The following is an 82,046-nucleotide window of genomic DNA, read 5'->3' on the forward strand; positions in this document are numbered from 1 at the left end:
GTCTGCTTACGTTTGCCTGCGTACTCGGCATCAGCGAAAGACATTTGCTTCATCGGGGCTCAACCGTTCAGTTCGTGGGACAGGCGTATTTCACCAGATTTGGAAGTCCTTTTCAGAGTTTCCTTAGCTGAAATATCGCTCTCAGATAGTCGCCCGAACAACCCGGATGCTTTGAATGCCGTTACCGGTGCGTACTTCTCCAGTGCATAGGCCACAAACGCTTTGGCGATTTGCATGAGGTTAGGATTCAGGTGGAGCGCAGCCCAATCTATTTTCATAGCCGTTCCGCCGTCATACCACGTCCAAACGCTCAATCGAGTATCGACGTACTTTGGCTGGTCATTAGTGCGAGTTCGAATCGCAACCTGAGCCGGGCCCTCGAACACGTAGGCCGGAAAAGAGGAGGAGGGTGAAGCGTGTTCTTGATCGGCTGATTTGGTCACGGCGAACCTCCTTAACTGTCAAGTCGGCTCCAGGCTGCCGAGGCACGCTGGGCGTTGTGGAGGTTGGCCGACTCGGCTAGATAACGACTTGCATAACGGCGTGGCATCGTCGAAGTGTCAGACCAACCGCAGACACGTCGGAGTTCGTCCGTAGCCCGCTCGAGGTCATACCCACGCTTCTTGACCAGGTAAGCCAAAAACTGGTCGGCAAAGGTGTGGCGAAAGTCATGCGCAGAAAGTGTAGGCAACAACCCTGGATGAGCCAGTTCAATGGTCAGAAACAGCCGATCAAAGACGTTCGACAACGCGCGGATCGACAGCGGTCGACCTCGGTCAGAGATGAACAAATAGCGGTACAGCAATTTCATCGGTTTGCCATCACGCAGGGGGCGTCGCTCGCCTTGGATATAACGCTCGTAGACCTCATACAACTGCGCTGAGATACCTACGGTCCGTCCGTGCGTTTTCAGCGCGGGCTCTTCAGCACGAGGGTCTCCGGGATCATGTTCGCGATCATTGATGCTGACATAGGCATGCTGAGATCCGTGATTGATGTCCGTGGTGTAGAGCTTCAGAAGCTCTCCGCGGCGGATACCGGTCTCCAGCAGCAATTCAATCATTAGCCAATTGCGCAACTGCAGTCGTTCCGGAAACGGATTCTCTGCGTCGCCCGGGCGAATAAGTGTGCGAATGATCTGGAGTTGAGTACCTGTCAGGCTTCGGTAACGAGTGCGGTCTGGCCGGGCATTGATGATATGGCTCTCAAAGCGCCGCTCAATGACGTCGGCGACATCTGCAAATACCGATTCGATGTTAGCCAGGGTGGTTGAGTTCAGACGGGCGCGCGGAATGTAACGGGTGACGCACCAGGACAGGTACTGCTTCAGCAACCGCAGGTACTGGTCACGGGTACGCGGATCGATCTGCGGAAAAGGTGCCGTTTCAGCTTTGCCGATTCGGGCGACCAGGTTGTCGGCTTGACGGCCGCTTTGGAGCCAGATGGCGTAACCGTCCAACAAAGCCAAAATCGCCTCGAAGTGGCAGGCCAAGATGGCGTCATCAATGTTGAGGTCACGGCTTTGGGCATAGATATAGAAAGCCTGGATCGCGCGCAGATGTGCCGCAGCAGTGCTGTAAGCGCGAGACCTTAGCTTGAGTTGAACGTAGATGAACGGGACAAGTATGGGTAACGGCGCCGCATCTCCAGTCTGCACGAGCAGCGGCACACGTTGACCTGAAGATAAACGGCATTGAATCAGCTTCATCGGCAGCCACCTTATTCCATGTCTCGCCATGAACACGAAGGACATGGCCCGTTGAGAGATTGGACGTCAGAAGCGAGTTTGTCGAATCAGTACCTTATGAACCTCATGAACATTTCTAACATAGCATCTGGTTTAACATAATATACATTATGCGAACTATCGTATTGGTGTGTCAGGGTCAGTGGAGGTCAGATTTCAAGGCTGGAAATTCCTCTCTCGAACGATCCCCGCATTTCGATGCCTGCAACAATACCCTGACGCGCTCTAATTGCTGGCTTTGCATTAAGCTTGTCGGCCAACACCACAATGGAATGACAAATGATCAGAGCATTTGAACTACACGACATGGAACCTGTTGTGGAAATCTGGCTGAGCGCATCGATCAAGGCTCATGACTTTATCGACGCGGCTTACTGGCAATCCCATACAGCAACGATGCGTGATGTTTACATCCCGGCATCTGAGACCTATGTGTTTGAAGACCAATCCAGCGTCCAGGGGTTTTGCTCCTTGCTGGGCAATCAACTGGCCGCGCTGTTTGTTGATCCGGCTCATCAAGGCAAAGGCCTGGGCAAACAGTTGCTTGAGCACGCGAAAAACCTTCGTGGTGAGTTGAGCCTTGCGGTTTACAAAGAGAATGCGCCCAGCCTGGCCTTTTATCGCTCACAGGGTTTTGATGTGGTCCGCGAACAAATTGACGAGCAGACAGGTCATGCTGAATACCTGATGGCGTACCGCACATGATCCTCCCACAGCCTTTGCTGACAGCTATCGAGAGCCTGTATTTGAACGCTGCCTTAGCGCATCCGGTTGATTACTCGGTAGACAGTGAAGCCCGGGAATATGGCGGTTTGCGCTTTACTCTTGCAGGTCGCAAGGTTGTCTTCAGGGTAGCCAAAGTGACGCCAACCAAGGTCGGCCAGTTCGTCACCCTGTGGAAACGACCTTGCCCAGGCGGCGAAATTGCACCACTGGATAGCGCGGATGACATCGATTTCGTGGTGGTTCATGTGTCTACTGAAGGACGCTGCGGACAGTTCGTTTTTGATCGTGAGACCTTGTTGTCGCGCGGTGTGTTTGCCATCAATGGTCGCGGCGGCAAGCGCGCATTTCGTGTTTATCCGCCCTGGAGCCAGCCTGTAGCACGTCAGGCCGTGCAGTCTCAAAGATGGCAAACCGAGTGTTTTGTCGCGGTTTCTCCCTTTGAACCGGCCTCAATAGTACGTATTCGCGGCCTTTTCAACTGCGAGTAGTCTTAGGCTTATATATGCATTCTAGATATAACTAAACTAAAGAACTATTTAGTATAGTTATAATAATGACCCTTGGCATCAGGTTCGGCAGCCCTTTCCCCTTGCTGTCCGACGGCTCCATCTGGAACCCCGGTGCACCTAAGCCTGGCGATTTACGCCCCCAACGCGGCCGCCACTCCAGATACTTCCATGCCTTCCACCGCAGGCTGCCCCAATGCCTGAGCGCATTTCTCTCGCTTAACGCACCGGGCGTGCTGTACCTGCTGCCTGTGCTCCAGTTGCGTAACTGCTGCACGCTGCGCCGCCAGTGCTTCGCGCATCCGGGCATCGATGATGCCTGCGATGCATGGCCATCAACCTCTGCCCCGCCGCTACCTGCATCCCCGGCTCCCGCGAGAGAGCCGCCGAGGTCAGGATCGGAAAGCGCTCGCCACTGGCTTGCTGCGGTTTGCGCGGACAATTTGTCGCAGGGCGTGTTTTTTTGTTAAAGTTACGGAACTAACCGTTTAGTACATAGCTATCTATGACTTCTGCCGGTTGTCTCGCCCTGCTCCATAAGGCACCAGGCGCTGCAAAGGCTTCCCCAGCCACTCTGTAATGGAAACAGCTATACCTAATAGGCTGCTCCCACCTCAATCGCTCATGCATCAGTAGGGTCATGCACCATGAATAATTCTCAACCTTCGGCCTCCGTGAGCCGCTGGCCCGTTTGGGTCGCAGCCCTCGGCGTGCTGGTTTTCGGATTGCTGTTCGTCGCCGGCGGCGGCTATCTCGCCACCCTTGGCGGCAGCCTGTATTTCCTGCTGGCCGGTCTCGGAATGATTGCCGCGTCGGTATTAATGTTCAAACAACGCCTTTCAGGCGCCTGGCTGTTCGCTGCCGTGATGGTTGCGTCGATTGTCTGGGCCCTGCTGGATGCCGGGCTGGTGTTCTGGCCGCTGGTTTCGCGCCTGTTCGCCCTGGCCGTGCTGAGCCTGGTGGTGGCGCTGGCTTACCCTTCTCTGCGCAAGGCCAACGGCCTGAGCGGGAACGGGGGTTACGCGCTGGGCGCGGTGCTGGCAGTGGCCATCGCTGGCGGTTTCTGGGGCATGTTTCTACCCCACGCCACGGTGTCGGCTACCGGCGACGGCCCGGGCCTGACCAAGGTCGACCCGGCTAATGCCCAGAAAGACTGGGCACACTACGGTAATGACGAAGGTGGCGGCCGCTTTGCCGCACTGGACCAGATCAACCGCAGTAACGTTGCCGATCTGGTACCCGCCTGGACTTACCAGACCGGCGACGTGGCGATCAGCGACGGCAATGGCGCAGAAGACCAGCTGACCCCGTTAATTGGGGATGCAATCCTACAGCGCAATCAGAGTTTTCTGAGCAACAGACTTATTACAAAATTTGACTGAGCTATCAAGAGCGGCCGACGTCGGCAGCAAGGTCTAAAGTAGTTCGCCAATACCATCACAACGGATAAATCACTTATGAGCGTTCTGGTTCGAGCTGCCCGTGCCGAAGATGCAGCGGCCATCAGCAAGGTGGTGATCGCTGCACTTCGCCAGTCCAATGCCCTGGACTACCCGCCCGACGTCATCGCCCGGGTGGAGCAAAGCTTTGCGGCCCCACAGATCCTGGGCTTGATCATCCAACGTCAAGTCTATGTGGCAATTCTTGATGGGGCCGTGGTCGCAACGGCAAGCCTGGACCAGCAGGTAATTCGCAGTGTATTCGTCGCTCCCGGCCACCAGGGCACGGGAATCGGCAAGCAGCTTATGGCCAGAATCGAATCCGTTGCAGGGCAGCACGGCCTGCAAGAGTTAAGGGTGCCCTCTTCGATCACCGCCGAAGGCTTTTACGCCCGCCTGGGTTTTGAAAAAATCCGCGACGAATTCCACGGTGCCGAACGCACCGTCATCATGCTCAAGCACCTGGCACCCTAGCATGTTGCGCCTGCTCCGCGAACCACTGCAGCACCCGGGAACAGGCCGGGTGTCCGGCCGCCAGGGGCTGTGGGCACAACGAGTAATTGCCGCCGGTTTTCAATGGCTCGCCAAACGGAATCACCAGCACCCCGCGCTGGATCGACTCATCGGCCAGGGTCATGTCCGTCACTGCGACCCCAAGCCCCCGGGCCGCAGCATCCAGTGCCAGCTCATCGAGGTTGAACGGGATGTGACGATAGCTCTCCAGGGGGTTGCCGTGATTGGCTGACAGCCAGTCGATCCACGCCTGCTTGTCGGCCGAACGGTGCAGCAACGGGAAACCTGCCAGGTCATCCATTGACGTCAGCGGCCCCAGATCCGGGGAGCAAACCGGCACCAGTGCCTCATCGAACAGCACCAGACAGGCCGGGTCAGCGCGGGGCTCCGGCAGATAGAGGATGTAGGCATCACTGTCGCTGGCGGGCTCAACGATCTCGGTGGCAACGGTTTCGATCGACAGGGCTATGTCCGGATGCTGCAAGTAGAAGTCACTGAGCTTGGGCAGTAACCAGCGCACGGCCAGGGAGACGTGCATGCGGATACGAAACGGACGCTTTTGCGGTGAAAGCCGGTCTTCCAGCGCCCGCAACTGCGCAAGAATGGTGCGCGCGCTGCCCAGCACCTCTTCGCCTTCAGCCGTCAGGTGCACGCTGCGACTGTTTCTGGCGAACAGCGGTACACCGAAATGCCCTTCCAGTTGCTGGATCTTGCGACTGACTGCGCTCTGGGTCAGACACAGCGCCTGCGCCGCTAGGGTGAAGCTGCCCGAATCGGCAACTGCAACCAGCGCCTGCAGGCCCTGTAGAGACGGTACGTGGCTAATTGTATCCATGCATTTTTGGAATCGATCAATGAATTTATAACGTTGGTTATATCACCGTGTTCGTCATAAATTCCAGCTATAGAGGGCGCCACCTGATAACAGCCATGCGATTTGCGCATGTATTCACCCAAGCAGGAGGCGCCGCAACCGTTGAATGAGGTGTTACGTGAAAAATCAATGTGGCTGGATTGCCCTGGCAGGAACCTCCCCGGGCCGCGATCACCTCAAGGGGCCGGAAAAAGCTGACTGGCTGATTATTGGCGCCGGTATCACCGGGCTCAGTGCCGCCCATTCCCTGGCAGAAATGTACCCTGAGGCGCGTATCGTCGTGGTCGATCGGCAGCGCGCAGCCCAGGGGGCCTCAGCGCGCAACTCCGGCTACGCGGTGTCCCACGAAAACCCCGGCGATGATGAGCTGCTCGGCCACAGCGGCTTCGCCGGTTTTGAGGTCGACTCTGCAATCGGCTGCGCCGCCGGCGAAGAAGTACGCAAGCGCATCAGCCGCCACGGCATTGAGTGCGAATACCGCGATTCGGGTTACTACTTCGCGGTCAATGATCCCGCCAAACTGACCCACATCGAAGCCAAGCTCAAAACCCTCAGTGCCGTGGGGGCCTCGGCACAGTTTCTGGAGGGCGGGCAACTCGCCCAAAAACTGGGGACCCGTCACTATCGGGCGGCGATCTGGTGCGGTAATGGCAACGCTCTGCTGCAGCCGGCGAAGTACGTCAAAGGCCTGCTGGATGCACTGCCAGCCAATGTCACCGTATTCGAGAACACCGAGATCAGCGGCCTCGAACCCGTGCGCGGCGGCGTGCGTGCCATTGGCACCCAAGGCAGCATCGAGGCCGGACAGGTTCTGGTGTGCCTCAACGCTTTCATTCCGCGCGCCGGGATCGACAACAGCGCCACCTTCCCCATGGAACTCAGCGCCAGCCTGACCCGTCCCCTGTCAGACCGGGAGTACGCGGCCATCGGCAGCGTCGAGCCCTGGGGCGTACTTTCCACGCGCCCCCTCGGCGCAACCGTACGCCTGACTCCGGACCGCCGGGTGATGATCCGCAACACCGCCGAATACCGTACCAAAGACCTGTCCGACAGCAATTTGATACAGCGGCGCAAACACCACGCGCTGGGCTTGCAACGACGCTTCCCGGGGCTCACCGAACAAGACATTGACTACACCTGGACCGGCCACCTGAGCGCCACACGCAGCGGCCAGCCTTATTTCGCCAAGGTCCAGGAACGGGTGTTTGCCGTCGCCGGCTGCAATGGCTCCGGCGTGGCACGCGGCACCCTGTGGGGCCGGTTGCTGGCGGAAATGGCCAGTGGCGCCAGCTCCCCGCTGTTGCAGTCAGTCATGGACCGGGCACGGCCGGGCTGGCTACCGCCGCGACCGTTCTTCGACATCGGCGCCGTGTTGCGCATGCGCGTGGAAGCGGTCAGGGCCAGAACCGAAATCTGATGCACTGTGACGAAAAAAATAAAAGCTCCTCGAAAAGGTGATTGAACATGCACATCAACACGATTTCCCTGGCGGTCATGCTGGCCGCGTTTTCGGCAGCCAGCTACGCAGACGAGACAGTCAATATCTCCAACTGGAACGGCTATATCGCGGATGACACCCTGCCCTCGTTTACCAGGCAAACGGGGATCAAGACGACTTACGATATCCACGACAGCAACGAAGTGCTGGAGTCCAAGTTGATGACCGGCAACACCGGTTATGACGTGGTCAGCCCGTCCAACCACTTCCTGTCCCGGCTGATCAAGGCGGGGGCCATACAAAAGCTCGACCGCAGCCAGTTGCCCAACTGGAAAAACCTCGACCCGGTGCTGATGAAAAAGCTCGAGGTGAACGACCCGGGCAACCAGTACGGCTTCCCCTACATGTGGGGTACTGCAGGCATCGGCTATAACGTGGACAAGATCAAGCAGATCTTCGGTACCACCGATGTCACGCAGTCCTGGAGCCTGTTTTTTGATGAAAACAACATCAAGAAGCTGAGCCAGTGCGGCGTCGCAATCATCGACAACCCGACCCAGGTGCTACCTGTCACCCTTAACTATCTAGGCCTGCCGCACCACAGCCATGACCCGCAAGACTACAAGAAAGCCGAACAGGCTCTGCTGAAAATCCGGCCTTACGTTCAGTACTTTCACGCATCGAAGTACATCAGCGATCTGGCCAACGGCAATATCTGTGCAGTGATAGGTTTTAACGGCGATGTGGTGCAGGCTGCCGCCAGTGCCAAGGAAGCCAGGAACGGGATCAACATCGCTTACTCGGTCCCCAGGGAAGGCTCCACCTTGTGGATGGACATGGTGGTCATGCCCAAAAGCGCGCCCCATGAAAAGAACGCCTACACCTACATGAACTACCTGCTCACGCCCCAGGTGATTGCCGATATCAGCAACAACATCCACTACGCCAACCCCAACCTTGCAGCGGATGCCTATCTCTCGTCAGAGGTGAAACAGGACCCTGCCATCTATCCGTCGAAAGAAGTGATAGACACACTGTTCACGGTCGAGGACCTGCCGGCCAAAATTGCCCGGCTCACCACGCGCCTGTGGACCAAGCTGAAGACCAATACCTGAGTCGGCAAGCCCCCTGCAGGAGCGAGTTTGCTCCTGCAGCTTGGGTTTATTCATAACGCTCTTGCGGCTCACCTCGAGACCGAAGACGAATCCCTTCTGTGCTTTTTCGACCCAGCCACCAGCCACGCCAGCATGCCGAATAATGGCACGAAGATAATGACCGCCACCCACATCAGCCGACTGCTTGCAGGGGCTGCGCTTTTAAGCACGCGGCTGATGGTCCAGAACTCGATCAGCAGCAGGATAATGGCCAGTACGACCCAAATTTGCTCGATTTGCATGCATCACCTCCCAGGTTGTAAAGCTTTAGGTGGGGGCATGCCGCGAGGGTTCATTGTTTTTTCAGTGCTGCGGGCTGGGCGTTGCCAGTCACAACATAAAGCGGTCAGTCACATTGCGCCGCTCATTGTCATCGCGCACGTCATAGCTGACGGTGGTCGCAATGTTGGCGTGGTGGGCCAGTTTTTGCGCAATGGAAACGTCGTACTCTTCGATCACCCGGGTGATGAATGAACGGCGAAAGTCATGGGGCATGATGTCGACCCCGACCTGCCGGCCGCGCTGTTTGGCGATGTAGTAAATCGCATGCTTGGTAAGGCGCTCGCGGGTGATGTGATTGCCGCGACGAATCCGGTTGAACAAGAAGTCGTCGTCACTGGCTCCGTCCGGCAGGTTGTCCCGTCGAAACGCCAGCCACTGCTCGAGCTTTTCAAAGGCCCAGGCCGGAGCGAACTTGATCAGCTCCTTGTTGCCTTTACCCACCACCCGCAGACTGCGCTCCTCAACATTCACCTGCCACAGGTCCATGTTCACCGATTCCGACTTGCGCATCCCCGAGCCATACAAAATTGCAATGATCGCCGCATCCCTCAAGCCCTGGGGGCGCGGGTCGGCAGCACAGACATCCATCAGTTCACGAATCAGAGTACGGCGTAGATTACGGCCCTTGGTCAGACGCGAACCACCTCCCGCCTTTACCGCACGGATCTTCAACAAATGATCCTGGGTGATCAGGCTTTGTTGCCAGGCCTGATTCATCACGCCGCGGATGGCATTCACGTACAGCGAGGAGGTATTAGGCGCATAGCCATCTGCGCGCAGTGCAGACACCAGCGCGGTGATATGCCCCGGCTGCAGTTGATGCCACGGAAACTCATCGATGGCGACATCCTCAGCCCCCAGGCGATCCGCCGCCTCCTGCAATACATAACGCATGGTCTGACGGCTCGATGGCGCAAGACGCGCAAGGTAAAGCGCAACAGGCGTTTGAACCTGAGTTAATGCAATGGCTGAAACCTGCGTTGCTGCGGGGTCAATAGTCGACAAAACCAATCTCGATACGGGGCTGAAACAGCCCCTAATATAACCCAAACCTATAGATTATCCGTGCAGTTATAGCGTTTAGGTGATGGCAGCACCATCGGGCAGCAGCCGCAGCTACAGCCCGGATGCAACCCGTGCTTTTGAACTTCAATGCCTTACATGGCGTTTGCTGACAGCACACTTCGGCGCCCCACTCTTCGGCTATTGAGTTTTATTATTGCCATATTCAAGCGGTGACTGTTTTAAATACACTTTCCCGTTTCTGAACATTGGCTGTACCGCCCTTACTTGTGCCTGTTTAACCTTGACATGAGTTACCTGACTGAGTAGATTGCGCAGGCCGAATTACTTCGGTCTTTTTTAAACCTCACAAAAGAAGCCAATGGACACAGTATCTAGACGCTGTCCGGTCACCGCGAATGCGGAGCTCCGGGCAATTAACCAAAACATTGACAGGACTCGCCTGCACGGCGGGGTCAATTGCGCTAGAGCCTGACGCTCCAACGTAACGACCTCCCCCGGCATCAGTCCGGTCACGAGGTGTGTTATGACCTTTAAAACCTTTGTACTACCTGGCGTCCGCGCCTTTAGCTCGAGCATGCGGGTCAAGCTCTGCCGTGAGCCTGCCTTTGCTCGGCAATCCCCCTTCTCCACTGCCGTTCCCGGCGCAAAACCTGTGCACCGCCAGGTGCATTGGCGGGTCAGCCCCGGCACAGGGCAACTGGAACAGCGCTGGAGCATCAACGAATCCCAGGACCCTCCGTGTTGTGGCCCCGTTCGCCTGCTTGCCCGCGCCCCGAGTTTCTACACAGCCGCTCGCGCCGGATAAGCACGGTTTAATCGAGCGCAGAACCTTCTGCAAAGAAAGTTCTGCCATCGATTAACTTCCGCCTGATAAACATCGTTATCTGACTGCTGTTCTTTATGAACCAGATTGGAAGTTTCCTGTTGCCCGCTAATTAATAGCGCTGTTGTAGCGAAACATACAACTGCACCTAAAACTTATTTAAACCGATCGCCGACTTTCGCACCGGACGACTGCTGCTTGCCTTCAGAAAGACAAGTCGCATGTATGTCCGGATTAAAACAGGCGACAGGAGCAGCCCCCTATGAGCGCATTGAAAACCCCCAAAGCACTGGATAAAAACAGCGCTGCAGACCGTGCAAAACTGTCCATGCGTGCCGCACGTGAAGCACAGAACGGACTGTCGGCGACCCTGGCGAACGTCAAGGCCACCACCGACGGCCTGACCCTGCTCGAGGCCTCGAAACGCCTGCAACTGGAGGGTTACAACGAGGTGGCCCACGACAAGCCGCCCCATGCGATCGTGCAGTTCCTGCTGGCACTGCATAACCCTTTCATCTACGTCCTGCTGACCCTGGCGGTGATCAGCTTTTTCACCGACTACTGGATTCCGCTGCGTGACGGTGAAGAAAGCGACCTGACCAAAGTCATCATCATCGGGTTGATGGTCGGCCTCAGCAGCGTGCTGCGGTTCTGGCAGGAGCACCGCTCGGCCAAATCCGCCGAAGCGCTCAAGGCCATGGTCCGCACCACGGCCACCGTACTGCGCCGCGAAAAGGATGGTGCCAGGCCCCGGGTGCTTGAAATCCCGATGCGCAATCTGGTGGCCGGCGATATCGTGCAACTGTCCGCCGGAGACATGATCCCCGCGGACATTCGCCTGATTGAATCCCGCGATCTGTTTATCAGCCAGGCCGTACTCACGGGCGAAGCTTTACCCGTGGAGAAATACGACACCCTGGGAGACGTCACACAAAAGTCCGCCTCCGGCATGGCAGCCGACCAGAGCAACCTGCTGGACCTGCCCAACATCTGCTTCATGGGCACCAACGTAGTAAGCGGTACAGCCCGCGCCGTGGTGGTTGCCACCGGCCCCCGGACCTATTTTGGTTCGCTGGCCAAAGCCATCGTCGGCTCGCGCTCGCAAACGGCATTCGATCGGGGAGTCAACAGCGTCAGCTGGCTGCTGATCCGCTTCATGCTGGTCATGGTGCCCATTGTGTTTTTCCTCAACGGGTTCTCCAAGGGCGACTGGGGCGATGCCTTAATGTTTGCCCTGGCAGTGGCGGTCGGCCTGACCCCGGAAATGCTGCCAATGATTGTCAGCGCCAACCTGGCCAAGGGCGCCACCGCCATGGCCAAACGCAAAGTGGTGGTCAAGCGCCTGAATGCGATCCAGAACCTCGGTTCGATGGATGTGTTGTGCACCGACAAGACCGGCACCCTGACCCAGGATCACATCATCCTTGAGCACCACGTGGACGCCACCGGCAAGCGCGATGAGTCGGTACTGGCCCTGGCCTGGCTCAACAGCCATCACCAAAGTGGCGTGCGCAACCTGATGGATCAGGCGGTGGTGCAGTTCTCTGTACAGGATCCAAAGTTCAAAGTGCCGTTTGCCTACCGCAAGGTCGATGAACTGCCTTTCGACTTCGTCCGCCGACGCCTGACGGTCGTGGTCAAGGACAAACGGGGTGACCACCTGCTGGTATGTAAAGGCGCAGTAGAGGAAATGCTCGCCATCTGCACCCATGTCATGGAAGGCACCGCCAGTGTTGCGCTGGACCCGTTACGCCGCCAGCAGTTGCTGGAGCTGGCCAGCGGCTACAACGAAGACGGCTTCCGGGTACTGCTGGTTGCCACCCGTGAAATTCCCAAGGCCCAGTCACAAAAGCAATACACCACCGGCGATGAGCGGGATCTGGTCATCCGCGGCTTGCTCACCTTCCTCGACCCGCCAAAAGAAACCGCCGGCCCGGCGATTGCCGCGCTGCAGGCGATAGGGGTAGCGGTAAAAGTACTGACCGGCGATAACGCCACAGTCACCGGTAAAATCTGCCGCCAGGTGGAACTGGAGCCAGGCTCGCCGTTGCTCGGTCCTGAAATAGAGGCCATGGACGACGCCACGCTGCAACTGGAGGTGGAGCAGCGCACGGTGTTCGCCAAGCTCACTCCGCTGCAGAAGTCCCGGGTGCTCAAGGCACTGCAGGCCAATGGTCACACGGTCGGCTTTCTCGGCGACGGGATTAACGATGCACCGGCCCTGCGCGATGCGGACGTGGGCATTTCGGTGGACAGCGGCACGGACATCGCCAAAGAGTCGGCCGACATCATCCTCCTGGAAAAGAGCCTGATGGTGCTGGAAGAAGGCGTGCTCAAAGGCCGCGAAACCTTCGGCAATATCATGAAGTACCTGAACATGACCGCCAGCTCCAACTTCGGCAACGTGTTCTCGGTACTGGTGGCGAGTGCCTTCATCCCTTTCCTGCCGATGCTGTCGATCCACCTGCTGCTGCAGAACCTGATGTACGACATCTCACAGCTGGCGCTGCCCTGGGACAAGATGGACAAGGAGTACCTGCAAAAACCGCGCAAGTGGGATGCGAAAAACATCGGCCGGTTCATGATCTGGATCGGGCCGACCTCGTCGATCTTTGACATCACCACCTTTGCCCTGATGTGGTACGTGTTCTCGGCCAACAGCGTGGAAATGCAGACCCTGTTCCAGTCCGGCTGGTTCATCGAGGGCCTGCTCTCGCAAACCCTGGTGGTGCACGTGCTGCGCACCCGAAAAATCCCCTTCATCCAGAGCACTGCCGCATGGCCGGTGATCATGATGACCCTGATTGTCATTGTGCTGGGCATCTACGTGCCGTTCTCGCCGCTGGGCACCATGGTCGGCCTTGAGCCGCTGCCGCTGTCGTACTTCCCCTGGCTGGTGGCCACCCTGTTCAGCTACTGCTGCGTTGCACAGTTGATGAAGACCCTCTACATCCGCCGCTTCAAGCAGTGGTTCTGAGTTGAATCTGCGGGCGCCGGTCTGGCGCCCGCAAAACAATGAATGTTTGTTATGTGGAGATTCCTTATGTCGGGAACCACTCTGTTACTCAACCTCGCGGGGGCCATAGCCCTGTTGCTGTGGGGTACCCATATGATTTCAACGGCGCTGCTGCGCGGGTTTGGTACCCAGCTGCGTAACTGGATGGGGCGCAACCTGAACAATCGCTGGATGGCGCTGATTTCCGGAATCGGTATTACTGGCGTACTGCAGAGCAGTACCGCCGTCAGCCTGATGGCAACCTCGTTTACCGCCGCCGGCACCCTGGGCCTGGCGCCAGCCCTGGCCGTGATGCTGGGAGCGAACATCGGTTCGACCCTGGTGGTGCAACTGCTGAGTTTCGACACTTCACTGGCGATGCCGGTGATACTGCTGGTGGGTTTTGTGGTGTTTCGCCTGCGCGATGACTCACGCTTTGAAAGCATCGGCTGCGCGCTGATCGGACTGGGGCTGATGCTCCTGGCCCTGAGTCTGCTCAGCGCCAGCCTGGGTCATATGGAAGCCACGTCGGTGTTCCGCGCGCTCATGCAAAGCCTTGAGGGCGACCTGGTCACTGCGGTGCTGGTCGCAGTCCTGCTGACCTGGATCTGCCACTCCAGTGTGGCGGTGGTGTTGCTCATTGCCTCCATGGCCGGTGCCGGCATGATGACCCCGGTGACGGCGCTGGCCTTGATGCTGGGGGCCAACATAGGTGGTGCCTTGCCCTCGGTGTTCAGTGCCGGCTCCCCGGTGGCGCGGCGCCTGCCCGTGGGCAACTTGCTGATTCGTTTGTTCGGCAGCCTGCTGTTGCTGCCGTGCCTGCCACTGATTGCCACACAGCTGGGCCGAACCGATATCGGCCCGGCCCAGCTGGTGGTGTATCTGCATAGCGCATTCAACATCGCCCTGGCGCTGCTGTTTATCGGGCTGACCGAACCCATGGCGCGCCTGCTGAGCCGGCTGTTTGCCGAGCAGCAGAGCCCGGTGGATCCCGGCATGCCGCAATACCTCGATGAAGCCGGGCTGGAAGTGGCCAATATCGGGCTGTCCAACGCCGTACGCGAAGCCCTGCGCCTGGCGGACATGGCCTCGCTGATGCTCAGCCAGGTGCTGCAACTGTTCGAGAAGCCCGATCAGGCCGCCTTCGCCAAAGTCCGCCAGCTGGATCACTCGGTGGACCTGCTGAGTGCCGCCATTCGTGCCTACCTGGCGGATATAGGCCATGACGGGCTGAGCGATCATGACGCCGACCGCGCCCAGGAAATCCTGATGTTCGTGATCAACCTCGAACATGCCGGCGACATCCTCAACAACCTGGCGCAACTGGCCATCCGCAGAACCCGCCGTGGCGAGCACTTTTCCAGCTTCGAGCTGCGCCATATCCAGGCCATGCACCAGGCCCTGCAGGACAGCCTGAACCTGGCAGTGACCGCCTTCATGGGCGAAGACGTGCTGGCAGCCAACACCTTGGTCAGCCACAAGGACACCGTGCGCAAGCTGGAAGCCAAAGCCAGTCGCGAGCATTTTCGTAAATTGCAGAATGACAAAACGGCCTGGGCCGAGTCCGGGGATATTTTCCAGCGCGTGCTGCGCGACTATCGGCGGGTTCATCACCATATTGCCGCCCTCGGCTACCCGGTGCTGGAGCGCTGCGCAGAACTCAACGGCTTCGTCGACCACAACTCCAGGGACACTGACCCGTGCGCCTCTTGATCTGTGCCGGGCGCCATTACGCCGACACCCTGATGTGCCTGCGCGTACTGGATGCCTACCAGGCCATCAATGGCGTGAGTGTGCTGATTCACGGCGCCAGTCCGTATCTGGGCAGCGCCGTGGAGGACTGGGCGCGCGAGGCGGGAGTCGATGTGGTGCGCTACCCGCCGAACTGGAAGATGTACGGCAAGCAGGCCGAGCGCCGGCGCAATCGATTCATGCTCACGGACAGTCGCCCGGACGTGGTCATTGCCCTGCCCGGGGGAGATGACACCTGTGCGCTGATCAGCCGGGCCAGAGCGGCCGGCATTCATGTTGTAACGGTTAACAACTGACCTTTATCGAATCCACTCAGGAGTTTTACCCATGACTGAAGTATCCCGTTCAGCAGCCGTTCGCCATTGGGTCGGCGCTTCGATGAGCATCGCCCTGACCCTTGGCCTGGTCTCCAAAACCTGTGCATCCGGTGGTTCATACGTGGTCGACGACGGCGCAATCAACAGCCCCGGCGAATGCAACATCGACGCCTGGTTCACCAGCAACCGTCACCACAGCGCCACCCACAACGCAGTCATTTCCCAGGGCTGTACTTCACACAGCCTGCCCTGGCTGCAATGGGGAGGCGCCATAGAGCAAGGTCACAGCAACGACGGCACCGCCCGACAGTTAAGCCCGCAACTCAAGGCGCAGCTGTATTCAAGTCTGGACCAGAGCCTGGAACTGGCGCTATCGGGTGAGGCCCGCTTTGCGCTGAACCGGGCCCACAGCTATGACGGCACCGACCTCAACCTGCCGCTCACCTGGCAACCTTTCGCGCCCCTGCGACTCAATTTTAACGGCGGCTGGAGCCATGCCTGGAACGACGGCAAGCAGAGCCACCGACTGACCTGGGGTAGCGGCTTTGAATATGCCGTTACCAACTCGCTGACCCTGATTGGCGAACGCTACGGCGAAGAAGGCGGCGAGCAGTCCTGGCAGACAGGTCCCAGGTTCCACATAGGCTCTGCCGTGGATCTGGACCTGGTGCTCGGTCGCACCCTGAACCGCGACCGCGACCGCTGGCTGACCACCGGGGCTACCCTGCGTTTCTGAGGCTCAGCCGCTAAAACCCCCGGGCCAACAGAATGGCCACCCCCAACAGCATGATGGCTGTGGCCCGTTGCAACAGAACTTGTCGCGACGGGCTTTGCAGCACCCGCCGCACCCGCTGGCCGAAGTAGCAATACAGGCAGCCGCTGGTGAACTGCAACAGCAAGAACACCAGCCCCAGTACCGCCAGATCCAGCGCCCGGGTGGCACTGCCCTGCCCGGCAAACTGCGGGAACACGGCACTGAACATGACAATGGTTTTGGGGTTGGCAAAGCCGGTGAGCAGCCCCTTGGCGAAACGCCCCCTGAAGCTGCTGTCCAGGGACTCGGCAGGACGCTCCAGCAACAGTGCGCGACTGTTCCATTGCCGATAGGCCAGATACAGCAAATAGGCCACGCCGATACATTGAATGACGCGACTGATCAGGGGATTGCCCTTGACCAGCTCGGCAAATCCGACGGCAAAAATCAGGATCGACACCAGATACGCTGCGCTGGCGCCAAGCTGCACCGGCATTGAGCGCTTCAAGCCTTGCTGCATGCCGAAGCCCATCAACAGTAAGGTCATGGGCCCGGGACTAAAGGTCATGGTGGCGCAGAAAAACAGAAAGTAGAGGAAGGACGCGAGTGTCAGTTGTGTGGCCATTATCTTTATCAGATCCCGAAACCATTGCTCGAACACCTGCGAGCGGTTCCGCAGTTTAGGTGGCGCAGCCCGGCATGGGCAGATCAAGCCCCGACCAACTTGACCGTACTTTACTGGTAGCATGACCGGTAAAGTACGAGGTCATTGATGCCTATCCCCACGATTGAATTCCAGCCCGGCACTCCCAAAGTCCAGCAGATTGTCGAAGCCCTGAACCAGGCCATTACCCAAGGTCGCCTGAACCCGGGGGCCAGACTGCCCTCCGCCAGGGAAATGGCCCTGAGCTGGGGCGTCAGTAAATTCACCCTGATTGAGGCTCTCGATCGCTTGCGTGGACAGGGCCGGATCACTTCAAGCCAGGGCCTTGGCTACTTTGTCGCGGCCAGGGCTGCGGCTGCAGAACGGGCGAGCGCGCTTGATCTGTTGCCGCAAGACCTGACCAGTGTCCTGCGCCGCTCATTGACCGGCGCCAGCGGCGCCATGCGCCCTGGCAGCGGGCATCTGCCTGAAAGCTGGCTGGAGCCCAGCGCCATGCGTACCCACCTGCGCCAGCTCAGCCGCTCGCCGGGGCTGCGCCTCACCGGCTATGGCGATCCGGCGGGTTACCTGCCATTGCGTCTGGCACTCCAGCAAAAACTGCTGGGCCAGGGCCTGGACGTTGCCGTCGAGCAGATCATCACCACCGCCAACACCGTGCAGGCACTGGACATGTTGTTGCGCTTGCGGGTGCGTCCCGGCGATACGGTGCTGCTGGACATGCCCTGCTACTTCAACTTCCACGCCAATCTGGCGTTGCACGGGGCACGGGTCGTGACCCTTGAGCGCACGCCCCAGGGGCTGGATCTGCAAGCGCTGGAGCAGCTGTTTGAACAGCACCGGCCGAGCCTGTATCTGACCACAGGCCTGCTGCATAACCCCACCGGCCATTCCTTTTCTCCGGCCCAGGCCTACGGCTTGCTGGAGCTGGCCAAACGTCATGACTGCCATATCATCGAGGACGATCTGTACGGCGACTGGCACCCGGACCCGCCTCCGCGGCTCGCGGCCCTGGCCGGGATCGAACACGTCACCTACCTCAGCGGTTTTTCCAAAACCCTGAGTGCCAATCTGCGGGTGAGCTATGTGGTGACCTCGGCGCAGGCAGCCGCCAACCTGACCCATCTGAAACTGATGTGCGGCGGTATCACCTCGGAAATGTTCGAACAGGTCGTCTGTTCGATGCTCACTGACGGCACCTATCACAAACACCGCAAGCGGGTGATGCAAGGTCTGCTGACCAGCGGTGCGCGGGTGGCCAGCTGGTTGCAAGGCCTGGGGTTCACCCTCAATGCACCTTACACCGGGGGCCTGTATATCTGGGCCACGCTCCCCGCCGCACGGGACGCCGCAACCCTGGCCCAGGAGGCGCTCGCCCGGGATCTGGTGCTGGCGCCGGGCATCCTGTTCGGCTTTGACCCCGCACTGCGCCACTGCATGCGTTTTAACGTGGCCCACACCGACAAGCCCGAGGTGATGGCTGCCTTGGCAGCGCTGCTGGATTAGCCCAGGGCCATTGCTTCCCTATGCCACACCGAGTGAGCTATAAGTCAGGCCGGACATAAAACTGTCCCGCCCACCGATGGGCGCGGGCAGCCAAAGAGCTAACAATCAGCCACCGGAAGACCTTCATGTCGATTTTTGAGCAAGGCCTTGAGCCCAATGCTGTCAACCATATTGCCCTGTCGCCGTTGAGCTTTATCGAACGCACAGCCAGTGTCTACCCGGACTACCCCGCCGTGATCCACGGCTCGATTCGCCGCACCTGGCTGCAGACTTACCAGCGCTGCCGGCGTCTGGCCAGTGCGCTGGCCGCTCGCGGAATTGGCAAGGGCGATACCGTGGCGGTGATGTTGCCCAATATCCCGGCCATGCTCGAAGCCCACTTTGCGGTGCCCATGCTCGGCGCAGTGCTCAATGCACTTAACGTACGCCTCGACGCCGAAGCCATTGCCTTCATGCTGGCCCACGGCGAAGCCAGGGTGTTGATTGCCGACCGTGAATTCCATGCCGTGATCCATGCTGCCGTGGCCATGCTTGATCATCCACCGCTGATCATCGACGTGGATGACCCGCAATACGGCGAAGGCCAGCCGGTCAGCACACTGGATTACGAGGCGCTGCTGACCGAGGGCGACCCTGACTACCCGTGGCAATGGCCGGCAGATGAGTGGCAGGCGATCGCGCTCAACTACACCTCCGGCACCACGGGCAACCCCAAAGGCGTGGTCTATCACCACCGCGGGGCCTACCTTAACTCCCTGGGCAACCAGATGGTCTGGGCCATCGGCAATCACCCGGTGTATCTATGGACCTTGCCGATGTTCCACTGCAACGGCTGGTGCTACCCGTGGATCATCACGGCCTTGGCCGGCGTGCACGTGTTCCTGCGCCGGGTTGATCCGCAACGAATTCTCAGTCTGATCCAGGAGCATCAGGTCACCCATATGTGCGGCGCGCCGATTGTGCTCAATGCCCTGACCAACCTGCCGCTATCCGCCAGGGTTGCCATCGATCATCCGGTGAGTGTGATGGTCGCGGGTGCAGCACCACCGGCCCAAGTGATAGGTGCGGTGGAAGAAATGGGCATCAAAGTCACCCACGTGTATGGCCTGACCGAAGTCTATGGCCCGGTGACCATTTGCGCCTGGCATGAGCAATGGGATGCCCGGCCACTGGCCGAGCGTGCGCAGATCAAATCCCGCCAGGGGGTACGCTATCCGACGCTGGAAGGGGTAATGGTTGCCGATCCGAAAACCCTGGTACCGACCCCGCGGGACGGAGAAACCATGGGTGAGATATTCATGCGTGGCAACACCGTTATGAAGGGTTACCTGAAGAACCCCAGTGCCACGGCGCAAGCCTTTGAGGGGGGCTGGTTCCATACCGGGGATTTGGCCGTGTGCCACCCGGATGGCTACATGGAGATTCGTGACCGGCTCAAAGACATCATCATTTCGGGTGGCGAAAACATCTCGACCATCGAAGTTGAAGGCGTGCTTTATCGTCATCCCGGGGTACTGGAAGCGGCGGTGGTCGCCCGCCCGGATGAAAAGTGGGGCGAAACGCCCTGTGCCTTTATCACCCTCAAGGATGACCACCAGCAGGTGCTCGAGCTGGATATCATTGCTTTTTGTCGCCAGCACCTGGCGGGATTCAAAGTGCCGCGCACGGTAGTGTTTACCCTGCTGCCCAAGACCTCGACCGGCAAGGTCCAGAAATACCTGTTACGCGACATGGCCAAGGCCCTGTAGTCGCTGCCGAGGAACTTAACAAGCTTGCACAAGCCCGACATGAAAACGGCGGCCTGTTCAGGGCCGCCGCTTGATGCTGCTGTGTTGATCCGTGTCTCAGATACTCAACTCGTCCAGCAACAGCACTTCACGATGCTCGATCAAGTCAGCAACAGCTTTGCCCATCGCCAGGTAATGCGCTGTGGTTTTGTGGTGCTCAATGGCCGCCATGTCCTTCCAGCCTTCGATGAATACAAAACGCTCGGGATTGGAGCGGTCTACATGCAGGTCATAGAAAAGACAACCGGCTTCAGCCCGTGATCCGGCCACACATGCACTCAGCGCCTGTTTAACAGCCGGTCCATGACCAGGCTTGGCACTTAAGGTGGCAACAATTTTGATAATTCTGGACATATACGATTCCTGCAGCTTGCGGTGACTTAAACGTTCAGTAGTTGGACAATTTTGTCTTTGATCTGGAGCCTTTGCTCCTTGAGTTTCTTCAAGACCTCATCCGGGACACCAATGGCCTCCCCGGCCTCCGCTTCAATGACCTCGGCATCCTTCTCGGCATATTGCACAAACAACTGGTTCAGATGAGCGTTTTCGCTGCGACACTTGCTGACAGCCTCTTTAGTGAGTCCCAAGTCTTGCAACAAATCGTGTTTGACTGGCATATCTGCACCTCTTAGACGTTTCGGTGACGATTCCAGACTCTTTAAATGAGTCCGCTCAAGGGGCTCAAGCCAACACCCCCACCTAAGCAATAGCACGCAACAGGTCACCGAGAAAGCCAGGCGTACACATAAGCGTCTTCGCCTGCGTACAGAGGGCTGAATTCCACGCCCGCAAACCCGCTTTAAACGCGATCCCTCAAGGCGCCAATTAAATGCCGACGGAAAAATAGGCGGTATTTTTTTGACGACATGTGACTGGAATCATAGTCTCGGATGATTTTTCAGTGATACGATGCGCATCTGCCTACACGCTCTAATTTTAACTACTACTCTTCCAGAGCATTGCTTACAACCAACAAACAGGTGTATTTCGCATCGGGCACCGCTATATAAAATGTCGATCAACATTTGATTGGCGTCAATAATAAGTCACCGCTGCAAGGCATTACTCGAACGCCTTGTATGCAACGAGACAATACTTCCGACAAACATGGGGTGTATTGCAACTCGTATATCCCTGGGGGGACGTTACGCTTGGTTCATATCAGCTTGGCTATCCGTGGATTGCTTGATCAACAGATCGTGTTGCGCACCGGTGGCTTGTATTGGGTCGCGGTCGATCAACAGGCTGATGCAAGGCTGCTGGCCCGACAGTTTCTTGAAGCGATTCCCGAGCATGTACCTGCGACCCTGATTTGCTGTGCGGACGCGGTGCAAAGTATCACCGGCACAATGGCGGCCGATCTGGGCCCCGACAAACTCCGGCAGTTCGAGATCCCCCTCGCCAAAGTCGAGCAAGGGCTCGCCACGCTGACCCGGGATATGGGCCGCATCGGTGTCGCTGCCGGCAGTCAGATTACCTTGCTGCTACCTGCCAGCTGCTGGGCTGAAACCACCACCGCAAAACAGTTGCAACGCTGGTGTCAGCGTCTGCACGAGTGGCTGCAGTTGCGCGATGCAACCTTGCTGGTGATTACCCACGGCGAGGCGCCGCTCCTGCATGCGCAACTGCTGCAACTCAACGAGACATTGTCCGGCCTGGGTCGCCTGTATCGCCATAACGGTGTCATGCGTTACCAACTGCACTTCTGGCACAACCATATGGGGGTAACGGCAGGTCAGGAGTTCAAACTCGCGATCCAGGACAATGCCCTTACCCTGATCCCCGATACCGCAGTCGACGTGCAGCCACGGGTCGGTGACGACCAGCACCTGTACCTGGCCGAACGCGCCGTGCTGGAAGGCACGCCATCACTGTCAAAACACTGGTATCTGTTTGAAAGCCGCGAAGCATTGCTTGCAGAAGCCCGCAACGCCAGACAGGCCACAGTCATTGTCGGGATCGACAACAGCCACCAGCTGCTCGATCTGGCCTAACAACTGCACGACCTGCGGGAACAGTGCGGCCCGACACTGAAGATCGTAGTGCGGGAAATGGAACCCGCCGTGCGCTATCGCGACGAGCGACTGCTGCTGGCCTGCGGGGCCAACCTGATTGTTCCGGACGGCACCCTGCTCTCAAGATTCCTCAGCATGATCGAAAGTGTTCAGGGCCAGCGCTGGCAATACAGCCAGAACAGCGACTTTGCAACGCTGCTGGAACGCCAGCGGCCACCGCAGATTCGCGGTCTGGTAAGCCCGCGGGAATTCTTCGAAACCGTGGAGCAGATTTATAACGACAGTTCCGGTGAAGTCACCCACCAACTGGTCCGGTTTCAACCGGTTCCCGGGCTGGCCGAAGAACTGTTCCTGAACCAGATGTGCCTGCGCCGCTACGGTGACTTTGCCTGCGTACTGGATGAAGACCTGTATCTGTTTCTGTTCGCCTGCCGTGCCGATGGCCTGGACCCGGCCCTGGGAAATATCTGCCGCCTGCCATGGCGTGACATGTTTCTCCAGCGTCAGGTGCTCACCGGCCCCGATGATCTGCCGCAGGACGCTTTTATGCAGGCCGGATCAGTACCTGCCCACCTGAGTATTCCGATTGAAAACACCGTAATGGCGACACCTGCTGCCGGTAGCCGCATGCCGTTAACACCGCAACGCACCACGTTGCCCATTCGTGAGCCACAAGCATGACGTTCCTTGACCTGATTGATGTGATTGTCCTGACCTGCGTGGTAACCGTGCTGCTGACACTGTTCGCACAGCGCATCCGCAGGTACTTGAAGGATCACTTCGAACAGTACCTGTCACCCCGCTATCTGAAATCCCGCGGCGTTCGACGTCGTGCACCTGCCAGCCCTTCTTTGAGAGCGCCCGATGAGTCTGTCTAAGCCTGCCTCCCCGGCGCACAAGATTTCCGGCTCCTGGCGCGGCCTGGGAGCCTGGAATGTGTATTTCCTCGGCAAATTCCTGCTGACCTGGACCGGTCACCTGAACTTCCAGGTATTGCCCAACCTGATCTTCGCCCTGGTGTTGTTGATCCCCATCGGCCATCCAATGCTGCGCCGCGCACGCACCCTGATAGCAATCCCGGTGGCTGTGGCACTGCTGTACCAAGACACCTGGTTCCCGCCGTTCAGCCGTTTGCTGGCGCAACCCGGGGTACTGGATTTCTCTTTCGACTACATCGTTGAATTGCTCGGGCGTTTCATCGACTGGCAAGTGTGTGCCATGTTGCTGTTGCTGGTGGTCGGCTATCTGTTTCTCAGCCAGTGGCTGCGCCTGACCACCTTCACCCTGCTGGGCTTTGCCTGGTTGAGCATGGGCAGCCTGCAATGGCTGCTGCCCCCTGCCGCCGATCAGCAAATGGCCAGCACCCAGCCCGGCCAGACCGCTCAGGCCGGCAGCGGCGGTGAACCGGACGATGCGACGCTCAATGGCTATCTGGACAAATTCTATCTTGCTGAATCAAGCCGCAAGGTCGAATTCAAGGACCCCGCCGTCAAGCCACCGCCGTTTGACCTGCTGGTGATCAATATCTGCTCCATGGCCTGGGACGACCTGGATGCCGTGGGCTTGCGTGATAACTCGCGGTTCAGCCAGATGGATGTGATTTTCGACAACTTCAACTCGGCTACAGCCTACAGCGGCCCGGCAGCGATCCGCCTGTTACGCGCCAGTTGCGGCCAGACATCCCACGCTCAGCTGTACAAGCCACCGGCCGATCAGTGCCTGCTGTTTGATGACCTGCGCAAGCTGGGTTTCTCGGATGAGTTGATGCTGAACCACACCGGCGAGTTCGACGGCTTTCTCCAGGAAGTCCGTGAACAGGGTGAATTGCCACAGCCGGCGCTGGGGGTTGTTCCGGCTGGCCTGCCACGCACCTATGTCGGCTTCGATGGCTCGCCGATCTGGCGCGACCGCGATGTGCTGAGCAAATGGTGGCAACACCGCCTGAACGAAAAGCAGCCGAATATGGCGCTGTTCTACAACACCACCACCCTGCACGACGGTAACCGTCAGGTGCAGTCCGATGGCGGCACCCAGGCAGCCGACTACAGCAGCCGGGCCCAGCTTTTGCTCGATGATTTGAATTCGTTCCTTAAAGAGCTGCAAAAAAGTGGCCGTCGGGTGGTTGTGGCCATCGTGCCTGAGCACGGTGCAGCCCTGCATGGCGACCGGATGCAGATTGCCGGCATGCGCGAAATCCCCAGTGACTCCATCACCCACGTTCCGGTCGGCATCAAGCTGATCAATATGGGCGATAACGGGCAGACCGCACCGGTGCATATCACCGAGCCAAGCAGCTATCTGGCCGTTGCCGAAATCATTGCCCGCCTGTATGCCGACCCGGCCCTCAGTAATGGCCAGACAGTGGACTGGACAAAACTGCTGACTGACCTGCCGCAGACCGCGAAAGTATCGGAAAACTCTGGGACTGTTGTGCTGGACTACAACGGCAAGCCTTATGTGCGAATCAAGGAGAACGGTGGATGGCTACCTTACCCACAGAAGCTCAAATAAGCGCCGACATCCTTTCGCGCAAAGAGCGCGCCGATGACATCGCCCGCCTCAAATCGATGATCGACTTGCCGTCGCTCAATTATGTCGACGTCTCGGCGCAGATGGAGTTGCTGCAAGCCTTTGAACGGTGGCCGCTGCTGGCCCATGTCGAAGAGCTGCAAAGGGCGAACACCCAGGACTTGCCCGCGGAGCCGAACCCATGATCTGCGTGAGCCTGCATGGCGTGCGTGGCGGAGTGGGCACCAGCTCCACCCTGGCGGCACTGGGTTACGCACTGCACCAGCTGGGACAAAAAGTCCTGATGGTCGACATGTGCCCGGAAAACACCCTCGGCTTGCACTTCAACCTCAAGCTCGGCCCGCCTGAGGGCTGGGCGCGGGCCACCCTGGACCAGCAACCCTGGCACCAGCAGGCATGGACCGTTGAGCCCGGGCTCTGTGTACTGCCCTATGGTCAGTTGAGCACTGACGAATACCTGCAGCTCGATGCCTTGCTGCTGGCCGACCCCGAACTCTGGAAGCAGCGCCAGGCAGAGCTGGCCGAGGCCTTTGACTGGATCTTGTTCGATCTGCCGCAACGCTTGCCGGGACATGCGGCTAACCCGCACTGCGAGATCGCAATCACCGTAATCAATGCCGATGCGGCTTGCCATGTACTGTTGCAGCCACAGCTAAGCCATGGGCCCTTGTTGCTGGTCAATCGCTATGACGCGGCCAGCCAGTTACAACGTGACCTGGTGCTGATCTGGCAATATCGCTATGCCCGCTACCTGCTGCCGGTCAGCCTGCATAGCGATGAAGCCGTGGGCGAAGCCCTGGCCCGGCGCGAACCGGCAGGCCGTTATGCCCCGGGCAGCCTGATCGCCCAGGACATCCTCAGCCTTGCCAGTTGGTGCCTGCTGCGTGGCCGGAGGCTTGAATGACAGAGCGCTGGTTTCCCTATACCTATTTGCGCCGTGAACAAAACTGCAGCCGTTTCACGGCCTTTGTTCTGGCTTCGCTTCAGGCGCTCGGCTGGATTTTCCTGCGCCTCGAATCCCCCAGCTGGAAAGCCCTGCGCGCACAGCACCGACGTCTGTACCCGCATCTGGCGGACAAGTCCGCGAGCATTGGCGACCCGCTGCGCTATGCGATCCAGAGCCTGTGGCTGCTGCTGGTGCGCCCGGCCGAGCAGAGCCGGGGCCGCCGCTCGCCAGGCAAGTATGTGCGCTCGCTGCTGCAGGCCTTGCTGAGGATTGTGCAGCAGCCCTGGAACCTGCTGTCCAATGCCTTTGTGCGGTTGCCTACGGCGATCAGCCCGCAAGTGATTAAAAGCACGCGCCGCTGGAACACCATGGGCTGGCCCCTGCGCAAGGCGCTGTACATCGCCATTGGCGTGCTGGCAGCGGTATTGATCATTATCTGCGTGACCGAACCCTTCGGGTATCTGGCACAACTGGTGTTCGTTATCTTGCTGTGGGGCATAGCGATGCTGGTGCGGCGTATACCGGGGCGCTTCCCGACGCTGTTGATGATTGCCCTTTCAGTGATCATCTCGTGCCGCTACCTGTGGTGGCGCTACACCTCGACCCTGAACTGGAACGACTCCCTGGATCTGGTATGCGGCCTTATTTTGCTGCTGGCAGAAACCTACTCCTGGCTGGTGCTGATTCTGGGCTACGTTCAGACCTCCTGGCCGCTCAATCGCCAGCCGGCGCAATTGCCACGCGATACCAGCCTGTGGCCTACGGTCGACCTGCTGATACCTACCTACAACGAAGAGCTCTCGGTGACCCGCGGCACGGTGTATGCCGCGCTGGGTATCGACTGGCCCAAGGACAAGTTGCGCATTCACCTGCTCGATGACGGCAACCGTCCAAGCTTCAAACAGTTCGCCGAGGAAGCGGGCATCAACTATATCGCCCGGACCGACAACCGCCACGCCAAGGCCGGCAACCTGAACCATGCCCTGACCCAGATCGACGGCGAGCTGGTAGCGATTTTTGACTGCGACCACATGCCTGCCCGCTCCTTCCTGCAATTGACCGTGGGCTGGTTTCTGCGCGACCCGAAACTGGCACTGGTGCAAACACCGCACCACTTCCTGTCACCGGACCCGTTCGAGCGCAACCTCGGGACTTTCCGCAACCGCCCCAACGAAGGCGAGCTGTTTTACGGCTTGATCCAGGACGGTAACGATATGTGGAACGCCGCGTTCTTCTGCGGCTCTTGCGCCATCGTCCGGCGTAGCGCGATCGACTCGATCGGTGGCTTTGCCGTCGAAACCGTCACCGAAGATGCCCACACCGCTCTGCGCCTGCATCGCAACGGCTGGAACTCGGCCTACTTGCGCATCCCCCAGGCTGCCGGCCTGGCCACTGAAAGCCTGTCGGCCCATATCGGCCAGCGGATCCGCTGGGCACGGGGCATGGTGCAGATTTTCCGCACCGACAACCCGCTGCTGGGCAAAGGCCTGACCCTCTTCCAGCGTATTTGCTACACCAACGCCATGATGCACTTTCTGGTGGGGCTGCCGCGGATCGTGTTCCTCACTGCGCCGCTGGCCTTTCTGCTGCTGCACGCCTACATCATTTACGCCCCGGCGCTGATGATCCTGCTCTACGTATTGCCGCACATGATCCATGCCAGCCTGACCAACTCACGGATGCAAGGCGCCTATCGCCAGACATTCTGGGGCGAGGTGTACGAGACCGTGCTGGCCTGGTACATCGCACGGCCGACCACCGTGGCCTTGTTCAGCCCGTCCCGGGGCAAGTTCAACGTCACCGCCAAGGGCGGCATGATGGAGGAGAACCAGTTCGACTGGCAGACCGCCAAACCTTACCTGGTGCTGTCGCTGCTCAACGTACTCGGCCTCGGCTTTGCGGTATGGCGCCTGTTTTACGGGCCCAAAGACGAGATTTTCACTATTTTCGTCAGCGTGCTGTGGGTGATTTACAACCTGCTGATCATCGGTGCTGCCGTGGCCGTGGCTGCTGAAGTGCGCCAGGTGCGTCACACCCATCGGGTGCAGACCCGGTTGCCGGGGGCGATCAGACTCAGCGACGGCCACTGCTACCCCTGTGAACTGGTGGACTACTCCGATGGCGGGGTCGGCCTGCAGCTCATTCAGCCCCTGCAATTGCCGGTCGGCACCCTGGTGTCACTGATTCTGCAGCGCGGCAACCGCGAGTTTGTATTCACCGGCAGCCTGACCCGCTCCCACGACATGTTTATGGGTTTGAGCTTCGCCGGGTTGGCGCCCGAACAGAAAATCGAGTTCGTCCAGTGCACCTTTGGCCGGGCCGATGCCTGGCTCGATCACAACAGCGGATTCGAAGCCGACAAGCCGATCCAGAGCCTGAGAGAAATTCTCGCCCTGGGCGCCAAAGGCTATTACCGCCTTTACCAATACCTGCCTGCCTGGGTGCGCACGCTTGCGCGTCCGTTCATGCGAGTTCTTCAGTGGCTGGGCAGCTTTTTGCCGCGCATGCCCAAAGCGTCCACCCCTCTTATCTCCCGGCCAGTGAGCAGATCATGAGTCGATTTTCCAAAAAAGCTTTTTTCGCCAGCCTTGCGCTAATGACCTTCGCCTCACAGCTGATGTCTGCACCGCTGCCATTGCCGGGCAGCTCGCCTGCGCCGCTGCCCAAGCCGCCCGTGGAGGACTCGCTCCAGCCATTGCCGAGCTGGACGGTGACCCGCACCTTTGAACAGCTGGGGCGTGCCACCGACACCCTGCTGCTGGGGATCAACAACTCGGAGCAAGTGGAGTTCACCCTGCGCCGCGACCGGATTGCCAGCGATGCCCGCCTGCAACTGGAGTACACCCCCTCGCCCTCGCTGATCCCGACCGTCTCCCATATCCGGGTGTACCTCAATGATGTGCTGATGGGGGTGCTACCCATCGACAAGGATCAACTGGGGCGTAAAACCACTCAGCAGATGGCCCTTGATCCGCGCCTGATTTCGGACTTCAACCGGGTTCGCCTGGAGTTTATCGGCCACTACACCGATATCTGCGAAGACCCGGCCAACAGCACCCTGTGGGTCAATATCAGCCGTTCCAGCAGCATCACCCTGCAAGAGCAGGCGCTGAGCCTGACCAACGATCTGGCTTTTTTCCCGCTGCCGTTCTTTGATCCACGCAACAGCGGCAAACTTGAACTGCCGTTTGTATTCGCTGCCAACCCGACCCTGGGCGAACAGAAAGCCGCCGCCATTCTGGCGTCGTACTTCGGCAGCCAGTCCAACTGGCGCGGCGCCAGTTTCCCGGTGCTGTATGACGCTTTGCCAAGCGTACAAAACAAGGAAGCCACTCAGCCTTCGGTGGTGTTTGCCACCAATGATCACCGCCCGGCGTTCATGAGCGACCTGGAAAAATTCCCGGCCGTGACCGCGCCTGTGGTCGAGCTGATTGACCACCCGGATGCGCCTTACAGCAAAATCCTGCTGATCATGGGCCGTAACGAAGAAGACCTGGCCACCGCGGCCAAGGCCCTCGCTCTGGGCGGCAACCTGCTGCGCGGCTCTCGCGTGACCATCGACAAGGTCGAAGAACTGCAGCCCCGCAAACCTTACGATGCCCCGGCCTGGATGCGTACCGACCGCCCGGTGCGCTTCGCCGAGCTGATCAGCTACCCGCAGCAGCTGCAAGTAAGCGGATTGCAACCGCGGCCGATCACCCTGGATGTGAACCTGCCACCCGACCTGTTTGTGTGGCGCAACCAGGGCATTCCGTTGCGCACCCAATACCGTTACACCGCACCGTCGGCCAATGATGATTCGCGCCTGAACATCAGCCTCAACGAACAGTTCATCACCAGCCTGCCTTTGGTCCGCAAAGACACCAGCAGCCTTGAAGAACTGCGTCTGGCGGTGCTGTCCAACGACACGGCCAATGCCAATGACAAGCTGGTGGTACCTTCGCTGAAAATTGGCGACCGCAACCGCCTGCGTTTCGACTTCAACTTCGCCAGTACCATGGGCAGCGCCCAGCGTGATCGTTGCCAGACCATACTGCCGGCCAACACCCAGGCCATCATCGATGAAGACTCGACCATCGACCTGTCCGGCTACCACCACTACATCAGCATGCCAGACCTCAAGGCCTTCGCCCGCAGCGGTTTCCCGTTCAGCCGCATGGCCGACATGTCGGAATCGATCGTGGTGGTGCCGGCCAAGACCACTCCTACCCAGATCAGTACCCTGCTTGAAGCCGTGGCCGGGATTTCTGCCCGCTCCGGCTATCCGGCCTTCGGTTTGCGCCTGAGCGATGACTGGCAGGCGGCAGCCAAAGAAGACGCTGATCTGCTGTTGCTGGGGCAAATGGCACCGGAGATGCGCGACAATCCGGACCTGAGCCTGTTGCTGCAACGCCAGCGCGACATGCTGGTACAGCCTTATGGCAATTCCGCCATCGATGCCAACAATCGCCGCGGCCCGTCGCCTGATCAGCGCAACAAACCGGCCAACCGCACAGAGGTCACGGCCCAGGCACCGATTGCAGCCATTCTGGGCATGCAGTCACCGCACCATGACCAGCGCAGCATCGTTGCACTGCTGGGCAATGACGACGCCGACTACAACCTGCTGCGTGATGCCATCGGCGACAGCGGCAAACTGGATGCAGTGGCAGGCTCTGTTGCGCTGATTCGCAGCAGCGGGGTTTATAGCCAACTGGTGGGTGACCAGTACTACGTGGGTAATCTGCCGTGGTACCTGCTGCTGTGGTATCAACTGTCCGAGCACCCGGTGTTGCTGGCGGTACTGGCGGTCATCAGCGTTCTGCTGACAGCCTTCCTGCTGTGGCGGGCCCTGAGCTGGGCAGCCAACCGTCGCCTGCACAAGGATGACTGAGACCATGGGACGCCTTGCTGCACTGGCCCTGTCCGTGACCCTCGGCGCCTTGCCCCAGGTGGTGAGCGCTGCTACCTGTAACTGGCCCGCCTGGGACAGTTACAAGAAGGCGATGATGAGCGCCGACGGACGCATTATCGATAGCTCCTCGGCGCAGCTGATCACCACCTCCGAGGGGCAAAGCTACGGGCTGTTTTTTGCCCTGGTGGGTAACGACCGGCAAGGTTTCGCAAAAATTCTCGACTGGACCCGCAACAACCTGGCCCAGGGCAATCTTGATAAGCATCTGCCCGCGTGGCAGTGGGGACAGTCCAAGAGCGGCAAATGGCAAGTGCTGGATAGCAACAACGCCAGCGATTCCGACCTGTGGATTGCCTACAGCTTGCTGGAGGCCGGGCGGCTGTGGCAGTGGCCGGCTTATATCGCGCAAGGGCAAAACATGCTCTGGCGCAGCGCCGCCCAAAGCCTGCGCACGTTACCCGGGCTGGGCCTGATGCTACTGCCCGGTGATGTGGGATTTGACAGCGATCAAGGCTGGCGCCTGAACCCCAGCTATATGCCGCCCCAACTGCTGGCCCGCTTTGCCCAGATCTCACCTATCTGGGCCGAGCTGGCAAGCAATCAGCAACGTCTGCTGATCGAAGGTTCGCCCAAGGGTTTTGCCCCTGACTGGCTGCTGTGGCAAGCCGCAGGCGGCTGGGCCCCGGACCCCAAGGATGGCAGCGCGGGGGACTACGATGCGATCCGCGTCTACCTGTGGCTCGGCATGCTGGCCCCGGACGCGACCAATCGCCAGACCCTGCAACAGCACTTTGCCCCCATGGTCAATCTGACCCGGACCCTGGGTTATCCGCCAGAGAGCGTAGATGCCATAACCGGCACCTACACCGGCACCGGTCCGGTGGGTTTCTCAGGGGCCCTGTTACCGCTGCTCGCCAGCGCCGATTCACCGGCGCTGGCGGTCCAGCAGGCTCGCGTGCAGCAAGACCCGCCCGCGGCCGATGCTTATTACAACCAGTCGTTGCTGTTGTTCGGCCAGGGCTGGGATCAACAACGCTATCGCTTTGACAAGGATGGTCGGCTCAGTCCTGCGTGGGCGAACACATGCAAAAATTAACGACATGGGCGTTATTGCTCAGCGGTTTTTCCACTGCGGCCATGGCCCAGCCAGTCAGCGTGCAGGATCAGCAACAGTGGTTGCTGGAGCAGGTGCGGATCGGTGAAGCCTTGTACCGCGAAGATCTGGTGCGCGACTCATTGGCGCGCCTGAGCCTGATCGCACCGAACAATCCCCAAGCGCTGGTGGCCTCGATCCGCCAGGCCTTGCTGGACAAAAACCCGGGGCTGGCAAACCAGCGCCTTGCACAATTGCAAAGCATCGCGCCCGACTCGCCAGCGCTGCGCCAGGCCCAGAGCCTGATGAAACTGCAAGACCCGCAAAGCCAGAAAGCCCTGCAGCAGGCCCGCCTGTTTGCCGCCGCAGGCCGCCCGGAAGAAGCTGCCACCATTTTCGAGCAACTGTTTGGCAATGCGCCTCCGGATTTCGCCACCTCACTGGAATATCTGCGTATTCGCAGCAATATCCCCGGCCAACGGCCCAGGGTGATCGAACAACTGCGCGCACTGGATAGCCAGTACCCGGGTAACGTGGGGCTGCGCCAAACCCTGGCCGATTTGCTGTTCCGTGAGAATCGGGCACCTGAAGCGCTGGTGGTGCTGCATCAACTGTCAACCGACCCGCTGGCCAGCAACTCCGCCGCCGAGCGCGAATACCAGTACCTCAATGGCCAGCCCGTGAATCGCTCTACCGCCCAGGCCTGGCAGGCTTTTGTCAATCGGTACCCGGCCTCCCCGCTGCTTGGCGAAGCCAGCAAAAATCTGCAGACCCAACAGCATTTGCTTGGTGATCCGGCCTGGCAAGCAGGCGCACAGGGCAAGCAGATGATTGATCAGTCCCGTAACCCTGTGGCCGCCGAAGGTCTGCTGCGCCGTGCCATCAAGCAATATCCCGAGGACCCGACGCTCTACGGAGCATTGGGTATGGCCCTGTTTCGCCAGGGCCGCTATCAGGAGTCCAGTGCCAATTTCGCCACCGCGCGGACCAAGGATCAGGACACGTCCAATATCAGCAAATGGCAAGACCTGATGGACGCCAGCCGTTATCGGATGCTGCTCAGTCAAGGCGACAAGGCCCTGGAGCAGAACAACCTGGTCGCTGCCCGCAACGCTTACCAACAAGCGCGCAAAGCCAAACCTGCGGATGCCGACCCGCTGATCGGGCTGGCCAGCGTTGCCCGTGCCGGACACGATGATATCCAGGCTGAAGCCCTGCTGCTGCAGGCCCGTCGCCTGGAACCCGGCAATGGCAGTGCGGTGCGCGCTCTGGTGCGCCTGTATACCGCCCAGTCACCGGACAAGGCCAAGGCCTTCCTCAATAGCCTGCCCCCTGCCAGTCAAAGGGAATTCGCCGGGTTGCGCCAAAGCCTGGAGCTGGACGAGCTCAACCGCCAGGCCGATGCCGCCGCTGAGCGCAAGGACTGGCCCCAAGTGGTGGCGCTGCTGAGCAAAATCCGCAACTTGACCCCTGATGAACCCTGGCTGACTTATCGCCTGGCCAATGCCCAGCGCGAAATCAATCAACCGGGCGCCGCCGACGCCAGTTTCAAACAGTTGATGCAGCGCCAGGGCAAAAATCCGCAGGCGCTTTACGCTTACGCGCTTTACCTGTCGAGCACCGAGCGCGATGCCAGTGCCTTGAGCACGCTGGAACTGTTGCCCAGGGCGCAATGGACTGACGACATGGTTCAGCTCGATGCGCGCTTGCAGCGCAACGTGCTGGTGGCCCGGGCCGACAGTCTGCGCGCAGCCGGCCAGGAGCCCCAGGCGATTGCCCTGCTGATGCAAAAACCCGACAACGACGACCTGATGACCGTTGGCAGATGGGCCCAGGAACGCGGCGACTTTACCCAGGCGCAAAAGCTGTACAGCCAGGTGCTGAAGAATGAACCTGGCGACATCAATGCGCAGTTGGGACAAATCGAGAGCCTGATTGCCAGTAAGCAACTGGCCCCGGCCCGTCAGCAGTTGGCACAGTTCAAGCCGGCTCCGGGCGTGGTCTTGACCCCTGCGCAGCAACGCCGGGTGGCCAACGCCTGGTCCGACGTGGGTGAGCCGGGGAAAGCCCGGGCCATGTACGCCGAGCTGCTGAAGACGCCCCAGGCCGACCCGTTGATGTACCGCGATGCAGCGCGCCTGATCTCCGCGACTGAGCCGCAGCAAGCCCTGGACTATTACGCCAAAAGCATGGCCGGTGCCGGGTTGCTGCCCGCGCAGCAGGCCAGCCCGCGGGACGATCGCGCCATGACCATAGCCAGTCGTGAAAAAGACGATGACCAATGGCTGGCGAGCAGCCTGCGCAGTGACGTGGATGAACTGTACCAGCGACAAAATCCGACGCTGCATCTGTACACTGATTACGGCTGGCGCTCGGACAATGCCTCCCAGGGCACCTCGGATACGGACACCCGGACCACCATCCTGTAACTGGATTTACCGATTGCCGATGGCACCGGCTTTATGCGGGCCGAGCAGATCAACATGGATGCCGGGGCTTTCAAAGCCGACCCGGACGGTCTTGTCCGTGAGAACTATGGCACCTGCGGGGTAGCCGTAAGGCGCAAAGGCACCGACGGACCGGACTTCTCGGGCTGTGAGGACCGCTCGCAATCGGCCAATGGCACCATGCTGGCGGCTGGCTGGAAAAATGAGACATGGAACGTTGATATCGGCCGCACGCCGGATACGTTCAAAGTGCCTAACTGGCTCGGCGGCGTGGCCTACAGCAGCAAGATCGGCTCAGTGGGCTGGACGCTGACCGGATCGCGCCGGCCTTTGAGCAACTCGATCCTGTCGTACTCCGGTGCGACCGACCCCAATACGGGCGTGACTTGGGGGGGTGTGACCTCTAACGGCGTAACCCTGAGCCTGAGCCACGACGAAGGCGGTGTTGACGGCGTGTGGGCCAGTCTTGGGCAGCATTGGCTGGTTGGCAAGAATGTCGAAGACAACCACAAGAACACCGCCATGGCGGGCTATTACTATCGCCTGGTGGAGCGCGCCGATGAACGCATGCGCACCGGTCTGACCGTGATGTACTGGAGCTACGACAAAGACCTGAGCGAATACACCCTGGGCCAGGGCGGGTATTACAGTCCCCAGCAATACTTCTCCATCGGCGTACCGCTCAACTACGCCTTTCGTACGCCCAACTGGTCGGTATCCCTGGAAAGCTCGGTGGGCTGGTCGTACGCCCAAACCAAGTCCAACGACCTCTACCCTCTGAGCGGGCTGAACGACAAGCTTCTGCACGCAGTGGATCAGGCCGGCTACGAGCTATCGGAAGGGCTGGGAGAGACGTCGGGAGGCAACAGCAATGGCATCGGCATTCGCCTGCAGGGCCTGGTAGAACGCCGGCTGACGGACAATCTGGTGCTGGGCGGTGGCTTGCTCTATCAACACAGTGAAGGCTACGCCCCAAGCCGGGCGATGCTCTACCTGCGGTATACGTTTGACACCTGGCAGGGCAACTTGCCGATGCCGGTGCAACCGTTGATACCGTATGCGGACTTCAGATAGCTGATGCGCATGCTCTTTTTTGTTGTGGGAGCTGGCTTGCCGGCGATGCGGATAACGCGGTTCATCATGTAAACCGCGTCGCCGCCATCGCGAGCAAGCTCGCTCCTACAGGCCGGAGTTGGGCATGCTGTTTTTGTTGTGGGAGCCGGCTTGCCGGCGATACGGATAACGCGGTTCTTCATGTAAACCGCGTCGCCGCCATCGCGAGCAAGCTCGCTCCTACAGGTACAGCCCGGGGTTGAGCATGCTGTTTTAGTTGTGAGAGCCGGCTTGCCGGCGATGCGGGTAACGCGGTTCATCATGTAAACCGCGTCACCGCCATCGCGAGCAAGCTCGCTCCTACAGGTATAGGCCGGGGTTGGGCATGCTGTTTTTTGTTGTGGGAGCCGGCTTGCCGGCGATACGGATAACGCGGCTCTTCAGGTAAACCGCGTCGCGGCCATCGCGAGCAAGCTCGCTCCTACAGGTACAGGCCGGAGTTGAGCATGCTGTTTTTGGTGTGGGAGCCGGCTTGCCGGCGATGCGGGTAACGCGATTCATCATGTAAACCGCGTCACCGCCATCGCGAGCAAGCTCGCTCCTACAGGTACAGGCCGGGGTTGGGAATGCTGTCTTTGTTGTGGGAGCCGGCTTGCCGGCGATGCGGATAACGCGGTTCTTCAGGTAAACCGCGTCGCGGCCATCGCGAGCAAGCTCGCTCCTACAGGTATAGGCCGGGGTTGGGCATGTTGTTTTTGTTGTGGGAGCCGGCTTGCCGGCGATGCGGGTACGGATAACGCAGTTTTTCAGGTAAACCGCATCGCCGCCATCGCGAGCAAGCTCGCTCCTACAGGTACAGGCCGGGGTTGGGCATGCTGTTTTTATTGTGGGAGCCGGCTTGCCGGCGATACGGATAACGCGGTTCATCAGGTAAACCGCGTCGCGGCCATCGCGAGCAAGCTCGCTCCTACAGGCCGGTGTGGGAGCCGGCTCTTAACCTTTGGCCGGGGTACGCATGGTCACGAACTCTTCGGCTGCGGTCGGGTGCACGCCGATGGTTTCGTCGAAATGCTGCTTGGTGGCACCGGCCTTCAAGGCAATTGCCAGGCCCTGGACGATCTCCCCCGCCTCTGGCCCGACCATGTGGCAGCCCAGCACTTTATCGTTGTCGGCATCAACCACCAGCTTCATCAGTGTGCGTTCCTGGCACTCTGTGAGGGTCAGTTTCATCGGCCGGAAGCTGCTCTCGAAAATCCGCACCTGGTGCCCGTCTTCAATCGCCTGCTCTTCGCTCAAGCCCACGGTGCCGATATTCGGCAAGCTGAACACCGCAGTCGGGATCATCTTGTAGTCCACTGGGCGGTACTGCTCAGGCTTGAACAGACGCCGTGCCACGGCCATGCCTTCGGCCAGTGCAACCGGCGTCAACTGTACCCGGCCAATCACGTCGCCAATCGCCAGAATCGATGGCTCGGCGCTTTGGTACAGCTCGTCCACTTCAACAAAACCGCGCTCGTCGAGTTTGACCCCGGTGTTCTCCAGCCCCAGGTTATCGAGCATCGGACGACGTCCGGTGGCATAGAACACGCAATCGGCAACCAGCTCGCGGCCATCTTTGAGGGTGGCTTTGAGGCTGCCATCCGCCTGCTTGTCGATACGGGCAATATCGGCGTTGAATTGCACGTCCATCCCGCGCTTGATCAACTCTTGGTGCAGATGCTTGCGCACCGCTCCGTCGAAACCGCGCAAGAACATCTCGCCGCGATACAGCAACGAAGTCGTGGCGCCCAGCCCGTGGAAAATCCCGGCAAACTCCACCGCAATGTAACCACCGCCCACGACCAGTACACGCTTTGGCAACTCTTTAAGAAAGAACGCTTCGTTGGAGCTGATCGCGTGTTCGTGACCCGGGATTTCAGGGATCTGCGGCCAGCCACCGGTAGCAATCAGTATGTTCTTGGCGGTGTGGCGCTGACCGTTGACCTCCACTTCGTTGGGACCGGTCAGTCTGGCGTGGCCTTCGAGCAGGGTCACGCCACTGTTGACCAGCAGGTTGCGGTAGATGCCATTGAGACGATGAATCTCGCGGTCCTTGTTGGCGATCAGGGTTGGCCAGTCAAACTTCGCCTCGCCCAGGCTCCAGCCAAACCCCGAAGCCTGTTCGAAATCCTCGGAAAAATGTGCGCCGTAGACCAGCAGCTTTTTGGGTACACACCCGACGTTGACGCACGTACCGCCCAAATAGCGGCTTTCCGCTACCGCGACTTTGGCACCGAAACCTGCAGCAAAACGGGCCGCGCGCACACCGCCGGATCCCGCACCAATTACAAACAAATCAAATTCGTAGGCCATTTCTATCTCCTGGGCAGCTCATCAGCATAATCACTTCAGCGCGATTGACCAGCACCGGTGCTGACGAATGTAAAAAAACGAAAAAACCACCCGCAGGTGGCTTTCTCTTGAAACGTTACAGACGGGCTCTGTTAGTAAGCTTTGCCCGTTTTGTAGAAGTTCTCGAAGCAGAAGTTGGTTGCTTCGATATAGCCTTCAGCACCACCGCAGTCGAAACGCTTGCCTTTGAATTTGTAGGCAATTACGCAACCGTTTTGCGCCTGTTTCATCAAGGCGTCGGTGATCTGGATCTCGCCACCTTTACCCGGCTCGGTCTGTTTGATCAGTTCGAAAATATCCGGAGTCAGGATGTAGCGACCGATAATGGCCAGGTTCGAAGGAGCATCTTCGGGCGCCGGTTTTTCAACCATGTTACGCACGCGGTACAGATCGTCGCCAATCAGGTCGCCAGCGATAACGCCGTACTTGTTGGTTTCCTGGGGATCAACTTCCTGGATCGCAATGATGGTGCAGCGATACTGGTTGTACAGCTTGACCATTTGCGTCAGAACACCGTCGCCTTCCAGGTTGACGCACAGGTCGTCCGCCAGTACTACGGCAAAGGGTTCGTCGCCGATCAGCGGGCGGCCGGTCAGAATCGCGTGACCCAGGCCTTTCATTTCGGTTTGACGGGTGTAAGAGAAAGAACATTCGCTCAGCAGGCGACGGATACCGACCAGGTACTTTTCTTTATCTGTGCCCTTGATCTGGTTTTCCAGCTCGTAGCTGATATCGAAGTGGTCTTCCAGTGCGCGCTTGCCACGTCCGGTCACGATGGAGATTTCGTTCAGGCCAGCGTCCAGTGCTTCTTCAACCCCGTACTGGATCAGTGGCTTGTTCACCACCGGCAGCATTTCTTTAGGCATGGCTTTGGTCGCTGGCAAAAAGCGAGTGCCGTAACCGGCTGCTGGGAACAAGCATTTCTTGATCATATGAGTCCTTAAAAGGGCTGTACGTTCGAATTTTGGCGCAGTCTAATCAGGCGGCTTCGAGCTTACAATGCCTCCCGATAGCAAACTGATGCCAACATAGAGAAAATTTGCGCCAGTTAGTTCACTTATTGCCTGTTTTTCTAATCGCCACTGCTCCACATGACCTGTGGACCAGCCCGCACGGGCTCTGAAGCAGTGTGGGCAAACTGGCATTACTCGAGCTTTAAGCCCTGAATAAGCGCTATTATTACGCCCATTCCCCCGCCAACAAGGCCACTGCACCATGTCCGCCACAACAAACAGCATCAACGGTTACCTGATAAAAAATGTCAGCCCGAATCAATGGTGGATTACCGACTCGGCTGACGAGCAAGTCGCCGGTCCTTTTGAGTCGGAACAGGCCGCAGTAGAGGTTGCCTCTGTACTCCAGGATCAGCCAGCACCCGCAGCCCGTCGACGCAACAATAAATCCTGACCCCTAACTCTCGAAGACTGACCCTGATGAATAAGCCCCTGACGCTTCTTGCACTATTGGTTCTTGGCGGCTGTGCCACTGCATCCAGCACCTATCTGGTGGATGGCAAGCAAGGACTGAGCATAGACTGTTCTGGCGAGGCCATGTCCTGGGCCAAGTGCTACGAAAAGGCTGACGCCTCCTGTGCCGGGACCGGCTACAGCATTGTGGGAACTGACGGCTCACCGGTGGCGGACAATAGTCAGAAAACCTTGGGCGTAGATGTGGGCAATTTCAACAGCCGAAATATTGTGGTGGTGTGCAAGTAGTTTACTCAGGACAGACTTTGGGCCCACAGCACTAACCTGCCGCTAACGCCAAGCCCCGGCTTGCTGTCTGAACGCCCTCTGCACTTGCACCGGGTTTAATCCCGGGCACAAAAAAACCTGACACCGCAAGCAGCAGCCGTCAGGTTTTACAGAGGGGACAGTGGGCCCGGATTGCCAGCGATCAACCAGAAATACAATGGGTTGCGGCTTTGCGGATATCTCCCGGACGCACCGGCACGTTGGACATGCTTTCATAGACCTTGATGCTGCTGCCGCCGGAACGCTCTTCAATATCAATCACGGCTGTAGGATTCGACGTCAGCTTTTGCGGGACGATGATTCGTAAACCTTCTTTATGCGGCTCAATTTGTGGCGCCCTTCGAGTACTGGACAGTTGTTGTACCAGGCACTGAGCGTACGCATCAGGCTTCTTGCCTGATATCACACTCATGGTGGGCAGCGTCTGTTCTATATCCGTGACTGATGCACAGCCACCCAAAACCAGCATTGCCAACAGAACGCCCCGCTTCATACATTTCCTCCGTTAAAGATCCTACGACAGTGGATCTCCAGGTTTTCTCCCCGGCCACAGGGAATAAATATTCAATTGTGGCGAATTATCCGCGTTTTGCGTCAGACTTGTCTGCATCGAGGCATAATATGCGGCTTTAGTCTCCTTTTTGGACTAAAGCACATGCTATCTTGCTGATTTTTCAGCTAAAGCCCTCCCCTTGGAGCCCCCATGAAATTTATTCACCAGCGCGAGCACCTTAACGAAGACGACATTGTCGTCATCGAGTGCTCTCAACCCTGCAATATTCGCCTGATGAGCGACGCACATTTCCGCAGCTTCAAAAATGGTGGCCGTCACTCCTACCACGGCGGCGCATTCAAGGATTTCCCGGCCAGAATCACGACACCCAGCACCGGCTTCTGGAACATCACCATTGATACCGTTACCAGCCGGGCGATTAGCGTGACCCGCAAGCCAAGCTTCCAGCCTACGATCAAGATCGTGCGTCGCTCCAGCTCCAAACTCCGCTAAGCCTGACATCCCCGGCCTTCAAAGACAGGAAATATTGTGGACACTACGCGTAACACCACTAAATACGTGATCAAGTACAAACTCAACGGCGAGCGTCGTTTCGAGTTTGCACAGCTACCCACCGGCTCCGATGAAGAAGCCCGCGCAGCGCTTGAAATCATTCACGCTGGCTCGGACGACAAGATCACTGATGTCAAAGCGAGCAAGCCGCTTTAACCAATGACTCTCGACCTGTTTGCTGACGAGGACCTGCAGCAACCCGCCCGACTGCAAAGCATCAGCGAGCAGGGGTTTGTGCTTCGCGGGTTTGCCTTGCCGTGGGCCGAGGCACTCTTGCAGGCTCTGGCCGGCGTCTTGATCCAGTCACCTTTTCGGCACATGCAGACGCCCGGCGGTTTCACCATGTCGGCGCGCTTGAGCAGCTGTGGCGAATTGGGCTGGACCAGTGATTGCAATGGCTACAGTTACAGCCCGGTCGACCCGTTGCGCAAGCAGCCCTGGCCTGCCATGCCCGACACCTTCCTCGCGCTGGCCGAAGCGGCCGCAGGCGCAGCAGGCTTTGAACATTTCGTCCCCGATGCCTGCCTGATCAATTGCTACGTCCCCGGGGCAAAAATGTCTCTGCATCAGGACAAAAACGAACGTTCCCTTGAAGCGCCCATTGTCTCGATCTCTTTGGGGTTGCCGGCTGTTTTTCAGTTTGGCGGCTTTGAGCGCAGCGACCCGGCACAACGCATTTCCTTATTTCATGGTGACATCGTGGTCTGGGGTGGCGTTGACCGCCTGCGCTACCACGGTGTGCTGCCAATCCAGCCGGGGCAGCACCCGGTATTGGGAGAACAACGCATAAATATCACTCTGCGCAAGGCAGGCTGAGTCACGGGGCACTGCGCCAGACAGCAAAACGCTATGTATTTTTTTATATACCGTTTATCTTCCTAGCGCCCGATACAACTCAATAAAGATGGGCCGCCCTCGCCTCTAACGGAGTTTCGTCATGAATGTACGCGTTCGATCCTTTACCCCCGGCGCACTTGCTGCACTGATCGGGTGTCTCGCTGTCACCGGCGTCCAGGCCGATGAAGTGCAGGTGGCGGTGGCAGCCAACTTCACCGCACCGATTCAGGCTATTGCCAGCGAATTTGAAAAAGACACCGGGCACAAGTTGATTGCCGCGTATGGTGCCACCGGACAGTTCTATACCCAGATTAAAAACGGTGCTCCGTTCGAAGTTTTTCTGGCGGCCGATGACAGCACCCCCGAGAAACTCGAAAAAGAAGGCGACATAGTTCCTGGCTCCCGTTTCACCTATGCCATTGGCACTCTGGCCTTGTGGTCTGCCAAGGACGGCTATGTCGATGATGCAGGCAAGGTGCTGGAAAAAAACCAGTTCAAGCATTTGTCCATTGCCAACCCGAAAGCGGCACCTTACGGCCTGGCAGCAACACAAGTGCTGGCTAAACTGGGCCTGACCGACAAGGTCAAGGACAAGATTGTTGAAGGCCAGAACATCACCCAGGCTTATCAGTTCGTGTCCACAGGTAATGCCGAGCTGGGTTTTGTCGCCCTGTCGCAAATCTTTAAAGACGGCAAAGTCAGTCATGGCTCTGCGTGGATCATCCCCGAGACCATGCACGATCCGATCAAGCAAGACGCAGTGATTCTCAAGAAAGGCGAGAACAACCCCGCCGCCAAGGCCCTGACCGAGTACCTGAAAGGACCGAAAGCCGAGGCCATTATCAAATCCTACGGTTATCAACTGTAAATGACGCTCTCGAGTGCTGACTTCGCCGCAATCTGGCTGACCCTGAAACTGGCGTCACTGACCACGGTCATTTTGCTTCTGATCGGCACTCCCATTGCACTGTGGCTGGCCCATACCCGGTCACGGTTACGGGGGGCGATCGGGGCAATTGTCGCCCTGCCTCTGGTATTGCCACCCACCGTGATCGGCTTCTATCTGCTACTGGCGATGGGGCCCCATGGTTATGTGGGCCAGTTCACCCAGGCCATCGGCCTTGGCACCCTGACCTTCAGCTTCGCAGGCCTGGTGATAGGCTCGGTCATCTACTCCATGCCCTTTGTCGTACAGCCTTTGCAGAACGCATTTACGGCCATTGGCCCCAGGCCACTGGAGGTGGCTGCCACTTTGCGCGCCAATCCGTGGGATACCTTCTTTAGCGTGGTCCTGCCCCTGGCGCGACCTGGTTTTATCACTGCTGCAATTTTGGGCTTTGCCCACACCGTGGGTGAATTTGGCGTGGTCTTGATGATTGGCGGCAACATTCCCGAGAAAACCCGGGTGGTTTCAGTACAGATCTACGATCACGTCGAAGCCCTGGAGTATGCACAGGCACACTGGCTGGCTGGCGCAATGCTGGTGTTTTCGTTTTTGGTGTTACTGGCGCTGTACTCGAGCCGCAAATCTCAAGCAAGCTGGAGTTGAGCATGACCTCGCAGATAAATGTCCGGCTGCAACTCAGTTACCCGGGATTTGACCTGGACCTGGACCTGCAACTGCCCGGCAAGGGGGTGACGGCACTCTATGGCCATTCCGGCTCGGGGAAAACTACCTGTTTGCGCTGCATAGCCGGACTTGAACGTGCCGGCCAGGCCTTTGTGCAAATCAATGATGAAGTCTGGCAGGACACCCAGAGCAATCTGTTCGTACCGGTACATAAACGCGCACTGGGTTACATCTTTCAGGAAGCCAGCCTGTTCCCGCACCTGTCGGTGCTGGCCAATCTGGAGTTCGGACTGCGGCGCATTGCGCGCAATGAGCGGCGGGTGGACCTGGCCCACGCCACCGAATTGCTGGGCATTACCCACCTGCTGCAGCGCACGCCCAATAATTTGTCCGGCGGCGAACGCCAGCGGGTCGGTATCGCCCGGGCGCTACTGACAAGCCCGAAGCTATTGCTGATGGACGAGCCGCTGGCGGCTCTGGACAGCCAGCGCAAGCGTGAAATCCTGCCCTATCTGCAACGTCTGCACGCCGAGCTGGATATTCCGGTGCTCTACGTGAGCCACTCCCAGGACGAAGTTGCACGTCTGGCTGACCATATGGTGTTGCTCAGTGAAGGCAAAGCGCTTGCCAGTGGTCCGATCGGTGAAACCCTGGCCAGGCTTGATCTACCCCTTGCTCGGGATGACGACGCCGGGGTGGTGATCGAAGGCAGGGTCGCTGCTTATGATGCGCACTACAACCTGCTGACCCTGCAACTGCCAGGCAGCACGCAACACCTGAGAGTTGCCCATGGGCCGCTGGCAGTCGGCCAGACGTTGCGGCTCAAGGTACAGGCCCGCGACATCAGCCTGAGCCTGGATCCCAGTGAGCACAGCAGCATTCTCAACAGCCTGCAGGCCACCGTCATCAGCGAAACCGGGGCTGATAATCAGGCCCATGTTCTGGTGCGGCTGGATGTGGATGGCTGTGCAATGCTGGCCCGTATCACCCGCTACTCCCGTGACCAGTTGAACCTGCATCCGGGGCAAAACCTCTGGATACAGGTTAAATCGGTAGCGGTATTAGTCTGAGTGATTGCCCTGCCAAGGTTCACGGCGGCGTTGCATGAGGTATCGAGCCGTTGCAATGGTCAGCCCCAGTAACAGCCCCACTGCCAGACCCAGTCCGATGATCAAGGCCTTTTTCGGCTTGATCGGATCAATCGGGGCTTGCGCCAGGCGGTCAATACTGACCAGCCCAAGTTGGCTCATATCGGTTTTCAAATTGCCCAGACGTGCCACTTCTGCGCGCAACGGATCGATGTTTTTCAGGAACAGGTCTTCGTTGGTACGCCTGCCGAGCATTTCGACCTGACGGTTGGTCTCAAGCAGCTGCAGTTCCTTGCCGATTTCCGAAACTCTTTTGTCCGTAAAATCATCAGAGGTGCGCTTGAGCAAGGCTGCGCGCTCTGCTTGCAGCGCCTGAGTACCCATGAAGTACAGCGGCGTAGCCTGTGAAGTGATTTCAGTGCGCATGAGATTGGAGGACCCGCCTTGAGCCACATCACCCATCGACGAGGGGGTGGTCGGACGGCTGATACCCAATGAGGTGGCGATGGCAATGGCTTCGTTCAACTGCGCAATGCGTGAATCGCGTTCGGCTCTGAGCTGCAAGCGCAAGGCCTTTAATTCGTCCTTGAGTTTTGCCGACTTGACCTTGTCTGACTCGGTCAGCGCAGCAATCTCACCCTCTTTATCGGACTGGTAGGCTGAACGTGCAGCATTGATCTTTCCGTCCAGCTCCCTGAGCCGGTTATTGATGATGACTTTCAGGTCGGCACTGATTTGCTCACGCTGGCTATTGATAGCGTATTCAACAAAACCGTTGAGGATCTCAACGCCATTGAGCGTATCCGGATAGGTAATTTCCAGTTTGATATACGGGCTCAATGAAGCCGCTTGCTTCGGATCGGGCTGGATCAGAGTGATCGCATCACGATTGAAAATCTCAAAACTTTGCTCAAGCGTACGGCCTTTGCGTGCCAGCGGCTTGAACAACTCTTCATGGGAGCGGAAGTAACTGTAGCGAGTGTCGTAGGACTCCAGTGCCGAACCGATCTTGAGCAACGCGTCTCGAGGGGGAAGCGTGTAGACATCCGAACGGTTAAGCGCATCAAGCTCGTTGATGGCCGCAGGACGCAACAGGGAACTGGCCTGATAGACAGGCTGCGCCAACAGGACGTAGCCCAGGGCAATACAACCGGCAGCGCCCATGGCTCCCGCGATCAACTTTTTTTGCTGCCAGAACGAATGAAACAGGTCCAACAGATCGATCTCTGCGCTTGAGTTGCCTGTTCGCTGCTGCTCGGTTTTTTTCAAAGTATACGCCCTGTGAACTGAACTCCTTGGCGAGTTCACCTCTTGACAATTAACGCTTAACTGCGCTTTAAAAATAAGCGTAGTGTCTGACAGCCTATTAAGAGAAAAGATCCCTCTGCTTTAGAATCAACTACATACCAGAATGAAATCAAGGTTTATCTAGAGACTGGCTGTCGTTTTTTTCGATTAAATTACTTACTTCACACTTCCAATAATGTGCCACTGCTAATTTTCAGATTTCTCCTACGACGAAATATCATACTGATCCTGGCCAACTGCTTTTCTACCCGCTATCGCAGCAGTCCCACTGCTGACGCACCTGCGCCCACCGCCATGCTTCAGGGCATCCAGCCCGCAGCCATTACTGCCTGTACGCGCCCTTGGGTAGCGCTATCAGATGGCGGAATATTTTCACGGTCTGTGTAATTATTGCCGCCACAAAAAAGCACGATTACGTGTGAGGTAATAATCAGCATGGATATTTATCAGGCAATGCGGGTGTTTGTCCGTGTGGTCGAGACAGGCAGTTTTACCGCTGCGGCTCAGGCGCTGGGCTATTCCACAGCGCAAACCTCGCGCTTGCTGTCTGAACTTGAATCCTCGCTGCAAGCCAGGCTGCTGCAGCGCAGCACACGGCGGCTGGCATTGACGGAGGTGGGTGCGCGCTATCTTGAGCGCTGCCGAATGATTCTTGGCGAAATAGAGGACGCAAATGCCGAAGCGGCCGGTGCCCATCTGATTCCCCGCGGCCATTTACGCGTGCAGTCCACCACCGGGCTGGGGATCCAGCTCCTGGCGCCACTGGTGGCCCGTTATTCGCAGCTGTACCCGCAGGTCGATGTCGATCTGACCCTGTCTCAACGTCAACCCGACTTGCTTGAAGAAGGCCATGACGTGGTGATCACGTTATCGGCCAACCTGCCCGACTCGGAAATGATCGGTCAGCAACTGGGGAGTATCTTCAGCGTCATCAGCGCGGCACCGTCCTACCTGCAAAGCCAGGGCACGCCCAAGACTCCCGACGACCTCAACCAGCACCGCTGCCTGCATCTGGTTGACCCGCTGTTTACCGACAGCTGGACCTTCCGCGATGACCAGGGTGAACAGTCGATTCGCCCCGGCAGCGTGTTTCAGGTCAATGTGGCTGAAGCGATGGCCCAGGCCGCCGAAGCCGGACTCGGGGTTTGCCTGTTGCCGGATTACGTGGCGGTCGGTTCCTATCAACGCGGTGCGCTGGTGCGCCTGTTGCCTCAATACCGGTTGCACGAAAAAAGCATCTACGCGCTTTACCCCTCGCGACGCTTTCTGGATGCCAAGGTCAAAACCTGGGTCGAGTTTCTCAAGCAGGAAATTCCGAAGGTGCTTGATCAGCACCAGGCCATCGTCGATGACCCGGCGCATTGGGCATAGCGTCAGACTTACCCTTGCAGTTGCTCGCGCAAGGCCTGGGCGGTGCGATCGAACTGCAGTGGGGTCACCGAAATCCCGCCCTGGGTGACAACCCGGGTTTCTGTATCGGCGGCTTCGGGGTGCTGGTGGCGGGTAATACTGAGCCAGTAATAGCTGGACTCGCGAAAGTCCGTGCGCTCGTTCACACTTACCCCGTCCATACGGCCATGGCCCTGGCGGGTGATCTGTACGGGGCCGGCCTGCTCGGGCGCAACGTCCGGGAAGTTGATGTTCAGGCACGCTGATTGCTCCCAGCCCTTGCCCAGCAACTGGCGAATCACCCCGGGCGCCAGTGTGCGGGCCGTGTCCCAGCGCACCGAGTCGCGACGGGTGAAGTACTGGCTCAGGGCAATGGAGGGGATGCCCAGCAACAGGCCGGTCATCGCCGCTCCCACTGTGCCGGAGTACAGGGTTTCGACCCCCAGATTGGCGCCTTTGTTGATGCCGGACAGCAATAGCTGCGGCGGGCTGTCCATCAACTGCTGCAAGGCCATCGCAACACAGTCGGCCGGGGTTCCGGACACCGAAAAACGCCGCTCGCCACGGGCAGTCACCCGCAACGGGTGATGGATGCTGATGGCGGTGGAAATACCGCTCTGGTCATGGTCCGGGGCGACCACCCAGACCTCGTCTGCCAGTTCCCGAGCCACAGCCTCAAGGGCCTCAAGACCCGGGGCGTCGATCCCGTCATCATTGGTAATCAAAATTCGTTGCAGTCGAGCGACCGTCATGCCTGAACTCCATGTTGTTGGGGAGTCGCCCAGAACGGCAAGGCAAAAGCCCGGATTGTCCGGCTCGCAACTTGCCGCTCGACGCTCCTGCTAGATGCCCTGCAATGCCAGATCCATCGCAAAGTAGGTCAGAATCATGTCTGCGCCGGCCCGCTTGATCGAGCCCAGGCTTTCACGAACAACCCGCGCTTCGTCGATGGCTCCGGCCAGGGCGCCGAACTTGATCATCGCGTACTCGCCGCTGACCTGATACGCCGCCAGAGGTAGACGCGAGGCTTCACGGACGTCACGAATGATGTCCAGGTACGCGCCGGCGGGCTTGACCATCAACACGTCGGCACCCTCCTGCTCGTCCAGCAGCGACTCGCGAATCGCTTCGCGACGATTCATCGGGTTCATCTGGTACGACTTGCGATCGCCTTTCAACGCGCTGCCACCTGCCTCACGGAAAGGACCATAGAGTGCCGAAGCGAACTTGGTGGAGTACGCCATGATCGAAGTGTCAATAAACCCGGCAGCATCCAGCGCGCTGCGGATGGCCTGAACCTGACCATCCATGGCCGCTGAAGGCGAGATGAAATCAGCGCCTGCCGCAGCGGCGGCAACGGCCTGCTTGCCCAGATTGATCAGGGTCGCATCATTGTCCACGCCATGATCGTGCATCACACCGCAATGACCGTGGGAGGTGTACTCGCAGAAGCAGGTGTCACTCATCACGATCATTTCCGGGGCGGTATCCTTGCAGATACGGGCCATGCGCGACACCAGACCGTCTTCACGCCATGAATCGCTACCTGTGGCATCCAGATGGTGCGACACGCCAAATGCCATCACCGACTTGATCCCTGCACGGGCATAGCGTTCGATTTCGCCGGCCAGTTTGGACTCGGGAATACGCATCACACCCGGCATGCTGGTGATAGGTACGAAGTCGTCGATTTCTTCTTCGACAAAAATCGGCAGCACCAGGTCGTTAAGGCTGAATTCGGTTTCCTGAAACATGTCGCGCAGGGTTTGCGAGCGGCGCAGGCGGCGAGGACGAACAGAAGGGAACTGGTTAGGCATCATGGTTCCTGATGGGCAGGTTCATAGACAGACGAGCCTTGGCCAAGGCTCAATGGCGCAACAAATACAGGATTGACCCTGCAATTGCAAAACATCCGGCCGGCCTGCGGCCTGTTGTCGCAGGCAGTAACTACATCCATGGCGCATAGGCTCCGGTTGTACATTTCGTAAAAATGCGTAACATCGCCGACCATGATTCTTGAACAGCTCAAAGCCCTGGGTAATGACACTCGCATGCAAATGATGGAGTGGCTCAAAGACCCGCTCAGCAATTTCCCGCGCCAGGATCATGGCGATCCTGCAATCGGCGTGTGCGTGACCCATTTGCAGCACAAGGCCGGTCTTTCCCCTTCCACTGCTTCGGCGCACCTGGCCATTTTGCAGCGTGCAGGCTTTGTCCTCACCACACGCATCGGCAAGTGGACGTACTACCGGCGCAATGAGCAGGCGATAGATGACTTTGCGGCTAGGCTGAAAGTCGAGTTGTAATTTTTAACCGATCATTTCGTTATTTTGCGTAATGTGAAAACTTGAGGACATCCCGTGAGCATTAAAACTATCTTCGTTGAACCCGGCGGCGGTTATCCAAATGTGGTCGTTGGCAGCAGCGAAGCACGCGCACCTGACAGTGGTGAAATCACTGTACGCTTACATGCCAACTCCCTGAACTATCACGACTTCGCCGTGGTAAGCGGCATGTGGGGACCGAGTCAAAAACGCATTCCCATGGCGGATGGCGCCGGTGAAGTGATTGCCGTCGGCAGTGCGGTCAGCGAGTTCAAGGTCGGCGATTCGGTGGTCAGTACTTTCTTCCCGGAGTGGATCGACGGCACCCCGCTGGTTGAGGGCTTTGTCAGCGTACCCGGTGATGGCATCGATGGTTATGCCCGCGAGCAAGTCACAGCCAAGGCCACCTCGTTTACCCTCGCCCCCACCGGCTACAGCCACGCCCAGGCCTCTACCCTGACCACCGCAGGTCTGACCGCATGGCGCGCCTTGATGGCCGATGACTCGCTCAAGCCCGGCGACACGGTGCTGGTCCAGGGCACGGGCGGGGTTTCGATTTTCGCCCTGCAATTTGCCAAAATGGCCGGCGCCACCGTGATCGCGACCTCTTCCAGCGATGAAAAACTCGAGCGTCTCAAAGCACTGGGCGCTGACCACGTCATCAACTACCGCAAGGACACTGCCTGGGGCGAGACAGCCCGTGCGCTCACCGGCGGTCGCGGGGTGGACCACATCATCGAAGTCGGCGGTCCTGAGACCCTAGAACAGTCGATGATCGCCATTCGCGTGGCCGGGCATATCTCGATCATCGGTATTTTGAGCGGCACCAGCGGCGCCATGAACTTTGTCCCGGCACTGATCAAGCAAGTGCGTCTGCAAGGGGTACTGGTAGGAAGCCGCAGCCAGCAACAGGACATGGTACGGGCGATCAATGCCAGCGGCATGCGCCCGGTCATCGACCGGCACTTCCCGCTGAGCGAGATTGTCGAGGCGTTCAAGTACCAGGAAACCAACCAGCATTTTGGCAAGATCGTGCTGGACATCTGACCCCATCACCGGTGGCGCATTGACAGTGCGTCACCGGCTTCTCTAGATTCAGGCATTTACCCAGAGAGCTGAGCCTGATGAGTCTTGAATCTGTCCGCGCATTTTTCCTCGCCAAAGCACCCGACCTGCACATCATTGAGCTGGCCACCAGTACCGCTACCGTAGCTCTGGCTGCCCAAGCCCACGGCGTTGAGCCCGGCCAGATCGCCAAGACCCTGGCCTTTCGTGTCGGTGAACGCAATGTGCTGCTGGTTGCCCGTGGCGATGCGCGTATCGATAACAAAAAAATCAAGAATGCCCTGGGCAGCAAAGCCAAGATGCTTGATGCCGATACTGTCGTGGCCCTGACCAGTCACCCCGTTGGCGGCGTTTGCCCGTTCGGGCTGGCGACCGATCTGGCGGTATATTGCGACATTTCCCTTAAAGCCTTCACTGAAGTGATGCCTGCAGCCGGCGCTACCCACACCGCTGTGCGTATCAGCCCCGAGCGAATGGCCGAACTGGTCAATGCCCAATGGGTCGATGTCTGCCAGGCCAGCCAAACCGAAGAGACCGTTTAAACCGCTCTATTACGGGGCTTACAGGGGCGAATGGCGGCTGTGCATATGGAAAATATGGATGCTATCGATTATCATTATCCACTTCATCTGCACCCTGCCTCGGCTTCAATAAACCAACAAATGCGTGGCCGGGTGCTTTTTTAAAGGACTAATTGAGGCGCCCATGCACCGCTTTTCTTTCAGCAAATCCTTGATTTGCGCCACCCTGGGGATTTTCACCCTGCCCGCTTCAGCGGCCTTTCAACCCGTATCCGAGGCCGCACTGGCCGGTGAATCGGACAGATCCTGTCACTTCAACGCGGACACCAGCTACGACTGCACCTCAACCTATAGCTACACCATCCTCACCAATAACGGTCGCGAAATGATTTCGCGTATCGACTTCAGCTTCCCGGAGTCTGACCGCCTGGAAATAATCAAGGCCGAATCGACCCAACCGGGCGCCAAACCGGTGGCACTGGCTGACACACAAATCGACACCCGGATGGCACCGAACCCGGACCAGGGTTTTTTACGCTTGAAGCAAACCTCGATCGCCTTCCCCAACCTGCGAATCGGCACGATGGTGAGCTATACCTTGCGCGAACACATAGCAGCCAAGCCGCTGAGTCATGAGTTTCACTATGTGCTGATGTTCCCCCCCAATGCGGTGCGTATGGACCGTTTTAAAAACACCTTCAGCGCTGAAAAGCCAATCGTGTGGCGCAGCGAAATGATGGAAGACTTCAGCTTTACTCCGTCGGCCGACAACAAAAGCCTGGTCATTGAACAGAAGGCACCGCGCTTCGTGAATTATGTCAATGAAGCCGGCAACGCTTATATTCGCCAGCTGCCAAGGGTTGAACTGGGCAGTTCGAGCAGCTTGCAGGATTACTTCGGCGATTTTGCCCGGCGCTACACCGAAATTACCGCAGCCAGACTGCCTGCCATCAGTGCCAGGGCAGTGGCCGGCCTTAAAGGCTTGCCGCCGGAGCAACAGGTATCGGGCCTGATGCAGCATATCCACGATAACTATCGTTATCTGGGCGACTGGCGAGCCAGCGATCGGGGCTATGTGCCTTTCACCCTCGCTGAAATCGAAGACCGCGGCTATGGCGACTGCAAAGACCTGGCGGTACTGCTCACAGCCATGCTCAACGCAAGCGGCATCGACGCGCAGACCACCTGGGTCAGCCGTGGCAACATGAGCCTGGGGCTTTTGCTGCCGGGCACCTCAGCACCCAATCACGCCATCGTACGGGCGCGGGTCAACGGTAAAGTCTGGTGGCTCGACCCGACCAATCCGGTGTTCTCGCCGGGGCGCTCCATGCCGGATATTCAGGATCGCTGGGCACTGGTGATAGACCCGCAAGGCGCAGTTCGCCGGGAACATATCCCGCAAGAAGAACCTGTTGTCAGCACCCTGGTGCGAAAACAGGAACACTTCAACCCTGATGGCACCGCGCGCACCAGCGCCGACATCGAAATGAGCCAGATGCGCCTGATGAGACTGAGTGTGGCCGATAACCAGTCGGGTATTTCTGGTACCGACCAGGACCTTTGCGACCGGTTCAGCAAGGAACAGACCGATTGCACGATCACACGCTCAGCCACCGGGTTTGTGGTACCCCACAAGTATCAGGTCAAGGCCGAACTGACCGACCTGCGCCCATTGAAGACACTCTCGGGCCAAAGCGTGTACCAGCCCGCCTTCATGACTGAACGCTGGGATGATTTGGTCAATTACCGCCGCACCGGGCAAAAGGCCGACTTGTATCTGGAAGATCCTGAAACCATGGACTACGAGATCACCCTGTCAGGGCTACAGGTTGCGCAGAACATCAAGAGCTGCACCGTTCGCTCGCCCTGGTTCGACATGGACCTCAATGGCAAACAGGTCGAGGGCCATTACCGTTACCAGTACCGCCTGACACAAAAGCAACGCTGGCTGAGCCATGACGACATCATGAGCGGCCCTTTCGAAGCAATGCTCAAGGAAGCCAGAAACTGCAACGATCAGATGCAGCAAGTGGTGACACTGCAAACCGCGGCCTGAGTTAATCAAACAGCTGCAAAAAAGCCTGGCCCTCTTGCGGGGGCCAGGCTTTTTTTGAGTCCGCTATCAGGCGATCGCGGTATCCACCAACACCTGGGCTTCTTCTACCAGACGGCTCAGGTGCTCGTCACCGATAAAGCTCTCGGCGTAGATTTTGTAAATGTCTTCAGTGCCAGAAGGGCGTGCCGCAAACCAGCCGTTTTTAGTCATCACCTTGAGTCCGCCAATTGCCTGATCGTTACCGGGCGCATGACTGAGAATCCCGGTAATGTCTTCGCCGGCCAGGCTTGTGGATTTGACTTGCTCCGGCGACAGCTTGCCAAGCAGGGCTTTCTGTTGCGGGGTAGCCTTGGCATCGACCCGGGTCGAGAACGGCAGGCCCAGGTCTTCGGTCATTTGCTGATACAGCTGCGAAGGATCACGACCGGTACGGGCCGTCATTTCTGCGGCCAGCAGCGAAGGAATCAGGCCGTCCTTGTCTGTCGACCAGACACTGCCGTCCAGGCGCAGGAATGAAGCCCCGGCGCTTTCTTCGCCACCAAAGCCCAGCGAGCCTTCAAACAGGCCATCGGCAAACCACTTGAAGCCCACCGGCACTTCGTACAGGCGACGGCCCAGACGGGCAGCAACCCGGTCAATCAACCCGCTGCTGACAACGGTCTTGCCAACGGCTGCGTCTGCACGCCAGTGCGGACGGTTCTGGAACAGATAGTCGATGGACACTGCCAGGTAGTTGTTGGGGGCCAACAGACCGCCTGAAGGGGTAACAATGCCGTGGCGGTCATGGTCGGGGTCGCAGGCAAAAGCCACGTCGAAACGCTCTTTAAGGCCAATCAACCCCTGCATGGCATAGCTGGAGGACGGGTCCATGCGGATGCGCCCGTCCCAGTCCACACACATGAAGCGGAAGGTTGGATCTACCGAGGTGTTCACCACTTCCAGGTTCAAGCCGTAGTGCTCGCCGATCGCCGGCCAGTAGTTCACGCCCGCGCCGCCCAATGGGTCCACGCCAAGACGCAGGTTGGCGCCGCGCAGGGTATCCATGTCGATCACGTTCTTCAGATCGGCGACATAGGTATTCAGGTAGTCGTGACGATGGGTGGTGTCGGCCTTCAAGGCCTGTTCGTAGCTGATGCGTTTGACACCCGCCAGCCTGGCTGCCAGTAACTCGTTGGCCTTGGCCTCGATCCACTTGGTGACATCGGTATCGGCCGGGCCGCCGTTAGGCGGGTTGTACTTGAAACCGCCGCTTTCAGGCGGGTTGTGCGACGGTGTAATAACCACACCATCGGCCAGGCCTGAAGTCCGACCGCGGTTGTAGCAAATAATGGCGTGGGAAATGGCCGGCGTCGGGGTGTATTCGTCATTGGCGGCGATCATGGTTTCGACGCCATTGGCGGCAAACACTTCCAGCGCACTGGCACCAGCAGGCGTCGACAGTGCATGGGTGTCGATGCCGACAAACAGCGGACCATTGATGCCTTTCATTTGCCGGTACAGGCAAATGGCCTGACTGATGGCCAATACATGCCACTCATTGAAACTCAGCTCAAACGAACTGCCGCGGTGACCGGAAGTACCAAAGGCCACACGCTGGGTGGCGATCGCTGCATCAGGTTGACCGGTGTAATAAGCGGTCACCAGTCGCGCAATATCGACCAGCAATTTCGCAGGAGCCGGTTTGCCCGCAAGAGGACTGAGAGTCATGCAAAACCTCGGGAAATAAATGATTCAGAGGAAAAAGGCAGTTTACTGGCAGTTCGACACTGGCGCGAAGCAATCTATCCCTGCAAGTGCATCTGTTTTGCACTTAAATAGCCTTTTAGTTGTCAGATACAGCCCATAGATTCATCTGAACGACATTTTTCTGTTCTGAAATAAGGAAGCAGCATGAAACCACTCTTGATCAGCGCGGCCCTGGCCCTTTCGCTGAGTACGCTGTGCAGCGTCGCCAACGCCGCTAAACTTGAGGATGTGGCGCCCTACCCTAAAGCCGAAGCGGGCTATAGCCGACAAGTCATTCACCTGCCCAAGCAAAAGAATGAGGACGACTACAAAGTCCAGATCATTGCCGGCAAGACCCTGCAGGTGGACTGCAACCAGCAGCGTCTGGGCGGCAAGCTGGAAGAAAAAACCCTCAAGGGCTGGGGCTATCCGATGTATCGCCTGAACAAGGTCAGCGGGCCGATGAGCACGATGATGGCCTGCCCTGAAGGCAAGTCGCACCCCGAATTTGTCCCCGTGGTCGGCGATGGCTTCATGCTGCGCTATAACAGCAAGTTGCCGATCGTGGTCTACGTGCCCAAGGACATAGAAGTGCGTTACCGGATCTGGTCGGCCTCCAAGCAGATCAAGCAGGCGGTCAGCGAGTAAACAATCAATAACCCTGGCAGGGAGCGACGGCTGCGACAGGCATCTTTAAATGCGCGAGCCCTGCGGGCTCGATCGCAGCCTTCGTTCCTCGTCAGCGACTATGGCTCTGCTGACTATTGCAAGCCGACGCGATACAACGCGCCGTTGCTTTCATCGGTCAAGACATACAAATAACCGTCCGGGCCCTGGCGCACGTCCCGGATACGCGCGTTCAGACCGCCCAACAAGCGCTCTTCATGCACCACCTTGTCACCATCAAGCTGTAGCCGGATCAGGTCTTTATCGGCCAGCGCGCCGATAAACAGGTTGTGCTGCCAGGGCTTGAAGCGCTCCCCATCGTAGAACGCCATCCCGCTAATGCCCGGAGACTTCTCCCACACATGATGGGGGCCTGTGGTTCCTTCGGCTGTTTTGCCCCCGGCTTCAGAGATGGGCTGCGAAGAATAGTCAATGCCATGGGTCGCCAGTGGCCAGCCATAGTTCTTGCCGCGCTCGATCAGGTTGATTTCGTCGCCGCCTTTGGGGCCATGCTCATGGCTCCAGAGTGTCCCGGTCCAGGGGTTCAAGGTGGCACCCTGCTGATTGCGATGGCCAAATGACCAGATTTCCGGGCGTACCCCTTGCTGCCCCACAAAAGGGTTGTCAGGCGGGATTCGACCGTCAGGGTATATGCGCACCACTTTGCCCTGCAGCTTGTCGAGGTCCTGGGCAGTCGGTCGCTGATTATTTTCGCCAAGGGCAATAAATAAATAGCCATCACGGTCAAACACCAGACGTGAGCCGAAATGGTTGCCGGTTGACAGTTTGGGCTCCTGACGAAAGATCACCTCAAAGTTGCTGAGTTTGGTCAGATCATCCGACAAGCGCCCGCGTCCAACCGTGGTCCCCGCTTTGCCGTCCTCACCACCCCCTTCGGCGTAGGACAGGTACACCAGGCGATCCTCGACAAAACTCGGCGACAGCACCACATCCAGTAGGCCGCCCTGCCCTTTGGCCCATACCTGGGGAACACCGGATAGCGGGGCAGACAGTTTGCCGGACGGGCTCACCACCCGCAGGTTGCCCGGAAGTTCGGTAACCAGCATGCCCTGCTTTTCCGGGAGAAAGGCCAGGGCCCAGGGATGTACAAGGCCCTCGACAACTGGCGTTGCAGTGACTGTTCCGGACTCGGAGGCAAAGGTCCGCTGGGCATCGGCATGGGCCATGACAGCCACATTGAGCAGCGAGGTGGCGCACAGCGTGGCCAGGGTTTTTCTCAACATTGGCTGATCCTTGTTCGATTAACGATTGTCCCGCGGCTGAAGCGATGGCGCCGTTGGCTTGATGGTCCGGGGTGGGGGCTGGCTACGCGGGTAGCCATTGCCGATTTGCCCGTTCTCAATGGACGGCTGGCGTATCACAGGGGCCGTCGACGGGCTTCGTACCGCTGGCGTTGCGGGGATCGTGCCCTGCCGGCTGTTGGGATTGATGCGTCGCAGCGTATTGTCTGCAGGCGCAGAATTGGGGCTCAGGGTGTTTTGCGCCACCCGCCCGGACTCTGAAGTCAAAGAGGTGCCGGCCTGCGCCTGGGCGACAAGTACAGCCCCCAGGAGCAAGCATAGATAGCTGGACCGGATAATATTCATCTTCGCCCCCATGGTTTGTTCATCACATGGCTCCTGTGCGGGGCCGTTCACTGGCAGGCTCAGTCTTCAGGACCGATCTCGATGACCACTGATTCCCGGGCCTCCTCCAGCAACGCCTGACGGCAGACCTGATAGCAATCCTCGATATGGCCGTTGCCGACCATTTTCATCACCCCAAAACTGATGGTTGCGGCGACCGCCTGCCCCACAAACGGCACGAAGCGGATCACCGACTTGGTCGCCACCTTGGTGCCCATCTTGCGTACCAAGGACATGACCAGTGTCCGGCTGATGAATTTACCGATGACTTCACTGCCGATCCCGGAAACCGCCACCACAATCAGGCGCCTGGACCGCGAGTCCAGCCGCTCGATCTGCTGCGGGGTCAGTCCGAACTTGCTGTTGATCGCCGGCAGCATTTCCACCAGCAACGCCACATCAGTGCCTATGTCGAGCCCGGGAATAGGGATGGCCGCGGCGCCTGCCGATACGGCCGAGCGTTTGGTGACCATGGATTTGCACTCGTCACGAATGCGATCAAGTTCGGCCAGTGACCTGATTAACATAAGTTACCCCCCGCCAATTAAAAATAACGCGAACCTAGTCTACTACGGCCTTCAGACCGCCAAGGCAGCTCTGCTTTTGATGTAGAGGATAGATGGGGCGAGAAATTCACAAGGCTGGAAAAGGTTTTTCGCCACGAACGGGCTCAGGCAGGAACAGAGGGGGTAAGCCTGTACTCTTGTGAAGTACAGGCCTGGCGCATTACACGTCTTTTTTGACTTTGGCCCACTCGGACTTGATTTTTTGCACGAAGGATTCTTTCGGCGTTTCCTTACAGGCAGTGATTACCAGCGGGGTGATTTTGGCAACGCCGTCCACGTCCAGAACAGCATCCTCAACCTGGCCTTTCTTGTTCACTGCTTCACCCAGACCAACGGCGATCGGCTGATAGGTTTCATCAACCGCCAGGAAATCCGCGCACGTCCATTTAGCTACAGGCTGCTTGGCATCAGCTTGTGCCAGGCCCGACAGTGCGACAAGACTGACAGCGCTCAACAGCAGAATGTGCTTCTTCATATGAATATTTCCCTATTATCAAAAAGAGTTGATGTGTTTCTACCTGCCGCCAAGAACATAGTAGTGAATGCATTAGCTGTCAAAAAATCACTACAACTTATTTATACTTCTAGCGCCTGAAACACCAGGGTTTTACATTTAAAAGACACACTAAACCTGAACGGATATCGCGTTATCCGTTCAGTACCTTCAGTAACTAAGGTTCAAGTTTCGCAGGCTCCCGACACTGGGTAAGAATGCCTGCTGAATTGGCTATGGCGGGCCGTTTATTGAGAAAGAATGACCTTCATTGCCTTTTCCTTTGCCGCATTGCCGAACACCTCATAAGCCTGAAGAATGTCGTTGAGTGCGAATCGGTGGGTAATCAGCTGGCCGGCATCTACCTTGCCGGACTGCACCGTTTTCATGAGCATGGGCGTGGTGTTGGTATTGACCAGCCCGGTCGAAATGGTGACGTTCTGGATCCAGAGTTTTTCCAGGTGCAGCTCAACACTTTTGCCATGCACCCCCACGTTGGCAATGCTGCCTCCAGGGGCTACAACCGACTGGCAGGTATCGAAGGATGCCGGGATGCCCACCGCCTCAATCGCCACATCCACCCCTACCCCCTGGGTCAACTCGAAGATGCGTTCAACGGCATTCTGCGTGTTGATATCAATCACATGGGTAGCGCCAAAACGCTGCGCAACTTCAAGACGATTGGTGTCGCCATCAACCATGATCAGCAAGGCGGGCGAGTAAAATTGCGCCGTCAGCAAGGCGGCCATGCCCACAGGGCCCGCCCCGACTATCACCACACTGTCACCCGGCTTGACCTTGCCGGCGAGCACGCCGATCTCGAAGCCGGTAGGCAAAATGTCGCTGAGCATCACCAGCGCTTCTTCATCCGCGCCGGCGGGTACCGGGTACAGGCTGTTGTCGGCATGGGGAATACGCACATATTCGGCCTGGGTACCGTCAATCGTATGGCCCAGAATCCAGCCGCCGTCAGCGCAATGGGAGTACATCTGCCGCCGGCAGTTGGGGCAACTGCCGCATGAGGTGATGCATGAAATCAGCACATGATCACCGGGCTTGAAGTTGCGAATTGCCGGCCCTACGGCCTCGACCACTCCGACCCCTTCATGGCCCAGCACCGTACCTTTGGTGACCTCGGGTACGTCGCCCTTGAGGATGTGCAGATCGGTACCACAGATAGTGGTGTGCAAAATACGGACTATGGCATCGGTCGGCTTGTCGATGACCGGTTTGGCGATATCAGACCAGGCTTTTGCGCCTGGCCCCTGATAGGTGAGCGCTTTCATATGGGCTTTCCTTAGTCAGATCAAAAAACAACAGCAACTGGCGTTGATGTGACTCAAGCGCCAGCCCCCAAAGTCGTTCGATGCAGTTAAGCAGCCTTTTCTCCATACACCCTTGCCGCAGGTCATAAAGCCCCGGGTTAAGCGTGCGGTCTGTCGCCTCTAGCCTTTGGACGACACCGAGAAATCGGTTTCGCCCCTGGCGTCGGACCTGAGTTCAATCTTGTAAGTCTTGCTGGTGCCACAGCCGGACACCTGCCAGGTTTCAACCGCTTTGCTGATTGACCCGGTGGGCGATTGCTCAACACTGGCAATCGTGGTGTCCACATTGCTGATGGACCTGCAGTGGGTCATTGCCGAGAACAGGCCCTGCACATTCACCAGCACATCCTTGCGCAGGACGGGGTCAGTGAGCGACTGGCCGCTGAAGGGTGGGCTATGGGCGCAGCCCGTCAGGGTAGCGGCGGCGAAAACGATACTGATGAGGGCAAAGTGACACTTGTTCTTGATCTGCATATTCAATCCTTGAAACGGCTCCATGCCGTGCCTGACCCCGGCAGCCTAGCAGTATCGGAGCACCGCCGGTATCAGGCAGCGACCCTGCGCCATGAACTGAGCAGTGGCGACTCGCCCGGATAATATTATTCGGGCGAGTCGAGGCTTCGCAAAAGGCATGCAGTGGCACCGGAAGTTGAATACTCGGTGACAGTTTTTAAATATTCACCGCCCTTATCCATGGCCGGCTCTGCCATTAAGTAGCATTAAACTTTACTGACTTTTATACCTTTGAAAAACAGCAGCAGTAATACCCCCGCCAATATTTCAAAACCGGCCACCATATACAGGCCTGCCGCCAGGCTACCGGTCTGGGTTTTAAGCCAGCCGATCATATAAGGCGCGACGAACCCTGCCAGATTGCCGATGCAGTTGATCAGGGCGATGCCCCCTGCTGCTGCAGTACCTGCCAGAAATGCACCCGGAATTGACCAGAACACCGGAAAAGCCGCAAGAATGCCCATGGCTGCAACGGTCAAGGCGATAAGTGCCAGTACTGCGTTACCGATAAACAGGCCGGTGCAGATCAATCCCAGCCCCGCCAGGATCGCAGCCATGGCGCAATGGATGCGGCGCTCGGCGCTCTTGTCAGAATGGAAGCCGTTCCACAGCATCGCCACAGTCCCCAAAATAAAAGGGATTGAGGAAAGCAGCCCGATGTTCATGGTGTCATTCACACCCAGGGACTTGATGACCGATGGAGTCCAGAACGCAATGGTTGCGTTACCGCTCACCAGGCAGAAGTAGACCAGTGCACACAACCACAATTTGGGATAACGCAACAGAGTCCGCAGGTCGCTGTGTTTACCCGGCGCGCTGTCCTCGCGGGCAATGGTAGCGGACACCATTTTGCGCTGTGCCGCCGTCAGCCACTTGGCATTCGCCGGTTTTTCCGGAAGATAGCGCAGCACCAGGAAGCCGGCGATAACCGACGGAATACCTTCCAGGATAAACAGCCATTGCCAGTTGGCCAGACTGCCGACACCCACCATGCGACTCATGATGAAACCGGCCAGTGGCCCGCCGACGACCCCGGCAATTGCGAAAGAGGTCATGAACATGCCGTTGATCTTGGCCCGCTGGGCCGCTGGAAACCAGTAAGTGAGGTACAACACCACCCCCGGAAAGAAACCCGCTTCAAAGGCCCCCAGCAAAAACCGCAACACATAGAAGGACCAGGCACTTTCAACATAGGCCATGGCAATGGACGTCAGGCCCCACATGATGGTGATGCGCGCCAGGGTGCGGCGGGCACCGATTTTTTCCAGAAGCAGATTGCTCGGCACTTCAAAAAAGAAGTAGCCGATAAAGAAAATCCCCGCTCCCAGGCCGTAGACCGCCTCACTGAAGCCCAGGTCCTGCAACATGGAGAGTTTGGCGAAGCCGACATTCACCCGGTCGATCCAGGCCAGCACGAAGAGAAACACTAAAAACGGCAACAGGCGCCAGGCGATCTTTCGATAGACAGCACTGACTTCGGCCGCTACCGGGTCGAGGTCAAGCTCTGAAGCCATTGTTGTACTTGGGTTGCTTCGGTTCATAAGTCATCTCGTCAATACGTTGCGCAGTGAGCCGCCGCTGCCGATTTCCAGGCGAGCGTCGGCGCACGGTGGTTGGCCGTGGCGTTCCGGGAGCAAAGCAGTATTAAAAATCAGGCAGGCCGGGCCTGCCCTCCAGTTACGGGCAAGGCATCAGGCGACTCCCCGCAACAGAGCCTCAACCGCGCGCGACACTTGCAGCACCCGTGCGTCCTGCCCGTGCAGTCCCGCGATTGATAGCCCCACCGGCAACTCTTCAGCCAGCTGACAGGGCAAACTCAAGGCGCAACCGTCGAGAAAATTGATCACACTGGTATTGCGCAGCGCCAGGCCATTGGCGGCGAAAAAGCTTTCGTCCGTGGCAAGGTCTGCCAGCTTCGGCGGTACCACGGCGACACTGGGCATCAGCCAGGCATCGGCATCGCCCAGACGCTCCCGGGCGATGGCAATCAAGCGCTGGCGTTCGGCCTGGGTATCCAGGTAATCAGCTGCACCAATGGCCGCACCGCGCCGAATGCGCTGGGCGACACGGGCGTCGTACTGCTGTGCGTCGTCGCCTTCCAGCCACTGGCGATGGCCGTGCCAGGCTTCGGCGGCGGTCAGTCCGCCGGCAGCGTTGATACGGGGCAACTGGTGCAGCTCGGGAAAATCAAACCAGCGGATGCTGGCCCCGGCCTCGGCGAGCAGGCCCAAACTGCGTTCGAAAGCCACAGCCACGGTCTCATCCAGCTGATCGAGGACGAAATCCCGGGTCACCGCCAGGCGCAGACCGGCCAGGGACGGCATGGGGGTAGCGAGTTGCTCCCCCGAGAGAATCCGGTCCAGCAGGATGCTGTCGGCGACACTGCGGGTCAGAGCGCCAATGGAATCCAGGCTCGGCGCCAGGGGGAAGGTACCGGTTAGCGGGACGCGACTGGCACTGGGTTTGAACCCGGTCAGATTGCAGAAGGCCGCCGGAATCCTGATCGAGCCGCCGGTATCGGTGCCCAGCCCCGCGACCGCCATCTCGAGCGCCACACTGACCGCGGCGCCGGAGCTGGAGCCACCGGCAATGCGCTGTTCTGCACATGGGGTCAGCGGTGTGCCGTAATGAGGATTCAGTCCGAGACCGGAAAATGCAAACTCACTCATATTGGTTCGACCCAGCACAATAGCCCCCGCCGCTCTCAACCGCTCCACGACCACTGCATCGCGACTGGCCGCCGGTGCCTCGGCCAGCAGACTGGAGCCGCTGGCCGTGATCTGCCCGGCCACATCGAACAGGTCCTTGATCGAAACCGGCAGGCCGGCCAGGGCCGACGGCACATAGCCCGAAGACCGCGCCAGGTCGCTGGCACGGGCCGCCAGCAAGGCGCTGCGGGCATCAACGCTGATATAGGCCACTCCGCCTGCCTCGCGATGTGCCTCAATGCGGGCCAATGCCTGTTTGACCAGCGCCTCGCTGGTGGTACGACCCTCAGCCAGGTCCCGGGCGAGCTGTGCAATATCTTTCATTGTCTGTTCACTCCGCCACAGGCAGCGACTCGACACCGTACTGGTGACGCAGGCTGCGGTTAAGGACGGGGTCGAACAATTCCATTTCAAAGGCTTCGCCATAACCCAGTTCGCCAATCACCGATTGGGTGCCGCAGAACATCGCGGTATCCGCTGGCAATGCGCCGGCGCTGTTGAGTTTTCCCAACAGGGTTTGCGGCGCCAGCAAATTGGTCACCGGGCCTTGCTGATACAGCGCACGTTCGCCATCACGCACCCGCCAGGTACGCATTACCAGTTGATCCCAATGCGCCTCAACTTCGGCAAAGCGCCAGACCTGCTGCGCAATCGGCTTGTCGCACATCTGTTTCGACACCGTGACGTCGTAGCTTTCAACCTTGCGATCGGTGTGATCCGAGCCCAGGCCGATCAACAGCCCCTCCTCACTTGGAATCAATACAAACTCGGTCTCGCCGGAAGAGTCCTTGCCCGGCACCTGGATGCTCTGCGCGGTGTTCAGCAGGCTGGCCGAAACCCGGTAGAAACACGGGATCTGCGTAGGACGGCGCACGCCAAGAGCTTCCAGTTCGGCAATATGGTGTTCCACCGCTTCACTGTTACGCCCTGCCCAGCCGGCAATGATCAAATGCTTGATGCTGGCCTGGTGCTCACCTTGGCCGACGACGTGGAAAGTCAATTGAGTCATGAAAGAGTGCTCCGGATCGATAATTAAAGGGTGCGCATGATGGCGCGACGGAAGTCGTCGATGTGGTGATGGATCGCCGCGACAGCGGCATCGCCGTCTCGCTGTTCCACCGCCTCGAGAATGTGCATGTGCTCGTCATAGATGCGCTGGCTGTGGTGGTTTTCCGACAGCGTCAGGTACCAGAAACGGGCCTGCTTTTCGTGCAGGTTGCGCAGCAGTTCAGCCAGGACGCGATTGTGTGCGGCGGCTGAAATCGACATATGAAATTGCAGATCCAGCGTCATGAGCCCGGTCACGTCGTGGTCCGCCAGCAATTGAGGGGTGCGCTCCAGAATGTCGCGCATGGCCTTGATATCAGTGTCGTGGGCACGTTCCACCGCCAGCTTGATACACAGCTGCTCGTTGGAAACACGCACCTCGATCATATCCAGCACATCGTTAAGTGACAGCGCGGTCACCATCACCCCCTTGCGCGGCATGATCGTGACCATGCCTTCTACTTCAAGGCGATGCAGCGCCTGGTGGATCGGCGTTCGGCCAAGCCCCAGCAGCGCTGCCAGTTGCGCCTCGTTGATGGCGTCGCCAGGGCGGAACTCGCAGCTGATGATCCGCTGCTTTATTTGCGCATACGCCAGCTCCCGCAGTTGGGCGGCGCTCTTGATGAGCGGCGGCGTGGACTGCTGATGGCTGGAAACATCAATGGATTTCGGCATTTTCACTCCTGATATTCATCTGATATATCAGATGAATATCAGACCAAGCAAAGCCTGTGCCAGACTCTGCGCAGTGACTGAAAACGCCGGTTTACAAGGGATCGGGGGAAACAAGGATGAGCGAAGGGAGGCTCCGGGGAATGTAACTTGTTACTTATTTGCCCGATTTTGTGCGCGCACGCGCTTTATTTGTGCGCCATGCAGGGCAAGCATCCCTAGGGATGCCGGTGGACGGTGACAGCCACTAACCTGATCACAATGGGGCGAACCACAAGAATGCACAGGAATGCCACTGGCATGGCCAATCGATAGGCGCCCAGGGCATTGCTTAGATAATCCTCATTAATCCCGGAGTTGGCCGCCGTGATCACCAATGACATGAGAAAGGCCATGATTGCCGCCATATAGAACGCAAATACATAGGGAGCCATGGCGGCCGAGAGCTTCAATCGATTGTAAAAACGGATATTTGCAGAAGTCTTTGAATTCATGTCCAGCCCTTTTAAACACGGTTTCTTTGGGGAAACGCACCATATCAAGAACAAAAGTGCGCAACTAGACGGTAATTTCCGCTTACTTTATAAAGTAAAACTTACGAATAGCCCTTCTTTCAGGATTAGTCATGAATCTTCTTGCAGCCATCGCCAGCTTTACCAAGGTGGTTGAAACAGGCTCCATCGTGGGAGCGGCGAAAAACCTGGGGCTCAGTGCCGCAGCCGTCAGCCAGACCCTCAATCGCCTTGAGGAGCACCTGGGCACCCGCCTGCTGCAGCGCACTACGCGCAGCATGGCATTAACCGAAAGCGGAGCCATCTACTACGCCAAAGTGCAACGTATCGTTGCAGACCTGGAGGCCGCCCAATCGGCAATCAGTGAGCCCCATGCCGAACTTCAGGGCCGGCTGTGCATTGCCTCTACCGCTGCATTCGGGCGCCATGTGCTGGCCCCGCTGGTTGCAGGCTTCGCCGCCCGCCACCCGCGCCTGACCCTTGAGCTCAACACCAGCGATAGCAAGATCAATCATATTCAAGCCGGGATTGATCTGAGCCTGAGGATCAAGCCGCAACTGGAGGAAGGAATTATCGCGCGCAAGATTGTCTCAGTGCCCTTTATCGTTTGCGCCGCCCCCTCCTATCTTGAACGGGCCGGTCGGCCGGATTCGCCGGAGCAACTCCAGCAGCATGCATGCCTGGGCTTTCGCTACCCGCTGGACGGCCGCTTCCTGCGCTGGGGATTTATTCGCGACTCAGAACATTACTATGCGGCGCTCAATGTGACCGCCATGAGCGACGACATTGACACCCTGGCCCAAATGGCTGCCCATGGTGCTGGCATAGCCCGGCTGGCGGAGTTCGTGGCGGCGCCCTTTATCGAGTCCGGGCAATTGGTGCCCCTGCTTGAGAGCAGTCATGGGCCAAGGGAGTCCGCTACCGAACCGCTGGATATTTACGTCTGTGTCCAGGACCGCAGCGCCATGACGCCTAAGGTAAAAGCCTTTATCGATTACTTGAGTGCACACTTGGAACAGCGCTGGCCGCAGGCAAACCTTTGAGCCATGCCGTGATCCGCGCGCCCTTGTGCCGCAGGCCAGCCATGGGCATGGCAAAGCAGCGGCCTTTACGCCTGCGGGTTTCGGTGCTATCAAAAAACAGCATCTGGCAAGACATCCACCCGCTCGGGCCCAGTGATGACAAGCCAGACCGCTGAGCACCTGAACCTGTGCATGTCTGAAGGCCCGCCACTGATCTGAGGAGTCATCATGTCCACACATACCGTTCGACTTCATCGCGTCATCAAAGCCCCGCCCGAACGTGTCTATCGGGCCTTCCTGGAAGCCGATGCCCTGACCAGATGGCTGCCCCCCTACGGCTACACCGGCAAGGTCCAGCACATGGATGCGACAGTGGGGGGTGGTTACAAAATGTCGTTCAGCAATTTCAGCACGGGCGAAACTCACTCGTTCGGCGGGCAATACCTGGAACTGGTACCCCATGAACTGATTCGCTACAGCGACAGCTTCGATGATCCAAACCTGCCGGGCGTCATGCACACAACGGTAGCTCTGCGGGCGGTTTCCTGCGGGACCGAATTGAGCGTGGTTCAAGAAGGCATACCCGGGGTCATCCCGCCAGAGGCCTGTTACCTTGGCTGGCAGGACTCGCTCATACAGCTCGCCAGGCTGGTCGAAAGTGAAATTGCCGAGTGACTCAATGCAGTCCCGTGCCGCCTGTTTGCCGATCGTTTCCACAGACAGGCGGCACGGCAATAACAGTTACAGCGGCTTGCCCGGGCTGACAGGCCCCGCAGTATCTATGGCTGCTTGAGCCAGGCTTTTACCGCTCAGGGTAAGAGGCCGAAACTTCGAATACAGCCACAGACCGCACACGCAAGCGCTGCCTAGAAGGGTGCCGAACAACAGCGCCAGGAACAGGCCAACCAAGGGCCCTACGATAATCCCGGCAACCCCGTGCACAGGCTCCCCGTTCCAGTTGACCGTATCGAAACCGAATACAGCCAGGATCCCGCTGACTAGTCCGATGATCCCGAGTGAAATGACCAGCCCGATAAAAAACAGTTTGTAGATCGAGCCGACGCTAAGCCTCTGCACTGCAAATGTTGAGAACATTCGAAGACCTTCTGTAGTTTTTATATACGCCAGGCGCTGCCTGCTCGTTGTGGCCTGACAAACGTCATAGCCTGCGTCTGTGCGGCAGCCTTCATGGCTACTCCGACATTTTCCATTGAGTGATCAGCCTGTTTCTGGATTCACCGGACAACAATGCATTCACCGCATCCAGCAAATGCTGGTTGTCCTTGTGCATCATATAAACTTTATCGCTGGCGGTTCCGGGCAGAATCTGGCGAGTGGAAACACAGAACACACAGGGTTCCTGGCTCTGGTAATAATCCCCTTCAATCAGGTCGGTAAACATGATGTCGGCCTGACCACTACGAATCCCCTGCAAGCTGGCGATATTGTCCTGGGCTCGGACGATCTGGGCATCCTTGATATGTTTGTCGACGTACTCCTGATTGGTACCGCCGGGGTTGACAGTCACCCGCACGCCCTTGCGATCAATCGCGTCCAATGACGCAAACTGAGCGACTTTGTCACACTGCGTCATGGCGATCTTGCCATTTTTGACCACCGGTGCAGAGAGCCCGAACTGGCTTTTTCTGGCCGGTGTATCGGTAATCCCGCCCATTGCGATATCGAACTTGTCTGCTGCCAGATCTGCAGACAGTGTTGGCCAGCTGCTGAGCACAAATCTGACATTGAGTTGCTGTTCATGTCCGAGGGCCTTAGCCATATCAATATCAAAACCGGCCAGATCACCTTGTTTGTCGTGAAACGCCAGCGGAGCATAATCGCCAGGAACGCCGACCCGCAGCTCGCCGCTTTGCTTGATCTCCTGCCAACTTCTGGCGACCGCGCTCTGAGCGCCTAGCAGTGATAGCAGGATCACACACCCATAAAACCTTCTATTCATTGTTCTCTACCTGGTTTTTTGAATTGTTTTTGTAAGGCCGCGGTGGTTGTGCCGCACAGGACCGCATAGCTGAATGTAATACCAGTAACGCCCCATACTGCCCGGAGCGTAGCCTGAGCCCCAAGCAATTTTCTGTTCTGATAACGGACCCTGCACATGAGAATTACCAGGGCGCCTGCCGTCCAATACCCGGGTGTTTCGCTTCGCCAGCTGGAAAGGTCAGATATACCGCAATGGTACGCGTACCTTTCACAACAAGCGGTTGTTCAACATACCAGCTGGAACCTGAGCTCAGAGCAAGACCTGTTACCCATGTTCGACGAGATGGACTCAACTCTTGCCACCTCCACAAGACGGCTGGCCATCACTGACGAACTGAATGGCGAGCTGATTGGAACCATTGGCTTTCATTCAATATCGCAAGTGAACCGTACGGCCGAAGTGGCTTATGATCTTGCGCCGCAATTCTGGGGCAAAGGCATTGCCAGCGCTGTCTGTACAGCGGTAACCCAATGGTCTTTTTTAAAGTACGGATGGGTGCGCGTACAAGGCACTGTGCTTGATACCAACCCCGGCTCAGCCCAGGTGCTGATAAACAGCGGATTCGAGTTCGAAGGAAGGTTGAGGTCATTGCGCATGGTCCGCGCAACACCACGCAACTTCGACCTGTATGCGCGCTTGAATACGGACTGACCTGATCAGGCCGAGGCTGACGCCAGGTAAACTGCAACGGCAACACTGAACCTGGGCCACTGTCGTCTCTGGCGTCGTCATGTCCTGTTGCCCAATAAAAAGCCCTGGATAACCAGGGCTTGAGCGTTTGTGTGTATCGACTGGACGCACGCCAGTGCAGATCGATTTTTGGCGATCCGCACCTTCAGTGGTTAGCTGTTGACTAACGGCGTTCCAGCGTCAGGTAATTGAAGGCAGGAATCAGCCCGACCCGAAGGTTGTGCGATGTACCATAAATATCAATGACGCTGAAATCGTGGGTCATTCGGTTTGGCACTTCTATATTGTTGGTCACCGATTGGTAGAAGTAAAAGTTCTCCTCCATAATGACTTGTCCAATCACCACTTCACCCTCGCGAGGGTATTTTATTTTACCTTCAATGCCCATGTGTCGGCCTAAATAAGTTAGCCACACCCCTGTGTACTCCTTGCTCAGGCCGTTTCTCATAATGCCGATATACTCGGGCTTGTTCGTCAACCTGGTCACTTGACTTCCAGGCAAGCCAAAGTAGGTGACGGTGCATTTGGACTTTCCGCTGCCATGGGCCGCCCAGACAACTCCGTTTTGAGAGGAGTAATTGGTTATCGTTTTAATGGGCAGGCTGCGACCGTTGGGCATTCGAATATTGACATGATGCTCAAATGCACGAAATTTTCCGGCAAAATCTCCATGGCCAATCGGGGTATCTTTCAAATAGCCGTTGGCGAGGCGATCGCCGTAGTTTTCCGATGGCAAGCGCGGAAAGGTAAGTGGTTCGACTTCAAACGATGAATTGAATTTTCCGCGCTTATCACCTTCTCCCGTATCGTCACCCACTTCACTGTAGTTGGTACGAAATACGGTACCGTCACTGTTATTGATACGAACGGCCAGTCGACGCAAGGTAGTTGCCGTGGTTCGCACATAAAACTGGACAGTCTGGTAGTCGGCCCTGGGTTGACTGAGCGCCTGGTTTTGCGTGTGCAACTCCAACCCTGGCTGCGCTTGCTCATGGGGCTGCAGCGGTACGCCCTCAAGGGCTTGATCCAAGGTAGGCGGGTCAATAGCAGCCTGTTCGAACAGCTTGGGCTGCTCCAGCCGCAAGCTGCGAATGGAGTCAAGGAAACCCCGATCCCACGCATAGCCCAGGTTAGTGAATGTGGTACACCATGGATGCAGTTGTTCACCCAAATAGATGATTTCCGAAGTGCCGTAATCAATCAGTCGGATGGTGGCCAGATCCGCTGGCGTTACAGTTACGAAGTTCCCCGATGCGTCCTTGGCCGCCAGACGCACAGTGACAAGTAATTGTTGATTGCCATTATTAAGAAGCGGGTAGCGCGAATTTTGCAAGTGACTGTCATTATTTACAAACACTTTAAAATAAGACAACTGGTTCCAGCCAGAGGCCTTTACATCTTGTACTTCAACTTCACTCATAGCGATTATCCTGAAGAGCGGTGACCGGGCAATGTTTAAAAGATCAACTCTCGAGACAGCGCATTTGCTATTAACTGCACCGGCAGACGGGTGGCGCCTGAAGAGTCAGACGTCCTGCAGTATCCCGATAACATACCCGTGGCGCAGCCCTCTCACCTTGTCCACAGCGCATCTACAAAGACAGTCATGGAGGTATTACACATGCCCGGTTAAATATGCGAAAACCAACTCGTAAAGTAGTTGTGCTCTACAAACTGCCTTGAACAGGCTTGCCAGCCGAATATAACGCCCCTGTGCCACGGATCATTGCAGTAAAGGAATATGTGCCACTTTCAATGATGCGGTTCTTGCCAGGAATCGCTGTGCGACGCATTGCCACCCCCTGCACCATCGCCCCCGGCTCCCCCGCCCTTGCCAGCACTTCTGGAGTCGCCCTTATCACCTTTGCCGCCACCTGAAGAAGACGGGCGAACCGGCCCCTGCTTTGGAATCGAAAGCTCGGCGGGTACGGGATCAAGATCAAGCACGGCGCGAATGAAGTCACGAAGCGAGGTGACCAGTTCGGCGGTATGAATGGGACGCCCTGCCACCAGCTCCGTGGCTGCTACTGCCGCCATCCGGACCTGCTCCTCTGTACCCAGCAGAATGATATCGGACAGCGCCGCTTCAACCGCATCGCGTACCCGCCTTGAGCGGTCGCCATTGCCCTGCACGGCAACAGCTTGGGTCAGGGTCACGCTCTCGGCGGCCTGATCCGGGCTGGTGTTGGCAGTCGCAGTTCTGCGGCGCAAATCCCGCAGATGAGTGGGATCAACCTCAAGATTTCCGGTGAAGGAGCCACCCAGGGTTTTGTAGGCCGCGATGAGGGTACGCAAACGTTCATTGATCTGACGGTTTTCCCGCTCCCGCCGTTGCTGGATCGTATGCATAGCCAGCAGACGAATCCCGACCCCGATAACGGTGATCAGGACTAATCCTGCAAGCGTTGAGAGGATGCCCTCCCAGGAACTGAAATCCAGATTGCGCATGCTGACTCCAGGACTCGAAGGTGGTCCGGTTTAACCAGACTCCCGAACTGGAGACTCTAGCATCCTGCGCGGTCAGCATCTGTGAGCTGCCAGCCAGGGCTGCCCGGGGTAACAGGCAGCCTGGCCAAAGCGCTGATCAGGCAGTACCTGTCGCGGTGCTGGAGCCGTTTGCCGGCGCTGTTGCAGGGTGGGCAATTTCCCAGGCATCACGGGGCTCGTCCAGGTCGCGATTGAGGGTTTCCGGGGTCTTGAAGGTTGTATAGAGGGTGATCAGTGTGAGCAGGGTCAGATAGCAGGCAATCGGCAGCCAGGCACCGACCCCGGCGCTGGCGTCGCCGTCATGGCTGGCCACGACCAGGGCGATAAGACCGGCACCGATCAGCGGCGCAATCCCCCCTGCAATCACTGCCGAGGCTTCCCGGGCGATCGACACCCCCATGTAGCGGTGGCGCGAGCCGAACAGTTCAGGCATCAGTGCCGCCTGGGTGCCGAACATACCCCATGTGCCGATGCCCAGCGCGATGGAGATGGCGATGATGCTCGCCACCACGTTGCCCAGGCTCAGCACCCACCATACCGGGAAGGCCAGGGCCAGTTGCAGCAGGGCGAAGGCCCGGTAAACCACCACGCGCCCGAACCGGTCGCTGAGCATGCCGGCAACCGGTACGGTGAGCGCGCCGAGACTGGCGGCGCAGATAAGTGTCAGCACGCCCACCGGCCCTTGCAGACCTACCACGCCAACGATGTAGCTCACAGCCAGGGCCTGGTAAATCGATGAACCGCCGTTTTCCCCCAGGCGCAGGCCGATACCGATCAGCAAGCTGGGCCGGGAGTGTTTCATCGCACTTTTCAGCGGGTTGACGCTGACGCGCTTGAGCGCCTTGAGGCGGATGAAGGTCGGCGACTCCTTGAGAGACAGACGCATGTACAGCCCCAGCGCCACGATCACCACACTGCTGAAGAACGGCACGCGCCACAGCCCGCTCTCGATGACATCGTCATTGCCGCTGACCACCAGGAAATACACCACTGCCGCGAGGATGGTGCCCAGCTGGATGCCAAGGAACGGCAAGGCGGCATAGAAACCGCGCCGGCCCCGGGGTGCGTATTCGGTCATCATCACCGCCGCACCGGCCTGTTCGGCGCCTGCGCCCAGCCCTTGAAGCAGACGCAGAATCACCAGCAGTGCCGGTGCCAGATAACCGACCTGATGGAAACTTGGCAGGGCTCCGATCAGGGTGCTGGAAACGCCCATCAGCAGCACCGTCGACGTCAGCACGAACTTGCGCCCGACGCGGTCGCCGATCATGCCGAACAGCACGCCGCCCAGGGGCCGTACGGCAAAGCCCAGGAAATAGGTGCCGAAACTGGCGATCAGGCTCATGGCCCGGGTCTGCTCAGGAAAGAACAACGGCCCGAAGATCAGCGCCGAAGCCAGGGTATACAGCGCAAAGTCGTAGTACTCCAGGGCACTGCCCAGGGAGCAGGCCCAGGCGGCACGGTTCAGGTCTTGCTTGCGCGCCTGGCCGTCGGGGATCAAGGCGCTGTCGCATGGGGCGTTATCGAGAGACATAGGGGGACCTCCAGGTGCCTTTACGGCATCTTGTTATTGACCGGTGGTGGGGCTGGTTACAAGTTCAACCGCTGGATTTCCTGAAGCATGGCCTGCTCCATGATGTCGAGGGGCGCTTCTTTTGCGGTGTACAGCTCGATTTGCCGACAGGCTTGATGGACCAGCATCCGGGTGCCGGCCACGGTCGTGCAGCCCAGGGCTTTGGCTTGCTGCAGCAGAGCGGTGTGCACCGGCATGAACGCCACATCCATGACAATCAGATGGCTGGCCAGGCGCCCGTCCAGCGGGTTGCTGTCCGGCTGCTTGAAGCCCACCGAGGTGGCATTGATCACGATATCGAAGTTGCTGGCCGTGAATGCCTCGACGCTGCCCCCCCATCGGGCCCCCAGATCCTCGGCCAGGGCAGTACCGCGTTCGGCAGTGCGGTTGAACAGCGTGACCCGGGCCGCCGCTTGCAAGCAGCCGAAGACCACCGCACGGGCGGCGCCGCCGGCACCGATCACGGCGATACGTTTGTCCCGCAGACCGGTAACCTCCTGCAACGCGCGAATCGCCCCCAGGTAGTCGGTGTTGTAGCCGGTGAGCACCCCGTCGACATTGTTTATGGTGTTGACCGCGCCAATCACCCGGGCCGACTCGTCGATGGCATCCAGATGAGGCATCACCGCAGTTTTGTAGGGCATGGAGACATTCATGCCGCGCACCCCCAGAGCGCGAATGGCCGCCACGGCAGCAACCGGGTCTTCGACGCCAAAACAGACAAAGGTGTAGTCCAGCCCCAGGGCCGCATAGGCCGCGTTGTGGATCTTTGCCGAGAGTGAAAACGGCGACCCCATGATAGAGCCGCACAGCGTTGGCAGGGATTGAGGCATAGCAGAGTCCTTGGCGTGGGAGTCAGACGACGTGATTCAAGCCACCCTCGACGAACAGGGACTGGCGGCGAAAGCTGTCGATCATGTCCATCTCCTTCCCTGGATCGATGAGTGGGGTCAATGCCGCCACTTTCAACCGCTACCTCCCCGGGACGCCAATCGTTTATGTTGATGCCGTGATCACCGCCTGTTATCACCAAAAAACCGTCACCCTCCGGGAGCAAATCCCGCAAGCGTTCTGGCCGGTTCTGGATATGGGCGCCGGAGCGCGATTTGACGCAGGAAAACCAGCCGCCAGGGCGGGCCAGTACGTCCGCCAGCCCCCGGGACCGGCACAAACAATGGGAGGCCGGCGCCAGAGAAGCTGAAGACCCGTTATCGCCCGCCGTACAACTACCGTCATACTTATGCGACAATATGCGTAATGTCTGGCATGAATCCCGCCTTTATTGCCCAACAGCTTGGACACAGCGTCCTGATGCTGCTCTCGACTTATGCCCGCTGGTTGAACTCAAGCGGCGACTGGGGAGAGATGGATAAGCTCCAAAATGCCCCAGGAATGGCCCAAGCGCCAAATGCGCGGCCCGCAACCCATTGATAGGTAAAGTAATTGATCTCCACAGCTAACATCACGATGCAGTTCGGCGCAAAGCCGCTATTCGAGAACGTATCCGTAAAATTCAGCGCCGGTAACCGTTATGGTTTGATCGGCGCCAACGGTTGCGGCAAGTCCACCTTCATGAAAATCCTCGGCGGAGACCTTGAGCCGTCCGGCGGTCAGGTCATGCTGGAGCCGAACGTACGTCTGGGTAAATTGCGTCAGGACCAGTTCGCCTACGAAGAATTTACCGTGATCGATACCGTGATCATGGGCCACGAAGAGCTGTGGAAGGTCAAGGCTGAGCGCGACCGCATCTATTCCCTGCCGGAAATGACCGAAGAAGACGGTATGGCCGTGGCCGAACTCGAAACCGAGTTCGCCGAAATGGACGGCTACACCGCTGAATCCCGTGCCGGCGAATTGCTGCTGGGCCTGGGTATCGGTATCGAGCAACATAACGGCCCGATGAGCGAAGTGTCGCCAGGCTGGAAGTTGCGGGTATTGCTGGCGCAGGCACTGTTTTCCGATCCTGAAGTACTGCTGCTCGACGAACCGACCAACCACCTGGATATCAACACCATCCGCTGGCTGGAAAACATTCTGACCCAGCGCAACAGCCTGATGATCATCATCTCCCACGACCGGCACTTCCTGAACAGTGTCTGTACCCACATGGCTGACCTTGACTACGGCGAGCTGCGCCTGTTCCCGGGCAACTATGACGAGTACATGACGGTTGCGACCCAGTCGCGCGAGCAACTGCTGTCGGAAAACGCCAAGAAAAAGGCCCAGATCAACGAGCTGCAATCGTTCGTCAGCCGTTTCTCGGCCAACGCCTCGAAATCCAAGCAAGCCAGCTCCCGTGCCAAGCAGATCGACAAGATCACCCTGGCCGAGGTCAAGCCTTCGAGCCGTGTCAGCCCGTTCATTCGTTTCGAACAGAACAAAAAGCTGCACCGCCAGGCGGTCATCGTCGAGAATATGGCCAAGGGCTTCGACGGCAAGACCCTGTTCAAGGACTTCAGCTTTACCGTTGAAGCCGGTGAGCGCGTAGCGATCATTGGTCCGAACGGTATCGGCAAAACCACACTGTTGCGCACCCTGGTCAATGAACTGACCCCGGATGCAGGTACGGTCAAGTGGACTGAAGCGGCAGAACTGGGCTACTACGCCCAGGATCACGCCCACGACTTCGAAGACGACTACACCCTGTTCGATTGGATGGGCCAGTGGACCCAGGGCGAGCAAATGGTACGTGGCACTCTGGGCCGCATGCTGTTCTCCAACGATGACATCCTCAAGTCGGTGAAAGTGATTTCCGGTGGTGAGCAAGGTCGCATGCTGTTCGGCAAGCTGATCCTGCAAAAGCCGAACGTGTTGATCATGGACGAACCGACCAACCACCTTGACATGGAATCCATCGAAGCACTGAACCTGGCGCTCGAGAACTACCCTGGCACCCTGGTCTTCGTCAGCCATGACCGTGAATTCGTATCCTCGCTGGCCACTCGTATTATCGAGCTGAGCCCAAGCGGCGTGATCGACTTCAGCGGTACTTACGATGACTACCTGCGCAGCCAGGGCGTTGTGTTCTGATATCGGACACTGCGCATCGCTGAACAAAGCGTCATAACGAAAACCCCGTCACACTGACGCAATGCTGTTCACATAAGTAAACCCTGCCTTTGCAGGAGCGAGCTTGTCTCGCGATGATTGTTAACGAGAATGCGTGTTACAGATTGAACACAGCACCCTCGAGCACATCGCGATACAAGCTCGCTCCCACCGTTGAGACAGCAGTCGTTTACGTGACCGGCATTGCGCCCGCTGACGGGGTTTTTCGTTTCTGCCAGACCACGAATATCGTTAGCCTGCTTTCTTTTGTCCCGGGGCCACGCCATGATGCCGGTCTACGACTGACAGCCGGACACTCTGCTTATGCCTGCGCAACATCCCTCCCCCGCGAGCTCGCTGTCGGTCACGCTGCAAATTCTGTCAATCGTGTTCTACACCTTCATCGCCTTCATCTGCATCGGCCTGCCGATTGCCGTATTACCGGGCTATGTCCATGACCAGCTGGGTTTCAGCGCCGTGGTTGCAGGCCTGGCCATAGCGTCACAGTACCTGGCCACCTTACTCAGCCGACCCGGGGCCGGACGTCTGGTGGACAGCCGCGGGACCAAGCCCGCCATCGTTTATGGCCTGACCGGAATCGCCATCAGTGGCGCTCTGACGTTGCTGGCAGTGATGCTCCAGGACTGGCCATTGCTGAGCCTGGGGGTCTTGATTGTCGGGCGGATTTTCCTGGGCATCGCCCAGGGGCTGATAGGTGTCGGCACTATTGTCTGGGGTATTGGCCAGGTTGGCGCCGAGCACACTGCCCGGGCAATCGGCTGGAACGGCATCGCGTCCTACGGTGCCATTGCCATAGGTGCGCCGCTGGGGGTGGTGATGATCGACCGCCTTGGCTTCCTCAGCCTGGGCATCGCCCTGCTAGTGCTGGCGGTGCTGGCACTGCTGCTGATACGCAACAAGCCTTCGATCCCGGTGGTTCGCGGCGTCCCACTGCCCTTCTGGTCAGTGTTCGGCCTGATTGCCCCGTACGGCATCAGCCTGACTCTGGCCTCCATTGGCTATGGCACCCTCACCACATTCATCACCCTGTTTTATATCGACCGCGGCTGGTTCGGCGCAGCCTATTGCCTGTCGGTATTCGGGGTGTGCTTTATCCTGGCGCGGCTGTTATTCACTAACAGCATCAATCGCTTTGGCGGCTACAGCGTGGCGATCGCCTGCATGACCATCGAAACCGTCGGTCTTGGATTGCTGTGGCTGGCCCCCTCAACCGGCTATGCCCTTGCGGGTGCGGGGCTGGCGGGGTTTGGCCTGTCCCTGGTGTACCCGGCCCTTGGCGTAGAAGCCGTCAAACAGGTGCCCCTCACCAGCCGCGGCGCGGGGTTAAGCGCCTATGCCGTGTTCTTCGATCTGGCGCTGGCCATTGCCGGGCCGATCATGGGCGCCATTGCCTTGAACATGGGCTACCCATGGATCTTTTTCAGTGCAGCACTTTTGAGTGTTCTGGGCTTGACCCTGACGGTCGGGCTATCCCTGCGCAAAGCCCGCTAGCGCCTCGAACAACAGCCCTTACGGACCTGTTGCGACCGTACTCGTGGTTGGCGATGAGCCCAGGGTTTTGCTGAAAAACCGCCCGGCCTCGTAAATCAGATCGCGATGGACATTCTCGCGATCGACCCCCAGGGCATCCGTACACAAACCGGGCATTACCGCCTTTTGTGCATCGGTACAGGGCGCCATGAACACAAAATGCCCGGCACCGGGGATCACCTTGAACTCAGGCTCCACCGGCAGTTTGCGCGCCAGGGCATCGGCGTTTTTATCGGGGTACACCAGCTTGTCGTTATCACCGCTGTAGAGCAGCACGGGCACATGCACTTGCGCCAGGGTTTCACGCCCGAACATCAGGCTCAACGGCGCCATCAATAACAGCGCACGCACCCGTGGATCGGCTACCGGCACCAGATCATCGCGGTCGGCGGTCAACTCGCCCTTGGTGGTGCACGCATCATGATCATCCGGGCGTTCCTGACAGTAACGGCGCAGGCGGTCCAGATCGGGCTGGGCTCCGGCCAGGATCAGAGCCGTTTCGCCGCCTGCGGAATAACCGATGACTCCCACCTCATCGTCATGCACATAGGCCGAGAGTTCGGGGTCGGCCAGCACAGCGCTGATGGCCGCCGAAATCTGCATCGGGCGGCCGTAAAGATTACTCAAGGTGCCCAAACGGCTATGGTCCTTATAGTTATCTCCGGGGTGCAGTACCGCCACCACCACAAACCCCTTGCGCGCCAACGATGTAGCCAGATCGTGCAGGGCCAGCGGCGTCCCCGTGTTGCCATGGGACAACAGCAGCAGCGGGTAATGGCCCATGGCGATTTTGGCCTCTTCGGTGGCCTCGATCTCATAACCGCCGATTTTGCTTATGCCTTCGGCATCAGTGGACGGATAAAAGGCAATGGCATGCATCGGCTGTTCATCCAGCGGATCGAGAAAACTCAGGCGATGAAACCCCGCACTCCAGTGCACCGCGGGCTCGGCCTGCGCCATGACGGGGCAAGTTGCCAACAACAAAACCAGTACTGCCCACAGACGCATCATCGATGCTCACCTTGAATGACGCCCGGTTAATACCAGCGCTGCCAGGACCTTGATCCAGAGGCTTTGCATAACCCGAGCCAGAGGCTAAGGCCAGACGTAAAAAACTCCGTACCCTGGCCACTTCAAGCGCCCAGAATACAGAGTTTAGTAGGTGTAACGATTTAGATAACTTACGCCGCGCTGAACAGATCCTGCTTAATTTGCGCCTGTGCATCGTTCATGGCTTTGCTGCGAACTTCATCACCATAGGCAAGGCCATGGGCCCGTACGAACTCAACATCGGTGATCCCCAGAAAGCCCAACAGCACCTTCAGATAATCGTCGTGGGCTGCGCCAGTGGCTTGCCCGGCGTGCATGCCGCCGGAAGTCGAAACCACGATGACTTTCTTGTTGCCGCACAGGCCCTGGGGGCCGGCTTCGGTGTAGCGGAACGTCTGGCCGGCCACTGCGATCCGGTCGATCCAGGCCTTGAGCTGAGTTGGAATGGTGAAGTTGTACATCGGAGCAGCAATCACCACTGCGTCCGCTTCCAGAAATTGTGCCAGGGTTGCAGCGCTCAACTCGGCTTCGTGCTTTTGCGCCGCATCGCGCAATTCGGCCGGGGTACCGGCGGCCACCAGAGTCGCTGCCGAGAAGTGATTAATGGCCTCGCTGGCCAGGTCACGATAACTCACTTCAACCCCTGGCTCTGCCGCTTGCCAGGCCTTGACCACTTCGCGGCTCAACTGACGCGAAGCCGAGTTGTCGCCCAGAATGCTCGAATCGATATGCAATAGTTTCATGGTGATCTCCAAGTGAGGACCGCCACTGGGCGATCAAGTGAGGTAGATGCTACCAATGAAAGCAATCGACGATAAGACCGCCAACATGCGATAGTTCGTCCCACCTGTAGGACAGTGAGCCCAGCCATGCAAGACCTTAACGATCTCTATTACTTTGCCAAGGTGGTCGAAGCCGGTGGTTTCGCTGCTGCCGGCCGTTTGCTCGGCATTCCAAAATCGCGTTTGTCGCGACGTGTGGCCGAACTTGAGGAACGTCTCGGGGCGCGCCTGCTGCAGCGCACCACGCGTCAGTTGAAGCTGACCGCCGTCGGCGAGCGCTACCTGAGCCATTGCCAGGCCATGTTGCTGCAGGCCGAGATGGCAGACGAGGCTGTCGCCAGCATGTCCAGCGAGCCGCGGGGGCGCTTGCGGGTGTCCTGCCCGGTGGGGCTGGCCCATGAATTCATGCCCGGAGTCATCAGCTCTTTTCTGAGTGCTTACCCTCACGTACAGCTGGAAGTGATTTTGCTCAACCGGCGCGTCGACCTGATCACCGAGGGCATTGATGTGGCCTTGCGCGTGCGCGAACTGGGGGATGAAGACCCGTTGCTGGTCACCCGCCGCTTACGTCAGGCCCAGACGGTAATGGTTGCCAGCCCGGAATTTGCCCGCCAGTGGCCGATCAATAGTCCTGACGACCTGAAAAACGTGCCACTGCTGGGCGCACTTGAAGCTGACCGCATGGTCCATCTGCGGATGCTCGATGAACAGGGCAAAGCCAGCGACCTGGTACTGGAAGCACGGCTTGGCATTGATGATTTTGTGGTACGCAAAGCCTGCGCACTGTCCGGTCTTGGTTTTACCGTGCTGCCCATGATGTATTGCGAACAGGAACTGCAAAGTGGCCAGTTGGTACAGCTACTGCCCAAGTGGTCACTGCCCGGCGGCTGGCTGCATGCCGTTTACCCCCATCGACGCGGGGTGATGCCGGCCGTGCGGGCCTGGATCGATCACCTGGCCGAAACGTTCAACCGTTGTGGAGACAAATTGCTATGAACCAGGCCATGACCAAGCAACAGGTAGCCGACTTCTGCCGCAGCTTGCCCGGGGTCAAGGAGGATGTGAAATGGGGCGGGGTCGAGGTGTTCTACATCGACCAGAGCAAGATGTTTGCCCTGTTCAACCTCAACAGCAACGGGCTGTCGTTCAAGGTCGAGAAAGACTTGTTCCTGGGCTACGTGGACCGCCCGGGGATACGCCCGTCGCCGTATCTGGCGCGGGCGTACTGGATCAATATGCAGGCGCCCTACCCCATGGGCGCCGCAGAGTTACAAGACCTGCTGCGCCGCTCCCACCAGCTGGTGGTCGGCAAACTGCCGAAAAAACGGCAGATCGGCTTGCTCCTCTGATGGCTTACAGATCCGCGAAGGTCAGCTTCAAGAACAGCACATCAATCCACAGCGCCTGATGCACGGCCACGATCAGCCAGAACCACAGCTGATAGGAGAGTTTGCGGGTTTTATGGCGAAACAGCTGTTGCGCCACCAGCGCCCCGGGCCAGCCGCCCAGCAACTCGACCCCGTGCAAGAGCTTCTCCGGGGTGCGCCACTGACCGGCTTTGGCCTGTTGCTTGTCGTACCAGTACAGAGCAAACGCCAGGCAGCTTGCCAGGCCATAGACCAGTAACGGCACGCGGCTGATGCCGGTGAGCAACAGACTCACCGAACCGCACAGGGGCAACGCGCAGACTGCTACAAACACCAGCAGCTTGATCTTCAGGCCACGAATCGGCGCGCCGTTTTTATCGGGCATCCCTCCATGGCCCGCACCTTCCTTCGCCGTTTTTCTCACGCAGAAGCTGCCGACCAGTTGATCCAGCCAAACTGCCAGGTCGCCAGAATCAGCAGACCGAATGCAATCCGGTACCAGGCGAACGCGGCATAACTATGGTTCGAAATGAACTTGAGCAAGGCCCGTACTGCGATCATCGCGAAGATAAACGAGGTCACAAAACCAATCGCGAACACCGGCAAATCGTCCGGCTGGAACAGGTGACGGTATTTGTAACCCGAATACACCGCCGCACCGACCATGGTCGGCATTGCCAGGAAGAACGAGAACTCGGTAGCCGCCTTGCGCGACAGGCCAAACAGCAGGCCGCCGATAATTGTGGAACCCGAACGCGACGTGCCGGGGATCATGGCCAGACATTGCGCAAAGCCGATTTTCACTGCGTCTTTCCAGGTCATGTCGTCTACGGTTTCAGCACGGATCACATGCTGGCGACGTTCGGCCCAGAGCATGATCACACCGCCCACCACCAATGCCGTGGCCACAGTAATGGGGTTGAACAGGTACTCATGAATCACGTCGGCAAAAATCACCCCCAGCACCACCGCCGGCATTACCGCGATGATCAGGTTGACAGTAAAGCGCCGGGCTTGTGGTTGAGTTGGCAGACCGACGACAACGTCGATGATCTTGCGGCGAAATTCCCAGACCACGGCCAGAATCGCACCCAGCTGAATAATGATATTGAACGCCATGGCGCGTTCGCCGCCGAAGTTCAGCAAGTCCGCCACAATGATTTGGTGGCCGGTACTCGAGATCGGCAAGAATTCCGTAAGGCCTTCTACTACACCCAATATCAACGCCTGTGCGGCAGTCCAAAGATCCATCGTTCCCCCATAAGGCCCTGCGTCTTGCAGAGCGGATTAGTCAAAAATCGAGATGTGAGTGCAACCGCTGCCGCGGGGGTGGGTTACAGCCGTGTCATTTTCACCAAGGTGATGTGAAATAACTGTCGGAAATCAATAAATATCCGGCGTTGGAATTCCGGCCGAGATCCTATCAGACGCGTTCCAGTTTGGCTGCTATGACATCGAGAGGGGGGCCAGATCAAAACGATCCAGTAGTCGCTGTTTTGCTTTTTGCTTGTTGCTTGTTGCTTGTTGCTTTTAAAAACGATGTCCCTGCCGCCACTGGATAGTCGACACGACGCGGATGCCCATCACAGAAGGCCGAACGCAGGTGCTGTTGTGGGGGCGAAACCTGTATTTCAGATAAACGCCTGTGCCGGATATGTACTCGGTAGATCTATAAATCCCACCGTGTACATATCCGTTTGATGTATCACGGCTCTCTACGGGTTTCGCCCTTACGGCGAGTCCCTTTTGTCAAACAGCCACAAAAGGAACCCAAAAGGCCTTGCCCCAGCGTACGGCCTTCGCTGCGCTCAGGTTCCCTCGCTCCGGCCCCGCTCCGTGGCCACGCCGTGACGGGCCATCCATGGCCCAACACGGCTCTCCCGGCATCCATGCCGGGAGGACCACTACGCAGAACCTCCTCTCAGCCTCCCGAAGGGGCCAGTAGATCAAGATCA

Annotated in this window: 75 protein-coding genes and 4 pseudogenes; 43 read left to right on the forward strand and 36 right to left on the reverse strand. The window is 58.3% G+C overall.

The annotated features are described in order from the left end of the window. Positions 1 to 59: 59 nt before the first annotated feature. Together EQV90_RS16970 and EQV90_RS16975 are read right to left on the reverse strand one after the other, a co-directional pair. Positions 60 to 443, reverse strand: a complete 384-nt coding sequence (locus tag EQV90_RS16970) for a hypothetical protein (protein WP_240878447.1) — start codon at positions 441 to 443, stop codon at positions 60 to 62. An 11-nt stretch (positions 444 to 454) separates the two neighbouring features. Further along, a complete protein-coding gene (locus EQV90_RS16975; RefSeq protein ID WP_240878448.1) occupies positions 455 to 1,708 on the reverse strand; it encodes a site-specific integrase in 1,254 nt (417 codons plus the stop codon). 318 nt (positions 1,709 to 2,026) lie between these two features. On the opposite strand from EQV90_RS16975, the gene EQV90_RS16980 reads away from it, so the two are divergent. The 4 genes and pseudogenes from EQV90_RS16980 (at position 2,027) to EQV90_RS16995 (ending at position 4,892) form a co-directional block, all read left to right on the forward strand. Then, positions 2,027 to 2,452: an N-acetyltransferase gene (locus tag EQV90_RS16980; protein ID WP_160627714.1), complete on the forward strand. Its 426-nt coding sequence runs from the start codon at positions 2,027 to 2,029 to the stop codon at positions 2,450 to 2,452. After that, positions 2,449 to 2,961 carry a MepB family protein gene (locus EQV90_RS16985; RefSeq protein ID WP_240878449.1) on the forward strand — a complete coding sequence of 171 codons (513 nt, stop codon included), beginning with the start codon at positions 2,449 to 2,451 and terminating at the stop codon, positions 2,959 to 2,961. Before EQV90_RS16980 ends, EQV90_RS16985 begins: the two co-directional genes overlap by 4 nt. A 665-nt stretch (positions 2,962 to 3,626) precedes the next feature. Continuing rightward, positions 3,627 to 4,301: pseudogene (locus EQV90_RS16990) on the forward strand (membrane-bound PQQ-dependent dehydrogenase, glucose/quinate/shikimate family); the annotation flags it as partial. 135 nt (positions 4,302 to 4,436) lie between these two features. Further along, positions 4,437 to 4,892: a GNAT family N-acetyltransferase gene (locus tag EQV90_RS16995; protein ID WP_003445651.1), complete on the forward strand. Its 456-nt coding sequence runs from the start codon at positions 4,437 to 4,439 to the stop codon at positions 4,890 to 4,892. Here the strand turns inward: EQV90_RS16995 and EQV90_RS17000 are convergent. Continuing rightward, positions 4,873 to 5,766: a LysR substrate-binding domain-containing protein gene (locus tag EQV90_RS17000; RefSeq protein ID WP_240878450.1), complete on the reverse strand. Its 894-nt coding sequence runs from the start codon at positions 5,764 to 5,766 to the stop codon at positions 4,873 to 4,875. The genes EQV90_RS16995 and EQV90_RS17000 overlap by 20 nt on opposite strands. Before the next feature lie 157 nt (positions 5,767 to 5,923). Between EQV90_RS17000 and EQV90_RS17005 the strand changes: the two genes are divergently transcribed. Together EQV90_RS17005 and EQV90_RS17010 are read left to right on the forward strand one after the other, a co-directional pair. Next, entirely contained in the window at positions 5,924 to 7,222 is a 1,299-nt protein-coding gene (locus EQV90_RS17005; RefSeq protein WP_240878451.1) for an FAD-binding oxidoreductase, read from the forward strand. Positions 7,223 to 7,269: 47 nt separating this feature from the next. Next, positions 7,270 to 8,358 carry a polyamine ABC transporter substrate-binding protein gene (locus EQV90_RS17010; RefSeq protein WP_003445659.1) on the forward strand — a complete coding sequence of 363 codons (1,089 nt, stop codon included), beginning with the start codon at positions 7,270 to 7,272 and terminating at the stop codon, positions 8,356 to 8,358. Between the two features lie 68 nt (positions 8,359 to 8,426). Here the strand turns inward: EQV90_RS17010 and EQV90_RS17015 are convergent, their stop codons facing one another. Beyond that, complete coding sequence (locus EQV90_RS17015) at positions 8,427 to 8,639, reverse strand: PLD nuclease N-terminal domain-containing protein (RefSeq protein WP_003445661.1); 213 nt, start codon at positions 8,637 to 8,639, stop codon at positions 8,427 to 8,429. An 88-nt stretch (positions 8,640 to 8,727) separates the two neighbouring features. Next, positions 8,728 to 9,645 carry a tyrosine-type recombinase/integrase gene (locus EQV90_RS17020; RefSeq protein WP_029612838.1) on the reverse strand — a complete coding sequence of 306 codons (918 nt, stop codon included), beginning with the start codon at positions 9,643 to 9,645 and terminating at the stop codon, positions 8,728 to 8,730. A gap of 1,145 nt (positions 9,646 to 10,790) precedes the next feature. Between EQV90_RS17020 and mgtA the strand changes: the two genes are divergently transcribed. From mgtA to EQV90_RS17040, 4 genes are all read left to right on the forward strand, one after another. Next, positions 10,791 to 13,505 (forward strand): magnesium-translocating P-type ATPase, encoded by a 2,715-nt coding sequence (gene mgtA / locus EQV90_RS17025; protein WP_240878452.1) that lies wholly within the window; start codon positions 10,791 to 10,793, stop codon positions 13,503 to 13,505. A gap of 66 nt (positions 13,506 to 13,571) precedes the next feature. Continuing rightward, on the forward strand, positions 13,572 to 15,236 hold the full coding sequence (locus tag EQV90_RS17030; RefSeq protein ID WP_240878453.1) for a Na/Pi cotransporter family protein: 1,665 nt from the start codon (positions 13,572 to 13,574) through the stop codon (positions 15,234 to 15,236). Next, positions 15,224 to 15,571 carry a DUF2493 domain-containing protein gene (locus EQV90_RS17035; protein WP_003445668.1) on the forward strand — a complete coding sequence of 116 codons (348 nt, stop codon included), beginning with the start codon at positions 15,224 to 15,226 and terminating at the stop codon, positions 15,569 to 15,571. The genes EQV90_RS17030 and EQV90_RS17035 overlap by 13 nt, the downstream gene beginning before the upstream one ends. 31 nt (positions 15,572 to 15,602) lie before the next feature. Beyond that, positions 15,603 to 16,328, forward strand: coding sequence for a hypothetical protein (locus EQV90_RS17040; protein WP_240878454.1), 726 nt, complete (start codon positions 15,603 to 15,605; stop codon positions 16,326 to 16,328). Between the two features lie 10 nt (positions 16,329 to 16,338). Here EQV90_RS17040 and EQV90_RS17045 read toward each other — a convergent pair whose 3' ends face one another. Then, on the reverse strand, positions 16,339 to 16,971 hold the full coding sequence (locus tag EQV90_RS17045) for a LysE family translocator (protein ID WP_127195368.1): 633 nt from the start codon (positions 16,969 to 16,971) through the stop codon (positions 16,339 to 16,341). A 147-nt stretch (positions 16,972 to 17,118) separates the two neighbouring features. On the opposite strand from EQV90_RS17045, the gene EQV90_RS17050 reads away from it, so the two are divergent. Beyond that, positions 17,119 to 18,513, forward strand: coding sequence for a PLP-dependent aminotransferase family protein (locus EQV90_RS17050; protein ID WP_240878455.1), 1,395 nt, complete (start codon positions 17,119 to 17,121; stop codon positions 18,511 to 18,513). Positions 18,514 to 18,638: 125 nt separating this feature from the next. Continuing rightward, positions 18,639 to 20,261 (forward strand): acyl-CoA synthetase, encoded by a 1,623-nt coding sequence (locus EQV90_RS17055; RefSeq protein ID WP_010657026.1) that lies wholly within the window; start codon positions 18,639 to 18,641, stop codon positions 20,259 to 20,261. A gap of 96 nt (positions 20,262 to 20,357) precedes the next feature. Here the strand turns inward: EQV90_RS17055 and EQV90_RS17060 are convergent, their stop codons facing one another. Beyond that, positions 20,358 to 20,654 (reverse strand): putative quinol monooxygenase, encoded by a 297-nt coding sequence (locus tag EQV90_RS17060; protein ID WP_003445673.1) that lies wholly within the window; start codon positions 20,652 to 20,654, stop codon positions 20,358 to 20,360. A 26-nt stretch (positions 20,655 to 20,680) separates the two neighbouring features. Further along, the gene (locus EQV90_RS17065; protein ID WP_003445674.1) at positions 20,681 to 20,917 is read right to left on the reverse strand and encodes a DUF465 domain-containing protein; all 237 of its coding nucleotides are present in this window, start codon (positions 20,915 to 20,917) and stop codon (positions 20,681 to 20,683) included. Between the two features lie 549 nt (positions 20,918 to 21,466). Between EQV90_RS17065 and bcsE the strand changes: the two are divergent. From bcsE to bcsC, 9 genes and pseudogenes are all read left to right on the forward strand, one after another. After that, positions 21,467 to 22,996 (forward strand): annotated as a pseudogene (gene bcsE, locus EQV90_RS17070) (cellulose biosynthesis protein BcsE). Then, positions 22,993 to 23,193: a cellulose biosynthesis protein BcsF gene (gene bcsF / locus EQV90_RS17075; RefSeq protein ID WP_003445678.1), complete on the forward strand. Its 201-nt coding sequence runs from the start codon at positions 22,993 to 22,995 to the stop codon at positions 23,191 to 23,193. The pseudogene bcsE and the gene bcsF overlap by 4 nt, the downstream one beginning before the upstream one ends. After that, positions 23,180 to 24,826, forward strand: a complete 1,647-nt coding sequence (bcsG, locus tag EQV90_RS17080; RefSeq protein ID WP_240878456.1) for a cellulose biosynthesis protein BcsG — start codon at positions 23,180 to 23,182, stop codon at positions 24,824 to 24,826. The genes bcsF and bcsG overlap by 14 nt, the downstream gene beginning before the upstream one ends. Beyond that, complete coding sequence (gene bcsR, locus EQV90_RS17085) at positions 24,796 to 25,029, forward strand: cellulose biosynthesis protein BcsR (protein WP_003445683.1); 234 nt, start codon at positions 24,796 to 24,798, stop codon at positions 25,027 to 25,029. The genes bcsG and bcsR overlap by 31 nt, the downstream gene beginning before the upstream one ends. Next, the gene (bcsQ, locus tag EQV90_RS17090; protein WP_003445686.1) at positions 25,026 to 25,748 is read left to right on the forward strand and encodes a cellulose biosynthesis protein BcsQ; all 723 of its coding nucleotides are present in this window, start codon (positions 25,026 to 25,028) and stop codon (positions 25,746 to 25,748) included. The genes bcsR and bcsQ overlap by 4 nt, the downstream gene beginning before the upstream one ends. Then, complete coding sequence (bcsA, locus tag EQV90_RS17095; RefSeq protein ID WP_160627730.1) at positions 25,745 to 28,345, forward strand: UDP-forming cellulose synthase catalytic subunit; 2,601 nt, start codon at positions 25,745 to 25,747, stop codon at positions 28,343 to 28,345. Before bcsQ ends, bcsA begins: the two co-directional genes overlap by 4 nt. Continuing rightward, on the forward strand, positions 28,342 to 30,663 hold the full coding sequence (gene bcsB, locus EQV90_RS17100; protein WP_003445691.1) for a cellulose biosynthesis cyclic di-GMP-binding regulatory protein BcsB: 2,322 nt from the start codon (positions 28,342 to 28,344) through the stop codon (positions 30,661 to 30,663). Before bcsA ends, bcsB begins: the two co-directional genes overlap by 4 nt. A 4-nt stretch (positions 30,664 to 30,667) precedes the next feature. After that, positions 30,668 to 31,780: a cellulose synthase complex periplasmic endoglucanase BcsZ gene (bcsZ, locus tag EQV90_RS17105; RefSeq protein ID WP_160627734.1), complete on the forward strand. Its 1,113-nt coding sequence runs from the start codon at positions 30,668 to 30,670 to the stop codon at positions 31,778 to 31,780. After that, positions 31,768 to 35,298: pseudogene (gene bcsC, locus EQV90_RS17110) on the forward strand (cellulose synthase complex outer membrane protein BcsC). The gene bcsZ and the pseudogene bcsC overlap by 13 nt, the downstream one beginning before the upstream one ends. A gap of 339 nt (positions 35,299 to 35,637) precedes the next feature. Here the strand turns inward: bcsC and EQV90_RS17115 are convergent. The 3 genes from EQV90_RS17115 to galU all read right to left on the reverse strand — a co-directional run bounded on the left by EQV90_RS17115 (position 35,638) and on the right by galU (position 38,600). Continuing rightward, positions 35,638 to 36,204 carry a hypothetical protein gene (locus EQV90_RS17115; RefSeq protein WP_240878457.1) on the reverse strand — a complete coding sequence of 189 codons (567 nt, stop codon included), beginning with the start codon at positions 36,202 to 36,204 and terminating at the stop codon, positions 35,638 to 35,640. A gap of 66 nt (positions 36,205 to 36,270) precedes the next feature. Beyond that, positions 36,271 to 37,629 (reverse strand): glutathione-disulfide reductase, encoded by a 1,359-nt coding sequence (gorA, locus tag EQV90_RS17120; RefSeq protein ID WP_240878458.1) that lies wholly within the window; start codon positions 37,627 to 37,629, stop codon positions 36,271 to 36,273. 131 nt (positions 37,630 to 37,760) lie between these two features. Then, a complete protein-coding gene (galU, locus tag EQV90_RS17125; RefSeq protein ID WP_003445709.1) occupies positions 37,761 to 38,600 on the reverse strand; it encodes a UTP--glucose-1-phosphate uridylyltransferase GalU in 840 nt (279 codons plus the stop codon). Between the two features lie 283 nt (positions 38,601 to 38,883). Between galU and EQV90_RS17130 the strand changes: the two genes are divergently transcribed. Continuing rightward, positions 38,884 to 39,075 carry a hypothetical protein gene (locus EQV90_RS17130; RefSeq protein ID WP_081481317.1) on the forward strand — a complete coding sequence of 64 codons (192 nt, stop codon included), beginning with the start codon at positions 38,884 to 38,886 and terminating at the stop codon, positions 39,073 to 39,075. A gap of 26 nt (positions 39,076 to 39,101) precedes the next feature. Then, positions 39,102 to 39,383, forward strand: a complete 282-nt coding sequence (locus tag EQV90_RS17135) for a hypothetical protein (RefSeq protein ID WP_003445711.1) — start codon at positions 39,102 to 39,104, stop codon at positions 39,381 to 39,383. A gap of 181 nt (positions 39,384 to 39,564) precedes the next feature. Here the strand turns inward: EQV90_RS17135 and EQV90_RS17140 are convergent, their stop codons facing one another. Continuing rightward, positions 39,565 to 39,915, reverse strand: coding sequence for a hypothetical protein (locus EQV90_RS17140; protein WP_003445727.1), 351 nt, complete (start codon positions 39,913 to 39,915; stop codon positions 39,565 to 39,567). A gap of 210 nt (positions 39,916 to 40,125) precedes the next feature. Here EQV90_RS17140 and EQV90_RS17145 point away from each other — a divergent pair, with 210 nt between their 5' ends. From EQV90_RS17145 to modC, 6 genes are all read left to right on the forward strand, one after another. After that, a complete protein-coding gene (locus EQV90_RS17145) occupies positions 40,126 to 40,428 on the forward strand; it encodes a DUF1883 domain-containing protein (protein ID WP_240878459.1) in 303 nt (100 codons plus the stop codon). A gap of 36 nt (positions 40,429 to 40,464) precedes the next feature. Next, entirely contained in the window at positions 40,465 to 40,644 is a 180-nt protein-coding gene (locus EQV90_RS17150; RefSeq protein WP_003445731.1) for a hypothetical protein, read from the forward strand. Between the two features lie 3 nt (positions 40,645 to 40,647). Beyond that, positions 40,648 to 41,304 carry a DNA oxidative demethylase AlkB gene (gene alkB, locus EQV90_RS17155; protein WP_003445732.1) on the forward strand — a complete coding sequence of 219 codons (657 nt, stop codon included), beginning with the start codon at positions 40,648 to 40,650 and terminating at the stop codon, positions 41,302 to 41,304. Between the two features lie 121 nt (positions 41,305 to 41,425). Beyond that, positions 41,426 to 42,193 carry a molybdate ABC transporter substrate-binding protein gene (modA, locus tag EQV90_RS17160; RefSeq protein ID WP_203008659.1) on the forward strand — a complete coding sequence of 256 codons (768 nt, stop codon included), beginning with the start codon at positions 41,426 to 41,428 and terminating at the stop codon, positions 42,191 to 42,193. Next, on the forward strand, positions 42,194 to 42,874 hold the full coding sequence (modB, locus tag EQV90_RS17165; RefSeq protein ID WP_240878460.1) for a molybdate ABC transporter permease subunit: 681 nt from the start codon (positions 42,194 to 42,196) through the stop codon (positions 42,872 to 42,874). It abuts the gene before it with no gap. 2 nt (positions 42,875 to 42,876) lie between these two features. After that, complete coding sequence (gene modC, locus EQV90_RS17170) at positions 42,877 to 43,965, forward strand: molybdenum ABC transporter ATP-binding protein (RefSeq protein WP_127195360.1); 1,089 nt, start codon at positions 42,877 to 42,879, stop codon at positions 43,963 to 43,965. Here the strand turns inward: modC and EQV90_RS17175 are convergent. Beyond that, positions 43,957 to 45,252 carry a Wzz/FepE/Etk N-terminal domain-containing protein gene (locus EQV90_RS17175; protein WP_003445751.1) on the reverse strand — a complete coding sequence of 432 codons (1,296 nt, stop codon included), beginning with the start codon at positions 45,250 to 45,252 and terminating at the stop codon, positions 43,957 to 43,959. The genes modC and EQV90_RS17175 overlap by 9 nt on opposite strands. Before the next feature lie 474 nt (positions 45,253 to 45,726). Here EQV90_RS17175 and EQV90_RS17180 point away from each other — a divergent pair, with 474 nt between their 5' ends. After that, the gene (locus tag EQV90_RS17180) at positions 45,727 to 46,662 is read left to right on the forward strand and encodes a LysR family transcriptional regulator (protein ID WP_003445752.1); all 936 of its coding nucleotides are present in this window, start codon (positions 45,727 to 45,729) and stop codon (positions 46,660 to 46,662) included. A gap of 8 nt (positions 46,663 to 46,670) precedes the next feature. Here EQV90_RS17180 and surE read toward each other — a convergent pair whose 3' ends face one another. Together surE and hemB are read right to left on the reverse strand one after the other, a co-directional pair. Next, positions 46,671 to 47,432, reverse strand: a complete 762-nt coding sequence (gene surE / locus EQV90_RS17185) for a 5'/3'-nucleotidase SurE (protein ID WP_003445754.1) — start codon at positions 47,430 to 47,432, stop codon at positions 46,671 to 46,673. 90 nt (positions 47,433 to 47,522) lie between these two features. Continuing rightward, a complete protein-coding gene (hemB, locus tag EQV90_RS17190) occupies positions 47,523 to 48,497 on the reverse strand; it encodes a porphobilinogen synthase (protein WP_003445756.1) in 975 nt (324 codons plus the stop codon). A 192-nt stretch (positions 48,498 to 48,689) separates the two neighbouring features. Here hemB and EQV90_RS17195 point away from each other — a divergent pair, with 192 nt between their 5' ends. The 4 genes from EQV90_RS17195 (at position 48,690) to EQV90_RS17210 (ending at position 52,646) form a co-directional block, all read left to right on the forward strand. After that, complete coding sequence (locus tag EQV90_RS17195) at positions 48,690 to 48,986, forward strand: winged helix-turn-helix domain-containing protein (protein WP_010657033.1); 297 nt, start codon at positions 48,690 to 48,692, stop codon at positions 48,984 to 48,986. A gap of 54 nt (positions 48,987 to 49,040) precedes the next feature. Then, positions 49,041 to 50,051 (forward strand): NAD(P)-dependent alcohol dehydrogenase, encoded by a 1,011-nt coding sequence (locus tag EQV90_RS17200; RefSeq protein WP_003445759.1) that lies wholly within the window; start codon positions 49,041 to 49,043, stop codon positions 50,049 to 50,051. A 77-nt stretch (positions 50,052 to 50,128) separates the two neighbouring features. Continuing rightward, complete coding sequence (locus EQV90_RS17205) at positions 50,129 to 50,611, forward strand: YbaK/EbsC family protein (protein WP_010657034.1); 483 nt, start codon at positions 50,129 to 50,131, stop codon at positions 50,609 to 50,611. 163 nt (positions 50,612 to 50,774) lie between these two features. Continuing rightward, positions 50,775 to 52,646: a DUF3857 domain-containing transglutaminase family protein gene (locus EQV90_RS17210; protein WP_160627744.1), complete on the forward strand. Its 1,872-nt coding sequence runs from the start codon at positions 50,775 to 50,777 to the stop codon at positions 52,644 to 52,646. A 66-nt stretch (positions 52,647 to 52,712) separates the two neighbouring features. Here the strand turns inward: EQV90_RS17210 and pgm are convergent, their stop codons facing one another. Further along, on the reverse strand, positions 52,713 to 54,353 hold the full coding sequence (gene pgm, locus EQV90_RS17215; RefSeq protein ID WP_240878461.1) for a phosphoglucomutase (alpha-D-glucose-1,6-bisphosphate-dependent): 1,641 nt from the start codon (positions 54,351 to 54,353) through the stop codon (positions 52,713 to 52,715). A 183-nt stretch (positions 54,354 to 54,536) separates the two neighbouring features. On the opposite strand from pgm, the gene eco reads away from it, so the two are divergent. Then, the gene (gene eco, locus EQV90_RS17220; protein ID WP_003445767.1) at positions 54,537 to 55,019 is read left to right on the forward strand and encodes a serine protease inhibitor ecotin; all 483 of its coding nucleotides are present in this window, start codon (positions 54,537 to 54,539) and stop codon (positions 55,017 to 55,019) included. A 113-nt stretch (positions 55,020 to 55,132) separates the two neighbouring features. On the opposite strand, the gene EQV90_RS17225 is transcribed toward eco, so the two are convergent. The 10 genes from EQV90_RS17225 to EQV90_RS17270 form a co-directional block, all read right to left on the reverse strand. Beyond that, complete coding sequence (locus EQV90_RS17225) at positions 55,133 to 56,281, reverse strand: PQQ-dependent sugar dehydrogenase (RefSeq protein ID WP_003445769.1); 1,149 nt, start codon at positions 56,279 to 56,281, stop codon at positions 55,133 to 55,135. A 422-nt stretch (positions 56,282 to 56,703) separates the two neighbouring features. Beyond that, positions 56,704 to 57,210, reverse strand: coding sequence for a hypothetical protein (locus tag EQV90_RS17230; RefSeq protein ID WP_003445772.1), 507 nt, complete (start codon positions 57,208 to 57,210; stop codon positions 56,704 to 56,706). Positions 57,211 to 57,409: 199 nt separating this feature from the next. Continuing rightward, positions 57,410 to 57,724 carry an acid-activated periplasmic chaperone HdeA gene (hdeA, locus tag EQV90_RS17235; RefSeq protein ID WP_240878462.1) on the reverse strand — a complete coding sequence of 105 codons (315 nt, stop codon included), beginning with the start codon at positions 57,722 to 57,724 and terminating at the stop codon, positions 57,410 to 57,412. A gap of 266 nt (positions 57,725 to 57,990) precedes the next feature. Beyond that, positions 57,991 to 59,028, reverse strand: a complete 1,038-nt coding sequence (locus EQV90_RS17240; RefSeq protein ID WP_003445776.1) for a zinc-dependent alcohol dehydrogenase family protein — start codon at positions 59,026 to 59,028, stop codon at positions 57,991 to 57,993. Positions 59,029 to 59,187: 159 nt separating this feature from the next. Continuing rightward, complete coding sequence (locus EQV90_RS17245) at positions 59,188 to 59,541, reverse strand: hypothetical protein (protein WP_240878463.1); 354 nt, start codon at positions 59,539 to 59,541, stop codon at positions 59,188 to 59,190. A gap of 245 nt (positions 59,542 to 59,786) precedes the next feature. Further along, complete coding sequence (locus EQV90_RS17250; protein ID WP_232286871.1) at positions 59,787 to 61,121, reverse strand: MFS transporter; 1,335 nt, start codon at positions 61,119 to 61,121, stop codon at positions 59,787 to 59,789. Between the two features lie 150 nt (positions 61,122 to 61,271). Next, positions 61,272 to 62,612, reverse strand: coding sequence for an amidase (locus EQV90_RS17255; protein WP_240878464.1), 1,341 nt, complete (start codon positions 62,610 to 62,612; stop codon positions 61,272 to 61,274). A 7-nt stretch (positions 62,613 to 62,619) separates the two neighbouring features. Continuing rightward, positions 62,620 to 63,297 (reverse strand): DUF2848 domain-containing protein, encoded by a 678-nt coding sequence (locus EQV90_RS17260; RefSeq protein ID WP_003445790.1) that lies wholly within the window; start codon positions 63,295 to 63,297, stop codon positions 62,620 to 62,622. A 23-nt stretch (positions 63,298 to 63,320) separates the two neighbouring features. Continuing rightward, positions 63,321 to 64,010, reverse strand: coding sequence for a GntR family transcriptional regulator (locus tag EQV90_RS17265; protein ID WP_003445792.1), 690 nt, complete (start codon positions 64,008 to 64,010; stop codon positions 63,321 to 63,323). Between the two features lie 215 nt (positions 64,011 to 64,225). Next, positions 64,226 to 64,501, reverse strand: a complete 276-nt coding sequence (locus EQV90_RS17270; RefSeq protein ID WP_010657040.1) for a DUF2798 domain-containing protein — start codon at positions 64,499 to 64,501, stop codon at positions 64,226 to 64,228. Positions 64,502 to 64,632: 131 nt separating this feature from the next. Between EQV90_RS17270 and EQV90_RS17275 the strand changes: the two genes are divergently transcribed. Both EQV90_RS17275 and EQV90_RS17280 read left to right on the forward strand, forming a co-directional pair. After that, complete coding sequence (locus tag EQV90_RS17275; protein ID WP_003445796.1) at positions 64,633 to 65,562, forward strand: LysR family transcriptional regulator; 930 nt, start codon at positions 64,633 to 64,635, stop codon at positions 65,560 to 65,562. Between the two features lie 207 nt (positions 65,563 to 65,769). After that, positions 65,770 to 66,216, forward strand: a complete 447-nt coding sequence (locus EQV90_RS17280; protein ID WP_003445798.1) for an SRPBCC family protein — start codon at positions 65,770 to 65,772, stop codon at positions 66,214 to 66,216. Between the two features lie 66 nt (positions 66,217 to 66,282). Here EQV90_RS17280 and EQV90_RS17285 read toward each other — a convergent pair whose 3' ends face one another. Next, positions 66,283 to 66,636: a hypothetical protein gene (locus EQV90_RS17285; protein WP_240878465.1), complete on the reverse strand. Its 354-nt coding sequence runs from the start codon at positions 66,634 to 66,636 to the stop codon at positions 66,283 to 66,285. A gap of 97 nt (positions 66,637 to 66,733) precedes the next feature. Next, on the reverse strand, positions 66,734 to 67,501 hold the full coding sequence (locus EQV90_RS17290; protein ID WP_240878466.1) for a transporter substrate-binding domain-containing protein: 768 nt from the start codon (positions 67,499 to 67,501) through the stop codon (positions 66,734 to 66,736). 156 nt (positions 67,502 to 67,657) lie between these two features. Between EQV90_RS17290 and EQV90_RS17295 the strand changes: the two genes are divergently transcribed. After that, a complete protein-coding gene (locus tag EQV90_RS17295; RefSeq protein WP_003445803.1) occupies positions 67,658 to 68,194 on the forward strand; it encodes a GNAT family protein in 537 nt (178 codons plus the stop codon). Between the two features lie 202 nt (positions 68,195 to 68,396). Here EQV90_RS17295 and EQV90_RS17300 read toward each other — a convergent pair whose 3' ends face one another. The 4 genes from EQV90_RS17300 to aroE form a co-directional block, all read right to left on the reverse strand. Then, positions 68,397 to 69,653, reverse strand: a complete 1,257-nt coding sequence (locus tag EQV90_RS17300) for a hypothetical protein (protein WP_240878467.1) — start codon at positions 69,651 to 69,653, stop codon at positions 68,397 to 68,399. Positions 69,654 to 69,985: 332 nt separating this feature from the next. Next, entirely contained in the window at positions 69,986 to 70,681 is a 696-nt protein-coding gene (locus EQV90_RS17305) for a hypothetical protein (protein ID WP_240878468.1), read from the reverse strand. A gap of 136 nt (positions 70,682 to 70,817) precedes the next feature. Continuing rightward, complete coding sequence (locus EQV90_RS17310; RefSeq protein WP_127195349.1) at positions 70,818 to 72,254, reverse strand: MFS transporter; 1,437 nt, start codon at positions 72,252 to 72,254, stop codon at positions 70,818 to 70,820. Positions 72,255 to 72,310: 56 nt separating this feature from the next. Beyond that, positions 72,311 to 73,126: a shikimate dehydrogenase gene (gene aroE / locus EQV90_RS17315; protein WP_127195348.1), complete on the reverse strand. Its 816-nt coding sequence runs from the start codon at positions 73,124 to 73,126 to the stop codon at positions 72,311 to 72,313. A gap of 327 nt (positions 73,127 to 73,453) precedes the next feature. On the opposite strand from aroE, the pseudogene EQV90_RS17320 reads away from it, so the two are divergent. The 3 genes and pseudogenes from EQV90_RS17320 to EQV90_RS17330 all read left to right on the forward strand — a co-directional run. Next, positions 73,454 to 73,724 (forward strand): annotated as a pseudogene (locus EQV90_RS17320) (site-specific integrase); the annotation flags it as partial. Between the two features lie 12 nt (positions 73,725 to 73,736). Further along, on the forward strand, positions 73,737 to 75,323 hold the full coding sequence (locus tag EQV90_RS17325) for an ABC-F family ATPase (protein WP_003445814.1): 1,587 nt from the start codon (positions 73,737 to 73,739) through the stop codon (positions 75,321 to 75,323). Positions 75,324 to 75,665: 342 nt separating this feature from the next. Continuing rightward, complete coding sequence (locus EQV90_RS17330; RefSeq protein ID WP_010657154.1) at positions 75,666 to 76,853, forward strand: MFS transporter; 1,188 nt, start codon at positions 75,666 to 75,668, stop codon at positions 76,851 to 76,853. Between the two features lie 18 nt (positions 76,854 to 76,871). Here EQV90_RS17330 and EQV90_RS17335 read toward each other — a convergent pair whose 3' ends face one another. After that, on the reverse strand, positions 76,872 to 77,903 hold the full coding sequence (locus EQV90_RS17335) for a hypothetical protein (protein ID WP_003445823.1): 1,032 nt from the start codon (positions 77,901 to 77,903) through the stop codon (positions 76,872 to 76,874). Positions 77,904 to 78,073: 170 nt separating this feature from the next. Beyond that, positions 78,074 to 78,685 (reverse strand): FMN-dependent NADH-azoreductase, encoded by a 612-nt coding sequence (locus EQV90_RS17340; protein ID WP_003445824.1) that lies wholly within the window; start codon positions 78,683 to 78,685, stop codon positions 78,074 to 78,076. A 126-nt stretch (positions 78,686 to 78,811) separates the two neighbouring features. Between EQV90_RS17340 and EQV90_RS17345 the strand changes: the two genes are divergently transcribed. Both EQV90_RS17345 and EQV90_RS17350 read left to right on the forward strand, forming a co-directional pair. After that, positions 78,812 to 79,720: a LysR substrate-binding domain-containing protein gene (locus EQV90_RS17345; RefSeq protein WP_003445825.1), complete on the forward strand. Its 909-nt coding sequence runs from the start codon at positions 78,812 to 78,814 to the stop codon at positions 79,718 to 79,720. An 8-nt stretch (positions 79,721 to 79,728) separates the two neighbouring features. Beyond that, the gene (locus EQV90_RS17350; protein WP_003445826.1) at positions 79,729 to 80,073 is read left to right on the forward strand and encodes an MmcQ/YjbR family DNA-binding protein; all 345 of its coding nucleotides are present in this window, start codon (positions 79,729 to 79,731) and stop codon (positions 80,071 to 80,073) included. A gap of 4 nt (positions 80,074 to 80,077) precedes the next feature. On the opposite strand, the gene EQV90_RS17355 is transcribed toward EQV90_RS17350, so the two are convergent. Together EQV90_RS17355 and EQV90_RS17360 are read right to left on the reverse strand one after the other, a co-directional pair. Then, positions 80,078 to 80,476 (reverse strand): DUF1294 domain-containing protein, encoded by a 399-nt coding sequence (locus EQV90_RS17355; protein ID WP_240878469.1) that lies wholly within the window; start codon positions 80,474 to 80,476, stop codon positions 80,078 to 80,080. A 35-nt stretch (positions 80,477 to 80,511) separates the two neighbouring features. Next, positions 80,512 to 81,342 carry an undecaprenyl-diphosphate phosphatase gene (locus EQV90_RS17360; RefSeq protein WP_003445828.1) on the reverse strand — a complete coding sequence of 277 codons (831 nt, stop codon included), beginning with the start codon at positions 81,340 to 81,342 and terminating at the stop codon, positions 80,512 to 80,514. Between the last annotated feature and the right edge of the window lie 704 nt (positions 81,343 to 82,046).

The organism is Pseudomonas sp. TMW22089 (genome assembly GCF_022496645.1).
Classification (GTDB): Bacteria; Pseudomonadota; Gammaproteobacteria; order Pseudomonadales; family Pseudomonadaceae; genus Aquipseudomonas; species Aquipseudomonas paraversuta.

Excerpts from the sequence above, each read along its gene's own strand:
- EQV90_RS16985 (WP_240878449.1), top strand. The coding sequence starts at position 2,449 with ATGATCCTCCCACAGCCTTTGCTGACAGCTATCGAGAGCCTGTATTTG.
- EQV90_RS16975 (WP_240878448.1), bottom strand. The coding sequence starts at position 1,708 with ATGAAGCTGATTCAATGCCGTTTATCTTCAGGTCAACGTGTGCCGCTG.
- EQV90_RS17145 (WP_240878459.1), top strand. The coding sequence starts at position 40,126 with ATGAAATTTATTCACCAGCGCGAGCACCTTAACGAAGACGACATTGTC.
- EQV90_RS17000 (WP_240878450.1), bottom strand. The coding sequence starts at position 5,766 with ATGGATACAATTAGCCACGTACCGTCTCTACAGGGCCTGCAGGCGCTG.
- EQV90_RS17310 (WP_127195349.1), bottom strand. The coding sequence starts at position 72,254 with ATGTCTCTCGATAACGCCCCATGCGACAGCGCCTTGATCCCCGACGGC.
- EQV90_RS17135 (WP_003445711.1), top strand. The coding sequence starts at position 39,102 with ATGAATAAGCCCCTGACGCTTCTTGCACTATTGGTTCTTGGCGGCTGT.
- EQV90_RS17195 (WP_010657033.1), top strand. The coding sequence starts at position 48,690 with ATGATTCTTGAACAGCTCAAAGCCCTGGGTAATGACACTCGCATGCAA.
- bcsZ (WP_160627734.1), top strand. The coding sequence starts at position 30,668 with ATGGGACGCCTTGCTGCACTGGCCCTGTCCGTGACCCTCGGCGCCTTG.
- EQV90_RS17040 (WP_240878454.1), top strand. The coding sequence starts at position 15,603 with ATGACTGAAGTATCCCGTTCAGCAGCCGTTCGCCATTGGGTCGGCGCT.
- EQV90_RS17355 (WP_240878469.1), bottom strand. The coding sequence starts at position 80,476 with ATGCCCGATAAAAACGGCGCGCCGATTCGTGGCCTGAAGATCAAGCTG.
- EQV90_RS17280 (WP_003445798.1), top strand. The coding sequence starts at position 65,770 with ATGTCCACACATACCGTTCGACTTCATCGCGTCATCAAAGCCCCGCCC.
- EQV90_RS17225 (WP_003445769.1), bottom strand. The coding sequence starts at position 56,281 with ATGTTGAGAAAAACCCTGGCCACGCTGTGCGCCACCTCGCTGCTCAAT.
- EQV90_RS17290 (WP_240878466.1), bottom strand. The coding sequence starts at position 67,501 with ATGAATAGAAGGTTTTATGGGTGTGTGATCCTGCTATCACTGCTAGGC.
- mgtA (WP_240878452.1), top strand. The coding sequence starts at position 10,791 with ATGAGCGCATTGAAAACCCCCAAAGCACTGGATAAAAACAGCGCTGCA.
- EQV90_RS17045 (WP_127195368.1), bottom strand. The coding sequence starts at position 16,971 with ATGGCCACACAACTGACACTCGCGTCCTTCCTCTACTTTCTGTTTTTC.
- hemB (WP_003445756.1), bottom strand. The coding sequence starts at position 48,497 with ATGCCTAACCAGTTCCCTTCTGTTCGTCCTCGCCGCCTGCGCCGCTCG.
- EQV90_RS17350 (WP_003445826.1), top strand. The coding sequence starts at position 79,729 with ATGACCAAGCAACAGGTAGCCGACTTCTGCCGCAGCTTGCCCGGGGTC.
- EQV90_RS17240 (WP_003445776.1), bottom strand. The coding sequence starts at position 59,028 with ATGAAAGCGCTCACCTATCAGGGGCCAGGCGCAAAAGCCTGGTCTGAT.
- EQV90_RS17210 (WP_160627744.1), top strand. The coding sequence starts at position 50,775 with ATGCACCGCTTTTCTTTCAGCAAATCCTTGATTTGCGCCACCCTGGGG.
- EQV90_RS17230 (WP_003445772.1), bottom strand. The coding sequence starts at position 57,210 with ATGTTAATCAGGTCACTGGCCGAACTTGATCGCATTCGTGACGAGTGC.
- EQV90_RS17050 (WP_240878455.1), top strand. The coding sequence starts at position 17,119 with ATGCCTATCCCCACGATTGAATTCCAGCCCGGCACTCCCAAAGTCCAG.
- alkB (WP_003445732.1), top strand. The coding sequence starts at position 40,648 with ATGACTCTCGACCTGTTTGCTGACGAGGACCTGCAGCAACCCGCCCGA.
- EQV90_RS17330 (WP_010657154.1), top strand. The coding sequence starts at position 75,666 with ATGCCTGCGCAACATCCCTCCCCCGCGAGCTCGCTGTCGGTCACGCTG.
- EQV90_RS17130 (WP_081481317.1), top strand. The coding sequence starts at position 38,884 with ATGTCCGCCACAACAAACAGCATCAACGGTTACCTGATAAAAAATGTC.
- EQV90_RS17270 (WP_010657040.1), bottom strand. The coding sequence starts at position 64,501 with ATGAATTCAAAGACTTCTGCAAATATCCGTTTTTACAATCGATTGAAG.
- EQV90_RS16980 (WP_160627714.1), top strand. The coding sequence starts at position 2,027 with ATGATCAGAGCATTTGAACTACACGACATGGAACCTGTTGTGGAAATC.
- EQV90_RS17340 (WP_003445824.1), bottom strand. The coding sequence starts at position 78,685 with ATGAAACTATTGCATATCGATTCGAGCATTCTGGGCGACAACTCGGCT.
- gorA (WP_240878458.1), bottom strand. The coding sequence starts at position 37,629 with ATGGCCTACGAATTTGATTTGTTTGTAATTGGTGCGGGATCCGGCGGT.
- EQV90_RS17255 (WP_240878464.1), bottom strand. The coding sequence starts at position 62,612 with ATGAAAGATATTGCACAGCTCGCCCGGGACCTGGCTGAGGGTCGTACC.
- modB (WP_240878460.1), top strand. The coding sequence starts at position 42,194 with ATGACGCTCTCGAGTGCTGACTTCGCCGCAATCTGGCTGACCCTGAAA.
- EQV90_RS17140 (WP_003445727.1), bottom strand. The coding sequence starts at position 39,915 with ATGAAGCGGGGCGTTCTGTTGGCAATGCTGGTTTTGGGTGGCTGTGCA.
- modA (WP_203008659.1), top strand. The coding sequence starts at position 41,426 with ATGAATGTACGCGTTCGATCCTTTACCCCCGGCGCACTTGCTGCACTG.
- bcsF (WP_003445678.1), top strand. The coding sequence starts at position 22,993 with ATGACGTTCCTTGACCTGATTGATGTGATTGTCCTGACCTGCGTGGTA.
- galU (WP_003445709.1), bottom strand. The coding sequence starts at position 38,600 with ATGATCAAGAAATGCTTGTTCCCAGCAGCCGGTTACGGCACTCGCTTT.
- modC (WP_127195360.1), top strand. The coding sequence starts at position 42,877 with ATGACCTCGCAGATAAATGTCCGGCTGCAACTCAGTTACCCGGGATTT.
- surE (WP_003445754.1), bottom strand. The coding sequence starts at position 47,432 with ATGACGGTCGCTCGACTGCAACGAATTTTGATTACCAATGATGACGGG.
- EQV90_RS17260 (WP_003445790.1), bottom strand. The coding sequence starts at position 63,297 with ATGACTCAATTGACTTTCCACGTCGTCGGCCAAGGTGAGCACCAGGCC.
- EQV90_RS17030 (WP_240878453.1), top strand. The coding sequence starts at position 13,572 with ATGTCGGGAACCACTCTGTTACTCAACCTCGCGGGGGCCATAGCCCTG.
- EQV90_RS17265 (WP_003445792.1), bottom strand. The coding sequence starts at position 64,010 with ATGCCGAAATCCATTGATGTTTCCAGCCATCAGCAGTCCACGCCGCCG.
- bcsB (WP_003445691.1), top strand. The coding sequence starts at position 28,342 with ATGAGTCGATTTTCCAAAAAAGCTTTTTTCGCCAGCCTTGCGCTAATG.
- EQV90_RS17205 (WP_010657034.1), top strand. The coding sequence starts at position 50,129 with ATGAGTCTTGAATCTGTCCGCGCATTTTTCCTCGCCAAAGCACCCGAC.
- EQV90_RS17010 (WP_003445659.1), top strand. The coding sequence starts at position 7,270 with ATGCACATCAACACGATTTCCCTGGCGGTCATGCTGGCCGCGTTTTCG.
- EQV90_RS17250 (WP_232286871.1), bottom strand. The coding sequence starts at position 61,121 with ATGAACCGAAGCAACCCAAGTACAACAATGGCTTCAGAGCTTGACCTC.
- EQV90_RS17300 (WP_240878467.1), bottom strand. The coding sequence starts at position 69,653 with ATGAGTGAAGTTGAAGTACAAGATGTAAAGGCCTCTGGCTGGAACCAG.
- EQV90_RS17245 (WP_240878463.1), bottom strand. The coding sequence starts at position 59,541 with ATGCAGATCAAGAACAAGTGTCACTTTGCCCTCATCAGTATCGTTTTC.
- EQV90_RS17275 (WP_003445796.1), top strand. The coding sequence starts at position 64,633 with ATGAATCTTCTTGCAGCCATCGCCAGCTTTACCAAGGTGGTTGAAACA.
- eco (WP_003445767.1), top strand. The coding sequence starts at position 54,537 with ATGAAACCACTCTTGATCAGCGCGGCCCTGGCCCTTTCGCTGAGTACG.
- EQV90_RS17060 (WP_003445673.1), bottom strand. The coding sequence starts at position 20,654 with ATGTCCAGAATTATCAAAATTGTTGCCACCTTAAGTGCCAAGCCTGGT.
- hdeA (WP_240878462.1), bottom strand. The coding sequence starts at position 57,724 with ATGAAGAAGCACATTCTGCTGTTGAGCGCTGTCAGTCTTGTCGCACTG.
- bcsA (WP_160627730.1), top strand. The coding sequence starts at position 25,745 with ATGACAGAGCGCTGGTTTCCCTATACCTATTTGCGCCGTGAACAAAAC.
- EQV90_RS17055 (WP_010657026.1), top strand. The coding sequence starts at position 18,639 with ATGTCGATTTTTGAGCAAGGCCTTGAGCCCAATGCTGTCAACCATATT.
- EQV90_RS17305 (WP_240878468.1), bottom strand. The coding sequence starts at position 70,681 with ATGCGCAATCTGGATTTCAGTTCCTGGGAGGGCATCCTCTCAACGCTT.
- EQV90_RS17015 (WP_003445661.1), bottom strand. The coding sequence starts at position 8,639 with ATGCAAATCGAGCAAATTTGGGTCGTACTGGCCATTATCCTGCTGCTG.
- EQV90_RS17285 (WP_240878465.1), bottom strand. The coding sequence starts at position 66,636 with ATGTTCTCAACATTTGCAGTGCAGAGGCTTAGCGTCGGCTCGATCTAC.
- aroE (WP_127195348.1), bottom strand. The coding sequence starts at position 73,126 with ATGCCTCAATCCCTGCCAACGCTGTGCGGCTCTATCATGGGGTCGCCG.
- EQV90_RS17335 (WP_003445823.1), bottom strand. The coding sequence starts at position 77,903 with ATGATGCGTCTGTGGGCAGTACTGGTTTTGTTGTTGGCAACTTGCCCC.
- EQV90_RS17065 (WP_003445674.1), bottom strand. The coding sequence starts at position 20,917 with ATGCCAGTCAAACACGATTTGTTGCAAGACTTGGGACTCACTAAAGAG.
- EQV90_RS17180 (WP_003445752.1), top strand. The coding sequence starts at position 45,727 with ATGGATATTTATCAGGCAATGCGGGTGTTTGTCCGTGTGGTCGAGACA.
- EQV90_RS17360 (WP_003445828.1), bottom strand. The coding sequence starts at position 81,342 with ATGGATCTTTGGACTGCCGCACAGGCGTTGATATTGGGTGTAGTAGAA.
- bcsQ (WP_003445686.1), top strand. The coding sequence starts at position 25,026 with ATGATCTGCGTGAGCCTGCATGGCGTGCGTGGCGGAGTGGGCACCAGC.
- EQV90_RS17295 (WP_003445803.1), top strand. The coding sequence starts at position 67,658 with ATGAGAATTACCAGGGCGCCTGCCGTCCAATACCCGGGTGTTTCGCTT.
- bcsR (WP_003445683.1), top strand. The coding sequence starts at position 24,796 with ATGGCTACCTTACCCACAGAAGCTCAAATAAGCGCCGACATCCTTTCG.
- EQV90_RS17115 (WP_240878457.1), bottom strand. The coding sequence starts at position 36,204 with ATGAACCGCGTTATCCGTATCGCCGGCAAGCCGGCTCCCACAATAAAA.
- pgm (WP_240878461.1), bottom strand. The coding sequence starts at position 54,353 with ATGACTCTCAGTCCTCTTGCGGGCAAACCGGCTCCTGCGAAATTGCTG.
- bcsG (WP_240878456.1), top strand. The coding sequence starts at position 23,180 with ATGAGTCTGTCTAAGCCTGCCTCCCCGGCGCACAAGATTTCCGGCTCC.
- EQV90_RS16995 (WP_003445651.1), top strand. The coding sequence starts at position 4,437 with ATGAGCGTTCTGGTTCGAGCTGCCCGTGCCGAAGATGCAGCGGCCATC.
- EQV90_RS17345 (WP_003445825.1), top strand. The coding sequence starts at position 78,812 with ATGCAAGACCTTAACGATCTCTATTACTTTGCCAAGGTGGTCGAAGCC.